Annotated in this window: 105 protein-coding genes and 1 pseudogene (2 of these 106 only partly in view); 48 read left to right on the top strand and 58 right to left on the bottom strand. The window is 66.9% G+C overall.

Annotation, left to right across the window (positions count from 1 at the left end):
• On the top strand, window positions 1–313 hold the 3' end of the coding sequence (locus L0976_RS08365) for a type 1 glutamine amidotransferase (protein ID WP_234186907.1). Its footprint begins 395 nt before the window's first position; the window shows 313 of its 708 coding nt (coding positions 396–708); the start codon falls outside the window, past its left edge; it ends in the stop codon at window positions 311–313.
• A gap of 61 nt (window positions 314–374) precedes the next feature.
• Here L0976_RS08365 and L0976_RS08360 read toward each other — a convergent pair whose 3' ends face one another.
• The gene (locus L0976_RS08360) at window positions 375–1,799 is read right to left on the bottom strand and encodes a PLP-dependent aminotransferase family protein (protein WP_234186906.1); all 1,425 of its coding nucleotides are present in this window, start codon (window positions 1,797–1,799) and stop codon (window positions 375–377) included.
• A gap of 41 nt (window positions 1,800–1,840) precedes the next feature.
• Between L0976_RS08360 and L0976_RS08355 the strand changes: the two genes are divergently transcribed.
• A complete protein-coding gene (locus L0976_RS08355) occupies window positions 1,841–2,560 on the top strand; it encodes a pyridoxamine 5'-phosphate oxidase family protein (protein WP_203317174.1) in 720 nt (239 codons plus the stop codon).
• 106 nt (window positions 2,561–2,666) lie between these two features.
• A complete protein-coding gene (locus L0976_RS08350) occupies window positions 2,667–2,894 on the top strand; it encodes a hypothetical protein (protein ID WP_203317173.1) in 228 nt (75 codons plus the stop codon).
• A gap of 11 nt (window positions 2,895–2,905) precedes the next feature.
• Here the strand turns inward: L0976_RS08350 and L0976_RS08345 are convergent, their stop codons facing one another.
• Complete coding sequence (locus L0976_RS08345) at window positions 2,906–3,904, bottom strand: aldo/keto reductase (protein ID WP_234186905.1); 999 nt, start codon at window positions 3,902–3,904, stop codon at window positions 2,906–2,908.
• Window positions 3,905–4,050: 146 nt separating this feature from the next.
• Between L0976_RS08345 and L0976_RS08340 the strand changes: the two genes are divergently transcribed.
• Window positions 4,051–4,947 carry a LysR family transcriptional regulator gene (locus tag L0976_RS08340; RefSeq protein WP_234186904.1) on the top strand — a complete coding sequence of 299 codons (897 nt, stop codon included), beginning with the start codon at window positions 4,051–4,053 and terminating at the stop codon, window positions 4,945–4,947.
• On the opposite strand, the gene L0976_RS08335 is transcribed toward L0976_RS08340, so the two are convergent.
• Window positions 4,938–5,381: a GNAT family N-acetyltransferase gene (locus L0976_RS08335; RefSeq protein ID WP_234187065.1), complete on the bottom strand. Its 444-nt coding sequence runs from the start codon at window positions 5,379–5,381 to the stop codon at window positions 4,938–4,940. The genes L0976_RS08340 and L0976_RS08335 overlap by 10 nt on opposite strands.
• 2 nt (window positions 5,382–5,383) lie before the next feature.
• Window positions 5,384–6,334: an aldo/keto reductase gene (locus tag L0976_RS08330; RefSeq protein ID WP_234186903.1), complete on the bottom strand. Its 951-nt coding sequence runs from the start codon at window positions 6,332–6,334 to the stop codon at window positions 5,384–5,386.
• A gap of 155 nt (window positions 6,335–6,489) precedes the next feature.
• Between L0976_RS08330 and L0976_RS08325 the strand changes: the two genes are divergently transcribed.
• Window positions 6,490–7,476 (top strand): Gfo/Idh/MocA family protein, encoded by a 987-nt coding sequence (locus L0976_RS08325; protein ID WP_234186902.1) that lies wholly within the window; start codon window positions 6,490–6,492, stop codon window positions 7,474–7,476.
• A 138-nt stretch (window positions 7,477–7,614) separates the two neighbouring features.
• Here the strand turns inward: L0976_RS08325 and L0976_RS08320 are convergent, their stop codons facing one another.
• The gene (locus L0976_RS08320; protein WP_234186901.1) at window positions 7,615–8,148 is read right to left on the bottom strand and encodes a GNAT family N-acetyltransferase; all 534 of its coding nucleotides are present in this window, start codon (window positions 8,146–8,148) and stop codon (window positions 7,615–7,617) included.
• Between the two features lie 14 nt (window positions 8,149–8,162).
• A complete protein-coding gene (locus tag L0976_RS08315; RefSeq protein ID WP_234186900.1) occupies window positions 8,163–8,741 on the bottom strand; it encodes a helix-turn-helix domain-containing protein in 579 nt (192 codons plus the stop codon).
• A 142-nt stretch (window positions 8,742–8,883) separates the two neighbouring features.
• On the opposite strand from L0976_RS08315, the gene L0976_RS08310 reads away from it, so the two are divergent.
• Complete coding sequence (locus L0976_RS08310; RefSeq protein WP_234186899.1) at window positions 8,884–10,134, top strand: MFS transporter; 1,251 nt, start codon at window positions 8,884–8,886, stop codon at window positions 10,132–10,134.
• Between the two features lie 61 nt (window positions 10,135–10,195).
• On the top strand, window positions 10,196–12,028 hold the full coding sequence (gene lepA, locus L0976_RS08305) for a translation elongation factor 4 (protein ID WP_234186898.1): 1,833 nt from the start codon (window positions 10,196–10,198) through the stop codon (window positions 12,026–12,028).
• A 244-nt stretch (window positions 12,029–12,272) separates the two neighbouring features.
• Here the strand turns inward: lepA and L0976_RS08300 are convergent, their stop codons facing one another.
• Both L0976_RS08300 and L0976_RS08295 read right to left on the bottom strand, forming a co-directional pair.
• On the bottom strand, window positions 12,273–12,887 hold the full coding sequence (locus L0976_RS08300; protein WP_234186897.1) for a transglutaminase-like cysteine peptidase: 615 nt from the start codon (window positions 12,885–12,887) through the stop codon (window positions 12,273–12,275).
• Between the two features lie 114 nt (window positions 12,888–13,001).
• On the bottom strand, window positions 13,002–13,820 hold the full coding sequence (locus L0976_RS08295; protein WP_234186896.1) for a carboxylesterase: 819 nt from the start codon (window positions 13,818–13,820) through the stop codon (window positions 13,002–13,004).
• Between the two features lie 230 nt (window positions 13,821–14,050).
• Here L0976_RS08295 and infC point away from each other — a divergent pair, with 230 nt between their 5' ends.
• From infC to pheT, 6 genes are all read left to right on the top strand, one after another.
• A complete protein-coding gene (gene infC, locus L0976_RS08290) occupies window positions 14,051–14,587 on the top strand; it encodes a translation initiation factor IF-3 (RefSeq protein ID WP_203319888.1) in 537 nt (178 codons plus the stop codon).
• A 226-nt stretch (window positions 14,588–14,813) separates the two neighbouring features.
• Complete coding sequence (gene rpmI, locus L0976_RS08285; protein WP_024270153.1) at window positions 14,814–15,017, top strand: 50S ribosomal protein L35; 204 nt, start codon at window positions 14,814–14,816, stop codon at window positions 15,015–15,017.
• Between the two features lie 39 nt (window positions 15,018–15,056).
• Complete coding sequence (rplT, locus tag L0976_RS08280) at window positions 15,057–15,461, top strand: 50S ribosomal protein L20 (protein ID WP_119257270.1); 405 nt, start codon at window positions 15,057–15,059, stop codon at window positions 15,459–15,461.
• Between the two features lie 88 nt (window positions 15,462–15,549).
• Complete coding sequence (locus L0976_RS08275) at window positions 15,550–16,413, top strand: serine/threonine protein phosphatase (protein ID WP_234186895.1); 864 nt, start codon at window positions 15,550–15,552, stop codon at window positions 16,411–16,413.
• Window positions 16,406–17,491, top strand: coding sequence for a phenylalanine--tRNA ligase subunit alpha (gene pheS / locus L0976_RS08270; RefSeq protein WP_234186894.1), 1,086 nt, complete (start codon window positions 16,406–16,408; stop codon window positions 17,489–17,491). Before L0976_RS08275 ends, pheS begins: the two co-directional genes overlap by 8 nt.
• Before the next feature lie 24 nt (window positions 17,492–17,515).
• Window positions 17,516–19,942, top strand: coding sequence for a phenylalanine--tRNA ligase subunit beta (pheT, locus tag L0976_RS08265; RefSeq protein ID WP_234186893.1), 2,427 nt, complete (start codon window positions 17,516–17,518; stop codon window positions 19,940–19,942).
• Between the two features lie 319 nt (window positions 19,943–20,261).
• Here pheT and mbfA read toward each other — a convergent pair whose 3' ends face one another.
• Window positions 20,262–21,245, bottom strand: coding sequence for an iron exporter MbfA (gene mbfA, locus L0976_RS08260; RefSeq protein ID WP_234186892.1), 984 nt, complete (start codon window positions 21,243–21,245; stop codon window positions 20,262–20,264).
• Window positions 21,246–21,364: 119 nt separating this feature from the next.
• Here mbfA and L0976_RS08255 point away from each other — a divergent pair, with 119 nt between their 5' ends.
• Window positions 21,365–22,189, top strand: a complete 825-nt coding sequence (locus L0976_RS08255) for a lipo-like protein (protein WP_234186891.1) — start codon at window positions 21,365–21,367, stop codon at window positions 22,187–22,189.
• 201 nt (window positions 22,190–22,390) lie between these two features.
• Here the strand turns inward: L0976_RS08255 and L0976_RS08250 are convergent, their stop codons facing one another.
• The 4 genes and pseudogenes from L0976_RS08250 to L0976_RS08235 form a co-directional block, all read right to left on the bottom strand.
• Window positions 22,391–23,056: an OmpA family protein gene (locus L0976_RS08250; RefSeq protein WP_203317159.1), complete on the bottom strand. Its 666-nt coding sequence runs from the start codon at window positions 23,054–23,056 to the stop codon at window positions 22,391–22,393.
• Between the two features lie 78 nt (window positions 23,057–23,134).
• A pseudogene (locus L0976_RS08245) lies at window positions 23,135–24,009 on the bottom strand (DMT family transporter).
• A 136-nt stretch (window positions 24,010–24,145) separates the two neighbouring features.
• Window positions 24,146–25,171, bottom strand: coding sequence for a histone deacetylase family protein (locus L0976_RS08240; RefSeq protein ID WP_234186890.1), 1,026 nt, complete (start codon window positions 25,169–25,171; stop codon window positions 24,146–24,148).
• A gap of 132 nt (window positions 25,172–25,303) precedes the next feature.
• Window positions 25,304–25,714: a hypothetical protein gene (locus L0976_RS08235; protein ID WP_234186889.1), complete on the bottom strand. Its 411-nt coding sequence runs from the start codon at window positions 25,712–25,714 to the stop codon at window positions 25,304–25,306.
• A 127-nt stretch (window positions 25,715–25,841) separates the two neighbouring features.
• Here L0976_RS08235 and L0976_RS08230 point away from each other — a divergent pair, with 127 nt between their 5' ends.
• Entirely contained in the window at window positions 25,842–26,627 is a 786-nt protein-coding gene (locus L0976_RS08230) for a helix-turn-helix domain-containing protein (protein WP_234186888.1), read from the top strand.
• On the opposite strand, the gene L0976_RS08225 is transcribed toward L0976_RS08230, so the two are convergent.
• The 3 genes from L0976_RS08225 to L0976_RS08215 are packed head-to-tail and all read right to left on the bottom strand — an operon-like array spanning window position 26,617 to window position 28,702.
• Window positions 26,617–26,982, bottom strand: coding sequence for a transporter (locus L0976_RS08225; protein WP_234186887.1), 366 nt, complete (start codon window positions 26,980–26,982; stop codon window positions 26,617–26,619). The two genes, L0976_RS08230 and L0976_RS08225, sit on opposite strands and share 11 nt — an antisense overlap.
• Entirely contained in the window at window positions 26,979–27,686 is a 708-nt protein-coding gene (locus tag L0976_RS08220; protein ID WP_234186886.1) for a bifunctional 2-polyprenyl-6-hydroxyphenol methylase/3-demethylubiquinol 3-O-methyltransferase UbiG, read from the bottom strand. Before L0976_RS08220 ends, L0976_RS08225 begins: the two co-directional genes overlap by 4 nt.
• A gap of 23 nt (window positions 27,687–27,709) precedes the next feature.
• Window positions 27,710–28,702 (bottom strand): glycosyltransferase, encoded by a 993-nt coding sequence (locus L0976_RS08215; protein WP_203317153.1) that lies wholly within the window; start codon window positions 28,700–28,702, stop codon window positions 27,710–27,712.
• A gap of 114 nt (window positions 28,703–28,816) precedes the next feature.
• Between L0976_RS08215 and L0976_RS08210 the strand changes: the two genes are divergently transcribed.
• The 3 genes from L0976_RS08210 (at window position 28,817) to L0976_RS08200 (ending at window position 32,897) form a co-directional block, all read left to right on the top strand.
• Window positions 28,817–30,649 carry a hypothetical protein gene (locus tag L0976_RS08210; protein WP_234186885.1) on the top strand — a complete coding sequence of 611 codons (1,833 nt, stop codon included), beginning with the start codon at window positions 28,817–28,819 and terminating at the stop codon, window positions 30,647–30,649.
• A 69-nt stretch (window positions 30,650–30,718) separates the two neighbouring features.
• Window positions 30,719–32,299 (top strand): exodeoxyribonuclease VII large subunit, encoded by a 1,581-nt coding sequence (gene xseA / locus L0976_RS08205; protein WP_234186884.1) that lies wholly within the window; start codon window positions 30,719–30,721, stop codon window positions 32,297–32,299.
• Window positions 32,300–32,306: 7 nt separating this feature from the next.
• Window positions 32,307–32,897, top strand: a complete 591-nt coding sequence (locus tag L0976_RS08200) for an NAD(P)H-dependent oxidoreductase (RefSeq protein ID WP_234186883.1) — start codon at window positions 32,307–32,309, stop codon at window positions 32,895–32,897.
• Between the two features lie 190 nt (window positions 32,898–33,087).
• On the opposite strand, the gene L0976_RS08195 is transcribed toward L0976_RS08200, so the two are convergent.
• On the bottom strand, window positions 33,088–33,570 hold the full coding sequence (locus tag L0976_RS08195) for a MarR family winged helix-turn-helix transcriptional regulator (RefSeq protein WP_234186882.1): 483 nt from the start codon (window positions 33,568–33,570) through the stop codon (window positions 33,088–33,090).
• A gap of 83 nt (window positions 33,571–33,653) precedes the next feature.
• Between L0976_RS08195 and L0976_RS08190 the strand changes: the two genes are divergently transcribed.
• Window positions 33,654–34,550 carry an EamA family transporter gene (locus L0976_RS08190; protein ID WP_203317148.1) on the top strand — a complete coding sequence of 299 codons (897 nt, stop codon included), beginning with the start codon at window positions 33,654–33,656 and terminating at the stop codon, window positions 34,548–34,550.
• Window positions 34,551–34,637: 87 nt separating this feature from the next.
• Here the strand turns inward: L0976_RS08190 and L0976_RS08185 are convergent, their stop codons facing one another.
• From L0976_RS08185 to L0976_RS08155, 7 genes are all read right to left on the bottom strand, one after another.
• Window positions 34,638–35,891 (bottom strand): aminopeptidase, encoded by a 1,254-nt coding sequence (locus tag L0976_RS08185; protein ID WP_234186881.1) that lies wholly within the window; start codon window positions 35,889–35,891, stop codon window positions 34,638–34,640.
• Between the two features lie 70 nt (window positions 35,892–35,961).
• Window positions 35,962–36,435, bottom strand: coding sequence for a Cys-tRNA(Pro) deacylase (gene ybaK, locus L0976_RS08180; RefSeq protein WP_234186880.1), 474 nt, complete (start codon window positions 36,433–36,435; stop codon window positions 35,962–35,964).
• A 3-nt stretch (window positions 36,436–36,438) separates the two neighbouring features.
• Window positions 36,439–37,398, bottom strand: coding sequence for a glyoxylate/hydroxypyruvate reductase A (locus L0976_RS08175; protein WP_234186879.1), 960 nt, complete (start codon window positions 37,396–37,398; stop codon window positions 36,439–36,441).
• Between the two features lie 14 nt (window positions 37,399–37,412).
• Complete coding sequence (locus L0976_RS08170) at window positions 37,413–39,047, bottom strand: ABC transporter ATP-binding protein (RefSeq protein WP_234186878.1); 1,635 nt, start codon at window positions 39,045–39,047, stop codon at window positions 37,413–37,415.
• Complete coding sequence (locus L0976_RS08165) at window positions 39,044–40,183, bottom strand: ABC transporter permease (protein ID WP_234186877.1); 1,140 nt, start codon at window positions 40,181–40,183, stop codon at window positions 39,044–39,046. The genes L0976_RS08170 and L0976_RS08165 overlap by 4 nt, the downstream gene beginning before the upstream one ends.
• Window positions 40,183–41,259, bottom strand: a complete 1,077-nt coding sequence (locus tag L0976_RS08160) for a microcin C ABC transporter permease YejB (RefSeq protein ID WP_234186876.1) — start codon at window positions 41,257–41,259, stop codon at window positions 40,183–40,185. Before L0976_RS08160 ends, L0976_RS08165 begins: the two co-directional genes overlap by 1 nt.
• Before the next feature lie 138 nt (window positions 41,260–41,397).
• Complete coding sequence (locus L0976_RS08155) at window positions 41,398–43,218, bottom strand: extracellular solute-binding protein (RefSeq protein WP_234187064.1); 1,821 nt, start codon at window positions 43,216–43,218, stop codon at window positions 41,398–41,400.
• Between the two features lie 203 nt (window positions 43,219–43,421).
• On the opposite strand from L0976_RS08155, the gene mepA reads away from it, so the two are divergent.
• The 7 genes from mepA to L0976_RS08120 all read left to right on the top strand — a co-directional run bounded on the left by mepA (window position 43,422) and on the right by L0976_RS08120 (window position 49,807).
• Complete coding sequence (gene mepA, locus L0976_RS08150) at window positions 43,422–44,489, top strand: penicillin-insensitive murein endopeptidase (protein ID WP_234186875.1); 1,068 nt, start codon at window positions 43,422–43,424, stop codon at window positions 44,487–44,489.
• Between the two features lie 197 nt (window positions 44,490–44,686).
• Complete coding sequence (locus L0976_RS08145) at window positions 44,687–45,067, top strand: methylglyoxal synthase (RefSeq protein ID WP_234186874.1); 381 nt, start codon at window positions 44,687–44,689, stop codon at window positions 45,065–45,067.
• 61 nt (window positions 45,068–45,128) lie between these two features.
• On the top strand, window positions 45,129–46,154 hold the full coding sequence (locus tag L0976_RS08140; RefSeq protein ID WP_234186873.1) for a glucokinase: 1,026 nt from the start codon (window positions 45,129–45,131) through the stop codon (window positions 46,152–46,154).
• A gap of 118 nt (window positions 46,155–46,272) precedes the next feature.
• Complete coding sequence (locus L0976_RS08135; protein ID WP_234186872.1) at window positions 46,273–48,066, top strand: ABC transporter ATP-binding protein; 1,794 nt, start codon at window positions 46,273–46,275, stop codon at window positions 48,064–48,066.
• A 19-nt stretch (window positions 48,067–48,085) separates the two neighbouring features.
• A complete protein-coding gene (dapB, locus tag L0976_RS08130) occupies window positions 48,086–48,904 on the top strand; it encodes a 4-hydroxy-tetrahydrodipicolinate reductase (RefSeq protein WP_234186871.1) in 819 nt (272 codons plus the stop codon).
• Between the two features lie 24 nt (window positions 48,905–48,928).
• A complete protein-coding gene (locus tag L0976_RS08125; RefSeq protein WP_203317136.1) occupies window positions 48,929–49,564 on the top strand; it encodes a 2,3-bisphosphoglycerate-dependent phosphoglycerate mutase in 636 nt (211 codons plus the stop codon).
• A gap of 51 nt (window positions 49,565–49,615) precedes the next feature.
• Window positions 49,616–49,807, top strand: coding sequence for a hypothetical protein (locus L0976_RS08120; protein ID WP_234186870.1), 192 nt, complete (start codon window positions 49,616–49,618; stop codon window positions 49,805–49,807).
• Here L0976_RS08120 and L0976_RS08115 read toward each other — a convergent pair.
• Both L0976_RS08115 and L0976_RS08110 read right to left on the bottom strand, forming a co-directional pair.
• Window positions 49,793–50,665, bottom strand: a complete 873-nt coding sequence (locus tag L0976_RS08115) for a bifunctional helix-turn-helix domain-containing protein/methylated-DNA--[protein]-cysteine S-methyltransferase (protein ID WP_203317135.1) — start codon at window positions 50,663–50,665, stop codon at window positions 49,793–49,795. The two genes, L0976_RS08120 and L0976_RS08115, sit on opposite strands and share 15 nt — an antisense overlap.
• Before the next feature lie 92 nt (window positions 50,666–50,757).
• Entirely contained in the window at window positions 50,758–51,258 is a 501-nt protein-coding gene (locus L0976_RS08110; RefSeq protein ID WP_234186869.1) for a DUF2244 domain-containing protein, read from the bottom strand.
• A gap of 69 nt (window positions 51,259–51,327) precedes the next feature.
• On the opposite strand from L0976_RS08110, the gene nth reads away from it, so the two are divergent.
• Window positions 51,328–52,092: an endonuclease III gene (gene nth / locus L0976_RS08105; protein WP_234186868.1), complete on the top strand. Its 765-nt coding sequence runs from the start codon at window positions 51,328–51,330 to the stop codon at window positions 52,090–52,092.
• Here the strand turns inward: nth and L0976_RS08100 are convergent.
• Window positions 52,082–52,654 (bottom strand): TetR family transcriptional regulator, encoded by a 573-nt coding sequence (locus L0976_RS08100; RefSeq protein WP_234186867.1) that lies wholly within the window; start codon window positions 52,652–52,654, stop codon window positions 52,082–52,084. The genes nth and L0976_RS08100 overlap by 11 nt on opposite strands.
• A 136-nt stretch (window positions 52,655–52,790) precedes the next feature.
• On the opposite strand from L0976_RS08100, the gene L0976_RS08095 reads away from it, so the two are divergent.
• Window positions 52,791–53,216 carry a VOC family protein gene (locus L0976_RS08095; RefSeq protein ID WP_234186866.1) on the top strand — a complete coding sequence of 142 codons (426 nt, stop codon included), beginning with the start codon at window positions 52,791–52,793 and terminating at the stop codon, window positions 53,214–53,216.
• Here the strand turns inward: L0976_RS08095 and L0976_RS08090 are convergent.
• Window positions 53,199–53,924, bottom strand: coding sequence for a sulfate transporter family protein (locus L0976_RS08090; RefSeq protein ID WP_203317130.1), 726 nt, complete (start codon window positions 53,922–53,924; stop codon window positions 53,199–53,201). The two genes, L0976_RS08095 and L0976_RS08090, sit on opposite strands and share 18 nt — an antisense overlap.
• 152 nt (window positions 53,925–54,076) lie before the next feature.
• Here L0976_RS08090 and L0976_RS08080 point away from each other — a divergent pair, with 152 nt between their 5' ends.
• The gene (locus L0976_RS08080; protein WP_304951663.1) at window positions 54,077–56,110 is read left to right on the top strand and encodes a methyl-accepting chemotaxis protein; all 2,034 of its coding nucleotides are present in this window, start codon (window positions 54,077–54,079) and stop codon (window positions 56,108–56,110) included.
• A gap of 85 nt (window positions 56,111–56,195) precedes the next feature.
• Here L0976_RS08080 and L0976_RS08075 read toward each other — a convergent pair whose 3' ends face one another.
• On the bottom strand, window positions 56,196–57,257 hold the full coding sequence (locus L0976_RS08075) for a lysine-2,3-aminomutase-like protein (protein WP_234186865.1): 1,062 nt from the start codon (window positions 57,255–57,257) through the stop codon (window positions 56,196–56,198).
• A complete protein-coding gene (gene epmA / locus L0976_RS08070; protein ID WP_234186864.1) occupies window positions 57,254–58,318 on the bottom strand; it encodes an EF-P lysine aminoacylase EpmA in 1,065 nt (354 codons plus the stop codon). The genes L0976_RS08075 and epmA overlap by 4 nt, the downstream gene beginning before the upstream one ends.
• Window positions 58,319–58,469: 151 nt before the next feature.
• On the opposite strand from epmA, the gene efp reads away from it, so the two are divergent.
• Both efp and L0976_RS08060 read left to right on the top strand, forming a co-directional pair.
• Window positions 58,470–59,039 carry an elongation factor P gene (efp, locus tag L0976_RS08065; RefSeq protein WP_203317126.1) on the top strand — a complete coding sequence of 190 codons (570 nt, stop codon included), beginning with the start codon at window positions 58,470–58,472 and terminating at the stop codon, window positions 59,037–59,039.
• A gap of 130 nt (window positions 59,040–59,169) precedes the next feature.
• On the top strand, window positions 59,170–60,162 hold the full coding sequence (locus L0976_RS08060) for an adenosine kinase (RefSeq protein WP_234186863.1): 993 nt from the start codon (window positions 59,170–59,172) through the stop codon (window positions 60,160–60,162).
• Here the strand turns inward: L0976_RS08060 and L0976_RS08055 are convergent.
• Entirely contained in the window at window positions 60,155–60,694 is a 540-nt protein-coding gene (locus L0976_RS08055) for an SH3 domain-containing protein (protein ID WP_234186862.1), read from the bottom strand. The genes L0976_RS08060 and L0976_RS08055 overlap by 8 nt on opposite strands.
• 181 nt (window positions 60,695–60,875) lie before the next feature.
• Here L0976_RS08055 and L0976_RS08050 point away from each other — a divergent pair, with 181 nt between their 5' ends.
• Complete coding sequence (locus L0976_RS08050; RefSeq protein WP_203317123.1) at window positions 60,876–61,880, top strand: D-glycerate dehydrogenase; 1,005 nt, start codon at window positions 60,876–60,878, stop codon at window positions 61,878–61,880.
• Between the two features lie 330 nt (window positions 61,881–62,210).
• Here L0976_RS08050 and moeB read toward each other — a convergent pair whose 3' ends face one another.
• Both moeB and recF read right to left on the bottom strand, forming a co-directional pair.
• Window positions 62,211–62,969 (bottom strand): molybdopterin-synthase adenylyltransferase MoeB, encoded by a 759-nt coding sequence (moeB, locus tag L0976_RS08045; protein WP_234186861.1) that lies wholly within the window; start codon window positions 62,967–62,969, stop codon window positions 62,211–62,213.
• Window positions 62,966–64,090: a DNA replication/repair protein RecF gene (gene recF, locus L0976_RS08040; RefSeq protein WP_234186860.1), complete on the bottom strand. Its 1,125-nt coding sequence runs from the start codon at window positions 64,088–64,090 to the stop codon at window positions 62,966–62,968. Before recF ends, moeB begins: the two co-directional genes overlap by 4 nt.
• A gap of 191 nt (window positions 64,091–64,281) precedes the next feature.
• On the opposite strand from recF, the gene L0976_RS08035 reads away from it, so the two are divergent.
• Entirely contained in the window at window positions 64,282–64,959 is a 678-nt protein-coding gene (locus tag L0976_RS08035) for an HAD-IA family hydrolase (RefSeq protein ID WP_370643606.1), read from the top strand.
• Between the two features lie 4 nt (window positions 64,960–64,963).
• On the opposite strand, the gene L0976_RS08030 is transcribed toward L0976_RS08035, so the two are convergent.
• Window positions 64,964–65,575, bottom strand: a complete 612-nt coding sequence (locus tag L0976_RS08030; RefSeq protein WP_234186859.1) for a TetR/AcrR family transcriptional regulator — start codon at window positions 65,573–65,575, stop codon at window positions 64,964–64,966.
• 97 nt (window positions 65,576–65,672) lie between these two features.
• Here L0976_RS08030 and L0976_RS08025 point away from each other — a divergent pair, with 97 nt between their 5' ends.
• The gene (locus L0976_RS08025; RefSeq protein ID WP_234186858.1) at window positions 65,673–65,909 is read left to right on the top strand and encodes a hypothetical protein; all 237 of its coding nucleotides are present in this window, start codon (window positions 65,673–65,675) and stop codon (window positions 65,907–65,909) included.
• Between the two features lie 55 nt (window positions 65,910–65,964).
• Here the strand turns inward: L0976_RS08025 and L0976_RS08020 are convergent, their stop codons facing one another.
• Together L0976_RS08020 and L0976_RS08015 are read right to left on the bottom strand one after the other, a co-directional pair.
• Window positions 65,965–66,624 carry a peroxiredoxin gene (locus tag L0976_RS08020; RefSeq protein ID WP_203317117.1) on the bottom strand — a complete coding sequence of 220 codons (660 nt, stop codon included), beginning with the start codon at window positions 66,622–66,624 and terminating at the stop codon, window positions 65,965–65,967.
• A gap of 259 nt (window positions 66,625–66,883) precedes the next feature.
• Entirely contained in the window at window positions 66,884–67,465 is a 582-nt protein-coding gene (locus L0976_RS08015) for a YigZ family protein (RefSeq protein ID WP_234186857.1), read from the bottom strand.
• Between the two features lie 163 nt (window positions 67,466–67,628).
• Here L0976_RS08015 and L0976_RS08010 point away from each other — a divergent pair, with 163 nt between their 5' ends.
• Window positions 67,629–67,817: a hypothetical protein gene (locus L0976_RS08010; RefSeq protein ID WP_203317116.1), complete on the top strand. Its 189-nt coding sequence runs from the start codon at window positions 67,629–67,631 to the stop codon at window positions 67,815–67,817.
• A gap of 58 nt (window positions 67,818–67,875) precedes the next feature.
• Here the strand turns inward: L0976_RS08010 and L0976_RS08005 are convergent, their stop codons facing one another.
• From L0976_RS08005 to L0976_RS07980, 6 genes are all read right to left on the bottom strand, one after another.
• The gene (locus tag L0976_RS08005; protein WP_234186856.1) at window positions 67,876–70,335 is read right to left on the bottom strand and encodes a glycoside hydrolase family 2 protein; all 2,460 of its coding nucleotides are present in this window, start codon (window positions 70,333–70,335) and stop codon (window positions 67,876–67,878) included.
• The gene (locus tag L0976_RS08000; RefSeq protein WP_234186855.1) at window positions 70,335–71,303 is read right to left on the bottom strand and encodes a DUF1839 family protein; all 969 of its coding nucleotides are present in this window, start codon (window positions 71,301–71,303) and stop codon (window positions 70,335–70,337) included. Before L0976_RS08000 ends, L0976_RS08005 begins: the two co-directional genes overlap by 1 nt.
• A 1-nt stretch (window position 71,304) precedes the next feature.
• Window positions 71,305–72,219 carry an amino acid--[acyl-carrier-protein] ligase gene (locus L0976_RS07995; protein WP_234186854.1) on the bottom strand — a complete coding sequence of 305 codons (915 nt, stop codon included), beginning with the start codon at window positions 72,217–72,219 and terminating at the stop codon, window positions 71,305–71,307.
• Between the two features lie 4 nt (window positions 72,220–72,223).
• The gene (locus L0976_RS07990) at window positions 72,224–73,396 is read right to left on the bottom strand and encodes an acyl-CoA dehydrogenase family protein (protein ID WP_203317112.1); all 1,173 of its coding nucleotides are present in this window, start codon (window positions 73,394–73,396) and stop codon (window positions 72,224–72,226) included.
• Entirely contained in the window at window positions 73,393–73,647 is a 255-nt protein-coding gene (locus L0976_RS07985; protein ID WP_234186853.1) for an acyl carrier protein, read from the bottom strand. Before L0976_RS07985 ends, L0976_RS07990 begins: the two co-directional genes overlap by 4 nt.
• 308 nt (window positions 73,648–73,955) lie before the next feature.
• Window positions 73,956–75,005 (bottom strand): glycoside hydrolase family 5 protein, encoded by a 1,050-nt coding sequence (locus tag L0976_RS07980; RefSeq protein WP_234186852.1) that lies wholly within the window; start codon window positions 75,003–75,005, stop codon window positions 73,956–73,958.
• Between the two features lie 209 nt (window positions 75,006–75,214).
• Between L0976_RS07980 and L0976_RS07975 the strand changes: the two genes are divergently transcribed.
• The gene (locus L0976_RS07975; protein WP_234186851.1) at window positions 75,215–77,023 is read left to right on the top strand and encodes an ABC transporter ATP-binding protein; all 1,809 of its coding nucleotides are present in this window, start codon (window positions 75,215–75,217) and stop codon (window positions 77,021–77,023) included.
• A gap of 171 nt (window positions 77,024–77,194) precedes the next feature.
• On the opposite strand, the gene polA is transcribed toward L0976_RS07975, so the two are convergent.
• A complete protein-coding gene (polA, locus tag L0976_RS07970) occupies window positions 77,195–80,182 on the bottom strand; it encodes a DNA polymerase I (protein WP_234186850.1) in 2,988 nt (995 codons plus the stop codon).
• A 510-nt stretch (window positions 80,183–80,692) separates the two neighbouring features.
• Between polA and L0976_RS07965 the strand changes: the two genes are divergently transcribed.
• The 5 genes from L0976_RS07965 to L0976_RS07945 all read left to right on the top strand — a co-directional run bounded on the left by L0976_RS07965 (window position 80,693) and on the right by L0976_RS07945 (window position 86,651).
• The gene (locus L0976_RS07965; protein ID WP_203317107.1) at window positions 80,693–81,133 is read left to right on the top strand and encodes a MarR family winged helix-turn-helix transcriptional regulator; all 441 of its coding nucleotides are present in this window, start codon (window positions 80,693–80,695) and stop codon (window positions 81,131–81,133) included.
• A gap of 80 nt (window positions 81,134–81,213) precedes the next feature.
• Window positions 81,214–82,605, top strand: a complete 1,392-nt coding sequence (locus tag L0976_RS07960; protein WP_203317106.1) for a dipeptidase — start codon at window positions 81,214–81,216, stop codon at window positions 82,603–82,605.
• A gap of 204 nt (window positions 82,606–82,809) precedes the next feature.
• On the top strand, window positions 82,810–83,757 hold the full coding sequence (locus L0976_RS07955; protein ID WP_234187062.1) for a lysylphosphatidylglycerol synthase domain-containing protein: 948 nt from the start codon (window positions 82,810–82,812) through the stop codon (window positions 83,755–83,757).
• 101 nt (window positions 83,758–83,858) lie between these two features.
• Window positions 83,859–84,287: a BA14K family protein gene (locus tag L0976_RS07950; protein WP_234186849.1), complete on the top strand. Its 429-nt coding sequence runs from the start codon at window positions 83,859–83,861 to the stop codon at window positions 84,285–84,287.
• A gap of 138 nt (window positions 84,288–84,425) precedes the next feature.
• Window positions 84,426–86,651 carry a transglycosylase domain-containing protein gene (locus L0976_RS07945; RefSeq protein WP_234186848.1) on the top strand — a complete coding sequence of 742 codons (2,226 nt, stop codon included), beginning with the start codon at window positions 84,426–84,428 and terminating at the stop codon, window positions 86,649–86,651.
• A 23-nt stretch (window positions 86,652–86,674) separates the two neighbouring features.
• Here the strand turns inward: L0976_RS07945 and L0976_RS07940 are convergent, their stop codons facing one another.
• Together L0976_RS07940 and L0976_RS07935 are read right to left on the bottom strand one after the other, a co-directional pair.
• Window positions 86,675–87,043, bottom strand: coding sequence for a hypothetical protein (locus L0976_RS07940; RefSeq protein WP_234186847.1), 369 nt, complete (start codon window positions 87,041–87,043; stop codon window positions 86,675–86,677).
• 3 nt (window positions 87,044–87,046) lie between these two features.
• A complete protein-coding gene (locus L0976_RS07935; protein WP_234186846.1) occupies window positions 87,047–87,706 on the bottom strand; it encodes a hypothetical protein in 660 nt (219 codons plus the stop codon).
• Between the two features lie 537 nt (window positions 87,707–88,243).
• Here L0976_RS07935 and dnaK point away from each other — a divergent pair.
• Together dnaK and dnaJ are read left to right on the top strand one after the other, a co-directional pair.
• A complete protein-coding gene (gene dnaK, locus L0976_RS07930) occupies window positions 88,244–90,148 on the top strand; it encodes a molecular chaperone DnaK (protein WP_203317101.1) in 1,905 nt (634 codons plus the stop codon).
• A gap of 229 nt (window positions 90,149–90,377) precedes the next feature.
• Entirely contained in the window at window positions 90,378–91,511 is a 1,134-nt protein-coding gene (gene dnaJ / locus L0976_RS07925; RefSeq protein WP_234186845.1) for a molecular chaperone DnaJ, read from the top strand.
• A 223-nt stretch (window positions 91,512–91,734) separates the two neighbouring features.
• On the opposite strand, the gene L0976_RS07920 is transcribed toward dnaJ, so the two are convergent.
• The 4 genes from L0976_RS07920 to gcl form a co-directional block, all read right to left on the bottom strand.
• Window positions 91,735–93,003 (bottom strand): glycerate kinase, encoded by a 1,269-nt coding sequence (locus tag L0976_RS07920; RefSeq protein ID WP_234186844.1) that lies wholly within the window; start codon window positions 93,001–93,003, stop codon window positions 91,735–91,737.
• A gap of 159 nt (window positions 93,004–93,162) precedes the next feature.
• Complete coding sequence (locus L0976_RS07915) at window positions 93,163–94,047, bottom strand: 2-hydroxy-3-oxopropionate reductase (protein WP_234186843.1); 885 nt, start codon at window positions 94,045–94,047, stop codon at window positions 93,163–93,165.
• Window positions 94,048–94,081: 34 nt separating this feature from the next.
• Window positions 94,082–94,861, bottom strand: a complete 780-nt coding sequence (gene hyi / locus L0976_RS07910) for a hydroxypyruvate isomerase (RefSeq protein WP_203317097.1) — start codon at window positions 94,859–94,861, stop codon at window positions 94,082–94,084.
• 70 nt (window positions 94,862–94,931) lie between these two features.
• Window positions 94,932–96,719, bottom strand: a complete 1,788-nt coding sequence (gene gcl / locus L0976_RS07905) for a glyoxylate carboligase (protein ID WP_234186842.1) — start codon at window positions 96,717–96,719, stop codon at window positions 94,932–94,934.
• A gap of 313 nt (window positions 96,720–97,032) precedes the next feature.
• On the opposite strand from gcl, the gene bhcR reads away from it, so the two are divergent.
• Window positions 97,033–97,854 carry an HTH-type transcriptional regulator BhcR gene (bhcR, locus tag L0976_RS07900; RefSeq protein WP_234186841.1) on the top strand — a complete coding sequence of 274 codons (822 nt, stop codon included), beginning with the start codon at window positions 97,033–97,035 and terminating at the stop codon, window positions 97,852–97,854.
• A 200-nt stretch (window positions 97,855–98,054) separates the two neighbouring features.
• Here the strand turns inward: bhcR and guaD are convergent, their stop codons facing one another.
• Window positions 98,055–99,398 (bottom strand): guanine deaminase, encoded by a 1,344-nt coding sequence (gene guaD, locus L0976_RS07895; protein WP_234186840.1) that lies wholly within the window; start codon window positions 99,396–99,398, stop codon window positions 98,055–98,057.
• On the bottom strand, window positions 99,395–100,636 hold the full coding sequence (locus L0976_RS07890; protein WP_234186839.1) for a urate hydroxylase PuuD: 1,242 nt from the start codon (window positions 100,634–100,636) through the stop codon (window positions 99,395–99,397). The genes guaD and L0976_RS07890 overlap by 4 nt, the downstream gene beginning before the upstream one ends.
• A 140-nt stretch (window positions 100,637–100,776) precedes the next feature.
• Here L0976_RS07890 and L0976_RS07885 point away from each other — a divergent pair, with 140 nt between their 5' ends.
• Genes L0976_RS07885 through L0976_RS07875 form a run of 3 tightly spaced genes read left to right on the top strand, consistent with a single transcriptional unit; the run spans window position 100,777 to window position 102,454 of the window.
• Window positions 100,777–101,736, top strand: coding sequence for a LysR family transcriptional regulator (locus tag L0976_RS07885; RefSeq protein ID WP_234186838.1), 960 nt, complete (start codon window positions 100,777–100,779; stop codon window positions 101,734–101,736).
• Window positions 101,737–101,771: 35 nt separating this feature from the next.
• Window positions 101,772–102,026: a type II toxin-antitoxin system Phd/YefM family antitoxin gene (locus L0976_RS07880; protein ID WP_234186837.1), complete on the top strand. Its 255-nt coding sequence runs from the start codon at window positions 101,772–101,774 to the stop codon at window positions 102,024–102,026.
• Window positions 102,026–102,454: a type II toxin-antitoxin system VapC family toxin gene (locus L0976_RS07875; protein WP_234186836.1), complete on the top strand. Its 429-nt coding sequence runs from the start codon at window positions 102,026–102,028 to the stop codon at window positions 102,452–102,454. The genes L0976_RS07880 and L0976_RS07875 overlap by 1 nt, the downstream gene beginning before the upstream one ends.
• Here L0976_RS07875 and xdhC read toward each other — a convergent pair.
• Genes xdhC through uraH form a run of 4 tightly spaced genes read right to left on the bottom strand, consistent with a single transcriptional unit; the run spans window position 102,423 to window position 107,506 of the window.
• The gene (xdhC, locus tag L0976_RS07870) at window positions 102,423–103,289 is read right to left on the bottom strand and encodes a xanthine dehydrogenase accessory protein XdhC (protein WP_234186835.1); all 867 of its coding nucleotides are present in this window, start codon (window positions 103,287–103,289) and stop codon (window positions 102,423–102,425) included. The genes L0976_RS07875 and xdhC overlap by 32 nt on opposite strands.
• Window positions 103,290–103,294: 5 nt before the next feature.
• Complete coding sequence (xdhB, locus tag L0976_RS07865; RefSeq protein WP_234186834.1) at window positions 103,295–105,649, bottom strand: xanthine dehydrogenase molybdopterin binding subunit; 2,355 nt, start codon at window positions 105,647–105,649, stop codon at window positions 103,295–103,297.
• Window positions 105,650–105,652: 3 nt separating this feature from the next.
• Window positions 105,653–107,137, bottom strand: coding sequence for a xanthine dehydrogenase small subunit (xdhA, locus tag L0976_RS07860; protein WP_234186833.1), 1,485 nt, complete (start codon window positions 107,135–107,137; stop codon window positions 105,653–105,655).
• 3 nt (window positions 107,138–107,140) lie between these two features.
• Entirely contained in the window at window positions 107,141–107,506 is a 366-nt protein-coding gene (uraH, locus tag L0976_RS07855; RefSeq protein ID WP_203317086.1) for a hydroxyisourate hydrolase, read from the bottom strand.
• 364 nt (window positions 107,507–107,870) lie between these two features.
• Here uraH and L0976_RS07850 point away from each other — a divergent pair, with 364 nt between their 5' ends.
• Window positions 107,871–108,356, top strand: a complete 486-nt coding sequence (locus tag L0976_RS07850) for an ureidoglycolate lyase (RefSeq protein ID WP_234186832.1) — start codon at window positions 107,871–107,873, stop codon at window positions 108,354–108,356.
• A gap of 132 nt (window positions 108,357–108,488) precedes the next feature.
• Here L0976_RS07850 and L0976_RS07845 read toward each other — a convergent pair whose 3' ends face one another.
• The 3 genes from L0976_RS07845 to L0976_RS07835 form a co-directional block, all read right to left on the bottom strand.
• Window positions 108,489–109,781 (bottom strand): NCS2 family permease, encoded by a 1,293-nt coding sequence (locus L0976_RS07845; RefSeq protein ID WP_234186831.1) that lies wholly within the window; start codon window positions 109,779–109,781, stop codon window positions 108,489–108,491.
• Between the two features lie 231 nt (window positions 109,782–110,012).
• Window positions 110,013–110,471, bottom strand: a complete 459-nt coding sequence (locus L0976_RS07840; protein ID WP_203317083.1) for a YbaK/EbsC family protein — start codon at window positions 110,469–110,471, stop codon at window positions 110,013–110,015.
• A 54-nt stretch (window positions 110,472–110,525) separates the two neighbouring features.
• Window positions 110,526–110,603: the 3' end of a DUF2793 domain-containing protein gene (locus tag L0976_RS07835; protein ID WP_234186830.1), read on the bottom strand. It continues 1,320 nt past the right edge of the window; the window shows 78 of its 1,398 coding nt (coding positions 1,321–1,398); the start codon falls outside the window, past its right edge — the gene reads right to left on this strand; its stop codon occupies window positions 110,526–110,528.

The following is a 110,603-nucleotide window of genomic DNA, read 5'->3' as shown; positions in this document are numbered from 1 at the left end:
CAGCTTCCCGATCTTCCAGTGGCACAGCGACACCTTCTCGCTGCCGGAGGGCGCGGTGCGGCTCGCCACCAACGGCACCGCGGAAAACCAGGCCTTCCGCATCGGCCGCGCCGTCTACGGCACGCAGTTCCATTTCGAGGCGAGCCGACAGGTGGTCGACGAATGGGTGGCGACCTTCCCGGACCAGATCGCTGGCGCGGCCCCCGAATGGTACGAGCGGCGCGCGGCCCTTGCCGCCGAGAACGGCCCGCGCGCCGACGCCACCGGCCTTGCGCTCGCCCGCGCCTGGGTGGCGACGATCCCGCAGACCTAGAGCATTTTGTTTTTATCGCATTATCCGGCGCCGAAGCGATCCCGCTCCGGCTGGAAATGCTCTAGCCGATGGCGGCCGCAAAGCGCGTCGCGGCCGCATGCAGGACCTCCGGCGGGAAGCCGGAAAAGCCGATCACAAGGCCCTGCCGGGGCGGGTTGGTGACGGCCATCGACGACAGGGCGCGCGCGCCGAGCCCGGCTTTGCGGGCGATCTCGACGGCCTCGACATCGTCCAGCCGCGCCGGCAGGCGGGCGACGAGGTGCAGGCCCTGATCGGGAACGTCGACCGAAAGGCCCGGTGCCGAGGCGAGCCCAGCAACCAGCGCGTCGCGCGCGGCCTGCGCCTTACGCCGGGCGCGGCGCAGATGGGCGGCGAAGTGACCCTCGCGGATGAGGTCGGTCAGCGCCGCCTCGGCCAGCGTCGGCGGACTGCGGTCGCTGCGGCCGCGCAGCGCCACCACCGTCTCCAGGAGCAGATCGGGAATGACGGCATAGCCGAGCCTGAGGCCGGGAAAGAGCACCTTCGAGAAGGTGCCGAGGTAGATGACGCGGCTGCTGTCGTCCATGCCCTGCATGGCGGCGAGCGGCGGGCCGGCGAAGCGGAACTCGCTGTCGTAGTCGTCCTCGATGATCCAGCCGCCCGTTTCCCGCGCCCAGTCGATGAGGGCGAGGCGGCGGCGCATGCTCATGGTCACGCCGAGCGGAAACTGGTGCGAGGGGGTCACGTAGACCGCGCGGGCGCCCGGCACCGCCAAGCCGATGTCGGCGCCCTCCGCATCGACCGCAAGGCCGGCAAGGTCGAGTCCGTTGCCGGCGAAGGCGGCGCGGGCGCTGGGATAGCACGGATCCTCCAGCATCACCCGCTCGCCCGGCGACAGCACGCTGCGGATGACGAGGTCGATGCCCTGCTGCGTGCCCGTCGTGATGACGATGGAGCGCGCCTCGCAGCGCACCCCGCGCGCCTGCCGGAGATAGGCGGCGACGGCCTGGCGCAGCGCGGCCCCGCCGCGCGGATCGCCGTACTGGAAATGCTCCGGGCCGGGCCGGACGAGATGGCGCGAGAGCAGGGTGCGGAAGAGATTGAGCGTGCGCGCGTCGGCCATGGCGACACCGAGCGTTCCGGGAAGCGGCATTGCCGGTTCGGCCGCCGCCGTCTCTACGGGAGCGGCCGGCTTCATGTTCGGCACCCGGTCGGCGACGAAGGTGCCCGCGCCGGTGCGGGCAACCGCATAGCCCTCCGCGATCAGCATCTCGAAGGCGGCAACCACGCTGCCGCGCGCGGTCCGCAGACGCCGCGCAAGGTCGCGCGAGGGCGGCAGCTTGCTGCCGGGCGCGATGTCGCCGGCCTCGATCAGCCGCCGCAGTTCCCGGTAGAGCGCCGGCGTGCGCCGACCTGTGGCCGGCAGGACGGGGATAAGTGCCGACCAGTCCGATAGATTGGTCCGTGAATTTTCTTCTGAATTGGTGCTTTTTCGATCCAATGCCATGGCGCACCCTGACGTCCCGTTCCCCGAAAGGCAAGACCAGAATGACCGCCGAGACCGAAACAGCCTACCCCGTCACCCCGCGCAACCGCGTCAAGCGCATGCACGAGCGCGGCAGCTACGACCGCGCCGCCGTGCACGCCATCCTGGATGCGGCCATGCTCTGTCATGTCGCCTATGTCATCGACGGCCAGCCCTATGCGACGCCCACCCTGTTCTGGCGCAAGGGCGACACGCTCTACTGGCACGGCTCCTCCGCCAGCCGCATGTTGCGGCACCTGAAGGCCGGCACGCCCGCCTGTCTCACCGTCGCCCATCTCGACGGGCTGGTGCTCGCACGGTCCGGCTTCAACCACTCGGCCAACTACCGCTCGGCCATGTGCTTCGGCACGGCGCGGCTCGTCGAGGACCCGGACGAGAAGATCGAGGCGATGCGCGACGTCGTCGACCGTTTCTATCCGGGCCGCAGCGCGCTGCTGCGCCCCATCACCCCGCAGGAGGCGAAGGCCACGACGATCGTCGCCATGCCGATCGACGAGGCGGCCGCCAAGGTGCGCGCCAAGGGCGTCGGCGACGACGAGGAGGATTTCGCGCTGCCCATCTGGGCGGGCGTCATTCCCGTCACGACCGTGCTCGGCGCGGTGGAGCCCTGCCACCGGCTGGTGCCGGGCGTCGGCAGGCCGGAAACGCTGTCCCTCTTCCCCGAGGCCGGCCGGCTGGACGACGCGCTGCTGGCGGGGCAGCACCTTTACGACGCGGGCTGAACCGAGCCGGCGCCCTGTGCTATTCCGGTACGGGGCGGCCGGCCTGCCGTTCACGCAATCGAAAGGGCCGTGCTGTAGGAGACGGGGAGAACAACGGGGGCCTGCAATGCAGATAGCCGGCATCATGAACACCGCCCGCCAGGGCATGGCGAGCGAAACGGCACGCGTGGAGAAGGCGGCGCAGAGCATCGCCAATGCCTCCCCGACGGCGGGCCCGCCCGCGCCTGATATGCTCGACCTCGTTTCGGCGGGGATCGGCTTTCGCGCCAATGCCGCGGCGTTCGAAACGGGCGCGGACCTCTGGGAGGTCCTCGCCACGATCAGGCGGGACTGAGCCCCGCTTCCCTACCGGTTCGCCATCGAGGCCATGCGCTGCGAATAGCGCCCGCCCGCCACCCTTGCCGGCGACAGCAGATCGCCGAGCTGCGCGGCCTCCCCCGCCGTCAGGGCCACGTCGGCGGCAGCGACGTTCTGCTCCAGATGCGGCACCTTGCTGGCCCCGGGGATCGGCACGATGAAATCGCCCTGCGCCAGCACCCAGGCGAGCGCGAGCTGCGCCGGCGCCACGCCTTTTTGCTTCGCCATCTCCTCCAGGAGCGTCACGAGCGCCAGGTTGGCTTCGAAATTCCCGGCCTCGAAGCGCGGCAGCGAGCGGCGGAAATCGTCGGCCGAGAGGCCGTCGAGCGTCTTCAGCGCGCCGGTGAGCGTGCCGCGGCCGAGCGGGCTGAACGGCACGAAGCCGATGGCGAGCTCCCGGCAGGTTTCGAGAACGCCGTTTTCCTCGGGATCGCGGGTCCACAGCGAATACTCGCTCTGCACGGCGGCGATCGGGTGCACGGCATGGGCCCTGCGGATCGTCTCGGCGCCGGCTTCCGACAGGCCGAGCGCCTTCACCTTGCCCGCGCGCACCAGCTCCGCCATGGCGCCCACCGTCTCCTCGATCGGCACGGCAGGATCGACGCGGTGCTGGTAGTAGAGGTCGATCACCTCGACCCCGAGCCGCTTTAGCGACGCCTCGGCGACGGCCCTGACGTTTTCCGGCCGGCTGTCCGTGCCGGTGATCATCTCGGCGGAGGGCTTCGCGTCGTCGATGCGGAAGCCGAATTTCGTGGCGATCACCACCTTGTCGCGCACCGGCTTCAGCGCCTTGCCGACGAGGATCTCGTTGCGGTAGGGGCCGTAGACCTCGGCCGTGTCGAACAGGGTGACGCCGAGATCGACGGCGCGGTGTAATGTCCTGATCGCCGCGGCCTCGTCGCCCGAAGGGCCATAGGCATGGCTCATGCCCATGCAGCCGAGGCCGAGGGCGGAGACGTCGAGGCTGCCGAGTTGTCTGTGTTTCATGGCGAAATCCTTTCTGAAGGCCGGGGCGACGGGCGTGCCGGCCGGCGGCCGCTTCGCCGTCATCCCCGGCAAGGAACACACTAGAATATTGCGCTACGCCTGAAAATTGCTGCAAAAGCCAACGGCTTGTTCTATCTGTTCGAACAATGAACCGCACCCAGCTCTCGCAACTCGCCGTGCTCGCCGTCGTCGCGGAGACGCGTTCCTTCCGCAAGGCCGCCGCCGAACTCGCCATCGCGCCGTCCGCCGTCAGCCATGCCGTCTCGGCGCTGGAGGCGAGCCTCGGCGTGCGGCTCCTTGCCCGCACCACCCGCTCCGTCGCGCCGACGGAGGAAGGCCGGCTGCTGCTCGACACGCTCGCCCCCGCGCTGTCCGACATCGGCAATGTCATGGAAACGCTTTCCGACCGGCAGGGCCGGCCCGCCGGGCCGCTGAGGGTCACCATGCCGCTGATCGCGGCGGAGGACATCGTGATGCCGCGGCTCGGCGCCTTCCTTCTCGCCTATCCCGACATAGAGCTGGAGCTTCGGACCGACGACCGCTTCGAGGATATCGTCGAGAAGGGCTTCGATGCGGGCCTGCGGCTCGGCGAGCACCTGGAGGCGGACATGGTCGCGCTCCGCGTCAGCGGTCCCTGGCGGGGCCTCATCGTCGGCGCGCCCGCCTATTTCGAAAAGCACCCCAAGCCGCTCCAGCCGCGCGACCTCATGCAGCACCGCTGCATCCGCCGCCGCTTTTCCAGCGGTCGCCTCTATCGCTGGGAGCTGGAAAGGGACGGGCGCCAGGTGACCGTCGACGTCGACGGGCCGCTCATCGTCTCGGACCAGCGGCTGATGCGGGCGGCGGCGATGGATGGCGCGGGCCTCGCCTACATCTTCGACCAGCGCGTCGAGGAGGACATCGCGGCGGGCCGGCTCGTCCCGGTGCTGGAGGACTGGTGCCCGCCCTTCGACGGCTTTTCGATCTACTATCCCACGCGCCGGCAGATGCGCCCGGCGCTGCGCGCCTTCGTGGATTTCTTCCGTTACCGCGGTCAGGTCTGAAGCCGGTAGCGGATGTGCCCGTCGGTCTCGACATAGCTGTCGTAGAGTTTTCTCGCCCGCTCGTTGTCGTGGCTGGTGTGCCAGTAGATGCCGCGCCAGCCGTGGCGCTTCGAAATGGCGACCAGGTCGTCGATCAGCGCCCGCCCGACGCCCCTGCCGCGCGTCGCATCGTCGACGAAGAGGTCTTCGAGATAGCCTTCCGGCGCGATGCCCCAGGTGGAATCGTGATAGTGGTGGATGGCAAAGCCCAGCACCCTGCCATTCTCCTCGGCAACGCGCATCGAGACGCGCGAACCGGGATCGAGCACGCGCGCCCAGGTGAAGGCCGTCACCTCCTCCGGCACCTCGGTCTCGTAGAAGGCGAGGTAGCCGGCCCAGAGCGTCCTCCAGGCCGCCTCGTCGCCTTCGACCGCATCGCGGATGACGAGGGCCACCGTCATGCCCCCGCTCTGTCGAGCAGCGCCATCTGCCCCGCGGAGAGCGACAGGCCGGCGGCCTTTGTCAGGCTCTCAAGCTGGCCAACGCTCGTGGCGCTGGCGATCGGCGCGGTGACGGCGGGCTTGGCCATCAGCCAGGCGAGCGCGATTTCCGCCGGCTTCGCGCCGGTCTCGGCAGCGACCTGGTCGAGCGCCGAGAGGATGCGCCGGCCCTTGTCGTCGAGATAGTGCGCGACGCCCTCGCCGCGCGCCCTGCCCTCGGTGTCGGCCTTCGAGCGGTACTTGCCGGTGAGGAAGCCGGAGGCAAGGCTGTAATAGGTGATGACGCCGATATCCTCCCTGCGGCAGAGATCGGCGAGCGCGCCCTCGAAGCTGCCGCGGTCATAGAGATTGTATTCCGGCTGGAGCACGGCGTAGCGCGGCAGCCCCGCCTTGTCGGCGGCCTCGAAGGAGGCCTGCAACTGGCCCGCATCGAGGTTCGAGGCGCCGAAGGCGCGCACCTTGCCGGCCTTCACGAGGCCGGCATGGGCTTCCAGCGTCTCCTCGTAAGGCGTGTCGGCGTCCGGCCAATGGGAGAGATAGAGATCGATATGGTCGGTCTGCAGCCGCTTCAGGGAGGCCTCGACGGCCTCGACGATCCACGATTTGCGCAGGTCGTGCCGGCCCTGGCCCATGTCGGAGCCGACCTTGGTGACGATCACCACCTTGTCGCGGGCAATGGCGGAGCGCTTCAGCCACTTGCCGATGATCGTCTCGGACTCGCCGCCCTCGTTGCCCGGCACCCAGCGGGAATAGACGTCCGCCGTGTCGATGGCGTTGAAGCCGGCGCCGGTGAAGGCGTCGAGGAGATCGAAGGAGGTCTTCTCGTCGGCCGTCCAGCCGAAGACGTTGCCGCCGAAAACGAGCGGAGCGATGGAAAGGCCGGTCTTGCCGAGAGAGCGAAACTGCATGGGATCCTCCAAGGGGTTCGTGCTGAAAAGGGTTTTCGCACCATAGGACGCGGCCCGGCTCTTTGCACGCGGTTCCCTTGGTTTTTTGCGGCGCCGTCGCTTGCGAGGGACGTACCTCGGGACTAGTCTTTCCGCGCAATCAGGGAGAGATCATCATGCTGCGTTTCGGAATCCTGTCGACGGCCAAGATCGGCCGCGAGCTTGTCGTGCCGGCCATCCAGGACGCCGAGAACTGTGTCGTCACCGCCGTTGCCAGCCGCGATCATGCCAAGGCCCGCGCCATGGCGGACCGCTTCTCCGCCGCGCATGCCTTCGGCTCCTACGAGGAGATGCTCGCCTCCGATACGATCGACGCGGTCTACATTCCGCTGCCGACCTCCCAGCATGTCGAATGGTCGATCAAGGCGGCGGATGCCGGCAAGCATGTGCTCTGCGAGAAGCCGATCGCGCTGAATGCCGGGGAGATCGCCGCGCTGATCACGGCGCGCGACCGCAACAAGGTGCTGATTTCCGAGGCCTACATGGTGACCTACAGCCCCGTGTGGCGGAAGGTGCGCGCGCTCCTTGCCGAGGGCGCGATCGGCAGGCTGCGCCATGTGCAGGGCGCCTTCACCTATTTCAACCGCGACCCCGGCAACATGCGCAACGTCCCGGAACTCGGCGGCGGCGGGCTGCCTGACATCGGCGTCTACCCGACGATCACCACGCGCTTTTCCACCGGCAAGGAGCCGGTCCGCGTGCAGGCCAGCACCGACCGCGACCCGGAGTTCGGCACCGACATCTATTCGAGCGTGCGCGCCGATTTCGGCGATTTCGAACTGTCCTTCTACATCTCCACCCAGCTCGCCCAGCGGCAGATCATGGTGTTCCACGGCGACAAGGGCTTCATCGAGGTGAAGTCGCCCTTCAATGCCGACCGCTACGGCGTGGAGGAGGTCGAGCTCACCAACCAGAACCACGGCGAGAGCCAGATCTTCCGTTTCCAGGACGCCCGGCAGTACCGGCGCGAGGTCGAGGCCTTCAGTCGGGCCGCGCGCGGCGAGAAGGAGGAGGTCGTGACGCTGGAAAGCTCGGTGAACAACCAGAAGGTCATCGACGCCATCTATCGCGCGAGCGAGAAGGACGGCTGGGAGGCGGTGTGACGCCTGCCGCGCCGGTACCTGCCGCGTGCATCCTCGGGTCAAGCCCGAGGATGGCGATGGGGAGGCGTGGTTTCCAATCCTGGCCGGCGGCGCGGCACGCGGTACCGGTAAATCGATCGCCAAACATTTCTCTTCGCGTCATCCTCGAACATCGGCGCCGATCCGCTTGTAGAAGAGCGTCGTCGCGCAGAAGCGCCCGTCCGGATAGAGCGCGTAGTCGGGAATGACCCCGACGCGCTGCCAGCCGAGGCGTTCGTAGACCGTTTCGGCGGGGCTGCCGGTGGCGGTGTCGAGCACCAGCAGCGTCTTGCCGTGCCGGCCCGCCTCCGCTTCGGCGGCCGTCATCAGCGCGCGGGCAAGGCCCCGGCCGCGCTCGCTCTCCATGACGAGCAGCTTCTTCACATCCGCCCGGTGCGGCTGGTTCGGCATCTGGCGGATGCCGACCTGCACCGTGCCGACGATGCGGCCGCCGCGCTCGGCGGCAAAGAGCAGCGTCGCGCCGTCGCCGACGGCCGCCGCAACGCCCTCCCAGAAGGGCACCGCATCGGCCGGCCCATAGGGCGCCATGAAGCCGACGGAAGCGCCGCCCGTCACGCAGTCGGCCAGCACGTCCGCAAGTTCGCCGATACGGGCGCGCGCCCCGGCCTCATCGAGCAGCTTGATGTCGCCCATGCCATCCTCTTCCATCAGGAACGGCCGCGGTCGAGAACCACGGCATAATGCGCCGGCTCGTCGCCGGGATTTTCGAAGACATGGCCCTCGGTGATGCTCATGTAGAGGCAGTCGCCGGGCCGGAGATCGTGCACGGTTCCGCCGACCGTCATGCGCAGCGCGCCGGAGAACAGCCAGACATGTTGCGTCATGCCGGCCCTGGCCGTTTCGGGCGGATAGGCGATGCGGGCGCCGGCGGGGAACTCCACCTCGATCACCTCGACGCGCGAGGCGGTTTCGGGCGCCGAGACGGCGCGGCGCTGGTAGCCGGTTTCCGGATCGCGCCAGACGGGCTGCGCCGCGCGCCGCGACAGCGGATCGCCCTTGCCGCCGGAAAAGGCGAAGAAGGCCGACAGCGTCAGGTCCAGCGCCGCGCAGAGGCGGGAGAGCAGTTGCGCGGTCGGACTGGCCTCCCCCCGCTCGATGCGCGAGATCATCGCCCGGCTGACGCCCGAGGCACCGGCGAGATCGTCGAGCGTCTGGTTGCGCGCCGTCCTGAGCAGCCTCAACCGCTCGCCGATGGCGCTTTCCAGGGGATCCGCTTCGTTTTCCATTATAATGGAATATCCATCTCTCATAGTAGAGTCAACCGGCATGACCTCATCCCAAAATAATTCCCGGCCATGCCGCTCCGGCGACAATGCGACATCGGGGAAATCGATATGGTGGCGCCGAGGCAGGTGGAGGGGCAGGCACATGAGGGATGAGACGCAGCGGGCATCGTCGCTCTTTTCCATCACGGCCATCGTCGTCTCGATGACCTTCGTCGCCATCGGCAACGGCATCATGCTCGCCTATGTGCCCTATGTGCTTTCGCGCGCCGATGCCCCGTCGTGGACGCCCGGCGCGGCCGTCACGGCCATCGCCTTCGGCGGGCTGATCGGCTGCGTCATCGCCGGGCCGGTCATCCGCCGCGTCGGCCATGCGCGCGCCTTCTCCTGCTCGCTGGCGCTCGTCATCATCGCCGCCTTCCTCGTCGCGCTCGGCGTGCACCCGATCGTCTGGGTGCTGGCGCGCGGCATCTACGGCATCGCCGGCAACTGCAACTTCATCATCGCCCAGAGCTGGCTGAACCACGCGGCCGACAACCGCTGGCGCGGCAAGGCCATGTCCTTCTTCTACATGGCCTATGTGCTGGGGCTCGGCGTCGGCGCCTGGATCTTCGGCCGCATGCCGGCCGACGGCAACCTCGCCCCGCTCGTCACCATCTTCGTGACCACCGTCGCGCTCCTGCCGATCGGCCTCACCCGGCTGCCGACGCCGCCGGCACCCGCGAGCGTCAGCCTCGACTTTTCCATGGCCTGGCGCAATTCGCCGGTCGCCCTCATCGGCGTGCTCGCCTCCGGCGGGCTTTCCATGGTCGTGCAGGGCTTCACGCCGATCTACGCCGCCACCAACAATGTCGGCCAGAGCGACGTGGCGCTCCTGATGTTCGTCATGCAGTTCGGCCTGATCTTCGTGCAGTATCCGCTCGGCACGCTCTCCGACCGGATCGACCGGCGCGTCGTGCTGGTCATCACCTGCCTGCTGATAACAGGCGCGGCCATCGCCGCGCTCTTCGTTTCCTTCTCCGCCTTCGCCGTGCTGATGATCGTCTTCGCGCTGTGGGCCGGCGCGGTCGAAAGCGTCTATTCCATCGCCAACGCCCATGCCAACGACCGCACGGATCCGGAGGATTTCGTGCCGCTGGCCTCGACGCTGCTTGTCGCCTGGTCGACCTCGGCGACCCTCGTTCCGCTCGGCGTGACGGCGCTGACGCCCGTCTTCGGGCCGCAGACCTTCATCTATGCCGCGATGGGCGTCGCGCTCGCCTATGCCGCCTTCGTCGCCCACCGGCTGAGGCTGCGCGAGACCGTGCCGCCCGGCGCGCGGGAAACCTTCGAGCTGCTGAGCGCGCAGGTGCCCAACGCCGGTGCGTTGGTGGAAGGAGAGAAAGCCCCGGAATAGCGGCGCTTGCGGCGGAGAAACTCTTCATTTACCGCTTTGCGGGAATCTGCGCCGCTGCTATATGGCGCGCATGAGCACCAACAATTCGACGCCCCTCGACCATATCCGCAATTTCTCGATCGTCGCCCATATCGACCACGGCAAGTCGACGCTGGCCGACCGGCTGATCCAGTCGACCGGCGGCCTCGCCGACCGCGAGATGTCGGAACAGGTCCTCGACAACATGGACATCGAGCGCGAGCGCGGCATTACCATCAAGGCCCAGACCGTGCGCCTGCACTACAAGGCGAACGACGGCGAGACCTATGTGCTGAACCTCATCGACACGCCCGGCCATGTCGACTTCGCCTACGAGGTCTCGCGCTCGCTGTCGGCCTGCGAGGGCTCGCTGCTGGTCGTCGACGCCAGCCAGGGCGTGGAAGCCCAGACGCTCGCCAACGTCTACCAGGCGATCGACAACAACCACGAGCTCGTCACCGTCCTCAACAAGATCGACCTTCCCGCAGCCGAGCCCGACCGCATCAGGGAGCAGATCGAGGAGGTGATCGGCATCGATGCCTCCGACGCCGTGCTGATCTCGGCCAAGACGGGCCTCGGCATTCCCGACGTGCTGGAAGCCATCGTCAAGCGCCTGCCCGCGCCGAAGAGCGAGGGCGGCGAGAAGGCGCCGCTGAAGGCGCTGCTGGTCGATAGCTGGTACGACACCTATCTCGGCGTCATGGTTCTCGTGCGCGTCATCGAGGGCCGGCTCTCCAAGGGCCAGACCGTGCGCATGATGGGCACGGATGCGAAATACACCGTCGAGCGCGTCGGCGTGCTGACGCCGAAGATGGTGGCGATGGACAGCCTCGGCCCGGGCGAGATCGGCTTCATCACCGCCTCGATCAAGGAAGTCGCCGATACCCGCGTCGGCGACACCATCACCGAGGACAAACGCCCGACGGCAAAGGCCCTGCCGGGCTTCAAGCCGGCCCAGCCGGTCGTCTTCTGCGGCCTCTTCCCGGTCGATGCCGCCGATTTCGAGGACCTGCGCTCGGCCATGGGCAAGCTGCGCCTCAACGACGCCTCGTTCTCCTTCGAAATGGAAAGCTCCGCCGCCCTCGGCTTCGGCTTCCGCTGCGGCTTCCTCGGGCTCCTGCATCTTGAAATCATCCAGGAACGCCTGGAGCGCGAATTCGACCTCGACCTGATCGCGACCGCGCCGTCGGTCGTCTACAAGCTCTTCATGACCGACGGCACGGAGCGCGAGTTGCACAACCCGGCCGACATGCCCGACGTCGTGAAGATCGCGGAAATCCACGAGCCCTGGATCCGCGCGACGATCCTGACGCCGGACGATTATCTCGGCGGCATCCTGAAGCTCTGCCAGGACCGGCGCGGCATCCAGGTGGAACTCACCTATGTCGGCACGCGCGCCATGCTGACCTACGACCTGCCGCTCAACGAAGTCGTCTTCGACTTCTACGACCGCCTGAAGTCGATCTCCAAGGGCTACGCCTCCTTCGACTACCAGATCACCGACCACAAGGAAGGGCATCTCGTAAAGATGTCGATCCTGGTGAACGGCGAGCCGGTCGATGCGCTTTCGATGATGGTGCACCGCATGGCCGCCGAAAAGCGCGGCCGCGACATGTGCGAAAAGCTCAAGGAGCTGATCCCCAAGCACATGTTCAAGATCCCGATCCAGGCCGCCATCGGCGGCAACGTGATCGCCCGCGAGACGATCTCGGCGCTGCGCAAGGACGTGACCGCCAAGTGCTACGGGGGCGACGCCACCCGCAAGCGCAAGCTGCTCGACAAGCAGAAGGCCGGCAAGAAGCGCATGCGCCAGTTCGGCAAGGTCGAAATCCCGCAGGAGGCCTTCATCGCGGCGCTCAAGATGGGCGACGAATAGGTACGTCCCTGTTGCAGTTGACGAAGGCCGTGGAGCGATCCGCGGCCTTTTTGCTTCAAGGGCCGAATACCTCTCCTCCGTCATGCTCGGGCCTGTCCCAAGCATCTGCAACGGTTCAATTTTTCGGCGCGTTGGCAGATCCTCAGCGCAAGGCCGAGGATGACGGCAGCGGGCGCGCAGGGTCATCAAAACAAAAAGACCGCGGATCGCTCCGCGGCCTTTTCATATCCGTGATGCGGCCCGCTTACTGGCCGACCGACGAGACCATGACGGCATCGCCGTTCTCGATCGAGACCCAGCGGCCGGCGTGGAAGGAGGCCTGGCGCTTCAGGTAGCGGTAGGGCGTCTCGGTCCACAGCTTCACGTCGTTGTTGAGATTGTCGAGGACGTAGTCGCCCTCGGTCGTGCGCAGCGTCAGCACGGCATGGCCCTCGCCGTCCGGCTTGCGCACGACGGTGATCAGGAGGTCGCCGGCGGCAAAGCCCTTCTCCATCAGCGTCCGGCGCTTCAGCAGCACGAAATCCTCGCAGTCGCCCGCGCCGTCCGGATAGGCCCAGACCTCGTCCTTGCCGTAGATTTCCATGTCGGTCATCGGCGTGACGTCGTGGTTGATGCGCGCGTTGACCTGGCGCACCACCGACCAGCCGAACGCCGTTACCCTTGCGGGCGCGGTGCGCGCGCCGGGGCGGCATTCGGACTTGTGGGTCTGACAGAACTCGTAGTGGCCGATCGGCTGCGAGGTCACGCCGCCCGTCTTCATGGAGAGCGCCGATGCCGGTGCCGTGAAAGCCGAGGAAGAAGAAACGAGGAGCGCGAGAACCGCCGCAACCCCAGCCTTCGCACCAATCATTCGTGCCATGAAACGTCCCCTAATCGTTAACAAAGAGTTAACGGTGAGAGGGCCGTCTCGTCAATCATCAGAATTGGCGATGCTGCATTATGGTTAAGATGTGCTCCGGCGGCCACGCCGGCCTCATTGCCCGCGGGCGAAGGCCTCCGCCGCCTCGAGGATCTTGGCGATGTCCTGCGGCCGCGAGAGCCGGTGATCGCCGTCGCGGATCATCGTCAGCACCACGTCGTCGCCGGAAAGATGCTCCATCAGGCGCACGGCGTGGGCATAGGGCACGTCCGGGTCGGCCATGCCCTGCAGGATATGCACCGGGCAGCCGGTCTCGATGACGCCGTCGAGCACGCGGTTCTGCCGTCCGTCCTCGATGAGCTTCAGCGTATAGATGTTCGGTTCGGGGCCATAGGGCGTCGGCTCCTCGAACCGGCCGCGCTCGGCAAGGGCCGTGCGTTCGGCCTCCGTCAGGTTCGGCTCGATCAGCTCCGAGGTGAAGTCCGGCGCGGGGGCGATGAGGACGAGGCCGGCGACCTCGATGTCCCTGCGCGCGGCAAGCGCGGCGACGGCGCGCAGCGCGATCCAGCCACCCATGGAGGAACCGACGAGCACGAGGCGGCGCGAGCCGAGCGTCTTTACCGCATGGTCGATGACGGCGAGCGCCTCCTCCAGCCAGCGCGAGATCGTGCCGTCGGTGAAGGCGCCGCCCGAGGCGCCGTGGCCGGAATAGTCGAAACGCACGCAGGCCGTGCCGAGGCGGGCGGCGAGGCCGGCGAGCTCCACCGCCTTGGTGCCCGACATGTCGGAGCGGTAGCCGCCGAGCCAGACGAAGTGGGCGAGCGCATTGCCGGGTGCCGGCGGCTGGAGCGCCAGCGCGATCCGCCGCGCGTCGCCACCCTCGCCCACCTCGATGAAATCCGCCGCCGTGCCGTTGCCGTCCGTGGTCGCCATACCTATCTCCCGCGTAGCGCCCGGGCACGAAACCCGCCTGCCGCCCGTCCTTGCCGTGAGCTAGACCAGATTCGCGCGCGCAAGGACAGGTGGTGATTTTTTCCACGCGACATGCTATTGACTTCGCAAGCGTGATCAACACATTGCCGACAAATGCCGCATTTCCGGCAAAACGGCCCGATCGTCGCGCAGATTCAGACCAGTCGAAACAGTTCGAGGAGAACACGACCATTCGCAGACCCTTCAAAGCGGAAGCCCCCGTCAAAGACGGCCCGCGTTCCAACAAGGAAATCCGGATCCCCCGCATCCAGCTCATCGACGCCGAAGGCACCAACCACGGCATCGTTCCCACCGATCAGGCGCTCCGCATGGCTGAAGAAGCCGGCCTCGATCTCGTGGAGATTTCACCGAACTCCGAACCGCCCGTCTGCAAGATTCTTGACCTCGGCAAGCTGAAATACGCCAACCAGAAGAAGGCGGCCGAGGCGCGCAAGAAGCAGAAGATCGTCGAGATCAAGGAAATCAAGATGCGTCCGAACATCGACACCCATGACTATGAGGTGAAGATGAAGGCGATGAACCGGTTCTTCGACGAGGGCGACAAGGTCAAGGTGACCCTGAAGTTCCGCGGCCGCGAGATGGCCCACCAGGAACTCGGCATGAAGCTGCTCCAGCAGGTCAAGGAAGACACCGTGGCCATCGCCAAGGTCGAGGCCGAGCCGAAGCTCGAAGGCCGCCAGATGATGATGGTGCTCGCCCCGCGGTGAGCGCCGTGCCTGGCGATCCTGCGCCAAACGGATAAAGCCGCCTTCCGGGGCGGCTTTTCCATTTTCGGCCGGAATGCATGCGTTTGGCGGAATCCGGTTGCGCTTTTCGAGGACTTCGGTTACAAGCCGCCGTCCGAACGGTCCGGCAGGGCATGCCGTGGCCGTTCTTTACGCTGGAGACGCGCCTCGTCAGCCGTCTCGAATTCAACAAGAATGGAGTAGCAAAATGCCCAAGATGAAGACGAAGTCGTCTGCCAAGAAGCGGTTCAAGATCACCGCGACCGGCAAGGTCGTCGCTGCCGCTGCCGGCAAGCGCCACGGCATGATCAAGCGTACCAACAAGTTCATTCGCGACGCCCGCGGCACCATGGTGCTGGCCGAGCCCGATGGCAAGAAGGTCATCAAGAACTACCTGCCGAACGGTCTCTGAGACTTCTCGCGCAATTGATACGTTTAAGGAGATCATGACATGGCACGTGTAAAACGCGGCGTTACTTCCCACGCCAAGCACAAGAAGACGCTGAAGGCAGCCAAGGGCTTCTACGGCCGCCGCAAGAACACCATCCGCGCCGCCAAGGCAGCGGTTGATCGTTCCAAGCAGTTCGCCTACCGCGACCGCAAGGTCAACAAGCGCAACTTCCGCGCTCTCTGGATTCAGCGCATCAACGCTGCCGTCCGCGAGCACGGCCTGACCTATGGCCGTTTCATCGACGGCCTCAACAAGGCCGGCATCGAAGTCGACCGCAAGGTGCTTTCGGACATGGCGATCCATGAGACCGCAGCTTTCGGCGCGCTCGTCGCAGCCGCCAAGAAGGCTCTGGAATACCTCAAGGACGCCGGCACGAAGAACGAGTTTGAGACCGCCGTCAACTAACCGGCGCCCACAACAAATCTTCGCTTCGTTGTGAAACCCGCGCCGGGGAACCGGTGCGGGTTTTTGTTTGATTTCGGAACCAGGACCCATGGACGGCAGGCCGACCCAGATCGACACCATCCCGGATGCGACCGCCAAGGATATCGAGACGCTTCTCGTTGTCCTCGCCCGCGGCGCGCACCGCGTCGAGCGCGTGGAGATGTCCTTCGGCGCCGTCTGGATCAAGCGCTACGGCACGGAGCCGCCGATCGTCTGGACCCGGGCGCAGAACGTCTTCGCCCGCCTGCTCGGCCAGCCTTTCCTGCGCGCCTCGCCCCGGCTCGGCCGCGAGGCGATGATCGAGCGGGAGGTGCGGCGCATCGCGGTTTTCCGCGAACACGGCGTCCCGGTGCCGCGCGTCCTCTACCAGTCGCAGGGTGCCGTGGTGCTTTCTGATGCCGGCGAGACCGTGAACGGACGGCTTGCACGGCTCCGGAACGACGACCCGGCCGCGCACGATGCGCTGCTTGTCACCTGCGCTGCCGATCTCGGCGCCCTCCACGCGAAGGGCCTCTGCCACGGACGGCCGCATCCGCGGGATTTCTTCCTTTCCGGGAACCGCATCGGCTTCATGGATTTCGAGGAGGAGCCGGAGGCCGCCATGCCGCTTCCCACCGCGCAGGCGCGCGACGTGCTGCTCCTCTTCCTCCAGCTCGTCGACCGCGCCGCCTTCGGCGAGGAAACCGCCGGGAGGGCCTATGCGGCCTGGCGCGCCGCCGCACCCGCCGCCGCCGAGACGGAGCTGAAGGCGATGCTCCGGTTCCTCGGCAAGTTTTTGTGGCTCACCCGATTGATCGGGCGCGTGCACATGAGTAGTGATCTGCGACGCTTCCTCGCCGCAACCCGCTATCTCTCCGGGGCTCTTCTGCCTCCCCGCCCGGCCGACGCAAGCAAAGCAGGTAAAGATGACTGAACTCGATACTTTGGAACAGCAGCTCCTTTCCGACGTTGCGGCGGCCTCCGACGAGGCGGCGATCGAAGCCGTGCGCGTCGGCGCGCTCGGCAAGAAGGGCTCCGTCTCGGAACTTTTGAAGACGCTCGGCACCATGTCGCCGGAAGAGCGCCAGACGCGCGGCGCGGCGATCAACGCGCTGAAGACGCGCGTCACCGACGCCATCACCGAGCGCAAGAGCGCGCTGCGCGACGCCGCCATCGAGGCCCGCCTTGCCGCCGAGACGGTGGATGTCAGCCTGCCGGTGCGCTCCTCGCCCGCCGAGCGCGGCCGCATCCACCCGATCAGCCAGATCGTCGACGAGATCACCGCGATCTTCGGCGACATGGGCTTCTCGATTGCCGAAGGCCCCGACGTCGAGACGGACTACTACAACTTCACGGCGCTGAACTTCCCCGAGGGCCACCCGGCCCGCGAGATGCACGACACATTCTTCTTCCCCGCCGACGAGAACGGTGCGCGCAAGGTGCTGCGCACGCACACCTCGCCCGTGCAGGTGCGCACCATGGAGGCGCAGAAGCCACCGATCCGCATCATCATTCCCGGCAAGACCTACCGACAGGACTCGGACGCGACGCACTCGCCGATGTTCCATCAGGTCGAGGGCCTCGTGGTCGACAGGAAGGCCAATGTCGCCAACATGCGCTGGGTGCTGGAAGAATTCTGCAAGGCCTTCTTCGAGGTGGACAGCGTCACCATGCGCTTCCGCCCGTCCTTCTTCCCCTTCACCGAGCCGTCCTTCGAGGTCGACATCCAGTGCGACCGCTCGTCGGGCCCGATCGTCAAGTTCGGCGAGGGCACGGACTGGATGGAAATCCTCGGCTGCGGCATGGTCCATCCGAACGTGCTGCGCGCCGGCGGTCTCGACCCGGAAGAATACCAGGGCTTTGCCTGGGGCATGGGCCTCGACCGCATCGCCATGCTGAAATACGGCATGCCCGACCTGCGCGACTTCTTCAACGCCGACGTCCGCTGGCTCAGCCACTACGGCTTCCGCCCGCTCGACATGCCGACCCTGTTCGGCGGCCTCAGCGCGTAACCGGCATCCAAGGAGAAATTTGTCATGAAATTCACGCTCTCCTGGCTGAAGGATCATCTCGACACCGACGCCTCGCTGGAGGAAATCTGCGCGAAGCTGACGGCGATCGGCCTCGAAGTGGAAGACGTCGACGACAAGGCGGCCTTCAGGCCTTTCGTCATCGCCAAGGTCGTCTCGGCCGAGCAGCATCCGAACGCCGACAAGCTGCGCGTGCTGATGGTCGATACCGGCAAGGGCGAGCCGATCCAGGTCGTCTGCGGCGCGCCGAATGCGCGCGCCGGCCTCGTCGGCGCCTTCGCCGCACCCGGCACCTATGTGCCCGGCATCGACGTGACGCTCGCCGTCGGCACCATCCGCGGCGTCGAGAGCCGCGGCATGATGTGCTCGGAGAAGGAACTGGAAATCTCCGACAACCACGACGGCATCATCGATCTGCCGGCCGATGCGCCCGTGGGTACGAGCTATGCCGCCTATGCCGGCCTCGACGATCCGGTCATCGAGATCAACCTGACGCCGAACCGTCCGGACTGCACGAGCATCTTCGGCATCGCCCGCGATCTCGCCGCCTCCGGCCTCGGCACGCTGAAGACCCCGAAGGCGCCGTCGTTCAAGGTCGAGGGCGAGACGCCGGTCAAAGTAAAGCTGGAGCTCGGCGGCGACGATCATCTCTGCCCCGGTTTCGCGCTCCGGCTCGTGCGCGGCGTCAAGAACGGCCCGAGCCCGCGCTGGATGCAGCAGCGGCTTCTGGCCATCGGCCTTCGCCCGATCAACGCGCTCGTCGATATCACCAACTACATGACCTTCGACCAGGGCCGCCCGCTGCACGTCTTCGACGCGGCGAAGGTGAAGGGCGACCTCGTCGTGCGCCGCGCCGCCGAGGGCGAGACGGTGCTGGCGCTCGATACGCGGGAATATACGCTGAACCCGTCCAACGTCGTGATTTCCGACGACAACGGCGTCGAATCCATCGGCGGCATCATGGGCGGCGAGCATTCGGGCTGCGACGAGAATACCGTCGACGTGCTGATCGAATCGGCGCTGTGGGATCCGATGAACATCGCCAAGACCGGCCGCTCGCATGGCATCATCACCGATGCACGCTACCGCTTCGAGCGCGGCGTGGACCCGGAATACATGGTGCCGGGCCTCGAGCGCGCGACGGAACTGGTGCTGGAGCTCTGCGGCGGCGTGCCGGCGAAGACCGACGTCGTCGGCTACAAGGGTTTTTCCGCCAAGGTGGTCGATTTCCCGTTCTCGGAGGTCAAGCGCCTGACGGGCCTCGATGTCTCGGAAGCCGAAAGCGCCAATATCCTGACCCGCCTCGGCTTCACGGTCACGGGCTCGGGCGAGCGCGTCTCCGTCGCGATTCCCTCCTGGCGGCCGGACGTGGACGGCAAGGCGGATCTCGTCGAGGAGATCATGCGCATCCACGGCGTCGACAACATCAAGCCCTCGCCGCTGGAAAGCCACGGCACCGTCAACGGCCGCATCCTCACCACGCTGCAGATCCGCACGCGCCTTGCCAAGCGCGCGCTCGCCGCGCGCGGCATGATGGAAGCCGTCACCTGGTCCTTCATCCCCAAGGCGCATGCCGAGCTCTTCGGCGGCGGCGCGGCCGCGCTGGCGCTGTCGAACCCGATCGCGGCCGACATGTCCGACATGCGCCCCTCGCTGCTGCCGGGCCTTCTGGCGGCGGCCCAGCGCAATGCCGACAAGGGCTATGGCGACGTCGCGCTCTTCGAAGTCTCCGGCACCTACGAGAACGACCGGCCGGAAGGCCAGCGCCGCGTTGCCGGGGGCGTTCGCCGCGGCACGGCCTCGCTTTCGGGCGCCGGCCGTCTCTGGTCGAACGCGGCCAAGGGCGGCGGCAAGCCGGTCGACGTCTATGACGCCAAGGCCGATGCGCTCGCCGTGATTGAGGCCTGCGGCCTGCCGATGGGCAATGTGCAGATCGAGCCGGGCGCACCCGGCTGGTACCATCCGGGCCGCTCCGGCACGATCAAGATGGGTCCGAAGATCGTTCTCGGCACGTTCGGCGAGTTCCATCCGAAGGCGCTCGGCGCGCTCGACGTGTCCGGCGCGCTTTGCGGCTTCGAGATCTTCGTCGACGCCATGCCGGAGCCGAAGAAGAAGGCGACCCGCACCAAGCCGGCGCTCGACCTCTCGCCCTTCCAGGCGGTGAAGCGCGACTTCGCCTTCGTGGTCGACAGGACGGTGGAAGCCGGCGCCATCGTGCGCGCGGCGAGCGGCGCCGACCGCAAGCTGATTGCGGCCGTCAACGTCTTCGACGTGTTCGAGGGCGCATCGGTCGGCGAGGGCAGGAAGTCCATCGCCATCGAGGTCGTCTTCCAGCCGACCGACAAGACGCTGACCGACGAGGACTTCGAGGCCCTGACGGCCAAGATCGTCGGCAATGTGGTGAAGACCACCGGCGGCACGCTGCGGGCGTGATGAAAACGAGACCGGGGCGGTGACGCCCCGCCTTACTGCTATCAAACCACGACCTCTCCTCCGTCATGGGTGGAGTGAGGTCGTGCCTATGCCGGCGCGGGTACCACTCTCCCCGTTTTGTGAACGATTTGCCACCGTTTCCCGCATAGCAGATTGGTTAATGCGACCTTCATTCCCTCCTTGGGAGGATATCGAGGTCGAAATGGAGGCTGCTGCCAATCTCCTGCCGGTCGCCTTCATAGGGGTCGGCGTCTATGTCTTCTTCCGCTGGGTGGTGCGGGACATGAATCGCCCGACGCGGCGCTAGAACACCCATCCCTCACGCGTTGCCGATCAGCACCCCCGCCGCCAGCACGAGGCTGCCGCCGAGGACGACCTGCATCACGGCGCGGAAGAACGGCGTTTCCATGTAGCGGTTCTGGATGAAGGCGATGGCCCAGAGCTCGATGAAGACGACGACGACGGCGATGGTCGTCGCCAGCATGAAATTCGGAATGAGATAGGGCAGCGCGTGGCCGAGGCCGCCGAGTGCCGTCATGATGCCCGAGGCGAGGCCGCGTTTCACCGGCGAGCCGCGGCCGGAGAGCTTGCCGTCGTCATGGGCGGCTTCGGTGAAGCCCATCGAGATGCCCGCGCCCACGGAAGCCGACAGGCCGACGAGGAAGGTCTGCCAGGTATCCTGCGTGGCGAAGGCGGCGGCGAAGATCGGCGCGAGCGTCGAGACCGAGCCGTCCATCAGGCCGGCAAGGCCGGGCTGCACATAGGTCAGCACGAATTGCCGCCGCGCCGTCTGGTCCTCCTCCGCGCGCACGTCCTGCGGCGTGTGCTCCTCGCCGAGCCGGTGGGCGAGCGATTCGTGCGACTTCTCCGCCAACGCAAGATCGCCCAGCAGCTTGCGCGTCTGGGCGTCCTGCGTGCGCGCGGCGGCCGTCAGGTAGAAGCGGTGCGCCGCCCCCTCCATGGCCTCGGCCTGCTCGCGGATCGCGTCGAGCGTCATGTTCTGGATCAGCCAGTCGGGCTTGCGCTCCGGGAAGTCGCGCACATGTTCGCGCCGCACCAGCGGAATGCGGTCGCCGAAACGCTCGATGTGCCGGTCGATCAGCATCTGGCGGTGATGGCTCTCTTCCGCCGCCATGTCCTCGAAGATGCGGGCGGAGTGGGGATAGGCATCGCGCAATGCATCGGCATAGGCGAGATAGATACGGCCGTCGTCCTCCTCGGAGGAGATGGCGAGGGCGAGGATTTCCTGCTCGCCGAGCGATTCGAGGCTGCGTTTGCCGGGGCGGATGAGGCGGGAGAACATCGGTGGCGATCCAGTTTAGAATTATTCTAAATATAGGATGCGCCGCGTCTCGGTCAAGCTCGACAGGACGCGCGGCGTGAGGCTAGAGTGGCGCGACACGAGACTGCGAAGGACATGACGTGACCGCCGGACTGAAGCCGCTTTCCGCAAGCCGCGACACGCTGTTCGACCGCCTCGGCCGCCGCCTCGCCGACCGGCTGCAAAGCCAGACCTCCGGCTACGAGCCCTACACGCCGTCCGATCCCGAAACGCTGGCGCGCACGTTGCGCCCGGGCGACGTGCTGCTCGTCGAGGGCAACCAGAAGGTCTCGGCGGCGATCAAGTACCTGACGCAGTCGACCTGGTCGCATGCGGCCCTCTTCGTCGGCGACGAGGTGCCGGTGACGCTGGACCAGGCGGCGCTGCCCGCCACGGAGCGGCCGCAGCTCATCGAGGTCAATCTGGGGGAAGGCTGCGTCGCGGTGCCGCTCACCAAGTACCGCACCTACAACACGCGCATCTGCCGCCCCGTCGGCCTGACGCCGGAGGACCGGGACGCGCTCGTCGTCTTCATGGTCTCGCGGCTCGGCCTGAAATACGACATGAAGAACATCACGGACATGCTGCGCTATTTCCTGCCGACGCCGCCCGTGCCGGTGCGCTGGCGCCGCCGGATGATCGCCTTCGGCTCGGGCGATCCGACGCGGGCGATCTGCTCGACGCTGATCGCGGAAGCCTTCGAGGCGATCCGCTACCCGATCCTGCCGGAGGTGACGCGCGCGCCCGGCCACGCGGCGGCGACCTCGACCTATTCGCGGCAGGAGATCCTGCACATCCGCCACCATTCGCTCTACACGCCGCGCGACTTCGACCTCTCGCCCTATTTCGAGATCGTCAAGCCGACGCTCAAATACGGCTTCGACTACAAGCGGCTGGAATGGGCGCCGGACCGGGAAGGGCCGTAGGACGGCCTGCAGGCTGAAGGCAATTTCGCCTCACCCGCTGCCGTCATGCTCGGACTTGAGGAGTGGATGCATTTTCCTCAATGGCCTGGGGAGGCCCGGGGCACGCCCGAGCATGACGAAGGAGAGGTCTTCGGGACTTTGCCCGTCGTCCGAAGGGCCGCGGGACGGCCCTTCGGAGATTTGCAGCGATAAGGCCGGGGCTTAACCCTGGCGCAGCGGCGAGATGGAGATCTCGACGCGGCGGTTCTGCGCGCGGCCGGCTTCCGAGGCATTGGAGGCGATCGGGCGCTCCAGGCCGTAGCCCATCGCCGACATGCGCCGCGGGTCGATGCCGCGCGAGGCAAGGTAGTTGGCGACCGAATTGGCGCGGCGCTCGGAAAGGTCCTGGTTGTAGCCGGCATTGCCGACCGAATCGGTGTGGCCGTCGACGTCGATCAGCGTCTTGTCGAACTTGCGCAGCACGATGGCGACGGAATCGAGCGTCGGGTAGAACGGCGGGATCACCCGGTCCTGGTCGGTCGCAAAGGTGATGTTCGAGGGCATGTTGAGGATGATGCGGTCGCCGTTGCGCGTGACGGAGACGCCGGTGCCCTGGAGCTGCGCGCGCAGTTCGGCTTCCTGGTTGTCCATGTAGTTGCCGATGGCACCGCCCGCGAGCGCGCCGACGCCGGCGCCGATCAGGGCCGCGTTGCGGCGCTGGACGGGATTGTTGCCGATGAGGAGGCCGGCGACGGCGCCCATGCCCGCGCCGATGGCCGCGCCGCCGGCGGTGTTGGAGACCTTCTGCTCGCCCGTGTAGGGATCGGTCGTCGTGCAGGCGGAAAGAAAGGCCGCGGCAACCGCGACGATCACGCATTTCTTGTACATGTGGGTCCCCGGAGGTTTCGATGATTCTGCTTCAACCTAGCGATTGCGGCAGGAACATGAAAGAGGCCCCTCTTTCGCTCACGCCGGCCCGTTTGCACTCGAGGTGACGCCCGCGCTCGCGGCAACCACCAGCCCGGTGCCGAGAATCTGGAACGGCGTCATCGGCTGGCCGAGCACCAGGAAGCCCGCAAGCGCACCGAGCGCCGGCTCGAGGCTCATCAGGATGCCGAAGGCGGACATGGGCATGCGGCGCAGCGCGATCATTTCCAGCGCATAGGGAAGGAGCGGCACGAGCACGGCAAGGCCGAGCATCATGCCGAGGCCCTCCGGGTTCAGCGCCTCCTGCGCCCGCGGCAGGCCGAACGGGGCGGCAACGGCGGCCGCCACGAGCAGCGACATGGAGAGGCCCTCCAGCCCCCGGAACATCGCGCCGGTCTTCTTCATGAGGACGATGTAGGTGCCCCAGCCGATACCCGCGCCGCAGGCAAAGAGCACGCCGGCGGGATCGCCGATCCACCCTTCGCCGTCATGGGACAGGAGCACGACGCCGACGAAGGCGGCAAGCGGCCAGACCAGCCGCCAGCCGCCGCCGAGCGACCAGGTGGCGACGGCGAGCGGGCCGAGGAACTCGATCGCCACGGCAAGCCCGAGGGGATGCGGTCGATGGCCGCGAAGAAGCACAGCGTCATCGCCGCCATGGTGGCGCCGAGCGCCAGCGCGCTCTTCCACTGCGCGCGGCTGTAGGAACGCACCGGCGGGCGCACGATGACCGCCAGCGCCGCCGCCGCCATGAGAAGGCGGAAGAAGGTGGTCGTGGACGGCCCGTAGGCGGAGATCGCCGTCGCGGAAAAGGCCGAGCCGAACTGGATGCTCGACATGGAGGCGAGGCACAGCAACACGCCCAAAGGGAGCCCCGCATTGCCGGTGCGCCCCGCTAATTGCCCATCTGCCATGAAAGACCCTCCCCAGACCCGGCGCCCGGACCTGTGTGCAAGGCCGACCGGACGCCGCGACCGGTCTAGAGGAGGGCCGGGCGTCCCGCAAACGGATATTCGTGATACCTTGCTTCAGTAAAACTGATGCTGCCCTTCAGCCGGCGATGCCGCGCAGCGTGTTGGCGACGTTGAGGCCGATTTCCGGCACGCCGTAGCCGCCCTCCATGACGACGAGCACAGGCACGCCGCTCGCCGCGACCGCCCGTCCCATCGTCACGTAATCGGGCGAGGTCAGCTTGAAGAAGGAGATCGGGTCCTTCTCGAAGGTGTCGACGCCGAGCGACAGCACGATCACCTCCGCACCGAAGGCGGAGATGCGCTTCAGCGAATCGACGAGCGCCGCCTCCCAGACGGACCAGGGCGTGCCGGGCGGCATCGGATAGTTCTGGGTGGCGCCTTCGCCCGCGCCCTTGCCTGTCTCCTCGGCATAGCCGAGGAAATGCGGGAAGGCTTCGGCCGGATCGCCATGCAGCGAGGCGAAATAGACGTCGCCGCGTTCGTAGAAGATATCCTGCGTGCCGTTGCCATGGTGGAAGTCGACGTCGAGGATGGCGACCTTCCTCGCCCCCCTGTCGAGGAAATGCTGGGCGGCGACGGCGGCGTTGTTGATGAAGCAATAACCGCCGAAGCTGTCGATGCCGGCGTGATGGCCCGGCGGGCGGCAGAGCGCGAAGGCGGCCTTCGCCCCGCCGGCGACGATATCGGCCGCCGTCAGCGCCGTCTGCATCGAGGAGAGCGCCGCCTCCCAGGTGCCGGGTGAGATCGCCGTCTCGGAGGCGTTGCAATAATAGCCGAGCAGGCCGTCGATCTGGGTCGGGATGCGCGGCGAGGTGCGGCGCACGGGAAAGGAGGTGGCGATCGCCTCGCCCTTGTAGCCGGCGGCCTTCCACTGCTCCCAGGCGGTCTCCAGGAACGAGAGATAGCCGGCATCGTGTACTTTCAGCGCGGTTTCGAGCCCGTGGTGGGCCGGCGCGGAAACATCGGTGAAGCCGGCGTCCTTGACCGCCGCGAGGATCCATTCCGCCCGGAACGGCGCCTCGAAGGGCGGCACCAGTTCCCCGCCGTAAAGCTCGCTGCGAGCGTTCCTGAGCTTGTGGTCCTCGGAAAAGATGACGCGCATGAAGGGCTCCCCGTTTTCATCCGGCGCGACGGTAGTGCATTTTTTCAACAAGGGGAATCTCTCCCGCGGGGTAGAAACAGCCTTCGCCTGCCGCTTTCGCACCGAGGCGAAGGGCCATGGCACGGCCGGGGCTCAAGCGACCATGGCGCGCTGCTGGCGGCCGAGGCCGATCTGCTTGAGAAGCAGGATGTCGGCCACCGCAACCGCGGCAATCGCAACGATGCCGATGCCGGCCGGCGTCAGCCCGCCGCGGGCAAGCAGGAGGACGGCAATGCTGCCGAGGACCCAGAGCGCGTCGCCGGCGGCCGCAAGGCGCACGGCGGCAGGCGACGGCCGCTGCTGGCGGCCGACGGCAAGGTGGAAGACACCCCACAGGAGGAAGAAGGCGGCAAAGCCGGTGACGAGGGCCGGCGTCGCGAGCGGCCCGACAAGGCTGCCGACCGGACCGGAGAAGGCGAGGAGGACGAGGCCTGCGGCGAGGCAGAAGGCGCCGTCGGCGAGCATGACGGATTTCAGGAGGTTGCGGTTGAGGGCTGCGAACATGATGGGCTCCTTTCGTTGTCGACGGGCCGACCCTGCCGCGACGGGAGCGGCAAACCAATTACCTTGGAGGTAATGGAAATCATGCCGCCGCTCCTGTTTAGTGCGCCGGAGAACAACGGAGAACGACATGGAATTCGGCGAACACCTCCGGGAGTGGCGCAGCCACAGGCGTCTCAGCCAGCTGGAACTGGCGAGCGAGGCCGGCATTTCCGCCCGCCACCTCTCCTTTCTGGAGACCGGCCGCTCGCGTCCTTCGGAAGGCATGATCCTCCGGCTGTCAGCCGTGCTGGACATTCCGGCGCGCGACCAGGGCGCGCTCTTTTCCGCCGCCGGCTTCCGGCCGCGCTTCGCGACATCGCCGGCCGCGGGCCTTTGCGCCTTTCCGCCTGCGGTGGCGGAGGCGATCGGTCTCATCCTTGCCCGTCACGATCCCTATCCCGGCGTCGTCTTCGATCACGAATACAACGTCCTGACGGCGAACCAGGCTTTTCTCGGCCTTGCCGGCATGGCCGGCATCGCGGTTTCGCCGGGCGACAATTTCCTCGATGCCTTTCTCGGCCAGACGCCGCTGCGCTCCATTGTCGTCAACTGGGCGCAGTCGGCCGCGGACCTCGTGCACCGCATCCGCGCCGAGGCCTGGCTGCAGGGGCCGCGCAGCCCGCTCCTCAGGCGCATCGAGCGGCTGGCCGCGGAGGCGGACATGAGGGCCGCACTCGCGGCCTTCCCGGAAACCGACCGGCTTCCCGTCCTGCCCATCGAGATGAAGATCGGCACCAGGTGCTTCAACTGGATCACCACGCTCACCTCCTTCGGCTCGGCGCAGGATGCGCTGGTGCAGGGCGTGCTGATCGAGAGCTTCTTTCCGGCCGACGCCGAAACGCGGGCGCATTTCGAGGGCGCGGTCAGCCGTTGATGACGAACATGCCGCCGATGATGAGGGCGGCGCCGAGGACGTAGCGCAGCGTCAGCGCCTCGCCGAGGAAGACGCTGGCCAGGACCGGCACGAAGCAGAAGGTCAGCGCCATGAAGGAGTAGCCGATCGTCAGCGGCACCGCTTTCAGCACGAAGATCCAGATGATCGTGCCCGCGCCGTAGATGGCGAGCGCCGCCAGCAGCAGCGGGTTGAGCATCAGGGCGGCCAGGCCCTTGACGCCGAACTCGCCCGTCGTGCCGCTCGTCAGCTTGAAGAGCACCTGCCCCGCCGCGATCATGAGCGGCGTGCCGAGGAGACCGGCCCAGATGGCGGGGCTGTAGCCGCCCGTGGTCACGCGTCCGGCTCCGAACGGTCTTCCATGTAGAAGATGTCGCGGCCGATATCGACGCACAGATGGTGCGCCGGCACCGGATGCGCGGCCCGCAGGAAGGAATGCGTATAGGGGAAGAAATTGAAGTGCGGGTTGAAGCTGTAGCGGTACTCCCGCTCGCGCGGCACGACGATGATCAGCCGGCGGCGCGCGATGCGGCGCAGCTCGGCGATCGCCTGGCGGTATTCCAGCACATGCTCGATGACATGGGTGCAGACGACCGTGTCGAACTCGCCGTCCGAGAAGGGCAGGGATTCGATCATCGCGGCGACATATTCGACGCCGTCGATGCCGGCCGCATCCTCCACGACGAAATCGACGCCCGTCAGCCGCTTCAGGCCGGGATTGCCCGCCTTGACGTGGCTCAGCAGCGCGCCGGTGCCGCAGCCGACGTCGCATACGCTCTCGCCGGCGATGGAGGCGACGATCCGGTCGATGCAGGCCTGGGAATTGTCCGTGCCGGCGTGGACGCGCGGATGCTCGCGGTAAAGGTCCTCGTATTCCCCGGCGGTGAGGAACGGCGCGCGCTCGCGGAACCTTGCCAGCTTGGTGATGTGCTTGCCCCAGACGAGGCTGGCGGCCTGCCTGAACAGCGCGGAATCGCGCAGGATCGGCGGCAGCACGTCCTCGATCACGAAGCGGATGCGGTTGGTGGTTTCCCGGTTCATTTGGCTGTTCTCAACGATTGGGCTCAGGCAGCGAGGTGGCGTGCGGCCTTGTCCGCGGCCTTGCGGGCAGACCTGACGTGCCGGCCGGCGGGCAGGTTCATGTAGTGGATGCGCAACTGCTCGGCCCTGGCGCGGGCGAGCGAATCGAGGATGAGGCCGGCCGAGAAGACGAGGAACGAGATCATCATCAGCACGAGCGAGAAGACCCAGGTCGGCATGCGGTCGACGAGGCCGGTGCGGAAATATTCCCCCAGCACCGGCGCCATGAAGGTGAGGCTGAGGGCCATGAAGCCGCCGCTGATCGCGCCGAAGAAGGTGAACGGACGCGTCTCCTTCATCAGCATGGCGAACATCCAGAGGATCCTTGCGCCGTCGCGGAAGGTCGAGAGCTTGGAATGCGAGCCTTCCGGGCGGCGGCCGTAGTCGAGCTCCAGTTCGGCGACCGGCAGGCGCAGCCGCGAGGCGTGCACCGACATCTCCGTCTCGATCTCGAAGCCGCCGGAAACGGCCGGGAAACTCTTGGCGAAGCGGCGCGAGAAGGCGCGGTAGCCGGAGAAGATATCGGAGAAATCGTTGCCGAAGAGCGAGCGGAACAGCGTGTTGAAGATGCGGTTGCCGAAGGCGTGGCCCTGCCGGCCGGCATCCGCGCGCACGCCGCGACGCGTGCCTACCACCATGTCGGCGCCCTCGGTGATGAGGGTGCGGATCAGTTCCGGCGCATCGGAGGCGGCATAGGTGCCGTCGCCGTCGGCCATGATGTAGATGTCCGCCTCAATGTCGGAGAACATGCGGCGCACCACATTGCCCTTGCCCTGGCGGCGCTCGCGCACGACGGTCGCACCGGCAAGCGCGGCGCGTAGCGCGGTCGAATCGGTGGAGTTGTTGTCGTAGACATAGACGCGGGCGGTCGGCAGGGCGGCGCGGAACCCGGTCACGACGTCGCCGATCGTCTGCGCCTCGTTGTAGCAGGGCAGCAGCACGGCGATGTCGAGGTCTTCCAGCAAGGCTTGCGTCATGGCAGCGCGGTCTCCAGGGCGAACCAGCCTCATGCGGCCGCCGGCTTTACTATTTCTTGAGAAGGTTAAGGCTAGGTTTCGGCTGGCTTCCAACGGCGGCGGAAAGGACCTCCCGTGTCGAAATCCATGCCTGCGGCGCTGGCGCTCGCGCAACCGGAGAAACAGGCGCGCCGTCAGGGCATGACGCCCGGAGTGCTTGCCCTTTATTGCCTCGTCGCGATCGCGCTGCTGCTCGCCGTCTCGCTGCCCTTCGCCACCGACTATGTCGGGTCCGACAACGACGACACGATGCGGCTCGTCGTGGTGCGCGACCTGCTCGCCGGCCAGAGCTGGTTCGACACGACGCAGTACCGTCTCGGTCTCGACGGCGGCACGCTGATGCACTGGTCGCGCTTCATCGACCTGCCGATCGCCAACCTCATCAGCTTCTTCTCGCTGTTCACGCAAGAGCGGCAGGCCGAAGCGATCGCGCTTGCCGTCTGGCCGGCCCTCACGGTCGTGCCGGTGCTGGCGGGCATGGGGCTTGCGGCCTGGCGGCTTGGCGGCAAGGCCGCCATGCATGCGACGCTGGTGCTGACGACCGTCTTCGTCGTCGCGCTCAACCGCTTCCAGCCGGGCTCCATCGACCACCATAACGTCCAGCTCGCCATCATCGCCTGCATCGCGGCCATGCTGCTCGATCCCCGGATGCGCGCGCGCGACCATGCGGTGGCCAGCATGCTCGCCGGCCTTGCCATCGCCATCGGGGTGGAGACCACGCCGCTGATCGGCGCCGTCTGCCTTATCGTGGCGCTGCGCTGGGCATGGCACGGACGGGCCTTCCGTGAGGCCGCGGCCGCCTTCGGCCTTGCGCTGGCATCGACGATCACGCTCGCCTTCTTTTCGACCGTCGCGCCCTCCCGCTACACGCAGGTGACCTGCGACAGCCTCTCCTACGGCTTCTATGCGCTCGCCACGCTCGGCGGCGGCACGCTGTTCCTCACCGCCTCGCTGGCGAGCGGCCGGTCTTTCGGCGGCCGGCTCCTGGCCCTTGCCGGCGCGGGCGCGGCGATTGCCGCGTCGGTCCTCGTCATTGCGCCCGGCTGCCTTGCCAATCCGCTCGATGCGCTCGACCCGCTGCTGAAGGCCTTCTGGCTTGCCGGCGTCATCGAGGCGCAATCGGCCGTCGCGCAGTTCAAGCTCGATCCGGGGTCGGTCGGCAGCTTCTACGCGCCGAGCCTCCTCGCCATGCTCGCCTGCCTCTGGCGCATCCGCCGCGGGCAGGCGGCGGAGGGGCATCTCATCGTCCTCGGCCTGCTGGCGACCGCCTTTGCCGTCTCGCTCTTCCAGATCCGCGGCGCGATCTTCGCCAACATGCTCTCGGCCCTGCCGCTCGGCCTTGCCATCACCGATCTCAGGCGCAAGGCCAATGCCGACCCGAAGAACCTCGGCGCGGGCCTTGCCTTCATCGGCGTGACGCTCGCCTCGGTGCCCGCCACCTGGGCGCTCGCCGGCGCGCTCCTGCCGGGGCGTTCGCAGGACACGCTGCGCACCGGGCTTTCCACCCCGCAGGTCGCACGCCCCTCCTGCACGGCCGCGGCGTCGATCGCTCCGCTTGCCGCCGAGCCCGCCGGCGTGGTGGCCGGGGCCTCCAATCTCGGCGCGGCGATCCTGCGCCATACCGGCCACCGCGTGCTTTCCGCGCCCTATCACCGCAACCAGGGCGGCATGCTGACGGAGCTGCATATCGGCCTTTCCAGTCCGCAGCAGTCGGAAGCCTTCCTGCGCGGCGCCCATGTCACGCTGCTCGCCTTCTGCAACGACGACGCACAGACCCGCGACATCGCAAAGGCCGAGCCCGGCGGCCTCTATGCCGATCTCCTCAAGGGCAAGGTGCCGGCCTATCTGGAACCCATCGCCGGCACGGAAGATGCCGTCCTCCGGCTCTACCGGGTGAAGCCGGAATAGGGCGAGCCGGCTGGGGATGCAGCCCGCCGCGCGCTGTCATCCGGGGCGAAACGCACTACACTTGCGAGCATGAGCTTCTTTTCCGAGACTGATTCGCCCTCGAACCTTGCCGAATATTCGGTGTCGGAGCTTTCCGGCTCCATCAAGCGCACCGTCGAGCAGGCCTTCGACCAGGTTCGGGTGCGCGGCGAGATTTCCGGCTACCGCGGCCCGCATTCCTCGGGGCACGCCTATTTCTCGCTGAAGGACGACCGGGCGCGCATCGACGCGGTGATCTGGAAGGGCAGCTTCTCGCGCCTGCGCTTCAAGCCGGAAGAGGGCATGGAGGTGATCGCCACCGGCAAGATCACCACCTTCCCCGGCTCCTCGAAATACCAGATCGTCATCGAGACGCTGGAGCCGGCCGGCGCCGGCGCGCTGATGGCGCTGCTGGAGGAGCGCCGCCGCAAGCTCGCCGCCGAAGGACTGTTCGACGCGGAGCGCAAGAAGCCCCTGCCCTTCCTGCCGAGGGTCATCGGCGTCGTGACCTCGCCGACCGGCGCGGTCATCCGCGACATCCTCCACCGCATCGCCGACCGCTTCCCGGTCCATGTCGTCGTCTGGCCGGTGAAGGTGCAGGGCGAAGGCTCGGGGCAGGAGGTGGCGGCCGCCATCGAGGGCTTCAACACGCTGGACCCGTTCGGGCCGATCCGGCGGCCGGACGTGCTGATCGTCGCGCGCGGCGGGGGCAGCCTCGAGGATCTCTGGAGCTTCAACGACGAGATCGTCGTGCGCGCCGCCGCCGCCTCGCAGATCCCTCTGATCTCCGCCGTCGGCCACGAGACCGACTGGACGCTGATCGACCATGCGAGCGACCGCCGCGCCCCGACGCCGACGGGCGCGGCCGAAATGGCCGTGCCGGTCAAGGCCGACCTCGATGCGGAAGTCGCCTCGCTCGCCGCGCGCCTTCGCGGGGCGACGGCCCGCCAGATGGACAACCGCCGGCAGGGGATTCGCGCACTCGCCCGGGCGCTTCCCTCGCTCGACCAGCTTCTCGCCCTGCCGCGCCGCCGCTTCGACGAGGCCGCCGCCGGGCTCGGGCGGGGGCTCCAGATGAACACGGTGAACAAGCGCCGCGCCTTCGAGCGCACCGCCGCCCACCTTCGGCCCGACATGCTCCTCACCCGCATCGCCGAGCGCCGCCAGTGCGTCGCCGACCGCCTCATGAGGGCCGAGCGCATCGTCGAGCGCCGGCTCGACCAGCTTCGCGCCCGCCTTTCCGCCTTCGACGTGTCGCTGCGCGCGACACCCGCCCGCATCAAGGCGCGGACGGAGCGTTCCTCCGACCGGCTCAGGGGTCTTGTGCTGCGCGCCGAAAGCGCGCTCGCCGGGGATCTCGCCCGCCGCCGCGCGCTGCTTCAGGCGCAGGACCGCATGCTGCAATCGCTCTCCTACCGTAATGTCCTGAAGCGCGGCTATGCGCTGGTGCGCGACGAGGAGGGTGCGCCGGTGAAGGGTGCCGCCAGCCTCGGGCCCGGGCGGTCCATCGCCATCGAATTCGCAGACGGCACGGTGGATGCCGTCACCGGATCGGGCGGCGGCCCGCCGCGCAGGAAGCCTGCGAAGGCGGAAGAGGAAAAGCCGGCGCCCCGCCAGGGCTCGCTGTTCTGAGGCCACCATGCGCATTCTCGTCGTGCTCGCCCATCCGCTGGAGGACAGCTTCGCCGCAAGCGTCGCCGAGACGGTGCGCGGGACGCTGGCCGCGAACGGCCATGCGGTCGACCTGCTCGACCTCTACCGCGAGGGCTTCGATCCGCGGCTGACCCCGTCCGAACGGTCGCGCTATTTCGAGCCGTCCTACGATCCCTCGGACGCAGAGCCCTTCGTCTCCCGGCTGAAACAGGCGGACGGCCTGGTGCTCGTCTTTCCGCAGTGGTGGTTCAATTTCCCGGCCATCCTGAAGGGCTTCTTCGACCGGGTCTTCGCGCCGGGCATCGCCTTCGAGAACGATCCGGACGGCGGGCGCATCCAGCCGCGGCTCGGCAACATCCGCCTCTTCTGGGCCTTCACCACGACGGGCTCGCCCTGGTGGGTGGTGCATCTCTACATGGGCAATCCCGTAAGGCGCCTCCTCAAGCGCGGCATCGCCGCCTTCTGTGCAAAGGGCCTCGATTTCAGGCTGGTCAATCTCTACGACATGGACCGCATCGGCGACAGGAAGCGCAAAGCCCATCTCCTGAGGGTCGAAAGGCTCGCTGGACGGATCTGAGCTCAAACGCACACTTACGCGTCAGGCACCGCTGCCCTGCCCGGCATATCCCCCACAAGGGGGGATCGGCAAGATGAGAGCCTTGCTCTACCAGCGACGTCGAGGATGGGCAGAACAGCACCCCATCCAATCTCCCGACTTGTTGGAGGGAGACGCCCGGCAGGCAAGGGTGGGACGCTCCAGCAGCGTGTTACTCAAACTCTTTCAGAAATTTCCGCAACAACCCATCCAGCGCCGCGCGCTCCTCCAGGCTCAACCCCGCAAGCAGCCGGTGCTGGTTCGCGACATGCGCGGTCACCGCCTCATCCACCAGCGCAAAGCCCTTCGGCGTCAACGCGATGATGACGCCGCGCCGGTCGTCCGGATTGTGCGCGCGCTCGATCAGACCCGCCTTCTCCAACTGGTCAAGCCGGTTGGTCATGGTGCCGGAGCTGACCATGGTCGTCGCGATGAGGTCGCCGGGCGAAAGCTTGCAGGGCGGGCCGGCGCGGCGCAGCGTCGCCAGGACGTCGAAGCTCGCCGAATTGAGCCCATGCGCCACGAGCGTTCTTTCGACCTCGCGGGCAAGGTGGGTGCGCAGCCGCGCCAGCCGGCCGAGCAGGCCCATCGGCTCGACATCGAGGTCCGGCCGCTCGCGCCGCCACTGTTCGAGAATTCTGTCGACGTGATCCATGGTGCGACTAAAGCAGAGATTATCTTGACGTCAAGATAAAACGATATATCTTGATTTCAAGATTCTTTTGATGGAGACAATTCGTGTCCCGCGCCTCCGACATCCTCCTGACCGCCGTCGCCCCTGCCATCTGGGGCAGCACCTATATCGTCACCACCGAGCTGCTACCCGCCGGCTATCCGCTGACCGTCGCCATGCTGCGCGCCCTTCCCGCCGGGCTTCTCCTGCTGCTGCTCGTGCGCCGGCTGCCGGAGGGCGTCTGGTGGCCGCGCAGCTTCCTGCTCGGCGCGCTGAACTTCTCCGTCTTCTGGGCGATGCTTTTCGTTTCGGCCTACCGCCTGCCGGGCGGCGTCGCCGCGACGGTCGGGGCCATCCAGCCGCTGATCGTGCTCGGCCTGTCGCGCGCCATCATGGGCACGGCGGTGCGGCCGCTCCAGGTTCTCGCCGGCCTTGCCGGCATCGGCGGCGTCGCGCTGCTGGTGCTGACGCCGGCCGCCGCGCTGGACCCGATCGGCATCGCGGCGGGCCTTGCCGGTGCCGTCTCCATGGCCTTCGGCACCGTGCTCTCGCGCCACTGGCAGCCGCCGGTGCCGCCGCTGACCTTCACCGCCTGGCAGCTCACGGCCGGCGGCCTGCTGCTGGTGCCCGCCGCACTCTTCCTCGAACCGGCCCTGCCGGTGCCGACGACGCAGAACCTCGTCGGCTTCCTCTATCTCGGCGTGATCGGCGGAGCCCTCACCTATATCGTCTGGTTCCGCGGCCTTGCGCGGCTCGATCCGGCGACGGTCTCGCCGCTCGGCTTCCTCAGCCCCCTCGTCGCCGTCGTCCTGGGCTGGGCGCTGCTCCGGCAGGACCTCGGCCTGCTGCAGATCACCGGCATGGCGGTGGTGCTGGCCAGCGTCTGGCTCGGCCAGCGGGCACAGGCGGCAGCGGCGCGGCCTGCCGGCGGCGGGCAGGCGGTGTCGCCTGCCGCTCGCTGACGGCCCCTCCCCGAGCCGCAAGGCCGGACGGCCGAGGAGAAGGGGGTCGGCCTTGTCAGCGTTTCTCCAGCCGCCCTGGCTGAAAGATCACGCCCACTCGCCGGCGCGCATGACGGCGGCGCGGCTGCCATCGGCGCGGATGCCGTCGATGTCCACCGTGTTCGAGCCGATCATCCAGTCGATGTGAATGAGGCTTTCATTGCCGCCCTGCGCGCGGATCTGCTCCGGTGAAAGGCTCGCGCCGTCGAGGAAGCACTTGGAATAGCACTGGCCGAGCGCGATGTGGCAGGAGGCGTTCTCGTCGAACAGCGTGTTGTAGAAGAGGATGCCGCTCGCCGAGATCGGCGAGGAATGCGGCACCAGCGCCACTTCGCCGAGCCGGCGCGCGCCCTCGTCCGTGTCCAGCACCTTGTTCAGCACCGCCTCGCCCTTCGAGGCCTTCGCCTCGACGATGCGGCCGCCCTCGAAACGCACCTGGATGTCGTCGATCAGCGTGCCCTGGTGGGAGAGCGGCTTGGTGGAGGAGACATGGCCCTCGACGCGCAGCGCATGAGGCGTGGTGAAGACCTCCTCGGTCGGGATGTTCGGGTTGCAGGTGATGCCGTTCTTCGCCATGGAGGCGCCGCCATGCCATTCGTGACCATCGGCAAGGCCGATCGTCAGGTCCGTGCCGGGTCCCTTGAAGTGCAGGGCGGAGAAACGCTCGCCGTTCAGCCAGGCCGAGCGGCGGGCGAGGTTGGCATTGTGCTCCGCCCAGGCGGCGACCGGATCGGCGACATCGACGCGCGAGGCGGCGAAGATGGCGTTGGCGAGCTTTTCGACCGCCACGTTCTCCGGATCATCAGGGAAGACCTGCTTCGCCCAGGAGGGGTTCGGGTAGGAGACGATGTTCCAGTTGATGTCGAAATTGGCGATCTTCTCCAGCGCCGGCCGGTAGGCGGTGGAATTGGCCTTGTTGGCCCGGGCAACCCTGGCAGGGTCCTCGCCGGAGAGCAGCATCGGGTTGTCCCCCGCGATGGCAAGGCGCGCCGCGCCGTTGGCATAGGCCTTGGCCATGCCCTCGTAGAGCCAGTCCGTCGCGCGGTCGAAGCTTTCGTCCGGCGCGTGGCGGTAGCGGGCGAGCGTCGCTTCCTCGTCGGCATAGAAGGTGCTGACGAGGCCGGCGCCGGCAATATAAGCGTGCTTGGTGATGAGGCGGACGAGCGGCAGCGCGGCGATCGGCGCGGTCATCACGAGGTCCTGCCCCTTCCGGAGCTGGAGACCGACGCGCACGGCGACTTCGGCGAGTTTCTCGAGCTTTTGCGGATCGACGGGGGAGGCGGAACTGGCTGGAACGGTCATGGCATGCCTGTCTGGTTTGCGAAGCGGATAAGGGAAACTTAGTGCGCCAATGGGCCGATGAGAAGGCGCTTCAGGCGACAACCGGCACGACGATCGCCTTCAGCGCCGTCACCACATCGCGCGGGTCAAGGCGCACCTGGAGGCCGCGCTGGCCGCCGTTCATGTAGACCGCCTCGTGCGCCAGCGCTTCCGCCTCGATGGCGGTCGGCACCTGCTTCTTCTGGCCGAAGGGGCTGATGCCGCCGACGACGAAGCCGGTCAGCCGCTCGGCATCGGCCGGCGTCATCATGCTGGCCGACTTGCCCTTGAAGGCGCTCGCCAGCTTCTTCATGCTGACTTCGCGGTCGGAAGGCACGATGACGCAGACCGGCTTGCCGTCCACCTCCGCCATCAGCGTCTTGAGGACGCGCGCCGGATCCTCCCTAAGCGCCTCGGCCGCCTGGATGCCGACGCGGTCGGCGGTCGGATCGTAATCATAGGTGTGGACGGTGAAGGAAACCCCCGCCCTAGCGAGGGCCTGGGTGGCGCGGGTGGTCCTGGACATGGCTCAATACCCCGCGCCGCGGTCCACCAGGTGCTCCAGCGGCTTGCCGCTTTCCAGCCGACCGATCTGGTGGGCGACGTGGCGGAAGAGGGCGGCGACGTCGGAGGCGGCGGCGGCGTGGGGGGTCATGAGGACCCTGTCCATCGACCAGAACGGGCTTTCGAGCGGCAGCGGCTCCTGCTGGAAGACGTCGAGCGAGGCGCCATGGAGCGTGCCGTCGTTGACGGAGGCGACGATGTCGGCCTCGACCTGGCTGCCGCCGCGGCCGCCATTGATGAAGACCGGGGCGCCGAACGGGCCCTTGCGGCTGAGGCGGGTGAAGAGGCCGGTATTGTAGATATCGCGCGTATCCGGCGTCAGCGGCAGCAGGCCGACGAGGAAATCGGTCCTGCCAAGGAAGGCGTCGAGTCCCTTCTCGTCATAGGTCTCGAAGCCCTCGGCCTTGCGGCCGCTCTTCGACCAGCCGATGACGTTGAAGCCGAGGGCCTTCAGCTTTTGCGCCGAATCCTGACCGAGCACGCCGAAGCCCATGATGCCGACGGTGATGTCCTTCGCCTCGGGCTGGGGAAGCTCGCGCCAGATGCGCTTTTGCCGCAGCGCCTCGTAGGCCTGGTGCTGGCGCAGGTGCATGAGGCATTGCATGACGATCCATTCGCTCATGCGGGTCGTCAGCGTGTCGTCGACGAAGCGGACGAGCGGCACGTCCGGCAGGCCGGGCAGCGTCAGGACGTGATCGACGCCGGCACCGCCGGAGAAGACGACCTTGAGATCCCTCGCCCGGGAGAAGAGATCGGCGCTTGGCCGCCAGACCACGGCGTAGTCGATGCCGGAAAGGTCGCGGTTGCGGTTTGCCGGATGCAGCAGGTTGATCACCTCGCGCTCGGGAAATGCGCCCTTGAGCGCGGCGGCGACCTCTTCCTGGTCGAATTTCAGATCGATGATGACCGGGCTTTTCGTCGACATGCTGCTTCCTGCTGCTACTGGCTTATCGTCTCGCTGCGGACGGCTTCAAGGTTGAAGGCCGCGGCCATGAGGGCCTTGGTATAGGCCTCGCCCGGCCGCTCGATGATGTCCTTCGCCCTGCCCTTCTCCACCACGCGCCCGCCGCGCATGACGATGATGTCGTTGGCGAGCGCGCGCACGACCTTGAGGTCGTGGCTGATGAAGAGATAGGCGAGATTGTGCTTCGCCTGAAGATCGCGCAAGAGCTCGACCACCTGTGCCTGCACGCTCATGTCGAGCGCGGAGGTCGGTTCGTCCAGCATGACGAATTCGGGTTTCAGCACCATGGCGCGGGCGATCGCGATGCGCTGGCGCTGGCCGCCGGAGAATTCGTGCGGGTAGCGCCAGCGCGTCGTGGGATCGAGGCCGGTTTCCTCCAGCGCGGCGGCGACGCGGTGGTCGCGCTCGGCCTCGGAAAGCGAGGGCTCGTGGATCTTCAGGCCCTCCGCGACGATATCGGCGACCGACATGCGCGGCGAAAGCGAGCCATAGGGGTCCTGGAAGACGATCTGCATGCGGCGGCGCAGCGGCCGCATCTCGGCGAAGGAATGGCCGGCGATCTCCTGCCCGACGAAGGCGATGCGGCCCTTCGACGAGATGAGCCGTGTCAGCGCGAGGCCGAGCGTCGTCTTGCCGGAGCCCGATTCGCCGACGACGCCGAGCGTGTGGCCGGCGCGCAGCGTCAGGTCGATGCCGTCGACGGCCTTCACGTAATCGACCACGCGGCGCATGAAGCCGGCCTTGATCGGGAACCAGACCTTGACGTCCTGCGCCTCCACGACGATGGGCTGGCTGTCGTCGGCCGGGCGCGGCTCGCCCCGCGGCTCGGAGGCGAGCAGGTGGCGGGTGTAGGCGTGCTGCGGGTTGGTGAAGATCTCCTCGACCGGGCCGGTCTCGACGATCCTGCCCTTGGTCATCACACAGACCCGATCGGCGAACTTGCGCACGATGCCGAGGTCGTGGGTGATGAAGAGCATGGACATGCCGTGCTCTTCCTTGAGGTTCTTCAGCAGTTCGAGGATCTGCGCCTGCACGGTGACGTCGAGCGCGGTGGTCGGCTCGTCGGCGATCAGGAGTTCCGGGCGGTTGGCGAGCGCCATGGCGATCATCACGCGCTGGCGCTGGCCGCCCGAGAGCTCGTGCGGATAGGCGGCGAGGCGCTTTTCCGGCTCGCGGATGCCGACCTGATTGAGCAGTTCGAGGATTTTCGCACGCGCGGCGGGGCCTTCGATATCCTGGTGCAGCTTCAGGATCTCGCCGATCTGCCGTTCGATGGAATGGAGCGGATTGAGCGAGGTCATCGGCTCCTGGAAGATCATGGTGATGTCGTTGCCGCGCACGTCGCGCAGGCTCGCATCCGACGCTTTCAGGAGGTCCTTGCCGTTGAAGACGATCTCGCCCGACGGATGGCTCGCGGCGGGATAGGGCAGCAGCCTCAGGACCGAGTTCGCCGTCACCGACTTGCCGGAGCCCGATTCGCCGACGAGGGCGACGACCTCGCCGCGCCGGATCTCGAAGGAGACGCGGTCGACGGCGAGCGAGGTGTTGCCGCCCTGATGGAAGGCCACCGACAGGTCGCGGACGGAAAGGATGGTTTCGGGAGCGCTCACCGGAAGGTCTTCCTCGGATCGAAGGCGTCGCGCGTCGCTTCGCCGACGAAGATCAGCAGCGACAGCATGACGGACATGACGACGAAGGCGGTGAGGCCGAGCCACGGCGCCTGAAGGTTCTCCTTGCCCTGTGCGATCAGCTCACCGAGCGAGGGCGAGCCGGGCGGCATGCCGAAGCCGAGGAAGTCGAGCGAGGTGAGCGTGGTAATCGAGCCCGACAGGATGAAGGGCAGGAAGGTGAGCGTCGCGACCATCGCATTCGGCAGGAGGTGCCGCGCCATGATCGTCGCATTGCCGACGCCGAGCGCCCGGGCCGCCCGGACATATTCGAAATTGCGGGCGCGCAGGAATTCGGCGCGCACCACGCCGACGAAGCCGACCCAGGAGAAGAGCAGCATGATGCCGAGCAGGATCCAGAAGCCGGGCGGCAGGATGGCGGCGATGATGAGCAGGATGTAGAGCACCGGCATCGAGGACCATATCTCGATGAAGCGCTGCATCAGGAGGTCCGTCCAGCCGCCGAAATAGCCCTGGATCGCGCCGGCCGTCACGCCGACGACGGCCGAGCAGATCGTCAGCGCGAGGCCGAAGAGCACCGAGATGCGGAAGCCGTAGATGACGCGGGCGAGCACGTCGCGCGCCTGGTCGTCCGTGCCGAGCCAGTTGAGATTGTGCCAGTTGCAGTTCGCGTCCGCCGCGCCGTCCGGATAGCCGGAGCAGCGCTCCTCCTTCGACATCAGCCAGAAGGGCTTGGTCGGTGCGGAGTGCGGGATGTTGGAATTGGTCGAGCTGTAGGAATAGCGGATCGGCGGCCAGATCATCCAGCCGTTCGCCTCGATCTCCTCGGTGATGAAATCGGAGCGGTAGTCGGTCTCGGCGAGGAAGCCGCCGAACTTTTCCTCCGGGTAGGCGATGACGACGGGGAAGAGCAGCTCGCCCTTGTAGGAGGCGAGGATCGGCCGGTCGTTGGCGATGCACTCGGCGAAAAGGCTCAGCACGAAGATGACGAGGAAGATCCAGAGCGACCAGTAGCCGCGCCGGTTCGCCTTGAAGTTCTCCCAGCGCCGCTTGTTGGTCGGCGAGAGCAGGCCCTTCCTCGGCGGGGCGATGGGGGTCGTATCGGTAATGGCGGCCATCAGACGTCCCTCCGCTCGAAATCGATGCGCGGATCGACCCAGGTATAGATGAGGTCGGAGACGAGGGAGACGACGAGGCCCATCAACGAGAAGATGAAGAGCGTTGCGAAGACGATGGGATAGTCGCGCCGGACGATGGAATCGTAGCCGAGGCGGCCGAGGCCATCGAGCGAGAAGATGTATTCGATCAGCAGCGAGCCGGTGAAGAAGGCCGAGATGAAGGCGCCGGGAAAGCCGGCGATGATGATCAGCATGGCGTTGCGGAAGACGTGGCCGTAGAGCACCTGGCTCTCGGTCAGGCCCTTGGCACGGGCCGTCGTGACATATTGCTTCTTGATCTCGTCGATGAAGGAATTCTTCGTCAGGAGCGTCGTCGTGGCGAAGGCGGAAAGCAGCAGCGTGATCAGCGGCAGCGTCATGTGCCACATGTAGTCGAGCGGTTTCTGCCACCAGGCGAGGCTGTCGAAATTGTCCGAGACGATGCCGCGCAGCGGGAACCAGTCGAGGAACGAGCCGCCGGCAAAGAGCACGATCAGCAGGATGCCGAAGAGGAAGCTCGGCACCGCATAGCCGATGATGATGATGCCCGACGTCCAGACGTCGAAGGCCGAGCCGTCCTTCACCGCCTTGTGGATGCCGAGCGGGATGGAGATGGCGTAGGAGAAGACGAGGATCCACACGCCGAGCGAGATGGAGACCGGCATCTTCTGCGCGATGAGGTCGACCACCGAGGTGTTGCGGAAGAAGCTTTCGCCGAAGTCGAAGCGCATGTAGTCCCACATCATCGTGAAGAAGCGCTCGAGCGGCGGCTTGTCGAAGCCGAACTGCTTTTCCAGCTTGGCGATGAATTCCGGATCGAGGCCGCGCGCGCCGCGATAGGCGCTGTCCTGCCCGACCTCCTGCAGCATGTCGCCGCCGCCGGAAAGCCGGTCGCCGCCGCCCTGGCTCGTCAGGTCCGCGATGACCTGCTCGACCGGGCCGCCCGGCGCGAACTGCACGATCGCGAACGAGATCGCCATGATGCCGAAGATCGTCGGGATCATCAGCAGGATGCGGCGCAGGATATAGGCGCCCATCAGCGATCACCCGCCCTGATAGCTTGCGTGGATGTCCAGCCGGTCAAGCCCAACCCTTCCGTTCTGCCGCCGCCTGCCGCGACGGTGATTCGTTCCCGCTATATGGAACCCAGCCAGCTTGCGGGCGCAAGCCCCGGCTCATTTCGCGGCGTTCTTCGACCACCAGACATCAGGGAAGCCGAGGCCGTAATAGGGCAGATCCTTCGGCCGGGCGAGGTGGTTCCAGTAGGCGACCTGCACCGACCTGGAATAGAACATCGGCACGAGATAGTGATGGGCGAGCAGCACGCGGTCCATCGCCTTGACGGTGGCGACGAGCTCGGCGCGGTCCGGCGCGAAGATGATCCGGCGGATCAGTTCGTCGATGGCGGGATCTGCGATGCCGGCATAGTTGCGCGAGCCCTGCTGGTCGACCGAGGAGGAGCCCCAGTAGTCGACCTGCTCGTTGCCCGGCACCAGCGTCTGCGCCCAGATGCCATAGAGCATGTCATAATCGAAGCTGCGGACGCGATTGGTGTATTGCGAACTGTCGACCGTGCGGATGCGCGCGTCGATGCCGATATCGGTGAGGCTCTTCACATAGGGCAGGACCGTGCGCTCCTGCGAGGGATTGGAGAGCAGGATCTCGATGCCGAAGGGCTCGCCCGTCTTCACGTTCACCAGCTTGCGGTTCTTCAGTTCGTAGCCCGCGTCCTTGAAGAGCGTCAGCGCCGTGCGCAGGTTCTCGCGCGCCTTCTTCGGGTCGCCGGAGACAGGATTGGTGTAGGGCGTGGTGAAGACGGCCGGCGGCACCTTGTCCTTCAGCTCCTCCAGGATTTCCTTCTCGCGGCCCTCCGGCAGGCCGGAGGAGGCAAGCTCAGTGCCCCAGAAATAGCTGTCGATGCGGTTCAGCCGGCCATAGGCGAGGTTGCGGTTGAGGCTTTCGAAATCGTAGGCGTAGTTCAGCGCCTCGCGCACCCGCTGGTCCCTGAACTTCTCCCGCCGCATGTTCGGCACGAAGGCCTGCATGATGCCGGTGGCGCGCAGCGGGTTCTCGATCTCCTCGCGCACGATGCGGCCGTCCTTGGCGGCCGGGAAGTCATAGGCGGTCATCCAGTGGCTCGACGAGTTGTCGCGGTAGAAATCGACGTTGCCGGCGCGGAAGGCCTCGAATTCCACGTTGCGGTCGCCGAAGAACGTATAGGTGATCGCGCCGAAATTGTTCTGGCCGACATTCACGTTGAGGTCCTTGCCCCAATAGTCGTCGCGCCGCTCGAAGCGGACGGAGCCGCCGGCCTGGAACGAGGCGATCCGGTAGGGACCCGAGCCCATGACCGGCTCCAGCGTCGTGCGGCTTATGTCGCGCTTGTTGCCCTTGGCGTCCGTGCCCTCCCACCAGTGCCTGGGCAGGATCTGGAACTGGCCGAGGATGTTCGGAAGCTCCTGATTGTTCTTCTCGTCGAAACGGAAGGTGACGTCGCGCTCGCCGGTCTTCTCCGCCGAGACGACATGCCTGTAGTAATTGGCAAGCAGCGGATTGTGCTCCTTCGACTTCTCGAAGGAAAAGACCACGTCCTCCGGCGTCACCGGCTGGCCGTCGGCCCATTTCGCCTCCGCCCTGAGGCGGAAGGTCGCCGAGGAGATGTCGTCCGGAAAGGACACGCCCTCGGCGAGCAGGCCATAGGCGGTGGTGATCTCGTCCTCGGCGGATTTCAGCAGCGTATCGAAGACCAGGGAGGAGACGCCCGATGCCACCTCGCCCCTGGAGAGGATGGGGTTGAACGTGTCGTAGGTGCCGGTCTGGGAGAGTTTCAGCTCGCCGCCCTTGGGCGCGTCCGGATCGACGTAATCGAAATGCGCAAAGCCGTTCGGGTGTTTCAACTCGCCGATGGTGGAAAGGCCGCTGCGCCATACCGGTTCCTCGGCCTTCGCGCCGGCCGCGACCATGAGCGACAGGGCGAAAGCCGTAGTGAACACCATTTTCCCGAAGGCTGCCTGCATTTGCCAATTCCCTTTCGTATCCTTGCCGAAGCATGCGCGAGAGAATAGGCAAAATCCGGGCAAATGACAGGCCCGCCATGAAAGGGGCGGTTTTTGCCGTGCCTATTCCGGCCGGGGATTCACTTCTGCGAAAGGATGACCGTTTAACCTTTCGCAACCATTGCGACTTTCGAGACCGGACGATGCCAGCCCATTTCCTGCCTTCCCGACTGACCATCTGCCTGATCGCCGCCGGCCTTGCGCTGAGCGCGCTCGCCTCGCCGCTTGCGGCCGAGGAGCGGCCGGCCAAGGAGCTGTTCGGCGCCCAGCGCCTGCCGGCGAACATGGCCACGAGCCCCTACGGGTCCTATGCGAAGGGCTGCATTGCCGGCGCTGTGGCGATCCCGACGGACGGCCCGGCCTGGCAGGCGATGCGCCTGTCGCGCAACCGCCGCTGGGGGCATCCCAACATGATCGCGCTGCTGGAGCAGTTCTCGCAGGATGCACGGCAGCTCGGCTGGCCGGGGCTGCTGCTCGGCGACATCTCGCAGCCGCGCGGCGGGCCGATGCTGTCGGGCCACGCCTCGCACCAGGTCGGCCTCGATGCCGACATCTGGTTCACGCCGATGCCGGACCATCGCCTGTCCGCCGAGGAACGCGAGAAGCTGCCCTTCACCTCCATGCTCGACAAGAGCAAGTTCCTGACGGTCGATTCGCGCCGCTGGACCTCCACGCACGCCCGCCTCGTCATGAAGGCGGCGAGCTATCCTCAGGTCGAGCGCGTCTTCGTCAACCCGGCGATCAAGAAGAAGCTTTGCGAGACCTGGCAGGGCGACCGCTCGCTGCTCGGCAAGGTGCGGCCGATCTATGGCCACGACGAGCATTTCCACATCCGCATCCGCTGCCCGGAAGGCACCCCCGGCTGCAAGCCGCAGGCCCGCGTGCCGGCCGGCGACGGCTGCGATCAATCGCTTGCCTGGTGGTTCACCAAGGAGCCCTGGGAAAAGCCGAAGCCGAAGAAGCACGCAAAGCCCGTCAAGCCGCGCTTCGTCACGCTTTCCGACCTGCCCAAGGCCTGCAGCACGGTGCTGGCGAGCGCCTCGCCATCCTCCGAGCAGGAGGTGACCTACCGGGGCAATGGCGGCGCCTCGAATGCGCTCGCCTTCTCGGCAGGGGCCGGGGGCGGCGGCGCGACCATCGAATCGGTGATCGCCTCCGACACGACGCTGCCGGCGATCGTCCCTATCCCGATCCCCCGGCCGTTCCAGTAAGGCCGAGGCCCCTCCCCCTCCCCACAAGGGGGAAGGGCTTACCCCGCCGCACGGCTCGCCATAAATATTGAACGGCGAGCAAGCCTCCTTCTCCCCTTGTGGCGGAGATGCAGGCAGAGGGGCCTTCGGGGCTTTTCAACACTCCGCCGCTTTTGTATAAGGCGTTCAAATCGATTTAAAATCGCTGGGGAGCGTCCATGTCGCGCCAGAAATGCATCGCGCTCATCGCGCATGACGAGAAGAAGGACGACATGGCGGCCTTCGCGCTGAAGAACGAGAGGGTTCTTGCGCAGGCGCGGATCGTCGCGACCGGCACGACCGGCGGCCGTGTGCTGGAGGCCTGTCCCGGCCTCGACGTGACCCGGCTGAAAAGCGGCCCGCTCGGCGGCGACCAGCAGATCGGCGCGCTGATCGCAACGGGCGAGGTGGACGTGCTGATCTTCTTCGTCGACCCGCTGACCCCCATGCCGCACGATGTCGACGTAAAGGCCTTGATGCGGCTTGCGATCGTCTACGACATTCCGATGGCGCTGAACCGGGCGACCGCCGAGCAGCTTCTCGACTTTGCCGCCGATTGACGGCAACCTTGGCCGCAGATAGCGAAAGCGGACCACCCACCAGAACGAACGGGACAGCTTGATGGCACGGCCGGGCGACAACGACGCGAACCTCCCCTTCCCCATCCTGATCGGCGACATCGGCGGCACCAATGCGCGCTTCGCGCTGTTGGTCGACGCCTTCGCCGAGCCGAAGCCGTTTCCCATCGTCCAGACCGCCGACTTCGCCAATATCGACGACGCGCTGCAAAAGTGCATCCTCGATACGACCTCGGTGCAGCCGCGCTCGGCGATCCTGGCGCTCGCCGGGCCCATCGAGGGCGACGAGGTGCCGCTGACCAATTGCCCCTGGGTGGTGCGCCCGCGCGACATGATCGCCAATCTCGGCTTCGAGGACGTGCTGCTGGTCAACGATTTCGAGGCGCAGGCGCTCGCCGTCGCCTCGCTCGACGAGGGCGACCGCGAGAAGATCGGGCCCGGCATCGAGAGGCACGCAGCCTCGCGCGCCGTGCTCGGCCCCGGCACCGGCCTCGGCGTCGCCGGGCTCGTCCATGCCCGCCAGAGCTGGATCCCGGTCCCGGGCGAAGGGGGCCATGTCGATGTCGGCCCGCGCAGCGAGCGCGACTACCAGATATGGCCGTTCCTCGAACCCATCGAGGGCCGCATCTCCGCCGAGCAGCTTCTGTGCGGACGCGGCATCATGAACATCTACCAGGCGATTTCGGCCGCCGACGGCGTCGATGCGCCGCTCACCACCCCCGCCGACGTGACGGCGAAGGCACTCGCCCGGGAGGATCGCGCGGCGATCGAGACCGTCTCGCTGTTCTCCACCTATCTCGGGCGCGTGGCCGGCGACATGGCGATGATCTTCATGGCCAAGGGCGGCGTTTTCCTGGCCGGCGGCATCTCGCAGAAGATCCTGCCGGCGCTGCGCGGCCCGGAATTCCGCGCCGCCTTCGAGGACAAGGCGCCGCACAGCGCCCTGCTGCACTCCATCCCGACCTATGTGGTCACCCATCCGGTCGCCGCCCTTGCCGGCCTTGCCGCCTTCGCCCGCATGCCGGACCGCTTCGGTGTTGCAACGGAGGGACGCCGCTGGAAAAGGTGAGCGCTCCGGCGGGCCCGCGCCGCGCCGCGGACTCGCCAAAAGCGGGCCGACGCCCTATAGAGCGGCCACGGGCCGGTTTACCGGCCGCCCGTCGAGACCGTGCAGGAAAGTCAGTTTATTGGCCGAGAAGAGTCGAACCGAGCACCCATCCGTCAGCTCCGATACCATCGCCAGCGTGCTCAAGCGCGTCATCGCCGAAAACGGCCGCGAATATATTCGCGGCTACCTTCTGGCGATCCTTTGCCTCGCCATCATCGCCGGCACCACCGCCTACGCCGCCTGGATCATGGAATCGGTCGTCAACGAGGCCTTCGCCAACAAGCGCGCCGACCTCGTCCTCATCATCTGCGGCTCGATCTTCGCCGCCTTCGTGCTGCGCGGCTTCGCGACCTATTTCCAGGCCGTCATCCTGTCGAAGATCGGCAACAACATCGTTGCCCGCTACCAGCGCCGGCTGTTCTCCCATCTGATGGCGCTCAGCGTCAGCTATTTCAACGAGTCGCGCTCGGCCTATCTCGCCGCCAAGATCAACCAGAACATCTCCGGCATCCGCGACGTCCTCAACATGACGGTGACGTCGCTGGCGCGCGACCTCCTCACGCTGCTTGCCCTCATCGGCGTCATGCTCTCGAAGGACTGGCTGCTGACGCTCATCGTCTTCGCCGTCGCACCGCCGCTTCTTCTCGGCCTGCGCTACGTCTCGAAGCGGCTGCGCGCCGCCACGCGCGAATCCGTCGAACTGAACAGCCATGTGCTCGGCGCGATGCAGGAGACGGTGCAGGGCATCACCATCGTGAAGGCCTTCACGATGGAAAACCAACTCAAGGAGAAGGTCGACAGCATCATCGAGCGGGCGGAGAACCGGTCGAACCGCATCGCGCGGCTTACCGAGCGCACCGCGCCGATGTCCGAATCCTTCGCCGGCTTCACCATCGCGGGCGTCCTTGCCTATGCCGCCTTCCGCTCGATCTACGGCGGCATCATGCCGGGCGCCTTCTTCTCCTTCGTGACGGCGCTGCTGATGGCCTACGACCCCGCCAAGCGCCTCGCCCGCCTGCAGGTCTCGCTGGAGCGCGCGGCGGTCAATGCCCGCATGATCTACGAGATCCTCGACCTCAAACCGCGCCAGGCCGACCGCGCCGATGCCCGGCCGCTCGCGATCACCGATGCGGCCATCACCTTCCGCGACGTGCGTTTCGGCTATTCGGAGAACGAGACGATCCTCAAGGGCGTCAGCTTCACCGCCGAGGGCGGCAGGACGACGGCGCTCGTCGGCCCCTCTGGGGCGGGCAAGTCCACCATCATCAGCCTCATTCCGCGCTTCTACGACCCGGCGGACGGCGAGATCCTGATCGACGGGCAGGACATCGCGCATGTGACCAAGCAGTCGCTGCGCAACGCCATCGCCTATGTCTCCCAGCAGCCCTATCTCTTCGAGGGCACGATCCGCGACAACATCCGCTACGGCCGCCCGGACGCGACGGATGCCGAGATCGAGGAAGCCGCGCGGCATGCCTATGCGCATGACTTCATCCTCGCCCAGCCGCTCGGCTACGACACGCCCGTCGGCGAGAACGGCGTGACGCTCTCCGGCGGCCAGCGCCAGCGGCTTTCCATCGCCCGCGCGCTGGTGCGCAACGCGCCGATCCTCCTGCTCGACGAGGCGACCTCCGCGCTCGACACCGAGTCGGAACAGGCCGTGCAGAAGGCGCTGGACGAGGCGATGAGCGGGCGCACCGTGGTCGTCATCGCGCATCGCCTCTCGACGGTGGTGCGCGCCGACAAGATCATCGCGATGCAGGACGGCATGGTCATCGAGGAAGGCACGCACGAGGAGCTTGCGGCGCGCGAGAACGGTCTCTACGCTCGCCTCAACAACCTGCAGGCGCCCGCCCGGTTGACCGGCAAATAGACAGCAAGGACGAGAAGACATGAGCGGCAACCCAATGAAGCTGGTCGTCGTCGGCGCCGCGGGCCGCATGGGCCAGACGCTGATCCGCACCATCCACGCCATCGACGGCGCGGAGGTCTTCGCCGCCGTCGAGCGCGAGGGCTCCCCCTTTGTCGGCCGGGATGCGGGGGAGCTTGCCGGCCTCGGCCCGATCGGCGTTCCCGTCACCGACAAGCCGCTGGAAGCCTTCGTGGCGGCGGAGGGCGTGCTCGACTTCACCGCCCCCGCCGCCACCGTCGAGTTCGCGGGCCTCGCCGCGCAGGCGCGCATCGTGCATGTCGTCGGCACCACCGGCTGCTCGGCCGCCGACGACGAGAAGATCAAGGCCGCCGCCCGCCATGCCCGCATCGTGAAGTCCGGCAATATGAGCCTCGGCGTCAACCTGCTCGGCGTGCTGACCGAGACGGCCGCCCGAGCGCTCGGCCCCGACGACTGGGACATCGAGGTGCTGGAAATGCACCACAAGCACAAGGTCGATGCCCCCTCCGGCACCGCGCTGCTGCTCGGCAACGCCGCCGCGAAGGGCCGCGGCATTTCGCTGGCGGAGAATTCCGTGCGCGTGCGCGACGGCCATACCGGCCCGCGGCCCGTCGGCACGATCGGCTTTGCCACGCTGCGCGGCGGCTCGGTCATCGGCGAACATTCCGTGCTGCTCGCCGGCGAAGGCGAGACGGTGACGCTGTCGCACAGCGCGACGGACCGCTCGATCTTCGCCCGCGGCGCCGTCAAGGCGGCGCTCTGGGCTCGCGACCGGAAGCCCGGCCTCTATTCCATGCTCGACGTGCTCGGGCTCAATTAAAGTCAGCCTCAGGAGACAGACCATATGAGCGGAACCCTCGTCCTCGTTCGCCACGGCCAGAGCGAATGGAACCTGAAAAACCTCTTCACCGGCTGGCGCGATCCCGACCTCACCGAGCTCGGCGTCGAGGAGGCCAGGACCGGCGGCAAGGCGCTCGCCGAGACGGGCATCACGTTCGACATCGCCTTCACCTCCGACCTTTCGCGCGCCCAGAAGACGCTGAAGATCATCCTCGACGAGATCGGCCAGCCGGGCCTCGAGACGATCCGCGACCAGGCGCTCAACGAGCGCGACTACGGCGACCTTTCCGGCCTCAACAAGGACGATGCCCGCGCCAAGTGGGGCGAGGAACAGGTCCATATCTGGCGCCGCTCCTATGACGTTCCGCCGCCGGGCGGCGAAAGCCTGCGCGACACCGGCGCGCGCGTCTGGCCCTATTATCTCACGGAGATCCTGCCCCGCGTGCTGCGCGGCGAAAAGGTGCTGGTCGCCGCGCACGGCAACTCGCTGCGCTCGCTGGTCATGGTGCTCGACAGGCTGACGCGGGAGGAGATCCTGAAGCTCAACCTCGCGACGGGCGTGCCGATGGTCTACGTGCTGAACGCCGATTCGACGGTGAAGTCCAAGGACGTGCTCGGAGACATGTCGGGCGCGCATTGAGGGCTTTGCCCATTCCGACATAAGGAAGGCCGGGTCTGGGCGGCCTTCTTCATGTTGATTGTCGACACCTCCCGCTCCACTCATCGGCGTCATCCTCGGGCCTGTCCCGAGGATCTACCACCGTTGCGGTTTTTCGACACGCTGGCAGATCCCCGGCACAAGGCCGGGGATGACGAAAGAGAAATTTTCGAGTTCTACAGCCGGGCCATAAAGCCGGCCTTTTCCATTTCAGGCCTTGCCTGATTCCCATCCCAGCATGGCGCGCTTGCGCGTGAGGCCCCAATGGTAGCCCGTCAGCGCGCCGCTCTTGCCGAGGGCGCGGTGGCAGGGCACCACGAAGGAGATGGGATTGCGGCCGACGGCGGCGCCGACCGCGCGCGAGGCGGTCGGCTGGCCGAGCTTCTCGGCGATGGAGGAATAGGTGACGGCGCAGCCCATGGGAATGCGCAGCAGCGCCTCCCAGACGCGCACCTGGAAATCCGAACCGATCAGCACGACACGCAGCGGCTCTTCCGGGTTCCAGCGCTCCGGATCGAAGATGCGCGCCGCATAGGCGGCGGTCGCCTCGCGGTCCTCGACATAATGCGCGTTCGGCCAGCGGGAGGCCATGTCCTCGAAGGCATCCATGCCGTCGGGCTCGTCGGTGAAGGCAAGGCCGGCGAGGCCGCGGTCGGTGATCATGACGAGCGCGCCGCCGAAGGGCGAGGGATGGAGGCCGTAGCGGATGGTGAGGCCCGCCCCGCGCGCCTTCCACTCGCCGGGCGACATGGCCTCGTGGGTCACGAAAAGGTCGTGCAGCCGGCCGGGGCCGGAAAGGCCGACCTCGAAGCTCGTTTCGAGCAGGGGAAGCGCCTCCTGGCGCAAGAGGCGCTTGGCATGGTCGAGCGTGACGGCCTGCAGGAACGCCTTCGGCGAGAGGCCGGCCCAGCGGGTGAAGGTCTTCTGCAACTGCGTCGGCGACTGGCCGAGCCGGCTCGCGATGCCTTCGAGGCCCGGCTGATCGCGATAGTCCTCCGTGATCATCTCGATGACCCGGCGGACGGTCGCGTAGTCGTCGCCCTCGGGCGTGATGTCGGTTTGCAAGGTCGCGGCAATGTTCATCGTTCTTCTCCTGTGCCGCCAGAAAAGCACGCCCCGGGCGTGCCCGCCACCCGATTCCTGCGTAGGGCCCGCTTCATGCCGAACGGATGTCCTCAATAACCGCGCTTTACCCGCGCCAGCGCGCCGGAAAAGGCGGAGGCGAAGCGCTCGCGGTCGTCGAGCGGCAGGAAGGTGCCGACGTCGGTCTCCCGGCCGTTGCCGCGCACATGCATGGCGGTGATGCCGATCTTCGCCTTGCGCGAGACGAGGAAGCGCGCCCAGAACGGATTGAAGGCATGTTCCGTTTCCTTGCCGGACGGCGCGATCTTGCGGATCGAGATGTTGGTGCGCGAGAGCGAGACGATCTCTTTTGCCCTGGCCGCCCGGTTGTTCAGCCAGAAGGCGCCGAAGAGGATGAGGAAATCCGCCCCGAAGAACATGACCACGGGCCAGGCGCCGGAGATCATGAAGACGGCCATGTGGGCGAGGCTGAGCGCGCCCGCGATGAGGAAGAAGATACGATGCCCGTTCCGTCCCAGCGAGCGATAGGGATGCAGCTCGGCGGAGAAGACCGGCAGGTCGTTCATCGTGATGTCGGCGTTGCCTTGGGTCATGACGCTTGATTATAAGCAAGCCGCGCGGGACTGTGTAGCGGTTTTGCGGGGGCTCGTATCGGAGGCATCATGGACAGCGTGAAGACCCGGAAGAAAGCGCCCGCGGCGGCGCCGCGCCGCAAGGCGTCCGCGCCGGTGAAGAGCCTCTATTCGCAGGCCGAGCTGAAGGAGATCTTCCGCCGCTTCTCCATCCAGCGGCCGGAGCCGAAGGGCGAGCTGGAGCATGTGAACCCCTTCACGCTCGTCGTCGCCGTCGCGCTGTCCGCGCAGGCGACGGATGCCGGCGTCAACAAGGCGACGCGCGCCCTCTTCAAGGTCGCCGACACGCCGGAGAAGATGCTCGATCTCGGCGAGGAGAAGGTGCGCGAGTACATCAGGACGATCGGGCTCTACCGCAACAAGGCGAAGAACGTCATCGCGCTCAGCCGGATGCTCGTCGAACGCTTCGGCGGCGAGGTGCCGCGCACCCGCGAGGAACTGGTGATGCTGCCCGGCGTCGGCCGCAAGACGGCCAATGTCGTGCTCTCCATGGCCTTCGGCCAGGCGACGATGGCGGTCGACACGCATATCTTCCGCATCGCCAACCGGATCCGCCTCGCCCCCGGCAAGACGCCGGACGAGGTGGAGGACAGGCTGATGCGCATCATCCCGGACGAATATCTCTACCACGCCCATCACTGGCTGATCCTGCACGGGCGGTACTGTTGCAAGGCGCGCAGGCCCGAATGCGAGCACTGCGTCATAGCCGATCTCTGCAAGTCGCCGGAAAAGACCTCGGACGTGCCCGCCCCGCTGGTCGAGCTTCCCCCGCAGGTGTTCGGCCCTACGCCCTGAGCCCGTCAAGGAGATCGGCGATCGCCGCCTCATAGGCCCTGCGGTCGGCGCCGGCCTCGATGGCGATGGCCGCGCGGTCGAAGGCGGCGGAAAGGAGGCCGGTCAGCGCCGCAAGCCTTGCGGCTTCGGCATCCGGCCCGAGCAGGGCGGACAACCCTTCCATGAGCGTAGCCTCGGCATTGTCCCGGTCGATTGCGCCGGCGCCCTCGAAGCCCAGCACGGCGGGTGCTTCGAGCAGCAGGAGGCGCGTGCGGCCGGGCGCGGCCATGGCGTCGAAATAGGCGGAGGCGCCGAGAAGCAGCGCCTCGCGCGGCGAGCGGGCCGGCAGCGAGACCGCTTCGATCCGCGCCGCCACGGCCTCGGCCTCTCGCTCCAGCACGGCACGGAACAGCGCCTTCTTGTCCTCGAAATGGTGGTAGAGCGCGCCGCGCGTGACCCCCGCCTCCGCGACGATGTCGGGCGTTGCCGTTTCCGCATAGCCCTTCTCCACGAAGAGCCGCCGGGCGGCCTCGATGAGGGCGAGGCGCGTTGCCTCCGTGCGTTCCTTGTTGCTGCGTGCCATCTCGCCTCTTTACATACAAACTGCATGTATGTTAATTGATAGAAACATGCAGATTGTATGTTTTTACGAAGAACAATTCCAGCAAAACCGTGCAGCGGTTCTTGTCCGCAATTGCGCCGGGCAGAAAGGGAAAGCGATGAAGGCGACCAGCTACTATCCCGTGATCATGACCAGCGACGTGGCCGGCACCGCGGCTTTCTATATCGCACATTTCCGCTTCGAGGCGCTCTTCACCAGCGACTGGTACGTCCATCTCCAGTCGCGCGAGGACGAGAAGGTGACGCTCGCCGTGCTCGACGGCAATCACGAGACGATCCCGGCGGCGGGCCGCGGCACGGTCTCGGGCCTCATCCTGAATTTCGAGGTGGAGGACGTCGATGCCGTTCACGAGGCGTTGCGCGCCGCGGGCCTGCCGATCCTGCGCGCCATCAGGAACGAGGATTTCGGCCAGCGCCATTTCATCACCGCCGATCCGAACGGCGTGATGATCGACGTGATCACGCCGATCCCGCCGAGCGCCGACTATGCGGCGATGTACGACGCGTCAGCCCTGCCGCAGTGAGACGTCCGTATCCCTGCGGCTCAGCGCCTTGTGGAGATGCACCATCAGGCCGGCGGCGAAGAGCGGCGTCATCAGGTTGACGACCGGGATCGCCAGGAACGCCGCCACCAGCAGGCCGGCGATCAGCACCGTGGAGGCGTGCCTGGCCCGGAACAGGCGCGCCTCTGCTGGCGTGCGGTAGCGCATCGCGGCGAACTCGAAGAATTCCCGGCCGAGCAGGTAGCCGTTGACGAGGAAGAAGGCGACGAGGTTCACGCCGGGAATGAACAGCAGGAGCAGCGCGAAGAGGTTGCCGAGGATGACGATGCCGAGGAATTTCAACGAGCCCGCGATCGCCGGTCCGAGCGGCAGCGCGGTCCCCGGCGGATCGGCCGGATAGTCGCGCTTCTCGATGACCTCGGCGACGTCGTCGAGGAAGAAGCCGGCGATGACGGCCGTCACCGGCGCGAGCAGCAGCACGAGGCCGAGCGCGAGGCCGAGGCTGGCGGCGATGCCGAAGACGAAGGTGAGCCAGCCGGCCCATTGCGGCAGGTCCGGCATGACCGCGCCCTGAAGCCACGGCCAGACAAAGGCGACGAAGCTCTCGCGCAGGCCGAACCAGACCACGATGAGGGCAAGGACGGTAAGTCCCAGGACCTTCCAGAAGACGCCGCGCGTCTCGGGGGCGAAGAGATTGGCGAGCGAAAGCCGCGCAGCGTCGAGGATCATCGGAAACTCCTGTTCGCCCTCGCATGTAGGGTGTGGAAAAGCGGCCGGCAAGACGGGCCGCCGCACCATGCATTAAGGCGCCGTTAAACGACCCCTCCTACACTTTCGCGCACCCGCACGCAGCCGGGTCGCAGAACAATCAGGAAACCGTCATGCGCAATGTCCGGATCAGCAGGCTCCTGCCCGCGCTTTTCGTCCTCATGGTGGCGCTGGGCGGCCTGCAAGGCGCCGTCGCCTTCCGCTCGCTCTCGGCGATGACCGGCCATGTCGAGCGGATCGGCGCCGAACGCATGCCGCAGATGAACACCATCCTGCAGCTCAGCCATGCCTTCTCCGAACTGCATGCCACCTATTCCGAGCACCTGCTCTCGATGGACCCCGACGAGATCGGCCGCATCGAAAGCCGTATCAAGGAGCGCGCCGATGCCTTTGCCGGCATGGTGGATTCCTATGGCGCGGCCAACAGCGGCGATGCGGCGACGGCTGCCGAGATCGACGGCATCAGGGCCGCGCTGAAGGCCTATCTCGACGAGTCCGCCAAGCTCATCCAGTTCTCGGCCATCGCCGCCAAGGGGCCGGCGCTGGAGGTCTACAAGGGGCCGATGCAGGCGGGCGCCGATGCGATCACCGCGTCCCTCAACGACCTCGTCGCCCGCACGCAGACGGTCACGGAAGAGACGATCCTTGCCGCGCGCGCCGAGGAAGGCACCGCCTTCGCGCTCACCTGGGCCTCGCTCGCGGCGGCCATGGGCCTTGCCATCGCCGCCATCTTCCTCGTCAACCGCCGCGTCGTGAAGCCGCTCAACGGCCTTGCCGGCGCGATGAAGCGCCTTGCCGGCGGCGACACCGCCGTGGCCATCCCCCATGCCGAGCGCGGGGACGAGATCGGCGAGATGGCCGCCACCGTCGCCGTCTTCCGCGACAATGCCGCCGAACGCCTGCGCCTGGAACGCCAGAACGAGGACGGCCGCCGCAACGCCGAGGGCGAGCGCCAGGCGCGCGAGGCCGAGCGCACCCGCGACAGCGGCCGCGTGCAGGAAGCCGTCGCCAGCCTTGCGGACGCGCTCGGCAAGCTGGCGGGCGGCGACATGACCTGCCGCATCGAAAAGCCCTTCGACGGCGACCTCGACCGCCTGCGCGAAGACTTCAACGCCTCCGTCTCGCGCCTCAGCGAGGCGCTGCGCGAAGTCGGCGAGAACGCGCGCGCCATCGATGCAGGCGCCAGCCAGATCCGCGCCGCCGCCGACGACCTGTCGCGCCGTACCGAGCAGCAGGCCGCCTCCGTCGAGGAAACCGCCGCCGCGCTCGAGGAGATCACCACGACGGTCCGGGATTCCACGAAGCGGGCGGAAGAGGCTGGCGCGCTCGTCGCCCGCACGCGCACCGGCGCGGAGAAATCCGGGGAGATCGTGCGCCGCGCCGTCACGGCCATGCAGGCGATCGAGAAGTCCTCCAGCGAGATCACCAGCATCATCGGCGTCATTGACGACATCGCCTTCCAGACGAACCTGCTGGCGCTGAATGCCGGGGTGGAGGCTGCCCGCGCGGGCGAGGCCGGCAAGGGTTTCGCGGTCGTGGCGCAGGAAGTGCGCGAGCTCGCCCAGCGCTCGGCAACGGCCGCACGGGAGATCAAGTCGCTGATCACCACCTCGGGCGAACAGGTGCGCTCCGGCGTGTCGCTCGTCGGCGAGACGGGCCGCGCGCTCCAGACCATCGTCAGCGAGGTCCAGGAGATCAACGGCCATGTCGAGGCCATCGTCGAAGCCGCCCGCGAGCAGTCGACCGGCCTTCAGGAGATCAACACCGCCGTCAACGCGATGGACCAGGGCACGCAAAAGAACGCGGCGATGGTCGAGGAAACGACCGCCGCGAGCCATGGCCTCGCCTCGGAAGTGCAGGCGCTCAACGCGCTGATCGGCCGTTTCAACGTCGGCGGCTCGGCCGCCGCGGGCCGCGCCGCGCATGCGCCGCACCTGCACATCGTGCCGGCCGCCGCGACGGCTCGGCCCCTTGCGGCTCCGGAGGCGAAGGCCGCCCGCAAGTCGCCCGGCCAGTGGAACGTCAAGCCCGCATCGAATGCTTCCCGCCCCGTCGGCTCCCCCGCCCTCGCCCTCGGCGAGAAACTCGCCGGCGCGCTCGGCGTCCGGCGGGAGACGGGTTCCGACGGCGACTGGGAGGAATTCTGAGAGAACGCGGGAAGCTTCGAGGCGGGCGCGGGCCGGAACGGCGAAACGGATATTGCGAGCCGGCACCGCGAGGCCGGCGCCGAGGCTATTGCTTGGCCGCGCGCGGCGGATAGTCATGCGCTACGCCGCGGAAATCGCGCAGGCGGAAACATCCGTCATCCGCTTCCTCCACCGCAGTGGAATCCGCCCGCACCTTGCCGTGGCCGCCGGGAATATCGAGGATATAGGCGGGCTGGCAGAGGCCGGAAACCCGGCCGCGCAGTCCTTCGACCAGCGCCCTGCCCTCGGCGAGCGAGAGGCGGAAATGCGCCGTGCCGGGCGCCAGGTCCGGGTGGTGCAGGTAATAGGGCTTCACCCGGTTCTCGACGAAGAGCCGCATAAGATCGGCGAGCACCGCCGCGTCGTCGTTGACCCCCTTCAGGAGCACCGTCTGGCTGACCATGACCATGCCGGCATCGACAATGCGGGCGATGGCGGCGCTTGCATCGGCCGTGAATTCTTTGGGGTGGTTGGCGTGGAGCGCCACATAGGTCGTCTTGCCGGAGGCCTTCAGCGCCGCAACGAGCGCCTCGTCCACCCGCGCCGGATCGACGACCGGCACGCGGGAATGGAAGCGCACGATCTTCAGATGCGGGATGGCCGCAAGCCGCTCCGTGATCGCCTGGAGACGGCGCGGGGACAGGACAAGCGGATCGCCACCCGTCAGGATGACCTCCCAGATCTCCGGCCGCCCGGCGATATAGGCGACGGCCGCGTCGAGCGCCTTGGCGGAGAGGGTCCCGAGACCTTCCGGCCCCACCATCTCGCGGCGGAAGCAGAAGCGGCAATAGACCGGGCAGACATGCACGGCCTTGAGCAGCACGCGGTCGGGATAGCGGTGCACGATGCCCTCGACGGGGCTGTGCGCAAGGTCGCCGATGGGGTCGGCGCGCTCCTCCGGCAGGGTCACGAGCTCGGCGGCATCGGGGATGAACTGGCGGGCGATGGGATCGAGCGGATCGCCCGCATCGATCAGCGCGGCGAGCGCGGGCGTGACGGCGACGGCGTAGCGCTCGGCAACGGCGGTCGCTTCGGCCCGTTTCGCCTCGGGGACGAGGCCGGCGGCGGCGAGTTCGGCGACCGTCGTCAGGCTGCGCGCGGCCGTCACGGCGCGGTCTCCGCGACGGGGGCCCAGAGCACCTGTTCGATGCGCGACGCGCCGGTCGCCAGCATGACGAGGCGGTCGAAGCCCAGCGCGATGCCGCTCGCCTCCGGCATTGCGGCGAGCGCGGCCAGAAAGTCCTCGTCGAGCGGATAGGTCTCGCCGTAGACGCGGGCCTTTTCCGCCATTTCCAGCTCGAAGCGGCGGCGCTGCTCGGCGGCGTCCGTCAGTTCCCCGAAGGCATTGGCCAGTTCCACGCCGCAGGCATAGAGCTCGAAGCGCTCGGCGACGCGCGGATCGTGCGGGGCGGGGCGCGCCAGCGCGGCTTCGGCGGTCGGATATTCGCAAAGGACGGTGGCGCGGCCGAAGCCGAGTTTTGGCTCGACCTTTTCCACCAGCACGCGGCTGAAAAGGTCGGCCCAGGTGTCGTCGTCCGCGACCCGCAGCCCGCCCGCCCGCATGGCGGCGGCAAGGGCCGCGCGATCCGTCGCGCCATCGGGACCGATGGTGGCGAGGAGATCGATGCCGGCGTGGCGCGTGAAGGCATCCGCCACGGTCAGCCGCTCGGGCGCCAGCGCGGGATCGCAGGTCGCGCCGCGATAGGCGAGCCGGGAGACGCCCGCCATGTCGGCCGCGAGCGCGAGCATCTCGCCGCAATCGGCCATCAGCACGTCATAGGTCTCGCCCGCCCGATACCATTCCAGCATGGTGAACTCGGGATGGTGCAGCGGACCGCGCTCGCGGTTGCGGTAGACATGGGCGAAGCAGGCGATGCGCCGTTCGCCCGCCGCCAGGAGCTTCTTGCAGGCGAATTCCGGGGAGGTGTGCAGGTAGAGCGGCGTCCTCGTGCCCGCATGGCCGATGGCGGCGGTCTCGAAGGCATGCAGATGCGCCTCGTTGCCGGGCGAGACCTGCAGCGTCGCCGTATCCACCTCGATGAAGTCGCGCGCGGCAAACCAGCCGCGCAGCGCCGCCTGGATGCGGTTGCGCGCCACCAGGAAGGGCCGGCGGTCGGCATGGACGTCGGGCGTCCACCAGGGCGAGGGCTTGGAACTTGTGGCGCTCATGTGACAGGTTTCTTCGGCCATGCCGGCGGCAAGACTGGTCTTTTGCCGGAATATAGGATAGTTGCGGCCCGAAAACGCTTTTCGGGCGTTCGGGGAACGCGTCTCGTGGCGGTCCTCTACGACGCGATCCATCCAGTTACAAGGAAGACTTATGGTAAAGATCATCGCCTCTTCCGTCCGCAAGGGCAATGTCCTCGACGTCGATGGCAAGCTCTATGTCGTGCTGACGGCGCAGAACTTCCATCCCGGCAAGGGCACGCCGGTCACCCAGATCGACATGCGCCGCATCTCCGACGGCACCAAGGTTTCCGAGCGCTACCGCACGACCGAGCAGGTCGAGCGCGCCTTCGTGGAGGACCGCGAGCACAACTACCTCTACGAGGACGGCGACGGCTTCCACTTCATGAACCCGGAAACCTACGACCAGCTCACCATGTCGCAGGAAGACATCGGCGACCTCAAGGCCTATCTCCAGGAAGGCATGACGGTCATCCTGTCGGTGCACGAAGGCATCGCCATCGCCATCGACCTGCCGCGCCACGTCACGCTCGAGATCACCGAGACCGAGCCGGTCGTCAAGGGCCAGACGGCCTCCTCCTCCTACAAGCCGGCGATCCTGTCGAACGGCATCCGCACGCTGGTCCCGCCGCACATCACCGCCGGCACCCGCGTCGTCATCGCGACGGAAGACGGTTCCTACGTCGAGCGCGCCAAGGACTGATCGGGTATCAATCCGGCACCCCGGGCCGCCCGCCGGAAACGGCGCGGCGGCTTTTTTCTTTCTTTCAACTTCCGGAAAATCCGTTAAGACCGAGTCCCGGCTCTTCACCAACGGATACGGAACTCCCCGCATGACCACATTCGACGTGCTGACGGTCGGCAATGCCATCGTCGACATCATCGCGCGCTGCGACGAAGCCTTCATCGCGGACAACGGCATCATCAAGGGCGCGATGAACCTCATCGATGCAAGCCGCGCCGAACTGCTCTATTCCCGCATGGGGCCGGCGCTCGAAGCCTCCGGCGGCAGCGCCGGCAACACGGCCGCGGGCGTCGCCAGCTTCGGCGGCCGTGCCGCCTATTTCGGCAAGGTCGCGAACGACCAGCTCGGCGACATCTTCATCCACGACATCCGCGCCCAGGGCGTCCATTTCGAGACGAGGCCGCTCGCCGGCACGCCGCCGACCGCACGCTCGATGATCTTCGTGACGCCGGACGGCGAGCGCTCGATGAACACCTATCTCGGCGCCTGCGTGGAGCTCGGACCCGAGGACGTGGAGGAAGAGGTCGTCGCCAGCGCCAGGGTCACCTATTTCGAGGGCTATCTGTGGGATCCGCCGCGCGCCAAGGACGCGATCCGCGAATGCGCCCGCATCGCCCATGCCAACGGCCGCGAGATGTCGATGACGCTGTCGGACAGTTTCTGCGTGCACCGCTATCGCGGCGAGTTCCTCGACCTGATGCGCTCCGGCACCGTCGACATCGTCTTCGCCAACAAGGCGGAGGCGCTGGCGCTCTACGAGACGGAGGACTTCGAGGAGGCATTGCGGCGCATCGCCGAAGACTGCCGGCTCGCGGCGGTGACGATGAGCGAGGAAGGCTCCATCATCCTGACGAAGGGCGAGCGGACGAAGGTGGACGCGATCAGCATTCCAAGGGTGGTGGACACGACGGGCGCGGGCGACCTCTATGCCGCCGGCTTCCTCTACGGTTACACCGCGGGACGTTCGCTGGCCGACTGCGGCAAGCTCGGCAGCCTTGCCGCCGGCCTCGTCATCCAGCAGGTCGGCCCCCGTCCGCTGCTGTCGCTGGCGGAGGAAGGCCGCAGGGCCGGCCTTATTTGAAGGCTTCGCCGGGATAGGCGCCCCAGATCTCGTTCTGCGAGACCCAACCGGCCGTGCCGTCCACCTCGGCGCGGCACCAGTCGCCGTTGCATTCGCCGACCTTCACCACGACGCCAGGCTGGATCTTGGCGACGACGGTGGCGTTCGCCAGCCCCTCGCGGCGCATGTTGACGAAGATCTCCTCGCCCTTGCCGCGCATCCACGGCGCGGCCACGGCGGTGCGCTCGCCGGAAAGCAGCGCCTGGTTGACCCAGCCCTCCGTGCCGTCGGCGTCGCGGATGCGGCGCCAGTTGTCGTATTCCTGGATGATCTCGACCGGCACGCCGGATTTCATGTAGCGCCAGGACACGGCATAATCGACGCTCGGGCCGACGCGCAGGTTGACGCTCTTCGCCTTGAGGCTGACGAAGCGCGGCAGCGGCAGGCCGCTCGGGCCCTTGGCCGCCTGCGCATGGGCGATGCCAGCGCCGGCGAGGGAAACGAAAACGCCCGCAAGGGCCGCAAGGCTGAAACGCACGAGGAGGTTACACATGGCAAAATCCGCACAAACTGAGGAGGGCGTCAGGCTGCCGAACCGGCGCGGAGTGGCAAAACGCGGGGACCGCCCCATGAGCGGATTGTCTTCGCGACCGGGTCTGGTAGAAAATGCCCCTGATGAAGCAATTCTTGCCCAACTTGGTTAAGGACCCGTCAACAGGACGCCGGAACATCCCATGACGCAGAAGAAAAAGCCGAAGGTCTACATCACCCGCCGCCTGCCCGAGGTGGTGGAGACCCGGATGCGCGAACTGTTCGACGCCGAGCTCAACATCGACGACAGCCCGCGCACCCAGCCCGAGCTCGTCGCCGCCGTGAAGAGCGCCGACGTGCTGGTGCCGACGCTGACCGACCGGATCGACGCCGCGCTGATCGAGCAGGCGGGGCCCCAGCTCAAATTGATCGCGTGCTTTTCCAACGGCGTCGACAATGTCGACGTGGAAGCCGCCGCGCGAAAGGGCATCACCGTCACCAACACGCCGAACGTCCTGACCGAGGACACCGCCGACATGACGCTGGCACTCATCCTCGCCGTGCCGCGCCGGCTTGCCGAGGGCGCGCGCATCCTGACGGACCGCAAGGGCGAGTGGGCCGGCTGGTCGCCGACCTGGATGCTCGGCCGGCGCATCTGGGGCAAGCGGCTCGGCATCGTCGGCATGGGCCGCATCGGCACCGCCGTCGCCAAGCGCGCCAAGGCCTTCGGCCTTTCCATCCACTACCACAACCGGAACCGCGTGCACCCCGACACCGAAGACGCGCTGGAAGCGACCTACTGGGACAGCCTCGACCAGATGCTCGCCCGCGTCGACATCGTCTCGGTCAACTGCCCCTCGACGCCGGCCACCTATCACCTTCTCTCGGCCCGCAGGCTCGAGCTGATGCAGCCGACGAGCTACATCGTCAACACGGCACGCGGCGGCATCATCGACGAGACGGCGCTGATCAAGTGCCTGAAGGAAGGCAGGATCGCCGGGGCCGGGCTCGATGTCTTCGAGAACGAGCCGGCGGTCAATCCGAAGCTCCTGAAGCTGGCGTCCGAAGGCAAGGTGGTGCTGCTGCCGCATATGAGCTCGGCCACCATCGAGGGCCGCATCGACATGGGCGAGAAGGTGGTGATCAACATCCGTACCTTCTTCGACGGCCACCGGCCGCCGGATCGGGTGTTGCCGGGACGGGTGTAGGAAACACCCTTCCCTGCAGGGGAGGGGCTCAACGTGCCGCCTTTCTGGCAATTCATTGTGGAACGGCGAGCCAGCCTTTGACTTCCCCCCCTTACAGGCAGGGCCATCGCATATGGCATTCGACTCTGCCCCTTCCCTTCTCCCTCCGGGGAGAAGGTGCCGGCAGGCGGATGAGGGGGGAAGCCGAAGGCATAAGGAAAGTCTTTCCGTCCCGCGCCCCCTCATCCGACCCTTCGGGCCACCTTGTCCCCGAGGGGAGAAGGGACGAACGGCAACGGTTCCTTCCATATGGCCAACCCTTGCGGGAGAGATGCGGCAGGCAGAGGGGGTTCAGGATTTCCGGCGCCGGTACTTCAGCGTCTCGAACCGCGCCGCCAGTCCATCATAGAGCAAGAGGCGGCCAACCAGCGGCTCCCCCGCCCCCGTCACCAGCTTGATCACTTCCATCGCCATCAGCGTGCCGATGACGCCCGTCAGCGCACCGACGATGCCGGCTTCCGCGCAGGCGGGCACGACGCCCGGCGGCGGTGCGGCAGGGAAGAGGTCGCGGTAGCCGGGATTGGGCGTGCCGTCCGGTCCCGCCTCATAGGGCTTCAGCACCGTCACGGAGCCGTCGAAGCGGCCGACGGCGCCGGTGACGAGCGGGATGCGCGCGGCTTCCGCCGCATCGGCGGAGGCGTAGCGGGTATCGAAATTGTCCGAACCGTCCACCAGCAGATCGTAACCGGAAAGCAGGCGTGCGGCACTCTCCGGCGCCAGCCGCTCGGCGATGCCGGTGAAGGCGACATGCGGATTGAGGCGGGCGACTGCGGCCTCGGCGCTGGCGATCTTCGCCGTGCCGATGCCTGCCGTTTCGTGGATCACCTGGCGCTGGAGATTGGAGAGCGAGACCGTGTCGTCGTCGAGGACGCCGATATGGCCGATGCCGGCGGCGGCGAGATACTGGATGACCGGCGCACCGAGGCCGCCGGCGCCGACGACCAGCACATTCGCCGCCTTCAGCTTCTGCTGGCCCGCCCCGCCGATCTCGGCGAGCACGATATGCCGGCGGTAGCGGTCGATCTCTTCGGGTTTCAGCGGATCGGTCATTGGACAATGCCTCCGTTCGAGACGGTGAGAAACTGCGCGCGCGCACCGAGCGCGTCGAACATGGCCCGGTCGGTGCCGGTCATGAAGGCCTGGCCGCCGAGCATGTCGACCCGGTCGAAGAGCGCGGCGCGGCGGCCCTCGTCGAGATGGGCGGCGATCTCGTCGAGCAGCAGCACCGGCGCATGGCCCGTCATGCCCGCGACGAGGCCGGCATGGGCGAGGACGAGGCCGACCAGCAACGCCTTCTGCTCGCCCGTCGAGCAGCGCTCGGCCTCCATGTCCTTTTCCCGGTGGCGGATGAGCAGGTCGGCGCGGTGCGGGCCGTCCAGCGTGCGGCCGGCGGCCGCGTCGCGGTAGCGCCCGCCCTGCAGCATGCCGAGATAGATTTCCTCGATCTCATAGGCCGGGCGCTGCCATTCCTCGTCGAGGAAGCCGGAAAGCCGCATTGAGGCGGAAGGGAACGGCCCGTCGTCACGCGACGCCTCGACGAGGCCTGACAGGAGGCCGACCAGTTCATGGCGGGCATGGGCCATGGCGATGCCGAGTTCGGCCATCTGCTTTTCCAGCGCCGTCAGCCAGGCGGGATCGGGCCGGGGCTCGGAGAGCAGCCGGTTGCGGCCGCGCATCGCCTTTTCGAAATCCGCCGCGCGGCGGCCGTGCTCGGGATCGAGCGACAGGACGAGCCGGTCGAGGAAGCGGCGGCGATCCGCGGAGGGACCGGTGAAGAGCCCGTCCATGGCGGGCGTGAGCCAGACGACGCGCAGATGGTCGAGAAGCTCGTCCACTGTGCGGGCGGGCGTACCGTTCAGTCGGAGTTTTCGCGACTGACCGTCCTCGCCGCCTTCCGTGCCGGTGCCGATGTCGACCTCGCCCATCATGCCCTCGACCGTCGCGAAGACGGAAAACCCGCCCCCGCAGCCGGCGCGCGGCACGTCGCCATAGGCGGCGCGGCGCAGGCCCCGGCCGGGCGACAGGAAGGAGACGGCCTCCATGAGGTTCGTCTTGCCCGCCCCGTTCTGCCCCGTCAGCACCACATGCCGGCCGTCGAGCGGCAGCGACAGGCCCGCATAGTTGCGGAAGTCCGTGAGCTTGAGGCGGGAGAGGAAAACCTTGTGCGGCATGGAGCGAGAGCTAGAGCATTTTGCCGCCAAGGGGAATTGCCTGCCGGCGCATAAATCGGGCAACAACAGAAAGATGGGATGGCCCGCGGGCCGGCGCAACGGCGGGAATGCGATTGCCTGCACGGACGGGAGAGGGTAATCGGAAGCCCCGCCGCACCGCGCGCCCTTCCTCCCAGCCAGCAGGTCCAGCCTTGTCTTCCATTGCCCGCCCCGTCTTCGACCGCAGTTTCTCCGCCTTCCTCTTCGACATGGACGGCACGATCATCAACTCCATACCGGCCACCGAGCGGGTATGGACGCAATGGGCGCTGAAGCACGGGCTCGACGTCGCCACCTTCCTGCCGACCATGCACGGCGTGCGCGGCATCGACACGATCACGCGGCTCGGCCTGCCGGGTATCGATCCCGCCGCCGAGGCGAAGGACGTCGAGCGGGCGGAGATCGAGGATGTCGACGGGATCGTTCCCATTCCGGGCGCCATCCCCTTCCTCTGCGCATTGCCGGCCGGCCGCTGGGGCATCGTCACCTCCGCGCCCGTCGCGCTCGCCCACCGCCGCCTGGCGGCAGCCGGCATCCCGCTGCCGACGGTCATCGTGACGGCGGAAGACGTCACGAAGGGCAAGCCGGCGCCCGACGGCTACCGGCTCGGGGCGGAGCGGCTCGGCTTCGCGTCCGCCGACTGCCTCGTCTTCGAGGACGTGCCGGCGGGCATCCTTGCCGGCGAAGGCGCTGGCGCGGATGTCGTCGTGATGACGGCGACTCACCATCATCCGATCGAGACCAGCCATCCGCTGCTGAAGAGCTACGAGGGCGTCGCCGCCGAGGTGGACGCGGACGGCAGGCTGCGGCTGGTGCGCGTGGCGGACTGAGCGATCAGCCAGCCGGCGCCTTGAGGATGCCGGCCAGCACCGTGTCGATAACGGCATCGACCTCCTCGTCGGAAACATCCAGCCGATCGGTCAGGAGCCGCCCCCAGGCGAAGCTCGACAGCAGCTCGGTGACCAGCTCCGGGCGGACCTCCGCACGCACCTCGCCGCGCACCTGCGCCCTGGCGACGATGCCGCCGCTCTCGCGGCGGCGCTCGGCCATGTAGGCGCAGAGCGCGGCCAGCGCTTCCGGCTCGCCCTGCGCCTTCGCCAGCACGGAGCGGAAGACCGCGCCGCTCGTTCCCTCCCGCCAGGTCACCAGCAGGCTGGAAAGATAGGCCCGCAGGTCGTCGCGCACATTGCCCTTATCCGGGAAGACGAAGCTAACGCGCTTGCGGCTGTGATAGACGTCGAGCAGGAGGGCGGCCTGCGAGGGCCACCAGCGGTAGATCGTCGGCTTGCCGGCGCGGGCGCGCCGCGCCACCGCCTCGATGGAAAAGCCGCCGATCCCGTTTTCCACCAGCACCGCCTCCGCCGCCGCGAGGATCGCCGCCTCGCTTGCCGGATTACGCGTGGCGCCGATGGAGCGGCGGGCGGGCTTCGTCTCTGCTTCTGCCATGCCGTTTCCTTTTTTCCGCTTGTAGCACGGGCGGCACTTGAACGGAACGTTTCGTTTCTATATAAACGAAACGTTCCGTTCCATAAAGGATCCTCCCATGACCCAATCCGCATCCCCTCGCAGGCTCTCCAAGCTCCACCTCGCGCTCGCCATGCTGCTGCCCGTCTATCCGCTGATCACCGCGCTTCTCTACCTCGTCCTTCCCCTCACCGAGGGCTGGACGATCTGGCAGCGGACCGCCGTCATCGCGCCGATCATGGTGTTCGCCATGGTCTTCGTCGTCTCACCCTTCGTGCAGAAGCGATTTTCCGGCTTCATCCTGCGCACGGCATGAAAAAGCCGGGGTCGAAGGACCCCGGCTTTTCGTTTCCCGAATATGGCTGCGCCGATCAGGCGGCCGGCTGGCGGGTCTTGCGCAGGTACGGCAGGACCGTGTCGAAGGAGCCGAAGCGCGTGATGGCGTCTTCGTTGGAGACGGCGGCGGTGATGATCACGTCGTCGCCCTGCTGCCAGTTGGCCGGCGTTGCGACCTGGTGCTTGCTGGTGAGCTGGATCGAATCGATGGCGCGCAGGATTTCCGCGAAGTTGCGGCCCGTCGTCATCGGATAGGTGAGGACCAGCTTGATCTTCTTGTCCGGGCCGATGACGAAGACCGAGCGCACCGTCGCGTTGTCGGCGGGCGTGCGGCCCTCGGACGATTCGCCGGCGGCGGCCGGCAGCATGTCGTAGAGCTTGGCGACCTTGAGGTCCTTGTCGCCGATCAGCGGATATTCGACGTCGAAGCCGGTGGCCGTGCGGATGTCGGCCTTCCACTTGGCGTGGCTGTCGACCGGATCGACGGAAATGCCGATGATCTTGACGCCGCGCTTGCGGAACTCGCCCTCGATGCCGGCCATGGCGCCGAGCTCGGTGGTGCAGACGGGGGTGAAGTTCTTCGGGTGCGAGAAGAGCACGGCCCAGCCGTCGCCGATCCATTCGTGGAAGCTGATCGGGCCGATGGTCGTTTCGGCGGTGAAGTCCGGAGCGATGTCGTTGATGCGCAGGCTCATGGGTATCATCCTCTTTTCGTGCGGGCTCGCAGGGCAGGCGCCCGCGAAAACATGTCAGGCCGGGTAGATAGACCGAAAAACCGGCCTTGCCTATAGCGGCGGGCCGTCCCGCGCGGCTGGCGCGAAGCGCAACTTTGCGCCGATCCGGCGCACCGCAAGACGGCTTTCGGCAAGGGCCTGCGAACACGCCAAACCGTTCTCCCGATCGGCCGCGAAAGGAAAAGCTGATTTTATTTCGACCGGATGGAAAATTTCCGCCTCAGGCGCCGATCTCGGCCCGTCCGCTCGTGAGGTCCACGATCAGCCGGCCGATCTCCTCCGCCTTTTCCGCGGGAACGCGGAAGGCAAGACGCGCGCCGGTATCGTGATAGGCCTCCTCGTCCATCACCAGCCCGGCAAAGGCGCCGAGCCGCGCCTTGACCAGCGCGAGATCGGAAAAGCCGAGCGAGACGGTGAGCGCGACGCGCTCGACATATTCGGTCTTCTCCGCCGCGCGCAGGCACATCGCCGCCGTGCCGCCATAGGCGCGGATGAGCCCGCCGCTGCCAAGCAGGATGCCGCCGAACCACCGCGTGACGACCACGAGCGCGCGGTCGAGCGCCTGTCCGTCGATGGCCTGGAGGATGGGCTTTCCCGCCGTGCCGCTCGGCTCGCCGTCATCGCTGAAGCGGTAGGTCTGGCCGATGCGCAAGGCCCAGCAATTGTGATTGGCCGAGGGATCGGAGACCTCGGCGAGGCGCGCCTTCGCCTCCGCCTCGCTTTCGACCGGGCAGGCGACCGCCAGGAACCGGCTCCTGCGGATCTCCTGCTCGAAATGTTCGGTGCGGTCCAGCGTGTACAAGGCCAGCCCCTAGGATCGGTTTGCGGTGACGTGACCCGTCTCGTACCCCCTCCCCGGCCGCCGCATCAAGGGGCGAGTAAACCACCAATTCTATAGACTATTGACAGCCGCCACGATTCCGCCATGATGTTGACCGGATCGCAACAACGATGGAAGCGATGGCATGATGTATCTCGGTGGCGTGACGCTCGGCTATTTCAACCTCTATCCGGTCGGCTTCCAGCCGAAGACCGACGACACGGAACGCGACGACGCGCGCGGCTCGGCAACGGACGACAGGCTGCCGCTCGAAGGCAGCAGGCTCTCCTCCTCCCGCCGTCCGGTCCAGTGGCCGCTGCACGTCTTCTTCTGAACCACGTCAAGGCCTACGGGAAATCACCTGTTATTTCCTGTAGGGAGCCATGCGCCTCCTAGAACGAGACGACGGCCTCGGCGCCGATGGCGCGGACCTCACCGGCCGGGCGCACTGCCGGATCCGTTCCGGCGCGCGCTGCAAGGCGTACGGTCTTCACGCCGCCCGGCGCGAGATGGAACCAGTTGTCCGACGGCAGGAAGCCCTCGGCCTCGATCGCGACGGACTGGGCGAAGCGGTCCGCGGATAGATCCAGCAGCCATCCTTCCCCATCCTGCCGGAGCGCTGCCGAAAGCGCCGCCGGGAAGAGCGCCTTCGACCGGCCGCGCGGGAAGTGGAACGCCTCGGCGACCACCGTGCCCTGCGCATCGACCAGCCGGCCGGCCGTCACGTCGTGCGCGGGCGGTCCGAAGCGGAAGGCATAGGTCGTGTCGAAAAAGGCGCCGAACAGATCGGTCGCCGGCAACGTCGCCGCCGAATGCGGGGCAAGCGCGAGTTCCTTGCTGCCGGAGACGACCGGCTGGCGGCCATGGCGCAGGCAGGACAGCTCCAGCGTCAGGCATCGCTCCTGCGCGTCGTCATTGATGACATGGATGTCGAGCCCGTTCGTGCCCTCGTCGGAAAGCGCGAGCTGCACCGGGCGGAAGGCGCGGCGCAGGGCGTGCCAGGCGGATTTCGGCAGGCCCGTCGCATCGACGATCCCCCAGCCCGCGCCGGGCAGGAGGTCCTGGAAGGTCCAGGCCAGCGCGCCGTTGCAGGTGGATTGCGACCGGCGCCATTCGGAAAAGGTCGCTTCCATCGCCTCGCCGACCGCGGCGCGGGAAAGGTCGAGATAGCGCGCCGGGTCCTCGCGGCGCAGGCGGGCCGGGTCCTCGTCGTAGAGAAGGCCGAGATAGTGGTCGCGCACGTCCTCGAAGTCCCAGGACGCGCCGCGATCTCTCGGAACGCGGGCCTTCCAGCGCGGATCGTGCACGGCGGGCACCGGCAGGTGCGCATCGAGCGTCCCGCGTTCCGGCACATTGGCGAAGGCGAGGCATTCGGCGGCAAAGCGCACCCCGGCGCGCCGCGCATCCTCCAGCGGCCGGCAATAGGCGCCGACGCCGTAATAGTGCGTGACGCCGGCATCGGGCGAAAAGGGCATGACCCCGCCGCTCGGCGAATTCTCGACATAGGGCACGTCCGGCCGGTGCGCGGACGCGAGCGCGGGCAGGATTTCGCGCGTCAGCGGCCCGGACCGGGCGCTTTCCGGCAGGCCGAGCATCGCCGCCTGCTGGTCGATCTCGCTGCCGCCGCACAGGACGGCGAGCGAGGGCGAGGCGGCGATGGCATCGAGGAACTGCGCGACTTCCCTGCGCACATTCTCGACGAAAGCGGCATCGTTAGCCGGGTAATCGAAATTGGCGAACTGGAAATCCTGCCAGACCATCAGGCCCATTTCGTCGCACAGTGCAAAGAAATCCGGCGTCTCGTAGGTCATCGTGCCGCCGATGCGGAGCATGTTCATGTTCGCGTCCGCCGCCAGCCTCAGCAGCGGCTCGTAGCGCGCGCGACTGCCCGGCAGGTCGACGATGTCGGCATTGGTCCAGACCGCGCCGCGGCAGAAGATTTTCGTGCTGTTGACGGAAAGCGCGAAATCGCGGCCATCCGCGCCGCGGTCGATCCCGATGCGGCGGAAGCCGGTGCGGCCGAGCCTGTGGCGCACCCCGTCCACGACGAGATGGACATCGTGCAATGCCGGCACGCCATGGCTGCGCGGCCACCACGCCGCGACATCGGGAATGGCAAGGCTGGCGGTAAAGCCTCCCGCCCCGTCGGAGACGGCGACCACGGCAACGCCAGCGCATTCCACGGCGGGCGGGAGAGCGCCGTCGAGGGTGAAGCGGACGTCGAGCCGGCCGGTGCCGTCCTCCTCCAGACGGGCGGCGATGCGCACATCGGCCGGCAGCGCGGGCGCGGGCCGCGCAAGGCGGACCGGGCGCCAGGGGCCGGCGGCATGGACCTCCGGGCACCAGCCGGGCATGCGGCCGAGCAGGGTGGTGCGCACGAGCCGAAGGCCCTGCGGCGTGATCATCTGCGGGCGCCAGCGGGCACGGGGGCCGCGCTTTTCGAGATGCGGCTTCAGGGCGCGGAAGCAGAGGGCGAGCCGGTCGTCGCCGGTGAGCGTGACGGGAAGGGCGTGGCGCACGAACATGCTGTCGGAGGTGAGCGCCCGCGCGCCGTTCCACCAGACCTCCGCGATGGTCGCAAGCCCCTCGAAATGCAGCACGGCCTCGCCCGGCGCCTCGCCGGCAAGGTCGAGGACGTACCATGCGTCGAGATGGTCGAGCGGCTCGGGCGCCGTCCGGTCGAAACGGCCGGCGCGTTCCAGCGCCCCGGCGACCGTGCCGGGGACCGGGGCGTCGACGAAGCCGGAAAGGGGCGCGAGCGCCGCGGAGTCGGAAACGGCACCGGCCGGCGTCAGGACCATGCGCCAGCCGTCCGAAAGCATCCTGCCGGTCGCGGGCACGCCGTCCTCCATCAGCCGATCCGCGCGGCGAGCGTCGCCATCAGCGCTTCCCAGGCCTCGGCGGCCGGGTCGAGCGCGGTCGCGAGCGGCTCGAACCTGCGGCGCGTCACGGCGCGGGCAAGCTGGAACTGCACCGTCTTGGCGGTCTCCGAGATCCTGCGCGCGGCATCGGCGGCGTCCTTCAGGCTGCCGTCCGGCGCCAGCCAGTCGAGATGGCTGCCGGCGAGCTCGAAATTCGCCCCGAGCTGGCGCAGCGTGTTGAAGGCGTATTTGTGGAAGAAGCCGAAGGGGCGGTCCGCCACGGCCTCGACCTGCTTCGGGAACACCGCCGCGAAGGCCGCGACCGGGTTTTCCGCGGGACGCCGGGCGAAATGGACGGCGAGCAGGCGTCTCGCCTCGCGGCGCAGATGGGCCTCGTCCGGGAGCTTTTCCGGGAACCTGGCGAATTCCGTATAGGGCAGGAAGGGCAGGTCCTCGGGACCATCGTTCAAGTGGAACAGGCCGTCAAAATCCTCTCCCTCCAACCGGAAGAAGCCGGCATTGTGGAAGTAGTCGAGCCGCTTTTCCGCAAGGTCCAGCCGGTTGATCGCCACCGTCGTCTTGCCGTGCTCCTGCCGGTAGGCGACGCCGCGGGTATCGGGCATGTAGTAGCTGTCCATCTCGACGAGGCAGAGGCGCCCGCGCGCGATCTGGGTCGCGACGTGGTCCTCCAGCCGGTCGAAGATGGCAAGCTCGGTGCAGCGGATGCCGTAGAGCGCTTCGAGGTCTTCCAGCGGCACCTTGAAGAAGGTGAACTGGTCGCCCTCGAAGTCCTGGGCCAGCGAGAAGCCGAGCATCGCCTCCGGCACCGTGCCGGAGGCGTTCAGCACCTCGATCCACAGATCGACGTAGCAGTTCGTCTCCGGCCACATGCGCTCCGCATCGTGCAGGGCGTGCGGCCGGTAGGTCTCGGGGTCGAGCCCGGGGAAGACGGCCGCCATGTCAGTCCTGGTATCCCAGCACCTTGCGGACATCGGCCGGCCAGGCGGCGATGTCGAGGCCGTGGCGGGCGAAGAGCGCGAGCGCGATGCGCTCCAGGCCGAAGCCGACGCAGGCGGTGTGCGCGACGTCGCCGTTTTCGAGGTTCAGGCCCCACTTCGCGCCGAAGGCATCCTGATGGTAGTTGAAGCTCATGCAGGCCGTCGGCTTGGCGGCCGACGTCACCGGGATGAGCAGCTCGAACTTCAGGTTCTGGTCGCGCTGGTTGTTGGCGAGCATGCGGCCGGCGCGGCCGAAGAACGGGTCGTTGGCGACATCGATGGTCACGTCGAGGCCGACCTTGGCCATCATTTCCAGGCCCCGGTCCATCCAGGTCTGGCGGAAGGTCGTCACATGCTCCTCGGTGCCCATGCAGACATATTCGCGCATGCGGAAGAGCTGCTGGCGGGCCGGATCGCTGGAGGGCTCGTGACGGAAGCAGTAGGACTGCAGGTCGTAGAGCCCGCCGCCCGCCGGCAGGCGTCCGCGCCTGGCGATGGTCGGGTAGAGCGGGTAGCAGGCCGCCGGCGTCAGCACGATGTCGGTCGCCTTCTGGTCCTTCGTCCAGTCGTCGCCGACTTCCATGCATTGCAGGAGGCTCATGTGATCGAGCTCGCCGCCGCAGAAGCTGTGCACCGTGCCGGCGAGTTGCGGGAAGCTCTTCATGTAGCCGGAGGATTCGAAATGCGCGCGGTTCATGCCCGGCGGAAAGCGCATCGCTTCCGCGCCGTCGGCCCCGCCATAGGCGTCGATCAGCCGCTCGAAGCGGGCGATGACGTCCTCGAAGGCGCCGCTGCGGCCGTAGAGGCCCTCGACGCCCGTATCGATGAGAAGGCCCGTGTCGAAGAGACGGTCGAGAAGGGAGGTCTGCATATCCATGGTGTCACCCGATCAGGCTGGTGTCCTGCTTGTGGACAAGCAGGAGGTTCGACGTGTTGCCGAGGATGCGGTCGTTGGAGATCATGAGCTGGGCGGAATGCGCATCGCGCAGGTGCCGGCCGAGGCTGTAGGGCGTGCCGTTCTTGTAGCCCATGATGCCGCAGATCAGCATGGCCTGGTTGATGATCGCGAGGATCGTCTCGGAGGAGGCGATCTTAACGTTGTTCATCGCGACGGCAAAGCCCATCGAGGAGAGGCGGTCCGGATCGGCCTTCGCCGCCTCGTATTCCCTGAGGCCGGCGATCGTGTTGGACTTGACGAGCTGGAGCAGGTTCGAGGCTTCCGCAAGGCGCAGCGCACCGGGCGGCGTCACGCCGGGGCTCTTGCGAGCGGCGGCGCGCACGAACGCCTGCGCGCGGGCGACCGCATTGACGGCGATGCCGTACCAGACCGCGCTCCAGAGCAGGTGACAGGTGGCCAGCATCGACTGGGCGGCGATCTCGGCGAAGGGCTGCGGGAAGATCTGCTCCTTCGGCGCCTCGCCCTTGAAGAGCCAGCCGTCCGAGCAGGTGCCGCGCATGCCGAGCGTGTCCCAGACATGGGTCCGCTCCAGCGTGTACTGCTCCTTCGTGAAGACCGTCATGACCTGGTCGGTCGCGGCGGCATCCGCATGGGCGCGGGAGGTGATGAGGATTGCGTCCGCCTCGGCGCCGTAGGAGATGACGGTGGCGTCCTTCGTCAGGCGGCAGGTGTCGCCGTCGATCTCGATGGCGCAGATGCTGTTGCGCAGGTTGCCGCCGATGCCGCCTTCCGTGGTCGCCGAGCCGAGCAGCAACTGCTCGTCCGCGATACGGCGCATGAAGGCGGCGTGCCAGGCGCTCTCCCGGCCGTGCGAAACGAGGCTGGACAGCTTGATGTGATGCATGGCGAAGACCATCGCCGCCGCCGCGCAGCCCTGGCCGACCAGCGAGCAGACCTCGGCGATCTCGGAGAGCGACGCGCCCTCGCCGCCGAAGGCAGCGGGGACCTGGATCGACAGCAGCCGCTCGGCGATCATGGCGTCGACCGCCTCCCGGGGGAAGCGGCCCTTCGCATCCACGTCGTCGGCATGGGCGGCAGCCACGGCGCAAACGCGCTCGGCGCGCTCGGCAAGGCCTGTTCCGATCGTGAGGGTCATTCGGCGGCCTCCGCATTGCCGACAAGGCTTTCGACCGCCCGTGCGACCGCCTCGATGCTCTGGAAGGACTTGCGGTTGAGGAGGTTGTCGGGGAACTCGACGTCGAAGGCATCCTCGATGCCGAGCATCACCTGCACGGACGCGAAGGAGGAAAGGCCCGCCGCATAGAGATCGGCGTCGTCCGCCAATTGTTCGACAGGCACCGGAAGGCCACCGTGCTTGACCAGGATGTCACGGATCTTCTGCTTCATGTTCTTCTCCATCGCTTTCTTGCGGCCGGACAGCGCGCCTTATTGTTTGAGACAGGCATAACCGGCGGTTGATAAGATGGGCTGAAGGGACATGGATAAGATTTCGTGAAACGCGGTGCGGGGCTGTCTCACGCTTGAACGGACCCTTGCGGCCATTTCTGAAGAAAAGCTGAGCGAGCCCGGTTTTCGAGGCGGTTGCGCTTGAGGCCCACCGTTTCGGAACGATACGAAAAGGGTCCGTTGAGACTTCGTTAGCCACAAAAGCAAACGGTGCGGGATAGCGCCCGATCCACGCGGGAAAAACCCTTTCAGGGCAGCGACGGGCAGGCGGCGGCCCCCGTCGGCAGCGGGCCGCCGGCCGCCAGCGCGGCAAGTTGCGGCCGGTCGCGGCCCTCGGCCGGCTGGATGTTGAGCGGCTCGTCCGCCGGCCACCAGTCGCCGGCCGCCCAATAGGTCCAGCCGGTCCAGACGGCGCCTTGACTGCCGACGAGCGCCGTCATGCGGGCGAGCCCGTCGAGGCAGGCGGGCTCGGCGGAGCCGCCGAACTCACCGAGGAAGCCGCGCTTGCCGTTGCGCTTCAGCCAGTCGGTGAAGCGCTCCAGCGCCTTCACCGCATCGTCCACCCGCTCGCAGGCCCCGGCCTTTCCGGAGAAGTCCGTGTCGAGATACTGGTGCACCTCGTAGGCATGGTTATCCGCCGGATCCCTTATGCCGAGCATGACGGTGCCGTTGGCCCCGCCGTCCCGCTCCTCCTCCCAGCTATGTGCGCCTGTCCAGGCCGTGCCCGGGACCAGCACGAGGTTCTTCGCGCCGGTCTCGCGTATCGCGGCGATGGCGGCGTTGGCGGAGGCGAGCCATTGCGTCGCCGGCACGTCATGCGGCTCGTTCATCAGGCCGAACTGCACGCCGCCGTCATCCCTGTAGTCGCCGGCGAGCCGGCGCCAGAAATCGGCGAAGGCGCTGTCCGGCACCGCGGCCGAGCCGATCGGCTGACCGCCGTAGCGGGCATAGTCGTGCGGATCGAGGATGACGGTCATGCCGGCATCGCGCAGCGCCCTGACCGTCTCGGCAAGGCGGGCACGCTCCGCCTTGTCGAAGCCGCGGCCGAGCCTCGGCTGAAGCCGCTCCCACTTGAAGGGCAGGCGCACGGCGTTGAAACCCTTGCCGGCGAAATAGGCGATCGTCCCGGCGGAGGGATAGATGTAGTCCTTGCCATAGGTGCCGCGGCCTTCGCCGAACTCGGCGCCGGCAAGGTTGATGCCGCGCAGGCACGCAGCGCCCGCCTGAACGGGCATGGCACAGGCCGCGGCGGCGGCCGCCAGCCGAAAGAGCGCCGCCGCGCCGAACGAGGATCGCATGCCTGCCTCCGTTCCGGCGGAGCGCCGGTTCGCGCGGGAAGCACCGCGCCTGCCCGCCGCCGCCGGCGATCAAGCGGCAAACGTCGTTAAGACCGCGTTAAGGCGGCGGTCTTTCGCGGCAGGTTCCAGGAGATTGCAAGCGAGGGCGCATCCGGCTAGACGCGGGGGCGCCGGACATGCCGCAACTCCCGGCCCAACAGGTTCGCTCCATGCCCGCTTCGACGACATCCGCTCCCCTTTCCTCCGGCAGCCGCCATCCCCTGCGCGTGCTGCTTTCGCTGGTCAGCGACGAGAAGGGCCGCGTCGTGCGCGCCGTCGCCTCCTCCGTCATCAACAAGGTCTTCGACGTGATGCCGGAAATCCTGATCGGCATCGCGCTCGACGTGGTGGTGCGCGGCAAGGATTCCTTCGTCGCCAAAATCGGCATCACCGATCCGGTGCAGCAGCTCACGCTGCTCGGCATCGCGACCTTCCTCATCTGGTTCGGCGAATCGCTCTTCGAATATTTCTACCAGATCCTCTGGCGCGGCCTCGCCCAGGACGTGCAGCACCGGCTGCGCATCCTGTGCTACGACCACGCGCAGCACCTGCCGTCGAGCTTCTACGAGGAAAACCGCTCGGGCGACCTCCTGGCGGTGCTGAACGACGACATCAACCAGCTCGAGCGCTTCCTCGACCGCGGCGCCAACGAACTGATCCAGACCTTCGCCGCGGTCATTCTCGTCGGCGCCGTCTTCTTCATCGTCAGCCCGCTCATCGCCGTGATCGCGTTCACGCCGGTGCCGGCGATCATCGCGGGCGCCTTCTGGTTCCAGCGCCGGGCGCAGGCGCGCTACGACGCGGTGCGCGCAAGGGCGGGCGGGCTCGGCGCGCGGCTCACCACCAACCTTCAGGGCCTCCAGACCATCCGCGCCTTCGGCGCCGAGGCGCGCGAGACGGCCTCGCTGACGAAGGAGAGCCTCGGCTATGTCGAGGCGAACCGGGCGGCGATCCGCGTCTCCTCCGCCTTCATCCCGATCATCCGCATGGCGATCCTGTCGGGATTCCTTGCCACCTTCCTCATCGGCGGATGGCTGACCCTGACCGGCCAGATGCAGGTCGGCGCCTACGGCCTCCTCGTCTTCCTGACGCAGCGCCTGCTCTGGCCGATGACGGGCCTTGCGGAAATCGCCGACCTCTACGAGCGCGCCATGGCCTCGACGCGCCGCATCCTGCGCCTGCTCGAGGAACCGCGCGGCGAGCCGCACGGGACGCACGACGTGCCGGTCACCGGCCGCTTCGAGATCGACGGCGTCGGCTTCCGCTATGCGACGAGCCCCGGCGGCGTCACGGACATCCATCTCGCCATCCGGGCGGGCGAGACGGTGGCGCTCGTCGGCCCCACCGGCGGCGGGAAGTCGACGCTCATCAAGCTGCTCGGCCTCTTCATCCGCCCGCAGGAGGGCCGCATCCTGCTCGACGGCGTGCCGCTCGCCGACTGGTCGGGCGAGCGGCTGCGCCGCAGCATGGCCTGGGTGCCGCAGGAGGTGACGCTGTTTGCCGGCTCGATCGCCGACAACATCGCCTATGGCAGGCCCGAGGCGAGCCGGGCGGAGGTGGAGGCGGCCGCAAGGCTTGCGGAAGCGGACGGCTTCATCCGCGCGCTGCCGGAGGGCTACGAGAGCCAGATCGGCGAATACGGCCAGAAGCTTTCCGGCGGCCAGCGCCAGCGCATCGCTCTTGCGCGCGCCCTGCTGATCGACCCCGCCGTCCTCATCCTCGACGAGGCGACCAGTGCCGTCGACAACGAGACGGAGGCGGCGATCCAGCGCTCGCTCGCCAAGATGAAGGGCAAGCGCACCGTGATCCTCGTCGCCCATCGGCTCAGCACCGTGGTACATGCCGACGCGATCCATGTGATGGATGGCGGCCGGATCATCCAGTCCGGAACGCACGACGCCCTCGTTGACTGTCCCGGCCTCTACCGCAATCTCTGGAACATCCAGACCGGACATGCGGAAATCGAGACGGCGGAGTAACGACGGCCCCTCATCCGCCTGCCGCGACCTTCTCCCCGCAGGCGGGGAGATAAGGGCAGGAGGCAAGGCTTTCCTGTCAGCACGAAGATTGTTTGGCCGGGGAAACCAGTGCGGCTCCTCTTCGCCCCGCCTGCGGGGAGAAGGTGCCGGCAGGCGGGCGAGGCACCCTGCTCAGTGCGCCTCGTCCCAGTTGGTCGCCGCCCGCGCGTCGACCTTCAGCGGTACCTTCATCGAGAGCGCCGGCATGGAGGCGTTTTCCATGATGTCGACGATGACGGGGATGGCCTTGTCGACTTCGCCCTCCTCGACCTCGAAGATCAGTTCGTCGTGCACCTGCAGCAGCATGCGGGCGGACAGGCCGGCGGCGGCGAGCGCCGGCTCCATCTTCACCATGGCGCGGCGGATGATGTCGGCGGCCGAGCCCTGGATCGGCGCGTTGATCGCGGCGCGCTCGTTGAAGGCGCGCACCGAGGGGTTGGACGACTTGATCTCCGGGTAATGGGCGCGGCGGCCGAAGATCGTCTCGACATAGCCGTTCTCGCGGGCAAAGGCCTTGGTGCTGTCCATGTAGTCCTTGATGCCCGGGAAGCGCTCGAAATACTTCCTGATGTAGTCGCCCGCCTCCGAGCGCTCGATGGAGAGCTGGTTGGCGAGGCCGAAGGCCGAGATGCCGTAGATGATGCCGAAATTGATCGCCTTGGCGCGGCGGCGGATTTCCGCCGGCATGCCCTCCACCGGCACGCCGAACATCTCCGACGCGGTCATGGCGTGGATGTCGATGCCGTCGGCGAAGGCCTGCTTGAGCTGCGGGATCTCGGCGACATGGGCGAGCACGCGCAATTCGATCTGGCTGTAGTCGGCCGAGACCAGCTTGTTGCCGGGCGTCGAGACGAAGGCGGTGCGGATCTTGCGGCCCTCGGCCGTGCGCACCGGGATGTTCTGGAGGTTCGGATCCGAGGAGGAGAGGCGCCCGGTCGTCGTCGCGGCGAGCGCGTAGGACGTGTGCACGCGCTTCGTCTCGGGATGCACGAAGCCGGGCAGCGCGTCGGTATAGGTGGATTTCAGCTTGGTGAGCTGGCGCCAGTCGACGATCTTGCGCGGCAGCGGGATGCCCTGCGCGGCAAGGTCCTCCAGCACCTGCGCGGAGGTCGACCACTGGCCGGTCTTCGTCTTGGAGGCGCCGGGAAGGCCCATCTTGCCGAAGAGGATGTCGCCGAGCTGCTTGGGCGAGCCGATGTTGAAGCGTTCGCCGGCAAGCGCGTAGATCTCCTCCTCGAAGCCTGCCGCGCCCTGCGCCAGCTCGCCGGAAAGGCGGGAAAGGACCTGCCGGTCGATGGTGATGCCGCGCTCCTCCATGCGGGCGAGCACGGGCACCAGCGGGCGCTCCAGCCGCTCGTAGACCGCCGTCATGCGCTCTGCCGCAAGGCGCGGCTTCAGGACATGCCAGAGCCGCAGCGTCACGTCGGCGTCCTCGGCCGCATAGGCGGTGGCGCGGGCGATATCGACCATGTCGAAGGTCTGCGCGCCCTTGCCGGAGCCTGCGACCTCCTTGTAGGCGATCGGCTTGTGACCGAGCCAGCGCTCGGAAAGCGTGTCCATGCCATGGTTGCCCGCGCCGGCATCCAGCGCATAGGACATCAGCATCGTATCGTCGAAGCCCTGCATGGTGATGCCGTGCCGGCGCATGACGAGGTAGTCGTATTTGAGGTTCTGCGCGACCTTGAGGACGGACGGATCCTCCAGCAGCGCCTTCAGCCGCTCCAGCGCGGCGCGGATCGGGATCTGCCCCTCGGCAAGCCCGCCGCCGAGGAGGTCGCCGACGCCGGTCTTGTGGTTGAGCGGGACATAGCAGGCGCGAATCGTCGTGCCCGACGGGTCCTTCGCGTTGTCGGCAATGGCGAGCGAGAAGCCGCAGAGCTCGGCCTGCATGGCATCCAGCGAGGTCGTCTCGGTATCGAAGCCGACGAGGCCGGTCTCGCGCGCCGCGGCGATCCAGCGGTCGAGCGCGTCGAGGTCGCGCACCGTCTCATAGGTCGAATGATCGATGGGACCGGCAGAGAAGCGCTCGGCGCGGGACCTTGCGAGGGCCGAGGGCGTGGCCTCGCCCGGCTTTGCGGTCGGCAGCAGGGTCTCGGCGGCCTCGGCCGCCGTCTCGGTGCCGTTAAGATCGAGCGCAGGACCGGCAACGTCGCCCTTGTCGAGATCCGGGCCGTGCGCCTCCGCGCCCCACTCCACCGGCACGCTCGCCGCCTCGATGGCGCCGGCATCGCAGTCGCAGGTCTCCGCGACGCGGCGGGTGAGCGTGGTGAACTCCATGGCTTTCAGGAAGGCGATGAGCTTCGGCCCGTCCTGCGGGTGCAGGATCAGGTCGTCGAGCGGCGTGTCGAGGGGCGTGTCCGTCTTCAGCGTGACAAGCTGGCGGGAGAGCCGCACGAGTTCGCGGTTGGCGATGATGTTCTCGCGGCGCTTGACCTGCTTGATCTCCTCGGCGCGGGCGAGCAGCGTGTCGAGGTCGCCGTATTCCGCCAGGAGCTGGGCGGCGGTCTTGGGGCCGATGCCGGGAACGCCCGGGATGTTGTCGGTGCTGTCGCCGGTCAGCGCCTGCAGGTCGATCATCTTTTCCGGCGGCACGCCCCATTTCTCGATGACTTCGGGAATGGAGATCTGCTTGTCCTTCATGCCGTCATACATCGAGACGCTCTGCGTCACGAGCTGCATGAGGTCCTTGTCGGAGGAGACGATGGTGACGTCGGCGCCGTCGGCTTCCGCAAGCCGCGAATAGGTGGCGATCAGGTCGTCCGCCTCGAAGCCTTCCTTCTCGATGCAGGGCAGGTTGAAGGCGCGCGTGGCATGGCGGATGAGGCCGAACTGGGGGATCAGGTCTTCCGGCGGCGCGGTGCGGTTCGCCTTGTACTGATCGTAGAGCTCGTTGCGGAAGGTCTTGGAGGAATAGTCGAAGATGACGGCGAAATGCGTCGGCGTCACGCCCACGTCGGTATTGCGCGCATCCTTCAGCAGCTTCCACAGCATGTTGCAGAAACCCGAGACGGCATTGACCGGCAACCCGTCCGACTTGCGGTTGAGCGGCGGGATGGCGTGGAAGGCGCGGAAGATGAAGCCCGAGCCGTCGACGAGGAAGAGATGATCACCTTTTTTCATGGGGTGAATGGATAGCGCGGGGCGTCTGCCGCGTCCATCTTTCATTGCGGAAAGGCCCCTCCCCAACCCCTCCCCACGAGGGGGAGGGGCTTGACCCGCCTCCCCCTTGGCGTTCTCTTCCGAACGGTGAGCCAGCCTCTATCTTTCTCCCCCCTTGTGGGGGAGATGCCGGCAGGGAGAGGGGGTTTTCCGGCGCCGCAAAACCTCACGCGAACGTTACCAATTTGTAATTTTCGGACCGACGCAAAACCCTTGAAAAGCCACATTCGGACTCACAGATATTGGTCATCGGCACCTGATCAAAGCCGTTGTCTGGCATACGGCCTGTCCCCCGCCGCGCCAGACGAGGACAAAGGCCTCATCCCCCTCTCCGGGCCTTTGTCCATAATTCGCAGAAGCCGCCGCGACACGCCTCCTGTCGTCGGCGGCTTCTTGCATTTGCGGGCACAGCCATGCCCATCGCAGGCGATCCACATTGTCTTCCGCTGCGAACCGACATAGCTTCTCCCCATGGATTTCGACCGGAAGGAGTCGGCAGCATACCTCGCCAATCTCCTGGCGAAGGCGGCGTCCCGCGCCCTTCATGCGCGGGCGGACGGGGCCGGCTTCGCGCCCGGCCAGTTCCCGGTCCTGCTCGAATTGTGGGGCGGCGACGGCCTCACCCAGCGCGAGCTCCTCGACCGGCTCGACATCGAGCAGGCGACCATGGCCAACACGCTGTCGCGCATGGAGCGCGACGGGCTGATCTTGCGCCGCCGGCACCCGAAGGACCGGCGGGCGCAGCTCGTCTTCCTGACGACGCGCGGCAAGGCGCTGCGCGAGACCGCAATGGCCGCCGCCTGCGCCACCGAGGAAGCGCTGTTCCGGGGCTTCCGCCGCTTCGAGCGGGAGCTGCTTCTCGAATACATGCGCATGGTGCTCGCCAATCTCGGCCGCGATCCGCGCGCCTGACCGCCCGCAAGACCGTCATACGATTTGCCCTCCCCGACGCGATCGGTCTAATGTCGCCGCAATTCGCAAGGGATTCGACCATGACCAACATTCTGCCCGTCCTCGACCGCGCCAGCGCCGGCATTCCCGCCAGCCTCGAACGCCTGTTCGAGCTGGTGCGCATCAAGTCCATCTCCACCGATCCGGCCTTCAAGGCCGAGTGCCGCCGGGCGGCCGAGTGGCTGGTCACCGAGCTGCGCTCGCTCGGCTTCGATGCGACGGTGCGCGACACGCCCGGCCATCCCATGGTCGTCGCCCATCACGACGGCGCAAGGCCGGATGCCCCGCACGTCCTCTTCTACGGCCACTACGACGTCCAGCCGGTCGATCCCCTGAACCTGTGGGACCACGACCCCTTCGAGCCGGCGGTGCGCGGGGCCGAGGGCGGCCGCCGCATCATCACGGGCCGCGGCACCTCCGACGACAAGGGTCAGCTCCTGACCTTCGTGGAGGCCTGCCGCGCCTACAAGGAAACCGCGGGCGCCCTGCCCTGCCGCGTCACCATCCTCTTCGAAGGCGAGGAAGAATCCGGCTCGCCCTCGCTGAAGCCCTTCCTCGAAGCCAATGCCGCCGAGCTGAAGGCCGACTTCGCGCTCGTCTGCGATACCAGCATGTGGGACGCCGACACGCCGGCGATCTCGGCAGGCCTGCGCGGCCTCGTCGGCGAGGAGGTCGTCATCAAGGCGGCCGACCGGGACCTCCATTCCGGCTATTTCGGCGGCGCGGCGGCAAACCCGATCCACATCCTTTCCGACATTCTCGCCGGCCTCCACGACGAGACCGGCCGCGTGACGCTCGACGGTTTCTACGAGGGCGTCGAGGAGACCCCGACGCAGATCAAGGCCGCCTGGGAAAAGCTCGGCAGCTCGGCGGAAAGCTTCCTCGGCGAGATCGGCCTGTCGATCCCCTCGGGCGAAAAGGGCCGCTCGGTGCTGGAGCTCACCTGGGCGCGGCCGACCGCCGAGGTCAACGGCATCACCGGCGGCTATACCGGCGAGGGCTTCAAGACGGTGATCGCGGCGGAAGCCTCGGCGAAGGTCTCCTTCCGCCTCGTCGGCAAGCAGGATCCGGCGAAGATCCGCGACGCCTTCCGCGCCTATGTGCGCGCGAGGATCCCCGCCGACTGCTCCGTGACGTTCCACGCCCATGGCGGCTCGCCGGCCATCCAGCTTCCCTACGATTCGGCGCTGCTCGAAAAGGCGAAGTCCGCGCTTTCGGACGAATGGCCGAAGCCGGCCGTCGTCATCGGCATGGGCGGGTCCATCCCCATCGTCGGCGACTTCCAGAAGATGCTCGGCATGGAATCCCTGCTCGTCGGCTTTGCGCTGTCGGACGACCGCATCCATTCGCCGAACGAGAAATACGAACTGCGCTCCTTCGAGAAGGGCATCCGCTCCTGGGTGCGGATCCTTTCCGCGCTGGCATCGCGCTGACGCAGAAGTGATGAAGGCGTTGGCTGGCATTCACCGGATGGAACGGCAATGCTTGGCCAACCGAACCACGACAAGAATGGCCGCGTCGCACCGGACGACGACAGGCCCGCACGATGGGGAAAGGACGAGGATGGCGCCAGCACGGACTGCGAAAGAAGCCTGCCGCTCGAAGAACGGCCTGACGAGGGCCGGGGGCCGGGCGGCATGAAACGGCTGAGGAAATTCTTCTGGCCGCTCGTCAGCACCGTCGCGATCGTCCTGTCCGTCTACATCCTCTACAAGGACCTGCGCGGTCTTTCGCTCGACGAGTTCATGGCGAGCATCCACGCCATTCCGACGTCCGGCTGGGCGCTCGCATGCGTGGCAACGCTCGTCGCCTATGCGGCGCTGGCGGCCTACGATCACCTCGCGCTCGAGCATCTCGGCCACCGCATCTCGCTGTGGTTCATCACCGTCACCTCCTTCACCACCTATGCCCTGTCGCACAATATCGGCGCCTCGGTGTTCTCGGGCGCGCTGGTGCGCTACCGGGCCTATACGTCGAAGGGGCTCACCGGGTCGGAGGTGGGCGTTCTCGTCGCCTTCTGCTCCTTCACCTTCGCGCTCGGCACCTTCATGCTGTTCGGCCTCGTGCTGGTGCTGGAGCCGGAGATCATCGAGCGCTTCGCCGATTTCCTGCCGATCGAGGCGGCCTTCTCGACCGGCGTCTTCATCCTGGCGCTGGTCGCGCTCTATGTCGTGGGCAGCCTCGTCGGATTCCGGCCGATCGACACGCGCTGGCTCAAGCTGCAGTATCCCAAGCCCTCGCTCGTCTTCCGCCAGCTCATCATCGCGCCCATCGAGCTGATCGGTGCGGCCGGCATCATCTATTTCGTGCTGCCGGCGGAGGGCAATCCCGGTTTCTTCGTCGTGCTCGGCATCTTCCTCGCCTCCTTCTCCGTCGCGCTGCTCTCCCATGCGCCGGGCGGCATCGGCGTGCTGGAGCTCGTCTTCCTCGCCGGCCTGCCCGACATGGACCCGGCCGTGGTGCTGGCGGCGCTTGCCGTCTTCCGGCTCTTCTATCTCATCATTCCCTTCGTCATGGCGCTGGTCGTCATCCTCTTCTACGAGCGATCACGGTTTCTTGCACGGGCGAGGAACGGCGAGGATTGAAACCAGGAATAGTTTCGGTTCATCTTCCGTTCAGTCGCATTGCTTCATGATCCGATCCGTCCAGATCATTGGGAAGCAATGAAAAACCAAGGGAGACCGACATGAAGACAACGATCAAGACCGGCCTTTCCGCCGCCATGGCCGTCGCCATGTTCGCCACGTCCTTCGTATCCGCGCCGGCTTACGCCATGCCGCTGCCGAAGGCGGGCGTTTCTCAGAGCACGGATGTCGAGCAGGTGCAGTACCGCCACCGCAACGGCTGGTACAACGGCCATCGCGGCTATCGCCACAACCGCCACGGCTATCGCCGCCACTCGGACGGCTGGTGGTATCCGCTGGCAGCCTTCGGCGCCGGCGCGATCATCGGCGGCGCGATCGCCAACGACGGCTATTCCCGTCCGCGTCACGCCGGCATCAACCCGCGCCATACCGACTGGTGCTATGCGCGCTATCGCTCGTACAGGGCCTACGACAACACGTTCCAGCCCAACTACGGCCCGCGCCGCCAGTGCTTCTCGCCCTACTATTGATACCTTCGCGGGCGGCCTTCGGGCCGCCCGTACCCGTCGAATTGACAGCGGCGCGTTCACCGCTTCTTAACGACCCCTTAAATCGCCGCATTTAAGGTCCACCGACCGGCGATATCCAGAGGGCTCATCCGACCGCTTATGGCAGGCAACCGCAAATCCCAGCGCATCGAGCCGTCCTTCCAGGGAGCGGCGGGGCGAGACGACGATTTCCACGTCGGCGCGGGTGATCGCGTGGCGGGCGGCGGCGGGCGCAGGGGCCGCGGCAAGCCGCCGAAGGCCGAGCGGCCGCGGCGCGGTTCGGCCCGACGGCGCGAACCCTCGCGCGGCGGCATTTTCGGCCTCCTGCGCAGGCTCGTCTACTGGTGCCTCGTGCTTGGCCTTTGGGGCGCCATCGGCGTCGGCGGGCTGGTGCTCTATTACGGCGCGCGCATGCCGAGCGCCACGAGCTGGTCGATCCCCGACCGGCCACCGAACGTCAAGATCATGTCGGTCAACGGCGACATCGTCGCCAACCGGGGCCTGACCGGCGGCGAGGCGCTGTCGCTGGAGAACATGTCGCCCTACATTCCCCAGGCCGTCATCGCCATCGAGGACCGGCGCTTCTACGCGCATTTCGGCATCGATCCGCTCGGCCTTGCCCGCGCGATGCTGACGAACCTCACCAGCGGGCGCATGGTCCAGGGCGGCTCGACGCTGACGCAGCAGCTCGCCAAGAACATGTTCCTCTCGCCCGAGCGCACGCTGGAGCGCAAGGTGCAGGAGGTGCTGCTCGCCCTCTGGCTGGAGCACAAATACAGCAAGGACCAGATCCTTGCGATGTATCTCAACCGCGTCTTCTTCGGCTCGAATTCCTATGGCGTGGAAGCGGCCTCGCGGCGCTACTTCAACAAGTCGGCGCGGGACGTCAATCTCGGCGAGGCGGCGCTTCTGGCCGGCCTCCTGAAGGCGCCCTCCCGCCTTTCGCCGGCTCGCGACCCGGAGGCGGCGGAAGCGCGCGCGCAGGTCGTGCTCGGCGCCATGCGCGAGGAAGGCTACGTCACCGACAACGAGATCAAGACGGCGATGTCGCAGACCCCGGCGCGGGCGCGCAGCTACTGGTCCGGCGCGCAATACTACGCCGCCGACATGGTGATGGCGCAGCTTCCCGGCATGATCGGCGACATCAAGGAAGACCTCGTCATCGACACGACGATCGACCTCGACCTGGAGAAGAAGGCCGACGAGACGCTGTCGGCGATGCTCGACAAGGAAGGCGCAAAATCCAACGCCTCGCAGGCGGCCCTCGTCTCCATCGACGGCACGGGGGCGATCCGCGCGCTTGTCGGCGGGCGGGACTATGCGGAAAGCCAGTTCGACCGCGCCTCCAAGGCCAGGCGCCAGCCGGGCTCGGCCTTCAAGCCCTTCGTCTATGCCGCGGCGCTGGAGGCCGGCCGTTCGCCGCTTTCCGTGCGCAACGACGCGCCGGTGAGGATCGGCAAGTGGACGCCCGAGAACTACGACCAGAAATACCGCGGCGAGGTGACGCTCGCCTCCGCGCTCGCCAATTCGCTGAACACCATCGCCGCGCAGCTCGTCATGGAGGTCGGTCCGGGCGAGGTGGTCAAGCTCGCCCGCCGGCTCGGCATCGAATCGGAGCTGCAGGCGAACGCCTCCATCGCGCTCGGCACCTCGGAGGTGACGCTGGTGGAGCTGACCGCGGCCTATGCGCCCTTCATGAACGGCGGCTACAAGGCGACGCCGCATATCATCCGGCGCATCTCGACGGCGGACGGCACGGTGCTCTACGAGAACACCTACGACAACCCGCCCCGCGTGCTGGAGCCGAACATCGTCTCCATGATGAACGGCATGATGATGCGCGTCATCACCGAGGGAACCGGCAAGAACGCCCGCATTCCCGGCTGGCCGGCCGCCGGCAAGAGCGGCACGACGCAGTCCTTCCGCGACGCGCTCTTCGTCGGCTATACCAGCAACCTGACGACCGGCGTCTGGTTCGGCAACGACGACGGCAAGTCGATGAAGAAGGTGACGGGCGGGGGACTTCCCGCCAAGGCCTGGGGCGAGTTCATGACCGCCGCCCATGCCGGCCTGTCACCCTCCCCGCTCTTCGGCACCGCGAACGGCGACCCGCTGCAGGACCCGGCCCGCGCCGCGCCGGAAGAAGGCGGCGACCAGCTCTTCGACATCATTTCCCGCACGCTCGACACCGACCAGCGGCCCGCCGGCAACGGCGAAGCGGTGGCGACCGACCGGACGGGAGCGGTCCCCCTCGACGACGGCCTGATCCCGCCCGCGGATGTCGGCGGCGAGCGCCAGACCGGCACGCGCCGCACGACCCTCTTCGACTTCCTCACCGGCGGGTGATGCCCTACGGGCGGCAATACCCTTCAGCCCCAGGCGATGGTTACGTTTGACGGTTCGACCGGGTGATCCATCCAGACCCGGATACGGGTTTTCGTGTATGGCACCTGCGCAATGGCGTATTGAGGCTCATTCGCGTCAAACAGAATGACTTCTCTGTTTGGTGTATTCAAAACAGTGTCGGAATCCGGCTTCCGAGCCTCTACAATTTCGGAGTACGGCCCGAACGTCACATTCGTATCTCCGTCACTCCAGTAATATGCCGGGATGTTGACGCAATCATCGGAAACGAAGATTCCCTGCCGGTCCATATGAACCGGAACATCAACATCCCGGCGACCTGCAACATAAAAGCTTATATATTCTGGGGCGATCGACATGTGTTGCACAGTCATTTGTTAGTGCCTCCCCTTCGATAAAAACCCGCCCTGCGAGTTACTGCACCACCAACAGTGTGGGTAAATCCTGCTTGGTTTGCCAACTGATTTTGGCACTTGGTGATCGCCAATAAAATGGCCTCGAGGCGTGCCAGGCGTTTTTACGCCACAACGATGGCATCCATGGGTGCGGCCAATGTGATCGATCTCCATTTGTTCTGGCCTGGTAAAACGCCTGTTGTTTTCCGGCGCAACAAGCCACTCTTTTGCATACGGCCCAATTCCGGTGCGCGGCAATCTTAGCTGTAGTGCGCGGAGCATAGCTTCCTGCGCCGTTGCTTCGTTCGCGCGGATCAGCCCCTCGACCGTTTCATAGACCTGCGGCGTCGGCTTCCAGTTCGGTTCGCGCTTCTGAACGGAGCGTACGGCCTCCCGCATTCGGCCGACACTGACCGCCAGTCGTGCCTCCTGCGCCGGCGTGATGGCCTGCCACCTGCCGAGAATACGAACCTGTCCTGCGCCGCGCGGACCGCGGCGGCTGATGAGGATCGGTCGACTGCCGTCGCCTTCGGCAACCCATTGCCCGCCATCGGGATTACCCGGGGGTACACGCGGCTGCTCGGGGCGGAAGCCGGCCTTCAACTGGAAGCGCAAGACAAGGGCGCGGATTTCGACGGCCATTGCCGCATACCGGTAACTTGTTTGGAGAAAGCCTGGGGCCGTCGGGATCATTTTGCCACGCAGTCCGTTTCATCGTTCAACCGGATCATTGTGTGCGTAGCTGGAGACGGCAGGGATGAACTGACGCTGGAAAAAGCGAATGGATTCGGTCAGCCCATTGAATATACTGTACGTTTCCCGCGGCCATTGCCATCGGAACGCCGCTGCTCATCCCGGCGCGGCGGATGGTGACTCGCCGTTTCAGTACTTCTGCCCACCCTCCTCCCGCAGCGCCGCGAGGAACCACAGACAGTCCCTTGAAACCCGCGCGCGAATGCGGTTGATTGCGCGGAGCGCCGATGGCGTACGAATTCCTCCCGGACACGCTGATTTCGCGAGCTTTGCGGCTCGTCCATGTCTTGCAGTCGTCTGGAGGGGTCCTTATATACCCCGCAAAGCTCCGGTTCAGGCCGGGGTTTTCGACAAGACCATACCATTAGGGGCTGCCAAAAGAATGCCTGAATGGGTTCCGGCAGTTCGCTTCAAGGAGAGAATGACATGGCTAAAGTAATCGGTATCGACCTCGGAACGACCAATTCCTGCGTCGCCGTCATGGACGGCAAGGACGCGAAAGTCATCGAAAACGCCGAAGGCGCGCGCACGACGCCTTCCATGGTCGCCTTCACCGAAGACGGTGAGCGGCTGACCGGCCAGCCGGCCAAGCGCCAGGCGGTCACCAACCCGGAAAACACCCTCTTCGCCGTCAAGCGCCTCATCGGCCGCCGCTACGACGACAAGCTCGTCGAGAAGGACAAGGCGCTCGTTCCCTACAAGATCGTCAAGGGCGACAATGGCGATGCCTGGGTCGATGCCCGCGGCAAGGGCTACTCCCCCTCGCAGATCTCCGCGATGATCCTGCAGAAGATGAAGGAAACCGCCGAATCCTATCTCGGCGAGACCATCACGCAGGCCGTCATCACGGTTCCGGCCTACTTCAACGACGCGCAGCGCCAGGCGACCAAGGACGCCGGCAAGATCGCGGGCCTTGAAGTGCTGCGCATCATCAACGAGCCGACGGCTGCCGCGCTCGCCTACGGCCTCGACAAGAAGGACGGCAAGACCATCGCCGTCTACGACCTTGGCGGCGGCACGTTCGACATCTCGGTCCTGGAAATCGGCGATGGCGTCTTCGAAGTGAAGTCGACGAACGGCGATACCTTCCTCGGCGGTGAAGACTTCGACATGCGTCTGGTCAACTACCTCGCCGACGAGTTCAAGAAGGACCAGGGCATCGACCTGAAGAACGACAAGCTCGCGCTGCAGCGCCTCAAGGAAGCTGCCGAAAAGGCCAAGATCGAGCTGTCGTCCTCGCAGCAGACCGAAATCAACCTGCCGTTCATCACGGCGGACGCTTCCGGCCCGAAGCACCTGACGATGAAGCTGACCCGCGCCAAGTTCGAAGCGCTCGTCGACGACCTCGTCCAGCGCACCGTCGCGCCGTGCAAGGCAGCCCTCAAGGATGCCGGCGTCACGGCGGCCGAGATCGACGAAGTCGTTCTCGTCGGCGGCATGAGCCGCATGCCGAAGGTGCAGGAAGTCGTCAAGCAGCTGTTCGGCAAGGAGCCGCACAAGGGCGTGAACCCGGATGAAGTGGTCGCCATGGGCGCCGCCATCCAGGCCGGCGTGCTGCAGGGCGACGTCAAGGACGTCCTGCTTCTCGACGTGACCCCGCTGTCTCTCGGCATCGAAACGCTGGGCGGCGTCTTCACCCGTCTGATCGAGCGCAACACGACGATCCCGACGAAGAAGAGCCAGACCTTCTCGACCGCCGAGGACAACCAGTCGGCCGTGACCATCCGCGTCTCGCAGGGCGAGCGTGAAATGGCCGCGGACAACAAGCTGCTCGGCCAGTTCGACCTCGTCGGCATTCCGCCGGCACCGCGCGGCATGCCGCAGATCGAAGTCACCTTCGACATCGACGCCAACGGCATCGTGCAGGTCTCGGCCAAGGACAAGGGCACCGGCAAGGAGCACCAGATCCGCATCCAGGCTTCCGGCGGCCTTTCCGACGCCGACATCGAGAAGATGGTCAAGGATGCCGAGGCCAATGCCGAGGCCGACAAGAAGCGCCGCGAGGGCGTCGAGGCGAAGAACCAGGCCGAAAGCCTGATCCATTCGTCGGAGAAGTCCCTCAAGGAATACGGCGACAAGGTCACGGAAGACGACCGCAAGGCCATCGAGGAGGCGATCGCCGCCCTCAAGACCTCCGTCGAAGCTTCCGAGCCCGACGCCGAGGACATCAAGGCCAGGACCAACACGCTCATGGAAGTCTCCATGAAGCTCGGCCAGGCGATCTACGAGGCCCAGCAGGCCGAAGAGACCGCCGCCTCGGGTGGCGAGGCCGGCGACAATGTCGTCGATGCCGACTACGAGGAAGTCAAGGACGACAAGAAGTCGGCCTGAGCCTCCAGACATGCCGGCCGCGCTTGACGCGGCCGGTGCAACGGATAGTGAAAAGGCGGACGTCAGCGCGAAGGGAAACAAGGCAGCATGATCACTCCCGTTTATCGCGGCGACGACGTCATGGCCTTCCCCTTCGCCCCGGCTTCCGCCTTTTCGCATGCGTGAGGCCAAGGCAAGCTTCCCGGTCCATAATAAAAAGACCGTTCCCCTGAAACGGACGTGAACCCGAATGGCAAAAGCTGATTTTTACGAGACGCTGGGTGTCTCCCGGACCGCCGACGAGAAGGAGCTGAAGAGCGCCTTCCGCAAGATGGCGATGAAGTATCACCCGGACAAGAATCCGGGCGATGCCTCTGCGGAACAGAAGTTCAAGGACGTCAACGAAGCCTACGAGATGCTGAAGGACCCGCAGAAGCGCGCGGCCTACGATCGTTACGGCCATGCGGCCTTCGAGCACGGCGGCATGGGCGGCGGCGGCTTCGGCGGCGGCGGTTTCCAGGGCGGCGGCTTCTCCGACATCTTCGAGGACATCTTCGGCGAGATGATGGGCGGCGGGCGGCAGCGGCGTTCCTCCGGTGGACGCGAGCGCGGCGGCGACCTGCGCTACAACATGGAGATCTCGCTGGAAGAGGCCTATGCTGGCAAGAACGCGCAGATCCGCGTGCCGACATCGATCACCTGCGACGTCTGTTCCGGCTCGGGCGCCAAGCCCGGCACCAGCCCGAAGACCTGCGCCACCTGCCAGGGCTCCGGCCGCGTGCGCGCCGCGCAGGGCTTCTTCTCCATCGAGCGCACCTGCCCGACCTGCCACGGCCGCGGCCAGACGATCAGCGACCCCTGCACAAAGTGCCACGGCAACGGCCGCGTCACGGAAGAGCGCTCGCTGTCGGTCAACATTCCCGCCGGCATCGAGGACGGCACGCGCATCCGCCTGTCCGGCGAGGGCGAAGCCGGCCTTCGCGGCGGCCCGGCGGGCGACCTCTACATCTTCCTGTCGGTGAAGCCGCACGAATTCTTCCAGCGCGACGGCGCGGACCTCTACTGCACCGTGCCGATCTCCATGACGACGGCGGCGCTGGGCGGCACCTTCGACGTGGCGACGCTCGACGGCACGAAGTCGCGCGTCTCTGTGCCCGAGGGCACCCAGGCCGGCAAGCAATTCCGCCTCAAGGGCAAGGGCATGCCGGTGCTGCGCTCCAACCAGATCGGCGATCTCTACATCCAGATCCAGATCGAGACGCCGCAGAAGCTCACCAAGCGCCAGCGCGAGCTGCTCAAGGAATTCGAGGAAATCTCCTCGAAGGAAAACAACCCGGAATCGTCAGGCTTCTTCGCGCGGATGAAGGAATTCTTCGAAGGCTGATCGCCTTGAAGGCTCAAACGAAAAGCCCCGGCAGCGCCGGGGCTTTTTTTGCATGTTCAATAGAGCCGCAAACCTCTCCTCCGTCATGCTCGGGCTTGTTCCGAGCATCTGCAACGTCTCGATATTTCAATGCGTTGGCAGATCCTCGGCACAAGGCCGAGGATGACGAAAGCGGGTGGAGCGAGGTTAAAGGCTCCGGCGTGCCGGAGCTTTCCCGCTTGGACTACTGAATCAGGATCGCCCGGAAATCGTTGACGTTGGTGCCGGTCGGGCCGGGCACGAAGAGGTCGCCGAGAGCGTCGAAGGCGGTCCAGCTATCGTTGCGCGACAGGAACTCGGCGGCGTCCTTGCCCTTGTCGGCGAGGCGCGAGACCGTGGTGCCGTCGGCGAAGGCGCCGGCATTGTCCTCCGAGCCGTCAATCCCGTCCGTATCGGCGGCGAGCGCATGAAGGCCCGGAAGGCCGTCGGCGGCGCAGGCGAAGGAGAGCAGGAACTCGCCGTTGCGGCCGCCCTTGCCCTTGCCCCGGATCGTCACGGTGGTTTCGCCGCCCGAGAGGATGACGACAGGTTTGTGGAACGGCCGGTCGCGGCGCACGACTTCCGCCGCGATGGCGGCATGCACGCGGCCGACTTCGCAGGCTTCGCCCTCGATGGCGTCGGAGAGGATGACGGCCTCGATGCCGGCTTCCTTCGCGGCGGCGGCGGCGGCTTCCAGCGAGACGGCGGCGGAGGCGACGAGCCTCACCTCGTTGCGGGCATAGCGCGGATCGGAGGGCAGCGGCGGCTCGTCCGTGCCGCCCTCGATATGGCGCATGACGGCCTCCGGCAGGTCGAGGCGGTAGCGCTCGATGAGGCGGAGGGCATCGGCGCGGATCGTCTCGTCGGCGATGGTCGGGCCGGAGGCGACGAGGGCGGGATTGTCGCCGGGAATATCGGAGACGACCAGCGAGACGACGCGGGCGGGATGGGCGAGCGCGGCCAGCCGGCCGCCCTTGATGCGCGAGACCTGCTTGCGCACGGCGTTCATGGCGCTGATCGGCGCGCCGGAGGCGAGCAGCGCCCTGTTGACGGCGATCTCGTCGGCGAGCGTCAGGTCGCCGGCGGGCGCGGGCAGGAGCGCCGAGCCGCCGCCGCAGACGAGGGCGACGACGAGGTCGTCCTCGGTGAGGCCCCGCACGGCGGCCATCAGCCGGCCGGAGGCGAGAAGCCCGCTGTCGTCCGGCACCGGATGGGCCGCTTCCAGCACCTCGATCCGCTCGCAGGGCACCGCATAGCCGTAGCGCGTGACGACGACGCCCGTCAGCGGCGCATCCCACAGGCGCTCGAAGGCGCGGGCCATCTGCGCGGCGCCCTTGCCGGCGCCGATCACCACCGTGCGGCCCTTCGGCTTTTCCGGCAGGTTGGCGGCCAGCACCTTTTCCGGATCGGCCGCATCGACCGCGACGGAAAAGAGATGTTCGAGAAAGGCGCGCGGGTCGGCGATGTTCGGCATGGGGTTCCTCCGGGTCATGCGGATAGCTCATATAAACACAGCCCCTCATCCGCAAGCCAGTGCCGTCTCCTCCAAGACGGCGCGGCGGGACGAGGGGCTGTCTCTCCTCCTCAGGATGGGGTGACCGGGCGGGGCTCCCCTCCCCGCCCGGCCAGGCCGTCATGCGACGGCGTGGTTCGCCATGCGCTCCAGCGCGGTGACGAGACCGGAGTGATCGAGGCCCGCATCGCCGTGGGCCGCGCACTGATTGAAAAGCTCCTGCGTGGATGCCGTGTTGGGCAGCGCGACGCCGAGCGTTCTGGCGCCCTGAAGGGCGAGGTTCAGGTCCTTCTGGTGCAGCGAGATGCGGAAGCCCGGATCGAAGGTGCGCTTGACCATGCGCTCGCCATGCACTTCGAGGATGCGCGAGGAGGCAAAGCCGCCCATCAGCGCCGCGCGCACGCGCGCCGGATCGGCACCGGCCTTGGAGGCGAAGACGAGGGCTTCGGCGACCGCCTCGATGGTGAGCGCCACGATGATCTGGTTGGCGACCTTGGTCACCTGGCCGTCGCCGCAATCGCCGACGAGCGTGATGTTCTTGCCCATGAGCTGGAAGAGCGGCAGCGCCCGGTCGAAGCTCTCCTGCGAGCCGCCCGCCATGATGGAGAGCGAGGCGTTCTTCGCGCCGACCTCGCCGCCCGAGACCGGGCCGTCGACATATTCGGCGCCGGTCGCGCGGATCTTTTTCGCGAATTCCTTCGTCGCGATCGGCGAGATCGAGCTCATGTCGATGACGAGCTTGCCGGCCGAAAGACCGTAGGAGACGCCGTTCTCACCGAAGAGCACGTCCTCGACTTCCGGCGTGTCCGGCAGCATGAGGATGATCGTGTCGACGGTCTCGGCGAGCGCCTTCGGGCTGTCGACGATCCTCAGGCCGTTGTCGAGAAGTTCCTGACGCGGCGCGACCGAAAACTTCGAGGTGATGACGGTGTGGCCGGCATCCTGGAGGTGACGCGCCATGGGCGTGCCCATGATGCCGAGGCCGATGAAGCCGATATTTGCCATGATCTAAACTCCCAATCTTGAAATGATGTCCGGCTCAGCGGCCGACTTCGGCCAGCCAGCCGAGACCTTCCGCGGTGGTGGTGCGCGGCTTGTATTCGCAGCCGATCCAGCCGTCGTAGCCCAGCGCGTCGAGCGTCCTGAACACGAAGGGCCAGGCGATCTCGCCGGTGCCCGGCTCGTTGCGCCCCGGATTGTCGGCAAGCTGCACGTGGGGGATCTGCGCCTGGTGCTTCCTGAAGGTGCCGATCAGTTCGCCCTCGGTGCGCTGCTGGTGGTAGAGATCGTACTGGATGTAGAGGTTGTCGGAGCCGACCTCCGCGATGATCGAGGCCGCCTGGTCCGGCGTGTTGAGGTAGAAGCCCGGAATGTCGAAATGGTTGATCGGCTCGATCAGGAGCTTGATGCCGTGCTTGCCGAGTTCCGACGCCGCCAGCTTGAGGTTGGCGACGAAGGTGGCGCGCAGCACGCTGTCCGGCACGCCGGCCGGCGCGATGCCCGACAGGCAGTTGACCTGCTTGCAGCCGAGCTTCGTGGCATAGTCGATGGCCTTGGCCACGCCTTCACGGAACTCGTCGACGCGATCCGGCAGGACCGCGATGCCGCGCTCGCCGCCGGCCCAGTCGCCGGCCGGCAGGTTGTGCAGGACCTGCGTCAGGCCGTGCCTGTCGAGTTCGGCGCGGATCGCGTCCTTGTCGAAATCGTAGGGGAAGAGATATTCGACCCCCTCGAAGCCGGCCCTGGCGGCCAGGGCGAAGCGCTCCATGAAGGGCGCCTCGTTGAAGAGCATGGTCAGGTTGGCCGCAAATTTCGGCATGGTTCTCTCCTTCTTGAAGCGCAATTCCGAACGGAAAACCGCTTCACACTTTTCCTGGAATTGCTTGCCCTCAATCCAGCAGCGCGGCCAGCGTTGCCGTCGGCGCATCCTCGCCGCGTTCTGCCAGTTCCTCGAACTCGACGACAGCGTTGATGTCGGCGCCCATGGCGATGTTCGTGACGCGCTCGAGGATGAACTCGATGACGACGGGAACCTGGTGCTCCTTCATCAGCTTCTGCGCCGTGTTGAAGGCTTCCTGGAACTCGTTGGCGCTGCGAACGCGGATGGCCTTGCAGCCGAGGCCTTCGGCGACCGCGACATGATCGACGCCGTAGCCGGCTTCCGAATCGGCATTCGCGTTGATGTTGTCGAAGGCGAGCGAGACCTCGAAGTCCATGTTGAAGCCGCGCTGGGCCTGGCGGATGAGGCCGAGATAGGAATTGTTCACGACCACATGCAGGTAGGGCAGCTTGTGCTGGGCGCCGACCGCAAGCTCCTCGATGAGGAACTGGAAGTCGTAGTCACCCGACAGCGCGACGATCGGACGGTCCGGATCGGCGGCGCGCACGCCGAGCGCTGCCGGCAGCGTCCAGCCGAGCGGGCCGGCCTGGCCGCAATTGATCCAGTTGCGCGGCTTGTAGACATGCAGGAACTGCGCGCCGGCGATCTGGCTGAGGCCGATGGTCGAGACGTAGCAGGTGTCGCGGTCGAAGGCCTTGTTCATCTCCTCGTAGACGCGCTGGGGCTTCAGCGGCATCTGGTCGAAATGGGTCTTGCGCAGCATGGTGCGCTTGCGCTCGCGGCATTCGCCGGCCCAGCCGGACCAGTCGCGCAGCTTGCCCGCCGCCTTCCATTCCGTGGCGACCTCGACGAAGACCTGAAGGGCGGCGCCGGCATCGGAGACGATGCCGAAATCCGGCGTGAAGACGCGGCCGATCTGGGTCGGCTCGATGTCGACGTGGATGAACTTGCGGCCTTCCGTATAGGTCGGGATGTTGCCGGTGTGGCGGTTCGCCCAGCGGTTGCCGATGCCGAAGACGAAGTCCGAGGCGAGCAGCGTGGCATTGCCGTAGCGGTGCGAGGTCTGGAGGCCGCACATGCCGGCCATCAGCGGGTGATCGTCCGGGATGACGCCCCAGCCCATCAGCGTCGGGATGACCGGAACGCCGGTGATTTCCGCAAGCTCGACCAGGAGGTCCGAGGCATCCGCATTGATGATGCCGCCGCCAGCGACGAGCAGCGGACGCTCGGATTCATTGAGCATGGCCAGCGCCTTCTCGGCCTGGGCGCGGGTGGCGGCCGGCTTGTAGGGCGTCAGCGGCTCGTAGGCGTCGATATCGAACTCGATCTCGGCGAGCTGGACGTCGATCGGCAGGTCGATGAGAACAGGGCCGGGACGGCCGGAACGCATCGTGTGGAACGCCTTCTGGAAGACGTAAGGCACGAGGCCCGGCTCCATGACCGTGACGGCCCATTTGGTGACGGGCGCGGCGATCTTGGCGATATCGACCGCCTGGAAGTCTTCCTTGTCGAGGCGGGCGCGCGGCGCCTGGCCAGTGATGCAGAGGATCGGGATCGAATCGGCGGAGGCCGAATAGAGGCCGGTGATCATGTCGGTACCGGCCGGGCCGGACGTACCGATGCAAAGGCCGATATTGCCGGCGCGGGCACGGGTATAGCCCTCGGCCATGTGGCTGGCGCCCTCGACATGGCGGGCGAGGATATGGCGGACCGAGCCACGCGCCTTCAGCGCCGAATAGAAGGGATTGATCGCAGCGCCCGGAACGCCGAAGGCGCAATCGACGCCTTCCTTCTCCAGAACCAGCACCGCCGCGTCGACAGCACGCATTTTAGCCATGGGTTTTCCTCCGTCTCTTGAGAGGGAGGGTAGCGCATCCGCGTTTCAGCGTAATCATAAAATGGAAATAAATCCCATCATGCGGAAATAAACATTTTCAACGAAACTGGAACAATCGGCGCAATCGGGCTATGGCATGAAGCGGATGGAGATACGGGCGTACGAGCCCCTCATCCGACCCTTCGGGCCACCTTCTCCCCGCCGGGGAGAAGGAAGAATGGCGGCATCTCCTCTTTCTCCTTCTCCCCTCGGGGAGAAGGAGCCGGCAGGCGGATGAGGGGGTTACCGCGACAGAGGGATCGGGAATCGGAGCATGGCGGAGCATCAGGAAAAGACGCGCGGGCGACCGGGGCGCAAACCGGCGGAAAACGCGGCGCCCTCCTCGGTGCAGGTGCTCGACCGGAGCCTGAAGCTGCTCGATCTGGTGGCGGCGGCCGACGGCGCGGCGCTGACGGACCTTGCGGACGCGTCCGGCATGGCGCCCTCCACCGTGCACCGGCTGCTCACCTCGCTCGCCCAGCACGGCATGGTGACGCATGACGGGGAGACCGGCGCCTGGACGATCGGCGTCAAGGCCTTCGAGATCGGCACCGCCTATCTGCGCTTCCGCAAGCTCGGCACGATCAGCCGGCCGTTCCTCAAGCAATTGATGGAAGGATGCGGCGAGACCGCCAATATCGCCATCGAGGACGACGGCGACGTCGTCTTCATCTCGCAGGTGGAAAGCCATGCGCCGATGCGCGCCTTCTTCCGCCCCGGCCGGCGCGGGCCGATCCATGCCTCCGGCATCGGCAAGGCGATCCTCTCGACCTGGCCGAACGCCCGGATCGAGGCGCTGCTTACCGGCCGCACGCTGCAGCATTTCACCGACAAGACCCGCGACACGATCCCGACGCTGCTGGAGGACATCGGCAGGATCCGCGCCCGCGGCTGGTCGATCGACGACGAGGAGCACACGCTCGGCATGCGCTGCGTGGCGGCGCCGATCTTCGACGAATATGGCGAGGCGGTTGCCGGCATCTCGGTGTCCGGCCCGGCGGTGCGGCTTCCCGACAGCAAGGTGGATGCCTTCGGCCCGGTGGTGCGCGCGGCGGCGGAGGGCGTGACGCGGGCGATGGGGGGACGGCTGGCGTAGTCAGCCGAGGAACGCGCGGGCCCCTCATCCCGCTGCCGCGATCTTCTCCCCCCAAGCGGGGAGAAGGAAGATGGTGCGCCGGTTTCCTGAAACAGTTTGGGCAGCGAGACGGGAAACCATGCCACGCGTTTCCTTCTCCCCGCAGCCAAGGAGAAGGTGGCCGGCAGGCCGGATGAGGGGCAAATGCGCCCCAGAATCCGTCAGGCGGTTTCGAGCAGGCGGCTTGCGGCCGCCGCGCGCTTTGCGCCCTTGCCCTTCATCGCCTTGCCGGCGACATAGACTTCCGCAACGCAGCGGTCGTCGCCCATGGTCTGGAGGATGAAGAGTTCCTCCAGCAGCGATTTCGCCGTGCGCATGCGATATTCCATCGCCGTCTTGGCGCTCGAATCGAGCACGACGATATCCGCATCCGCCCCGGCATGGAGCGAGCCGATATGCTTCTCCAGCCCGAGCGCCCGGGCATTGCCCAGCGTCATGCGGTAGAAGGAATTGAACGGCGTCAGCTTCTGGCCGCGAAGGTGCAGCACCTTGTAGGCCTCGTCCATGGTTTCCAGCATGGAGAAGCTGGTGCCCGCGCCGACATCCGTCGCCACCGACCAGCGCGCACCGGCCTTGTCGAAACGATCGCGGTCGAAGAGGCCGGACCCCAGGAAGAGGTTCGACGTCGGGCAGAAGACGCCGACGCTGCCGGTCTCGGCGAGCACGCCGATTTCGCGGTCGCTGAGATGGATGCAGTGGCCGAGCAGCATGCGCTCGTTCAGGAGACCGTAGCGGGCGTAGATGTCCGTATAGTCCTTCGCTTCCGGATAGAGCGAGGTTGCGAAGGCGATCTCGTCGTGGTTTTCCGAAAGGTGGGTCTGGACGTAGCAGGTGGGATTTTCCGCGACGAGCGCCTGGCTCATCTCCATCTGCTCCGGCGTCGAGGTGATGGCGAAGCGCGGGCTGATCGCATAGTGCGCGCGGCCGCGGCCGTGCCATTTCGCAATGAGCGCCTTCGTCTCGTCATAGCCTTTCTGCGGCGTGTCGCGCAGCGCGTCGGGCGCGTTGCGGTCCATCATCACCTTGCCGCCGACCATGCGCATGCCTCGCGCCTCGGCCGCCGAGAAATAGGCGTCGACGCTCTCGGGATGCACCGAGCAATAGGCGACGGCGGTGGTGGTGCCGTTCGACAGAAGCTCGTCGAAGAAGCGGTCCGCAACGGCGCCCGCATGGGCGGCATCGGCGAATTTCTGCTCCTCGACGAAGATATAGGTGTTCAGCCATTCGAGGAGCTGCGCGCCGTAGGAGGCGATGGCCTGGGTCTGCGGGAAATGGAGATGCGTATCGATAAGGCCCGGCAGAACGAGGTTCGGCCGGTGATCGGCCACCTCGACATCCGCGCCGGCGAGTTTGCTGATGACAGCATGATCGCCTGTGTCCACCACCTTGCCGCCACGCACGAGGACGGCGCCGTCCTCGAAGTAGCGCCAGGCCGCCGTGTCGTCGATGCCCTGCGGCTCGGCGACGAAGGTGAGTACCCGTCCGCGGATCAGGAGATCGCTCACTGGGTCTTCTCCCCGCTGACGGCGCTTTCGTACCAGGCAACGAAGAGCTTGCGCTCCTCGTCGGAGACCTGCGTGACGTTTGCCGGCGGCATGGCGTGCGAGCGGCCGGCCTGCAAATAGATCTCGCGCGCGTGGTTGGCGATGTCGTGATCCGTTTCGAGGACGACGCCCTTCGGCGGCGCGATCAGGCCTTCCCAGCCGGGCTCCTTGGCATGGCACATGGAGCAGCGGCCGAGCACGGTGTCGCGCACCTTCGGGAAGGCTTCCGCCGTCATGAAGGGCTGCGCGGTCGCCGAGACCTTCGCATCGGCCGTCTCGCCCGTCAGGATCTTCGGCACCGTGGAGAGCCACATGATGGCGACGAAGAGCAGGGCCGTGGCAAGCCAGGTCCAGGTCGGGTTGCCGGCATCGGCATGGCGGGTGTTGAAGTAGTGCCGGATGGTGACGCCCATCAGGAAGACGAGCGAGGCGATGATCCAGTTGAACTCGGTGCCGAAGGCCAGCGGATAGTGGTTCGACAGCATGAGGAACAGCACAGGCAGCGTCAGGTAGTTGTTGTGCGTGGAGCGCTGCTTGGCGATCTTGCCGTATTTCGGATCGGGCGTGCGGCCGGCGATGAGGTCGGCGACGACGATGCGCTGGTTCGGCATGATGATGAAGAAGACGTTCGCCGACATGATCGTCGCCGTGAAGGCGCCGAGATGCAGGAACGCGGCTCTACCCGTGAAGAGCTGCGTATAGCCCCAGGCGACGACGACCAGGATGAAATAGAGCGCCACCATCAGCCGCGTGTTGTCGTTGCCGAAGGGCGACTTGCAGATCAGGTCGTACAGGATCCAGCCGAAGGCGAGCGAGGCCAGCGAGATGGCGATCGCCACCGGCTTGGAGACGTCGAGCACATTCGGGTCGATCAGGTAGAGGTCGGCGCCCGCGTAATAGACGAGACAGAGCATGCCGAAGCCGGAGAGCCAGGTGACGTAGCTTTCCCATTTGAACCAGACGAGATGCTCGGGCATCTTGGCCGGCGCCACGAGGTACTTCTGGATATGGTAGAAGCCGCCGCCATGGACCTGCCATTCCTCGCCATAGGCGCCCGGCGGCAGGTCGGGATGCTTCTTCAGGCCCAGGTCGAGGGCGACGAAATAGAAGGACGAGCCGATCCAGGCGATGGCCGTGATCACATGCAGCCAGCGGACGGCGAACATGACCCAATCCCAGGCAATGGCATATTCGTACATAGGGACCTCCACCCATTTTCCATGGGCTTGTTTGCCATCAAGTGATTTTCCCGGAAATCCCGGTGAATCACCAACACTTTCAAAAAAAACTAAAAGATGGAGCCTACTTTGCTCCATACGCCGATGTGGTAGAAAGGGCCATGTCCTATCTCGATAATGTACGCGTCTTCGTTCGCGTGGTCGAACTCGGTACGCTTTCCGCGGCAGGGCGCGACCAGCGCGTCACCCCTGCAGTCGCCAGCAACCGCATCAAGGAGCTGGAGCGCCATCTCGGCGTGCGCCTCTTCAACCGCACCACGCGCAAGCTCTCGCCGACCGAGCACGGCCGCGTGTTCTACGACGGCGCGGTGAAGATCATCGAGGCGGTGAACGAGGCGGAAGCGGCGATCGCGGACCTGTCGCGCAACCCCAAGGGCTCGCTGCGCATCACCGCTCCGCTCGGCATCGGCCGCCGGCTCATCGCCTCGGGCATTCCGGAATTCCACGACAAGTATCCCGACATCGAGGTGCGCGTGCGCCTGTCGGACCACAATGTCGACATCCTCGCCGAGGGCGTGGACGTCGCCTTCAAGCTCGGCGTGCTGGAGGATTCGAACCTGCGCATGCGCGGCATCCTCAAATGCGAGCGCGTGCTCTGCGCCTCGCCCGCCTATCTCGCGCGCCGCGGCATGCCCGCGAATGCAGACGCGCTGATCGCCGACAGGCACGACTGTCTCCTGCTGCGCTATCCCGGCTCGAAGGAATATTACTGGACGCTGGTGATGCCCGAGGGCCCGCGCAAGTTCGAGGTCGCCGGCCCCTATGACAGCGACGACGGCGACGTGCTCACCCAATGGGCGCTGGAGGACCGCGGCATCATCAACAAGCCGCGCTTCGAGGTGAACAACCACCTGAAGGAAGGACGGCTGATCGAGATCCTGAAGGACAGCCCGCCCGCCTCCGTGCAGCTCGCCGCGATCTACCCGCACAAGCGCTTCCAGGACCCGAAGGTCCGCCTGATGATCGATTTCATGGCGGAGCGCTGTCAGCGGCTGATCGGCAGGCTGCTCGACGAGGAGCCGGCGGCGTTCGAGGCGCTTGAAGCCGGCGGCGAAGAATAGTATATTTCCCGCAAAATATACTAGGAGAGGCAGCCATGCGTTTCACCTACATGACCAGTGCCGCCTTCAACCAGAATCCGAGCAAGGCGAAGAAGGCGGCAAGCGAACGCCCCCTCGTCATCACCGAACATGGCGAGGCGAGCTATGTGCTGGTGCGCTATTCCGCATTCGAGGAGAATTGGCGCAAGTCGAAAAGCCTCTATGAAGCGCTCAGCGACGAAACATCGGCATTCGACGAGGACTTCGATCCCGCCCGGACGACTTTCGCGGGGCGGGATATCGAACTCTGATGGCGTTCCTGCTGGACACGAATGTCGTCTCTGCCTCGCGCAGGCCCGAGCGCCAGACCGCCGAATTCCGGAAATTCCTCCAGGCCTTCGACGTGGGCGCCGCCTATCTCTCGACGATTACGCTCATGGAGATCGAATTCGGGATCGAGCGCGAACGCACGCGCAATCCGGCTTTCGCGGACGATCTGTCCCGCTGGCTGACGGCAAAAGTATTGCCCGCCTTCGAAGACCGCATCCTGCCGTTCGACACGGAAGCTGCGACTTTGGCCGGCCGGCTGCCGACCGCGGAAAAGAGACCGACGGCCGATGCGATGATCGCGGCGACCGCCCTTGCCCGTCGCCTCGTTCTCGTGACGCGCAATGTCGGCGATTTCACGCCGCTCGGCGTCGCCTGCCTCAACCCCTGGCACGACCTTCCGGAAGACTGACCAGCGCCGCTCTCCCGTCCGCCGCCGTCCATGACAGCGCCGCCGTCGTGATCTCGGCGGCGGCGAGGGTGGCGATGACGGCGGGGCGCTTGTCCTTGAGGGCGGTGCCGCCGATGGGGCAGACGAGCTTTTCGAAGAGGCGGGGCGAGCCGCTTTCGCGCGACAGCCAGTTGCGGAAGGTGGCGCGCTTCGTCTTCGAGCCGATCATGCCGACATAGGCGGCATCCGTGCGCCTCAGCGCCTCGGCGGCGATGAGGAAATCGAGCGCGTGGTCGTGGGTGAGGATCACGAAGCTGCTGCCGGCGGGCGCATCGCGCACCACGGCCTCGGGCATGGGGGTGAGGCACGTCTCGATGCGCGGCACCGTGGAGGCCATCAGCTCGTCCTCGCGCGTATCCACGAGGATGACGCGCAGCGGCGCGAGCGAGAGCGCCATGGCGAGCGCATCGCCGACATGGCCGGCGCCGAAGACATAGACATGCGGGCGCGCCGCCATTTCCCGCTCGCTGCGGGCGACGAGGTCGCTTGCCAGCGAAGGCCCGACAGCGGTGAAGGCAAGGCCGACCCGGCCGCCGCAGCACTGGCCGATCTCCGGGCCGAGCGGCACGTTCATCGGCTCGGCGGCAAGGCCGGAACGCAGCGCCCGCCGCGCCTGGTCGATGGCCATGTATTCGAGCTGCCCGCCGCCGATCGTCGCGAAGATGGACCGCTCGGAGACGAGCATCCAGGCATCGGTGTCGCGCGGCGTGGAGCCCGCGGCTCCCGTCACTTCGACCAGGATGACCGCCGGTTCGCGGCGCAGGAAATCCCGGATGTCTTCGCGCGCGGCGGGCATTGTTTTTACACCTTTTTACCGGCTTTCAGCCGCTCGATGGCCATCAGCACGCGCTCGGGCGTCGCGGGAGCGTCGAGCTTCGGGCAGACCTTGTGGTCCGCCACGCTCGCCACCGCATCCGACAGGGCGTGCAGCACGGAAAGGCCGAGCGGCAGCGGTGGCTCGCCGACCGCCTTTGAGCGGTGGATCGTCGGCTCGTAGGCTTCCGACCAGTCGGTGAGCGCCACGTTGAAGATCTTCGGGCGGTCCGAGGCGAGCGGGATCTTGTAGGTGGAGGGCGCGTGGGTGCGCAGCCGCCCCTTGCCGTCCCACCACAATTCCTCCGTCGTCAGCCAGCCCATGCCCTGGATGAAGCCGCCCTCGACCTGGCCGATATCGATGATCCTGTTCAGCGAGCGGCCGGTATCGTGCAGGATATCGGTGCGCTCGATGACATATTCGCCGGTCAGCGTATCGACGGACACTTCCGAGCAGGCCGCGCCATAGGCGTAGTAGTAGAAGGCATGGCCGCGGCCCTTGGAGCGGTCCCAATGAATCTTCGGCGTCTTGTAGAAGCCGGCCGCCGAAAGCTGGACGCGCGCCACATAGGCCTGCCTGACGAGATCGTTGAAGGCAATCTCGGCATTGCCGATGCGCACCCGGTTGGGCAGGAAGACGACCTGGTCGCGCGGCACCTGATGGCTTTCCGCGGCGAAATCGATCAGCCGGTCCTTGATCTGGCGGGCGGCATTCTGCGCCGCCATGCCGTTGAGGTCGGCGCCCGAGGAGGCGGCGGTCGGCGAGGTGTTGGGCACCTTGGCGGTGGTCGTCGCGGTGATCTTCACCCGGTCGAGGTCGATCTGGAACTCTTCCGCCACGACCTGCGCCACCTTCAGGTGCAGGCCCTGGCCCATTTCCGTGCCGCCATGGTTCATGTGCACGGAGCCGTCGGTATAGACATGCACCAGCGCGCCGGCCTGGTTGGATTCGGTCTTGGTGAAGGAGATGCCGAACTTGACCGGCGTCAGCGCGATGCCGCGCTTGACGATGCGGCTCTTCGCATTGAACTCGGCGATCGCCTTGCGGCGGCCGGCATAGTCGGCGCTCTGCTCCAGTTCGGCGACGATACGCTGGATGATGCAGTCCTCGACCTTCTGGTGATAGGGCGTGACGTTGCGCGTGCCCTCGACGCCGATCTCGTCGTAGAAGTTCAGCTTGCGGATATCGAGCGGGTCCTTGCCGACGGCGAAGGCCACCTCGTCGATGACGCGCTCGGCGCCCACCATGCCCTGCGGGCCGCCGAAGCCGCGGAAGGCGGTGTTCGACACCGTGTTGGTATGCAGCAGCGCCGTCCTGGCATGGACATGCGGGAAGAAATAGGCGTTGTCGCAGTGGAACAGCGCCCGGTCGCCCACCGGGCCGGACAGGTCGGCCGAAAAGCCGGCACGAAGCGCGAAGGTGTAGTCCACGGCGAGGATGCGGCCCTCCTCGTCGAAGCCGACGTCGTAGTCGATGGCGAAGTCGTGCCGCTTGCCGGTGGCGACCATGTCCTCGTCGCGGTCGAGCCGCACCTTCACGGCGCGGTTCAGCTTCTTGGCGGCGATGGCGGCGAGCGCGGCGCACTGGTTGGCCTGCGTCTCCTTGCCGCCGAAGCCGCCGCCCATGCGGCGCACCTCCACCGTCACGGCATGGCTCGGCACGCCGAGCGCATGGGCGATCATGTGCTGCGTCTCGCTCGGCCCCTGGGTGGAGCAGTGGACGAGGACCTCGTCGTCCTCGCCGGGCACGGCGAGCGAGACCTGGCCTTCGAGATAGAAATGATCCTGCCCGCCGAGCCGCATGCGGCCCTTCACGCGGCGCGGGGCGCCTTCGAGCGCCGCCGCCGCATCGCCGCGCTTCAGCGTCAGCGGCGGGAAGACCTGGCGGTGGGTGGACTGGTCGAGGTCCCAGATGTCGATATCGGCCGGCAGTTCCTCATATTCGATCTTCGCGAGCCGGGCGGCGCGGCGGGCCTCCTCGCGCGTCTCGGCGATGACGCAGAAGATCGGCTGGCCGTGGAACTCCACCTTGCCGGCGGCGAGCACCGGATCGTCGTGCATGCCCGAGGGCGAGATGTCGTTGACGCCGGGAATGTCCTCGTGCGTCAGCACCGCGACGACGCCGGGGGCGGCGTGCACCGCCGAGAGGTCGACGGATTTCAGCACGCCATGGGCGACGGTGGAAAGGCCGAGGCCGGCATGCAGCGTGCCGGCGGGCTCGGTGATGTCGTCGATATAGACGGCGGTGCCGGCGACATGCTTGTGGGCGGAGTCATGGCGGGGGCTCGCATGCACGCCGCCGGTGATCTTCTCGGCCTTGAGGTCGGTCGTATGCTTGTTCATGGCTCACGCTGCCTCGTATCGTTGCACCTGCGCGCTCGCCGCGCCGGATGTGGTTTCCACGAAGAACCGCAGAAGCAGGTTTTTCGCTACCAGCGCGCGGTATTCGGCGGTCGCGCGCATGTCGGTCAGCGGCGCGTAATCTTCAGCGTACTTCTCCATGGCCGCTTCGACGGTCGCCTCGGTCCAGGGCTTTCCGAGGAGCGCGGCCTCGACGGCGAAGGCGCGCTTCGGCGTCGCCGCCATGCCGCCATAGGCGATCGTGATCGCCGCCACCGTGCCGTCGTCGGCCAGCGCCAGGCGGAAGGCGCCGAGCGTCGCGGTGATGTCCTCGTCGCGGCGCTTGGTCACCTTGTAGATGGCGACCTTCTCGGAGGCCGCCGGCACCGGCACATGCACGGCCTCGACGAATTCGCCCGGCTGGCGATCCTGCTTGCCATAGGCGATGAAGAAGTCCTGCAGGGAGATGGTGCGCCGTTCGGCGCCCTTGCGCAAGGTCAGCGTGCTGCCGAGCGCGATGAGCGCGGGGGGCGTATCGCCGATGGGCGAGCCGTTGGCGATGTTGCCGCCGATCGTGCCCATGTTGCGCACCTGCTGGCCGCCGATGCGGTGGATCAGGGGCGCGAGCACCGGAATATGCTGCGCGAGGACCGAGACGGCCTCGCTATAGGTGACGCCGGCGCCGATGGAGACCGTGCCGTCCTTCACCGAAATCGACTTCAGCTCGTCGAGCCCGCTTATGAAGACCACCGGCGCGATGTCGCGCATCTGTTTCGTCACCCAGAGGCCGACGTCGGTGGAACCGGCGACGACCGTCGCGGTCGGCGAGGCTTCCAGCACGGCGGCGAAGTCGTCCAGGCCGGCGGGCACGATGAAGCGGCGCTTGCCCTCGCCGATCTCGACGCGGGCGCCGTCGCGCATGCCCTTGAGGCGGGCGATCATGGTCTCGCGTTCGGAAAGCAGCGGGTCCCTGTCCGTGCCGCCATAGGTCGAGATGGCGCGGGCGGCGCGCAGGATCGGCTCGTAGCCGGTGCAGCGACAGAGATTGCCTTGCAGGGCCGTCTCGATCTCGCGGTCGCCCGGGTTCGGCGTCTTCATCCAGAGCGCATAGAGCGACATGACGAAGCCCGGGGTGCAGAAGCCGCATTGCGAGCCGTGATAATCCACCATGGCCTGCTGCACGGGATGGAGGCGCCCGTCGGCGGCAGCCAGATGCTCGACCGTCACGACATGACAGCCGTCCAGCGAGCCGAGGAAGCGGATGCAGGCATTGACGCCCTCATAGACCAGCCCGCCGTCCGGCGTCAGGCGTCCCACCAGCACGGTGCAGGCGCCGCAGTCGCCCTCGGCGCAGCCTTCCTTCGTGCCTTTCAGCAGGCGGGAGAGGCGCAGCCAGTCGAGCAGGGTCTGGTCCGGCGCGACGTCGCTGAGGGACACGTCCTTGCCGTTGAGGATGAAACGCAGTTCCGAGCGGATCGTCGCAGCCGCCATAGGTTAGCTCCCGCGGTAGGTGGAATAGCTGAAGGGCGAGACGAGAAGCGGTACATGGTAATGCGCGCCCTCGTCGGCAAGGCCGAAGCGGATCGGGATGATATCGAGGAAGAGCGGGCCGTCGCCCGTGCGGCCGAGATAGTCGCCGGCATGGAAGCGCAGCTCGTAGGTGCCGGCCTTCATCGTCTCGCCCGAAAGCAGCGGTGCGTCGCAGCGGCCGTCGTCGTTCGTCTCGGTGGTCTTGAGGTGGTGGAACGCATCGCCCTCGACCCGGTAGAGATCGATGCGCAGGCCCTCCGCCGGCTTGCCCCGGGCGGTGTCCAGGACGTGGGTCGTGAGCCGGCCGGCTCCGTGCGAATGAGACTGCATGTTTTCCTCCCGAGCACAATGCGCCTGCAATCACTATCCGCCAGCCCGTTTCCACTGAAAAGCGGAAAGATCGTTCGAGACTTTCAAATTTTCCGGGGGAATGGCGCGCGCGATTTTCGGGTTAGACATTCACTGCCGGAGCCGTCCGGAAGCGCTCCCCGTGACGGGCGCGCGACGCGAACGGCGGCGCAGCTCGGACGATGGAGGCCGCATCTCGCGGCCACGTCCCTGCTGCGAGCGCGGCAAAACTGTGATAGTCATCGGCGCGAGAGGGAACCTCCCCACCCTGTCGCCGCCGCAACGTTGATCCGCACGGCATGCCGCCGGCGCCATGTCCGGCCATTCCGGCCCAGGGAGGAAATCCATGAAGACCATCGAGATCAAACCGCTGACCCGCGAGGCCTTCGCGCCTTTCGGCCAGGTCATCGAGCAGGACGGCGCGCACAATTTCCCGATCAATGCGGGAAAGTGCGTGCGCTACCACGACCTTGCGCATATCGAGACGACCGGCGAGAAGGCGCGGCCGATGATCAGCCTGCTGCGCGGCGAGCCCTATCCGCTGCCGCTGGAGCTCAGGATGGTCGAGCGCCACCCGCTCGGCAGCCAGGCCTTCATCCCGCTCAGCGACAGCACCTTCCTGGTGGTCGTCGCCGAGGAGACGCAAAACGGCCCGGCCGAGCCGCTCGCCTTCCGCACCGCGCCGGGCCAGGGGGTCAATATCGGCCGCAACGTCTGGCACGGCATCCTGACCCCGCTCGACAAGCCCTCCGACTTCGCCGTGGTCGACCGCGGCGGCGAGGGCGTCAATCTCGAGGAGCATTTCTACGAGGAAGCGTTCCTGATCCGCTGAGCCGCCCACCGGGGCTCACGGATCCGCCGGCCCGCCTCCACGGGCCGGCTTTTTCGTGCCCGCATTCAGATTCCCAAACGAAAAAGGGCCGCGCGGTGAGCGCGGCCCTTTCTCTTGGATGCGTGTCCTGTCCTATTCCGCGAAGAAGGCGAAGCGGATGACGAAGAGGGCGGCGACGATGGCCGTTGCCGGGTGGATCTGGCGCCACTTGCCGGTGAAGAACTTCAGCACGACATAGCTGACGAAGCCGAAGGCAAGGCCGTTGGCGATGGAGTAGGTGAAGGGCATGGCGAGCGCGGTGAGCGCGGCCGGGGCCGCTTCCGTAAGGTCTTCCCACTCGACTTCCGTCAGTTCCCGCATCATCAGGCCGGCGACATAGAGCAGGGCCGGGGCCGTCGCATAGCTTGGCACAGAGGCGGCGAGCGGCGAGATGAAGAGGGCGGCGAGGAACAGGATGGCGACGACGAAGGCGGTGAGGCCCGTGCGGCCGCCGGCCTGGACGCCCGAGGCGCTCTCGACATAGGCGGTGGTGCTGCTCGTGCCCATCAGCGAGCCGGCGACGATCGCCGTGCTGTCGGCAAGCAGCGCGCGGCCGAGGCGGCTCTTCTGGCCCTCCTGGATGAGGCCGGCGCGCTTGGCGACGCCGATCAGCGTGCCCGTGGCGTCGAAGACCTCGACGAGCACGAAGACGAGGATGACATGCAGCAGGCCGCCATGCAGCGCGCCGACGATGTCGAGCTGCAGGAAGGTCGGCAGGATCGACGGCGGCGCCGAGACGATGCCGCGGAACTCGCTGACGCCGAGGATCCAGGACAGGATCGTGACGACGAGGATGCCGATCAGGATCGCGCCCTTGACGCGCAGCGCATCAAGCACGGCGATGACGAAGAAGCCGAGGATGGCGAGCAGCGGGCCGGTCTGCTTGAGGTCGCCGAGGCCGACGAGCGTCGCCGGGTTGTCGACGACGATGCCGGAGCTCTTCAGGGCGATGATGCCGAGGAAGAGGCCGATACCGGCGGCAATGGCGCTTCTGAGCGAATGGGGTATGCCCTCGATCAGCCAGCTGCGCACGCCCGTCACCGTGAGGATGACGAAGATGACGCCGGAGATGAAGACCGCGCCGAGCGCCTGCTGCCAGGTGAAGCCGAGCGCCGCCACGACGGTGAAGGCGAAGAAGGCGTTGAGGCCCATGCCGGGGGCCATGCCGATCGGCCAGTTGGCGACGGTCGCCATGACCATGGAGCCGAGTGCCGCGGCAAGACAGGTCGCGACGAAGACGGCGTCCCGGTCCATGCCCGTCGTCGACAGGATGTCCGGGTTGACGAAGATGATATAGGACATGGTGAGGAAGGTCGTCAGACCCGCGATCACCTCGGTGCGCACCGACGTGCCGTGCTCACTCAGCTTGAAAAGCCGTTCAAACATGTTTTCTCCCCCTGGCGGGCGCCGGTAGCGCCGCCTTGCGATAGATCCGGGCCAATGCTCCTCCAGCAGCCCGTTCGCGGTTCCTTCCGCGCCTGTGCGCGGCGGTCCGAAAGAGACAGGCCACCGTGATCACAGTTTCGTCATAATGCGGGTTCCCGCGCGCCAGCGCCAGCCGGGCATTCCCCCGGATTTTCGCGAAACTCTTTCACGGCGGCAAAGCCCGCCGCAGCGTCATTCGCAGACGTCGACCCATTCGCCGGCCACGAGGCCCGCCATGCGTTCCGGCGCGATGCGCACCGCCGCGTTGGTGGCGCCGGCCGCCGGCACCACCTCGTCGAAGGCGCGCAGCGACATATCGCAATAGACCGGCAGGGGCGAAGGCAGGCCGAAGGGGCAGACGCCGCCGACGGGATGCGACGTCACGGCGACCACCTCCTGGGCATCCAGCATGCGGGGCTTTGCGGCGAAGCGGTCCTTGAACTTGCGGTTGCTCAGCCGCGCCGTGCCGGCCGCGACGATCAGCACGGTCTCCTCGCCGACGCGCAGGCAGATGGTCTTGGCGATCTGCGCGGGCGCCACGCCATGCGCCTCGGCGGCCAGCGCCACGGTCGCCGAGCTCTGCTCGGTGACGAGGACGTCGATATCGGGGGCGTTCTCAGCGAAGAAGGTGCGGACGGATTCGAGCGACATGGCCTGTCATAACCAGTCCGGCGGCCCCGATGCAAGAGCCGCCGGACCGGCAGGTCAGGCATAGATGCCGCCCGAGGGGTTGGAGCCTGTGGCCGAGCCGGGCAGGAAGGTCGTCGCCTTGCCGAAGGTGTT

The sequence above is a fragment of the Shinella sp. NM-101 genome, from assembly GCF_021401195.1.
Taxonomy (GTDB): Bacteria; Pseudomonadota; Alphaproteobacteria; order Rhizobiales; family Rhizobiaceae; genus Shinella.
The sequence above is the reverse complement of the archived record's forward strand: the minus strand, read 5'-3'. Positions and strand labels throughout refer to the sequence as shown.

What these genes read in the sequence shown, in the direction of transcription:
- L0976_RS07935 (WP_234186846.1), bottom strand. Translation starts at nt 87,706, where the DNA reads ATGGCCGTCGAAATCCGCGCCCTTGTCTTGCGCTTCCAGTTGAAGGCC.
- L0976_RS08090 (WP_203317130.1), bottom strand. Translation starts at nt 53,924, where the DNA reads ATGATCCTCGACGCTGCGCGGCTTTCGCTCGCCAATCTCTTCGCCCCC.
- L0976_RS07915 (WP_234186843.1), bottom strand. Translation starts at nt 94,047, where the DNA reads ATGGCAAATATCGGCTTCATCGGCCTCGGCATCATGGGCACGCCCATG.
- L0976_RS08355 (WP_203317174.1), top strand. Translation starts at nt 1,841, where the DNA reads ATGACCGCCGAGACCGAAACAGCCTACCCCGTCACCCCGCGCAACCGC.
- L0976_RS08185 (WP_234186881.1), bottom strand. Translation starts at nt 35,891, where the DNA reads ATGACCGTTCCAGCCAGTTCCGCCTCCCCCGTCGATCCGCAAAAGCTC.
- L0976_RS08060 (WP_234186863.1), top strand. Translation starts at nt 59,170, where the DNA reads ATGACCACATTCGACGTGCTGACGGTCGGCAATGCCATCGTCGACATC.
- pheT (WP_234186893.1), top strand. Translation starts at nt 17,516, where the DNA reads ATGAAATTCACGCTCTCCTGGCTGAAGGATCATCTCGACACCGACGCC.
- L0976_RS07850 (WP_234186832.1), top strand. Translation starts at nt 107,871, where the DNA reads ATGAAGACCATCGAGATCAAACCGCTGACCCGCGAGGCCTTCGCGCCT.
- L0976_RS07920 (WP_234186844.1), bottom strand. Translation starts at nt 93,003, where the DNA reads ATGCCGAACATCGCCGACCCGCGCGCCTTTCTCGAACATCTCTTTTCC.
- lepA (WP_234186898.1), top strand. Translation starts at nt 10,196, where the DNA reads ATGGCGCGCATGAGCACCAACAATTCGACGCCCCTCGACCATATCCGC.
- L0976_RS07990 (WP_203317112.1), bottom strand. Translation starts at nt 73,396, where the DNA reads ATGACCCTCACGATCGGAACAGGCCTTGCCGAGCGCGCCGAGCGCGTT.
- dnaJ (WP_234186845.1), top strand. Translation starts at nt 90,378, where the DNA reads ATGGCAAAAGCTGATTTTTACGAGACGCTGGGTGTCTCCCGGACCGCC.
- mbfA (WP_234186892.1), bottom strand. Translation starts at nt 21,245, where the DNA reads ATGTTCTCCCGCCTCATCCGCCCCGGCAAACGCAGCCTCGAATCGCTC.
- L0976_RS08100 (WP_234186867.1), bottom strand. Translation starts at nt 52,654, where the DNA reads ATGGCACGCAGCAACAAGGAACGCACGGAGGCAACGCGCCTCGCCCTC.
- L0976_RS07940 (WP_234186847.1), bottom strand. Translation starts at nt 87,043, where the DNA reads ATGACTGTGCAACACATGTCGATCGCCCCAGAATATATAAGCTTTTAT.
- L0976_RS08220 (WP_234186886.1), bottom strand. Translation starts at nt 27,686, where the DNA reads ATGAACCGGGAAACCACCAACCGCATCCGCTTCGTGATCGAGGACGTG.
- L0976_RS07975 (WP_234186851.1), top strand. Translation starts at nt 75,215, where the DNA reads ATGCCCGCTTCGACGACATCCGCTCCCCTTTCCTCCGGCAGCCGCCAT.
- L0976_RS08010 (WP_203317116.1), top strand. Translation starts at nt 67,629, where the DNA reads ATGATGTATCTCGGTGGCGTGACGCTCGGCTATTTCAACCTCTATCCG.
- L0976_RS07840 (WP_203317083.1), bottom strand. Translation starts at nt 110,471, where the DNA reads ATGTCGCTCGAATCCGTCCGCACCTTCTTCGCTGAGAACGCCCCCGAT.
- polA (WP_234186850.1), bottom strand. Translation starts at nt 80,182, where the DNA reads ATGAAAAAAGGTGATCATCTCTTCCTCGTCGACGGCTCGGGCTTCATC.
- L0976_RS08315 (WP_234186900.1), bottom strand. Translation starts at nt 8,741, where the DNA reads ATGGAAAACGAAGCGGATCCCCTGGAAAGCGCCATCGGCGAGCGGTTG.
- recF (WP_234186860.1), bottom strand. Translation starts at nt 64,090, where the DNA reads ATGCCGCACAAGGTTTTCCTCTCCCGCCTCAAGCTCACGGACTTCCGC.
- L0976_RS07890 (WP_234186839.1), bottom strand. Translation starts at nt 100,636, where the DNA reads ATGTACGAATATGCCATTGCCTGGGATTGGGTCATGTTCGCCGTCCGC.
- uraH (WP_203317086.1), bottom strand. Translation starts at nt 107,506, where the DNA reads ATGCAGTCTCATTCGCACGGAGCCGGCCGGCTCACGACCCACGTCCTG.
- L0976_RS07945 (WP_234186848.1), top strand. Translation starts at nt 84,426, where the DNA reads ATGGCAGGCAACCGCAAATCCCAGCGCATCGAGCCGTCCTTCCAGGGA.
- L0976_RS07880 (WP_234186837.1), top strand. Translation starts at nt 101,772, where the DNA reads ATGCGTTTCACCTACATGACCAGTGCCGCCTTCAACCAGAATCCGAGC.
- L0976_RS08050 (WP_203317123.1), top strand. Translation starts at nt 60,876, where the DNA reads ATGACGCAGAAGAAAAAGCCGAAGGTCTACATCACCCGCCGCCTGCCC.
- L0976_RS08095 (WP_234186866.1), top strand. Translation starts at nt 52,791, where the DNA reads ATGAAGGCGACCAGCTACTATCCCGTGATCATGACCAGCGACGTGGCC.
- L0976_RS08295 (WP_234186896.1), bottom strand. Translation starts at nt 13,820, where the DNA reads ATGGCGACCACGGACGGCAACGGCACGGCGGCGGATTTCATCGAGGTG.
- mepA (WP_234186875.1), top strand. Translation starts at nt 43,422, where the DNA reads ATGCCAGCCCATTTCCTGCCTTCCCGACTGACCATCTGCCTGATCGCC.
- L0976_RS08310 (WP_234186899.1), top strand. Translation starts at nt 8,884, where the DNA reads ATGAGGGATGAGACGCAGCGGGCATCGTCGCTCTTTTCCATCACGGCC.
- L0976_RS08240 (WP_234186890.1), bottom strand. Translation starts at nt 25,171, where the DNA reads ATGCGCGTCATCTTTTCCGAGGACCACAAGCTCAGGAACGCTCGCAGC.
- rpmI (WP_024270153.1), top strand. Translation starts at nt 14,814, where the DNA reads ATGCCCAAGATGAAGACGAAGTCGTCTGCCAAGAAGCGGTTCAAGATC.
- L0976_RS08020 (WP_203317117.1), bottom strand. Translation starts at nt 66,624, where the DNA reads ATGAGCCTGCGCATCAACGACATCGCTCCGGACTTCACCGCCGAAACG.
- L0976_RS08250 (WP_203317159.1), bottom strand. Translation starts at nt 23,056, where the DNA reads ATGTACAAGAAATGCGTGATCGTCGCGGTTGCCGCGGCCTTTCTTTCC.
- rplT (WP_119257270.1), top strand. Translation starts at nt 15,057, where the DNA reads ATGGCACGTGTAAAACGCGGCGTTACTTCCCACGCCAAGCACAAGAAG.
- L0976_RS08215 (WP_203317153.1), bottom strand. Translation starts at nt 28,702, where the DNA reads ATGACGCAAGCCTTGCTGGAAGACCTCGACATCGCCGTGCTGCTGCCC.
- L0976_RS08030 (WP_234186859.1), bottom strand. Translation starts at nt 65,575, where the DNA reads ATGGCAGAAGCAGAGACGAAGCCCGCCCGCCGCTCCATCGGCGCCACG.
- L0976_RS08145 (WP_234186874.1), top strand. Translation starts at nt 44,687, where the DNA reads ATGTCGCGCCAGAAATGCATCGCGCTCATCGCGCATGACGAGAAGAAG.
- L0976_RS08005 (WP_234186856.1), bottom strand. Translation starts at nt 70,335, where the DNA reads ATGGAGGACGGCGTGCCCGCGACCGGCAGGATGCTTTCGGACGGCTGG.
- xdhA (WP_234186833.1), bottom strand. Translation starts at nt 107,137, where the DNA reads ATGGCGGCTGCGACGATCCGCTCGGAACTGCGTTTCATCCTCAACGGC.
- L0976_RS07950 (WP_234186849.1), top strand. Translation starts at nt 83,859, where the DNA reads ATGAAGACAACGATCAAGACCGGCCTTTCCGCCGCCATGGCCGTCGCC.
- nth (WP_234186868.1), top strand. Translation starts at nt 51,328, where the DNA reads ATGGACAGCGTGAAGACCCGGAAGAAAGCGCCCGCGGCGGCGCCGCGC.
- L0976_RS08175 (WP_234186879.1), bottom strand. Translation starts at nt 37,398, where the DNA reads ATGTCGACGAAAAGCCCGGTCATCATCGATCTGAAATTCGACCAGGAA.
- L0976_RS08350 (WP_203317173.1), top strand. Translation starts at nt 2,667, where the DNA reads ATGCAGATAGCCGGCATCATGAACACCGCCCGCCAGGGCATGGCGAGC.
- dapB (WP_234186871.1), top strand. Translation starts at nt 48,086, where the DNA reads ATGAGCGGCAACCCAATGAAGCTGGTCGTCGTCGGCGCCGCGGGCCGC.
- L0976_RS08115 (WP_203317135.1), bottom strand. Translation starts at nt 50,665, where the DNA reads ATGAACATTGCCGCGACCTTGCAAACCGACATCACGCCCGAGGGCGAC.
- L0976_RS08325 (WP_234186902.1), top strand. Translation starts at nt 6,490, where the DNA reads ATGCTGCGTTTCGGAATCCTGTCGACGGCCAAGATCGGCCGCGAGCTT.
- efp (WP_203317126.1), top strand. Translation starts at nt 58,470, where the DNA reads ATGGTAAAGATCATCGCCTCTTCCGTCCGCAAGGGCAATGTCCTCGAC.
- L0976_RS08340 (WP_234186904.1), top strand. Translation starts at nt 4,051, where the DNA reads ATGAACCGCACCCAGCTCTCGCAACTCGCCGTGCTCGCCGTCGTCGCG.
- L0976_RS08160 (WP_234186876.1), bottom strand. Translation starts at nt 41,259, where the DNA reads ATGGGCGCCTATATCCTGCGCCGCATCCTGCTGATGATCCCGACGATC.
- gcl (WP_234186842.1), bottom strand. Translation starts at nt 96,719, where the DNA reads ATGGCTAAAATGCGTGCTGTCGACGCGGCGGTGCTGGTTCTGGAGAAG.
- L0976_RS08110 (WP_234186869.1), bottom strand. Translation starts at nt 51,258, where the DNA reads ATGACCCAAGGCAACGCCGACATCACGATGAACGACCTGCCGGTCTTC.
- L0976_RS08025 (WP_234186858.1), top strand. Translation starts at nt 65,673, where the DNA reads ATGACCCAATCCGCATCCCCTCGCAGGCTCTCCAAGCTCCACCTCGCG.
- L0976_RS07875 (WP_234186836.1), top strand. Translation starts at nt 102,026, where the DNA reads ATGGCGTTCCTGCTGGACACGAATGTCGTCTCTGCCTCGCGCAGGCCC.
- L0976_RS08080 (WP_304951663.1), top strand. Translation starts at nt 54,077, where the DNA reads ATGCGCAATGTCCGGATCAGCAGGCTCCTGCCCGCGCTTTTCGTCCTC.
- L0976_RS07955 (WP_234187062.1), top strand. Translation starts at nt 82,810, where the DNA reads ATGAAACGGCTGAGGAAATTCTTCTGGCCGCTCGTCAGCACCGTCGCG.
- L0976_RS08330 (WP_234186903.1), bottom strand. Translation starts at nt 6,334, where the DNA reads ATGCAGTTTCGCTCTCTCGGCAAGACCGGCCTTTCCATCGCTCCGCTC.
- L0976_RS07965 (WP_203317107.1), top strand. Translation starts at nt 80,693, where the DNA reads ATGGATTTCGACCGGAAGGAGTCGGCAGCATACCTCGCCAATCTCCTG.
- L0976_RS08200 (WP_234186883.1), top strand. Translation starts at nt 32,307, where the DNA reads ATGCGCATTCTCGTCGTGCTCGCCCATCCGCTGGAGGACAGCTTCGCC.
- L0976_RS08320 (WP_234186901.1), bottom strand. Translation starts at nt 8,148, where the DNA reads ATGGGCGACATCAAGCTGCTCGATGAGGCCGGGGCGCGCGCCCGTATC.
- L0976_RS07885 (WP_234186838.1), top strand. Translation starts at nt 100,777, where the DNA reads ATGTCCTATCTCGATAATGTACGCGTCTTCGTTCGCGTGGTCGAACTC.
- L0976_RS08195 (WP_234186882.1), bottom strand. Translation starts at nt 33,570, where the DNA reads ATGGATCACGTCGACAGAATTCTCGAACAGTGGCGGCGCGAGCGGCCG.
- L0976_RS08055 (WP_234186862.1), bottom strand. Translation starts at nt 60,694, where the DNA reads ATGTGTAACCTCCTCGTGCGTTTCAGCCTTGCGGCCCTTGCGGGCGTT.
- L0976_RS08275 (WP_234186895.1), top strand. Translation starts at nt 15,550, where the DNA reads ATGGACGGCAGGCCGACCCAGATCGACACCATCCCGGATGCGACCGCC.
- L0976_RS08140 (WP_234186873.1), top strand. Translation starts at nt 45,129, where the DNA reads ATGGCACGGCCGGGCGACAACGACGCGAACCTCCCCTTCCCCATCCTG.
- L0976_RS08120 (WP_234186870.1), top strand. Translation starts at nt 49,616, where the DNA reads ATGTTGATTGTCGACACCTCCCGCTCCACTCATCGGCGTCATCCTCGG.
- xseA (WP_234186884.1), top strand. Translation starts at nt 30,719, where the DNA reads ATGAGCTTCTTTTCCGAGACTGATTCGCCCTCGAACCTTGCCGAATAT.
- L0976_RS08230 (WP_234186888.1), top strand. Translation starts at nt 25,842, where the DNA reads ATGGAATTCGGCGAACACCTCCGGGAGTGGCGCAGCCACAGGCGTCTC.
- L0976_RS08155 (WP_234187064.1), bottom strand. Translation starts at nt 43,218, where the DNA reads ATGGTGTTCACTACGGCTTTCGCCCTGTCGCTCATGGTCGCGGCCGGC.
- bhcR (WP_234186841.1), top strand. Translation starts at nt 97,033, where the DNA reads ATGGCGGAGCATCAGGAAAAGACGCGCGGGCGACCGGGGCGCAAACCG.
- L0976_RS07980 (WP_234186852.1), bottom strand. Translation starts at nt 75,005, where the DNA reads ATGCGATCCTCGTTCGGCGCGGCGGCGCTCTTTCGGCTGGCGGCCGCC.
- L0976_RS08125 (WP_203317136.1), top strand. Translation starts at nt 48,929, where the DNA reads ATGAGCGGAACCCTCGTCCTCGTTCGCCACGGCCAGAGCGAATGGAAC.
- ybaK (WP_234186880.1), bottom strand. Translation starts at nt 36,435, where the DNA reads ATGTCCAGGACCACCCGCGCCACCCAGGCCCTCGCTAGGGCGGGGGTT.
- xdhB (WP_234186834.1), bottom strand. Translation starts at nt 105,649, where the DNA reads ATGAACAAGCATACGACCGACCTCAAGGCCGAGAAGATCACCGGCGGC.
- L0976_RS08000 (WP_234186855.1), bottom strand. Translation starts at nt 71,303, where the DNA reads ATGGCGGCCGTCTTCCCCGGGCTCGACCCCGAGACCTACCGGCCGCAC.
- pheS (WP_234186894.1), top strand. Translation starts at nt 16,406, where the DNA reads ATGACTGAACTCGATACTTTGGAACAGCAGCTCCTTTCCGACGTTGCG.
- L0976_RS08165 (WP_234186877.1), bottom strand. Translation starts at nt 40,183, where the DNA reads ATGGCCGCCATTACCGATACGACCCCCATCGCCCCGCCGAGGAAGGGC.
- moeB (WP_234186861.1), bottom strand. Translation starts at nt 62,969, where the DNA reads ATGACCGATCCGCTGAAACCCGAAGAGATCGACCGCTACCGCCGGCAT.
- L0976_RS07995 (WP_234186854.1), bottom strand. Translation starts at nt 72,219, where the DNA reads ATGGATATGCAGACCTCCCTTCTCGACCGTCTCTTCGACACGGGCCTT.
- epmA (WP_234186864.1), bottom strand. Translation starts at nt 58,318, where the DNA reads ATGAGCGCCACAAGTTCCAAGCCCTCGCCCTGGTGGACGCCCGACGTC.
- L0976_RS08300 (WP_234186897.1), bottom strand. Translation starts at nt 12,887, where the DNA reads ATGGCACGAATGATTGGTGCGAAGGCTGGGGTTGCGGCGGTTCTCGCG.
- hyi (WP_203317097.1), bottom strand. Translation starts at nt 94,861, where the DNA reads ATGCCGAAATTTGCGGCCAACCTGACCATGCTCTTCAACGAGGCGCCC.
- L0976_RS07985 (WP_234186853.1), bottom strand. Translation starts at nt 73,647, where the DNA reads ATGAAGCAGAAGATCCGTGACATCCTGGTCAAGCACGGTGGCCTTCCG.
- dnaK (WP_203317101.1), top strand. Translation starts at nt 88,244, where the DNA reads ATGGCTAAAGTAATCGGTATCGACCTCGGAACGACCAATTCCTGCGTC.
- L0976_RS08360 (WP_234186906.1), bottom strand. Translation starts at nt 1,799, where the DNA reads ATGGCATTGGATCGAAAAAGCACCAATTCAGAAGAAAATTCACGGACC.
- xdhC (WP_234186835.1), bottom strand. Translation starts at nt 103,289, where the DNA reads ATGCCCGCCGCGCGCGAAGACATCCGGGATTTCCTGCGCCGCGAACCG.
- L0976_RS08235 (WP_234186889.1), bottom strand. Translation starts at nt 25,714, where the DNA reads ATGTTCGCAGCCCTCAACCGCAACCTCCTGAAATCCGTCATGCTCGCC.
- L0976_RS08345 (WP_234186905.1), bottom strand. Translation starts at nt 3,904, where the DNA reads ATGAAACACAGACAACTCGGCAGCCTCGACGTCTCCGCCCTCGGCCTC.
- L0976_RS07845 (WP_234186831.1), bottom strand. Translation starts at nt 109,781, where the DNA reads ATGTTTGAACGGCTTTTCAAGCTGAGTGAGCACGGCACGTCGGTGCGC.
- L0976_RS07960 (WP_203317106.1), top strand. Translation starts at nt 81,214, where the DNA reads ATGACCAACATTCTGCCCGTCCTCGACCGCGCCAGCGCCGGCATTCCC.